Origin of the sequence: Xenophilus arseniciresistens (genome assembly GCF_028023875.1) — a bacterium.
GTDB lineage: Bacteria > Pseudomonadota > Gammaproteobacteria > Burkholderiales > Burkholderiaceae_C > Xenophilus > Xenophilus arseniciresistens.
This window is the reverse complement of sequence record NZ_JAQIPB010000012.1, coordinates 1-110,229: the sequence shown is the minus strand read 5'-3', so window position 1 is coordinate 110,229 and position 110,229 is coordinate 1. Positions and strand designations below refer to the sequence as shown.

The following is a 110,229-nucleotide window of genomic DNA, read 5'->3' as shown; positions in this document are numbered from 1 at the left end:
GCTCACCGGTTGCGAGACCATGAAGGGTGGCGACCCCAGCGCGCTGCTGGGCGCAGGCGGCTCGGCCTTCAAGGCCATGTCGCTCAGCGATGGGGACGTGGTGGCCATGTCCAACAAGTCGTGCGAAGCGATGGACGCAGAAAACCAGGTGGCACCGGCCAACAGCGCCTATGCGCGTCGCCTGGCCACCGTCGTCAAGGCCATGCCCACCAGCGTGAACGGCCAGACGGCCAACTACAAGGTCTACCAGACCAAGGACGTGAACGCCTGGGCCATGGCCAATGGCTGCATCCGCGTTTACAGCGGCCTGATGGACCTGATGAACGACGACGAGCTGCGCGGCGTGATCGGCCACGAGATCGGCCATGTGGCGCTGGGCCACTCGAAGGGCCGCATGCAGACGGCCTATGCCACCTCGGCCCTGCGCGGGCTGGCTGCCGCCGGCGGCGGTGCGGTGGCGCAGCTGTCGCAATCGCAGGCCGGTGACCTGGCCGAGAAGTTCGTGCATGCGCAGTTCTCGCAGTCGCAGGAAAGCGCGGCCGACGACTATTCCTTCGACCTGCTGACCGAGCGCAAGCTCGAGCGCAAGGGCCTGGTGACCAGCTTCGAGAAGCTGGCCAAGCTCAGCGGCGGCAGCTCCGGCCCCTCGCTGATGAGCTCGCACCCGCCTTCGAGCGAGCGCGCCGCGCGCATGCAAAAGCGCCTGGACGCGGGCAAGTAAGAGAGAAAGAAAGACCGAAGAACCAGCGCGTTCTTCATCACCCCAAAGAAAAGAAGGGCACCCGCGGGTGCCCTTCTTCATGGTTGGCAGAAAGCGCTCAAGGTCGAGCCGGCCTGGGATAGACCAGCGGCCCCAGCGCCCGGCCGTCGAAGGGCTTCCAGCCGCCTTCGGGCTGTGCCAGCCGGTCGGCCAGCGCATACAGCACGGCCGGGTGCGAGCCCATGCCCACGTGGCTGGCCAGCACCTCGATGTTCTCGGCCTGCGGGCCGGTGTCGGTCAGGCTGCAGCGCCAGGCCACCACGCCGTCGCTGCGGCTGTAGATGGAGGTGGCAGGCACTGCGGGCGTGCTTTGCACATGGGCCATGCGCCGCGGATCGTGCGCGCTGTTGCCGCTCACCAGTTCGTACACCTGCCAGGCGTTGGTGGAGCGGGCGCTGCCGCGCAGCGGGCTGCCCAGCGAGATCACGCTGCGCACCAGCTCCGGATGCTGGCTGGCCAGAAGGCGCGCGAAGACGCCGCCCAGGCTCCAGCCCACGAGGCTGACCTTGCGGCCGTGTTGCTCGTTGAGCTGGCGCAGGCGCTGCACCATGGCCGCCTCCACCCCCTTTCGCGGGCCGAAGTTGTGGCCCAGCCCCCAGCCATGCACGTCGTAGCCCAGGCCGCGCAGGTAGCGGCGCAGGATGCGCGTGGATTCGTCGCTGGCCACCAGGCCCGGCAGGACCAGCACCGGGTGGCCGTCGCCGCGCGGCGCCAGCTGCAGCCAGGGCCACAGCGCCAGCGTGGCGCCGGTTTCCCACAGCACGCGGCCTTCGGCCAGCATCAGCAGCCGCGACGGCGGCGGCACGGTGGCGGTGGCAGTAGCGGTGGCAGTCATGGCAATGCTCCTTGGACGGTGGTGTTTTGTTGTCTGGCCCGGCATCAGCGCAGGTACTTGACCCGCAAGTAATCAAGGTACGCCCTGGAATCGCGGGAAACATAGGGAGAAACCAGCGTCAGCGTGTAGTACGCGGCCAGGCCGGGGTCGGCGCGGGCCGGCATGGCGTCGCTGCGCGGCACCATCTGCTCGAAGCCCAGCCAGCAGGTGGTGGTGAAGACGATCTGCAGCGCCAGCATGCGCGCCTGCTCGGGCGTGGCCTGGATCACGCCGGCCTCGGCCAATGATTCGCACAGCGCCTGCGCCGCCACCAGGCTTTCGCCCGTGAGCGCCTGGACCCGCTGGCCCAGCGCCGGATGCTCGCTGGCGATGTAGCCCATGTCGCGGTAGACGAAGCGGAAGGCGTCGATGGCCTCGAAGCGCAGGTGCAGCGCCAGCCACAGGTCGTCCAGCGCGCGGATCTCGCCAGCCGCGGCATTGAGCGGCGCCAGCCGGTCCTCGAAGCGGCGCAGCAGCCATTCGACGATGCGCTCGCGCGTGTTGAAGTGGTAGTGCAGGTTGCCGGGGCTGATGCCCGCCTCGGCCGCAATGCGGTGCGTGGAGACGGCCGCCAGCCCCTGCGCGTTGAACAGCGCCAGGCTGGTCTGCAGGATCTTCTCGCGGGTGGCAGTGCCGGCCACGGGGTTCGGGTCTTGGCGTGCCGGGGCCGCAGCGGCCTCAGCCCTTTGCGGGCCGCGCGCGCGGCTTGCGCGGCTTGCGCGCGGGCGACGCAGCCGGTGCGGCGGCAGGCTCTGGAACGACGTCCATCTGCTCAAGGCGCGCGAGCACCTGGTCGAGCTTGTGGTGCAGCGCCTCCAGTTCCTCGCGCGTGGGCATGCCCAGGCGCTCCAGGGCGGCGGCCACGCGCTGGTCGAACACGTCCTCGAACTTGCGCAGCCCGAAGGCGTCGAGCCCCGGCAGGCCGGCCAGGCCGCGCTGCGCCTGCGTGCCGGCCGCGGCCGGAATGCCCAGCAGGGTTTCGATCACCGTGGCCTGGCGACGCTGCACATCGTGGCGCACGCTGTCCAGGGCGCGCAGGCCGGCGCGCCAGAAGCTGCCGCTGCCGGCCGCCGGGTCTGCGACCGGCGGGCAGGCGTCGGCCGCGGCGGCGCGCTGCCGTGCGGTGCCTGTGCTGCTGCGCGGGCGCTCGGGCGCGGGGGCCGCCGCGGCCTTGCCGGCCGCGGCGCGCGGTGCCGCAGGCGCCTTGCGGCGCGCGGGCTTGTCGTCGGATGAACGCGTGACCATGCAGTCGTCTCCTTCGAATCGGTTCAGCCTGTGCGGCCGCCGGCGCGGGCGGCCGCGCGGCGCGCCATCAGGCGGCCTGCGCGCGGCTGCGGCGCGTGGCCTTCACGGGCACGGTGCTGACCGCGTCGGCCGCTTCCGATTCTGCCTGCGCCAGGCGCGCTTCCAGCTTGGCGGCGCCTTCGGCGATGGAACCGGCCAGCTTGAGCGAGAGCTGGGCCAGCGGCAGATGCAGATCGTGCAGCAGGCGCAGCGCCGACACGCCGGGCTCCGAAGACACGCGGTCGGTCGCGGCGGCCACGGCCTCGATGCCGCGGGTGCTGCGCTCGGCCACGTTGTCCATCAGGCGCGCAGCCAGCGCGGTGTCCGAAGCCAGGCGCTGGCTCAGAAAGCCTGCCACCTTGTCGCGCGTGCCTGCCACCTGGGTCTGCACCTGCTCGCTGACCAGCGGCAGTTGAACGGGCGCGGCCGGGGCCTGGATCAGGCGCTCTGCGCCTGCGCGCCAGGCGTTCAGCAGATGCTTGCCGGTGGCGTTGTATTGGGTGACCAGATCGATGGCGACGTGGCGAAGGCTGGCGGACTGGCTCATGCAGGGCTCCTGAGGTGAGGGTTGAAAAGGGGTGCGAGGCTCGCACTGGCGCAATGATCCCGCGCAGGCCCTAGGCGATGAAAACCAGAAAAGCGCGAAAGCTAGTGCAATTGCCCCAGACGGGCTTCGCAGCGCGGCCGGCGCGGCGCTCTCCTACAGGCCCATGGGCGGCGTGATGCTGGCAAGCGACGGCGGCGCATCACAAAGTGACAGATCTCCCGGCTGTCGGTATTGCGCCATGTCCTCCTCCTCGTCCCCCACCCTCCCCGCCCCTTCCAGCAAGGCCGAGCAGCCCGATGCCGCTGCGCCGGCCCTGCGCATCCTGCTGGTCGAAGACGACCCGGCCTCGCGCGAGATGACGGTGGAGATGCTGCAGCTGCTGGGGCATTGGGTGGCCAGCGTGGGCAGCGCCGAAGCCGCGCGCGACCGCTACATGGAGGGCGCCTTCGATGTGCTGATGTGCGACGTGGGGCTGCCGGGCCTGTCGGGCCTGGACCTGGTGCAGTCGCTGCAGATGCAGGGCGTGGCGCTGCTGATGGTCAGCGGCGCCCTGCGGCCGGCCACGCTGCCGGCGCACTGCGGCTGGCTGGGCAAGCCCTACGGCCTGGCGCAGCTGGAAGAGGCGCTGGCGAAGCTCAGGCGCGCACCGGCTTCAGCAGCGGCAGCCGCCCGGGACGCGGCTTCGAACGTGGTGCCGCTGCCCACGGCCCGGCTCACGCCGGTGCAGCAGCAGCCACAGCAGCAAGCGCCGCGGCCCCATCAGCCGCGCGAAGGCGACAGCGGCACGGGCACGGCTTCTGGCGCGGCCGCGGGCGCTGCGGGTTCTGGTACGGCAGGAACCGGCGACACCCTCGGCAAGCCGGTGGCGCGCTGGGCCGCAGGCTCGGCGCGCGGCGTCTGCGGCGGCACGTAAAGGTATTCGTCCAGCAGCACGAAGAAGCGGGTGTAGAACTCGTCGTCGGTCACCGTCTGGCTGGCCACCTTGACCATGGCGTCGTTTCCCGCATTGAAGGGCAGCGAGACCGACCCCAGCGCACCCACGCCCACGCTGGCCGAGCTGCTGGCCTTCTTGAGCTCGTAGCGGTCCTGCACCGCCGTCGCGAACGCCAGGCTGCCGCGGCCCTGCCGCTCGTCGCGCACGCAGACCACGCGCACTTCCACATCCAGATGCACTTCGCCGGCCGGCTGGAACTGCTTGCGCCCGGCCACCTGGTCCTCGCCCGCGCGGCTCACGAAGTAGCCCTGGCTCAGCAGGGCACGGCGCGCGGCCTCGCAGGTCTGGGCCTCGCTGGCCGAGAAGCTGCGCGTGTGGGTGGTGGTGGAGTCGAAGGACTCGGTGGCGTAGCTGCGCGTGCGCCCGGCACCAAAGGTACAGGCCGACAACAGCAGGGCCGAGGCCAGCAGCAGAACGGGCGCAGGAGCGCGGCGGAAGGCAGGCAGCAAAGGCATGGCGAGGGATGGGCGCGACACGGCAGACAGGCAGACAGCAGGCGGCGTGCGGGCAGGATGCTACCTGCAGCGCGCTGCGCCCGCGGCCGTTGCGGTGCTCAGGCCTGCGGCCGGACGGGAAAACGGGCCGAGAACACCACGTAGGGCTCGGCGTAGGTGTAGTCCAGCGTTCCGCCATGGCTCTGGGCGATGGCCTGCGCGATGTGCAACCCCAGGCCCAGGCCGCTGCGGTTGCGCGAGCCAGGCTGCGTCTGCCGCTTGAAGGCGCTGAACAGATGGGGCAGCAGCTCGTCGGGGATGGGCGGTGCGCTGTTGCTGACCTCGAAGCTAACGTCCTCGCCCTGCAGGGAGAGCTGCACGATCACGGCCTCGCCCGGCGCGCCGTGGTGGCGGGCGTTGCTGATGAGATTGGAGAACAGCTGCGCCACGCGGTCGGCGTCGGCCAGCGCGGGCAGCGTGGCCGGCACTTCGGTGATGAGGTTCAGGCCCGGATAGGCCACGCGCGCCTCGTCGAGCAGGTCTTCGAGCAGCAGGGCCAGGTCCACCTCGGCCGTCTGCAGTTGCAGGCCCAGGCCGGTCTGCAGCCTGGAGGCGTCGAGCACCTGGCCGATCAGCCGCGCCATGCGGCTGCTGGAGGACTGGATGCGCTGGCCCAGGCGCGCGCCCGCCGCGCTGCGGCCGTCCTCGCCTTCGCTGCGTTCGAGCACCTTGGCGGCCATGGCGATGGACTGCAGCGGGTCGCGCAGGTCATGCCCCAGCATGGCCAGCAGCTGGGTGCGGGCACGGTTGAGTTCGGCCATCTGCGCGGCACTCGCACGCGACAGGTCGGCCAGCAGTTGCCGGCCCAGCTCGCGCTGCGCTTCGGTCCAGGGCAGGCTGGTGCCGCGCACCTCCTGCAGCCAGACGTCGAAGGAGCCGCGCGGCGTCAGGCGCGGGCCCAGCGGCCCCACGGTGTATTGCTTTTCGGGCTTGCCGCCCCAGCGGATGGTTTCGACCTGCTCGCGCCGCAGCAGCACCAGCCAACCGCCTGCATCGCCCAGGCGCAGCGCCAGCAGGCCACACCAGCCGGCCCCTGCGGCCTCCAGGGCGGGCGCGCGGTGCGGCAGGTCCTGCACGGCGAGCAGTTCGCTGCCGGCCATGGGCTGGGCCTGCACCCACTGCAGCAGCGCCTGGGCCTGGCCATGCGGCAGGCTGCCGTGCACGAACAGCCGGGCTTCCTCGGCCAGCAGCATGGCTTCGCAATTGAAGGCTTTGGTCAGCGGCTCGGCCAGCGCGGCCAGGCCGCCCACGGTGTTTTCGGCATGCAGCATGCCCTGGACCAGTCTGGAGCGCAGCTGCGCGCCCTCCTCGGCCCATTCGGCCTGTTCGCGCGCCAGCAGCGTCTGCACGTTGGCGGCCAGCACCTGGGCCAGCACGTCGCAGGCCATGCGCACCGCATAGGGCACGCGTCGCGCCGAGCGGTGGTGGCAGGCCAGCATGCCCCAGAGCCGGCCATTGATGACGATGGAGATGCTCATCGACGCGCCCACGCCCATGTTGCGCAGGTACTCGATGTGGATGGGCGAGACGCTGCGCAGCACGCCATGGCTCATGTCCAGCGCGCCGGCCTGGAGATCGGCGCCGAGCACGGGCACCGGCTGCGCATGCACGTCGGCAATCAGCCGCAGCGTGTTGAGCAGGTACAGGCGGCGCGCCTGCGCCGGGATGTCGCTGGCCGGATAGCGGCGGCCGGCGAAAGGCTCGAGCGCTTCATGCCGGTCTTCGGCCACCACCTCGCCGCTGTCGTCGTCGCGGAAGCGGTAGGCCATCACGCGGTCGAAGCCTGCAAGCTCGCGCATCACGCGCACGGCCAGCGCCAGCAGCGCGTCGACCTGGGACTGGCGTTTGAGGCGGTCCATGGCCCGGTGCGCGCGCAGCGCAAAGGCCGCCACGTCGTCGTCGCCCGCGGGCCGCTGCTCGAGTTCAGTCACCAGCAGCGGGCCGCTGCGATGCACCACCAGGTCGAAGCGCTGACCATTGAGCGCGACCTCGTCGCTTTGCAGCGCCACTTCGGTGTCGGTCGCGGGCAGCGCCGCCACGTCGCGGATCAGGGCATGAACGGCCGCAAGCCCTTCGAAGTGCGCAGCCGCCAGCGCCTGGCCCAGCACCGGCGCGCTGGCGCCCAGCAGCTGCGCCGCATTGGCGCTGGCATGGCACACGCGCATGCTGGCGTCGAAGGCCAGCAGCGCACCATGCGGCTGGATCGCACCCGGCACGTGGATGGGCTCACGGTCGCAGTTCTCGAGGTTGACCGCAGGCACGGAGGGCGGCGCGGTGGTCATGCGCGGCAAGCCTCCGCCCGGCGGGACGCGCCGCGCAGCTGCAGCAACTTCTCGAAAGCCCAGACCGCGCCCTGGCAGGCGGCCTGCACGCGCTCGGGCGTGTCCAGCGCGGCGCGCAGGGCCTCCAGGAAGTGGCGCCAGTGGGCGCCCGTCTGGGCGCCGGCGCCCTGCAGGTAGTGCAGCGGATGAGGGGCCAGCGCATCGGCAAGCCGCCGGTACAGCACCTGGCCGCCCAGGCGCGAGCCCTCGATCACATAGGCCACGCCCCAGGCGAAGCCGTCCGGGATGGCTCCGGGGCCCGGCGTGCCGAGGAACGCTTCAGGCATCTTCGAGGGCAGGCCGAGCAGGCGCTCGCATTCGGCGATGTCATCTGCCAGCGCCGCGGCCTCTCGGGCCAGCCGCGGCTCATCCAGTGGCAGCGCCTGCAGAAGGGCCACCCATTGCGCCAGCAGCTGCAGGTGGGCGTGGTAATCGGCGAGGCTGGGGGAAGGCTTGGACAGCGGAAGGGCGGCGTCCACCTCGGCATGGTGTGCGGCGGTGGCACGGCGCAGCGCGTCGCGCGGATCCGGGCAGGCGGCGGGGGCAAAGCGGGGATCGGCGGCGGACAGGGCCATCAGGGGCAGGCAGGAGGCCGCGCAGGTCGCACGGCCGGTTAACGGTAGGTCATCATACGGGTCGCGCCCGTGCACAGGCTGTCAGCCCGACCAGCAAAAGACATGGTCGGCGCGCTCTCGCGTGGCGGCGATGCGCACCGCGTTGGGTTCGTCGGTGCCGGCCACCCAGGCCTCGGCTGCCTCGGCGCTGCGGCCAAACTGCCGGTGGCGGGCCACCAGGCGAGCGCGGCGCAAGTCCTCGTCGCCCGCCACATACCAGCAGGCGTCCAGCAAGGGCCGCACCCCGGCCCAGCCCTCCGTGTCGAACAGCAGGTAATTGCCTTCGGTGACGATGAGCTGCGCCTGCGCATGGATGGGAATGGCGCCAGCCACCGGCTCCTCGATCTCGCGCCGGAAGGCGGGTGCGTACACCGGGCCATCGAGCGGCCCCTGGGCGCGCACGCGCGCCAGCAGGGCCACGTAGCCTTGCGCATCGAAGGTATCGGGGGCGCCCTTGCGGGCCGCGCGGCCCAGCCGCTGCAGCTCGGCCTGGGCCAGGTGGAAGCCGTCCATCGGCAGGCCCTGCGCGCGCGGGCCGTAGTGCGCGCACAGCGCCTCGGCCAGGGTGGACTTGCCGGAACCCGGCGCGCCAGCCAGCCCCAGCAGCACCCTGCGGCCAGGGGCCAGCAGCGCATCGATTCGGGCAAGCGCGTCGGAGGGCAGCGCGGGCAGCGGCGAAGAACTCATGCTGCCCATTGTCCTCGCTCCCCCCAAAAAAGACGCTCAGGGGTACAGGCCGCGCTCCTCGCGGGCGATCAGGATGCGTTCGCAGGCCACCGCGTAGGTGGCGGTGCGCAGCGCGATCTTGTGTTCCTCGCCCTTGGCCCAGATGTGGTCGAAGGCACCGACCATGATGCGGTCCAGGCGCTGGTTGATCTCGTCCTCGGTCCAGAAGAAGCTGGAGAAGTCCTGCACCCATTCGAAGTACGAGACCGTCACGCCGCCGGCGTTGCAGATCACGTCGGGCACCACGAGGATGCCGCGGCTGGCCAGGATGTCGTCGGCCTCCGGCACCGTCGGCCCGTTGGCGCCTTCGAGCACCAGCTTGGCCGTGGTGCGGCGCGCCCGCTCGGCCGTGAGCTGCCCTTCCAGCGCGGCCGGGATCAGGATCTCGGTCTTCACGTCCCAGAAGGCTTCGTTGTCGACCTTCTCGCCTTCCTTGAAACCGGCAATGCCGCCATTGGCCTGCGAGAAGGCCATCAGCGCGGGCATGTCGAAGCCGCCTTCATGCACCAGCGTGCCCGTGTGGTCCTGCACGGCCACCACCTTCGCGCCGGCTTCGGCGAACAGCTCTGCGGCCACCGACCCCACATTGCCAAAGCCTTGCACGGCCACGCGCGCGCCGTCCAGGCTCAGACCCATGCGGCGCGCAGCCTCGCGCCCGGTGACGAACACACCGCGGCCCGTGGCCTTCACGCGGCCCAGCGAGCCGCCCAGGTGGATCGGCTTGCCCGTGACCACGCCTGTGGCCGTGGAGCCGGTGTTCATCGAATAGGTGTCCATCATCCAGGCCATGATCTGGCCGTTGGTGTTCACGTCCGGCGCCGGGATGTCAGAATGCGGGCCGATGATCAGGCCGATCTCGCTGGTATAGCGGCGCGTGACCTTCTCAAGCTCGTTGCGCGAGAGCACTTTGGGATCGACGCGAATGCCGCCCTTGGCGCCGCCGTAAGGCAGATTCACCGCCGCGCACTTGACCGTCATCCAGGCCGAAAGCGCCATCACCTCTTCGAGCGTCACGTCGGGGTGGAAACGCACCCCGCCCTTGCCCGGCCCGCGGCTGAGGTTGTGCTGCACGCGGTAGCCCTCGTAATGGGCGATCGTCCCGTTGTCCAGCTCGATCGGCACATCCACGATCAGCGCCCGCTTGGGCCGCTTGAGCGTTTCAGACCAGCGCGCCAGCTTGCCCAGGTAGGGCTCGACGCGGTCGACCTGCGAGAGGTAGGTGCCCCAGGGGCTGGTGGGGGAGGGGTGGACGTAGGAGAGGAAGCTTGGCGACATTTAGGAACATGCTCAAGTTATGACGGCAAGCACCTTAACCCTGTTGGCCTGGCGAGACTAGGTGTATGCACGCTAGTAAGCTAAGCATGTCAATACTGCACTCAACCCTGATTCGAATCAGCGGTGGCTCAGCCTCTCTATCGCTTAACGGCCAAAGAGTGGGCCATGCGGACATCACAACCGAAGATGGGCCCTAAATCTTCTTCGCCAAGACAAACACATTTTTCCCGAAAAGCGAGCCCAGAAACTTGTCGGTGATTTGAGAGATTGGAAATATGAATTTATCGAAGATGCGCAGTGCCACTGCGGAAGGCTCACCGCTGGAACTCGGCAGCAATTTGTAGGCCATCGTTGCAAAAAATCCCATTGAGTCATAATATCTGCACTGCTCGATCTCAAACCCCTGATCGGCCAGCATCTGACACAACGGGTTTGCACGATACCGTCTAAAGTGGCCGACTCTAGAATCCATCGAGGACCACAGGAATGGAAAAGCAGGCAAAAACAGAGCTAAATAGCCGCCAGGCTTAAGCACTTCCCTCAGATCAGCGAGTGCGCGACCATCGTCTTCGATATGCTCCAATACATTGGAACTAAATATAAAATCGAATTCAGTTTTTATTTGCGCTAATTGCCCATAAATTTCGAACCCCCGCGCTTGAGCGCAGGCGCGCAGCCGATGATCGATTTCAAGACCGACGGGTTGAATAGCAGTCGCTGCTTGGTAATAAGCTGAAAGGATGCCAGTTCCACAACCAAAGTCCAGAATCTTTTTCGCATTGACACGACTCGCCGCATCTGAGAACAATTTGCTAACCCACCGTTGATAACGCGGCAAGTCGTCGCCCGCTCGATGAAGAGATTCGAGGGCTGGATAGTCGGGTTGCTCGATTGATTGAGTTCTCGAAAGCGGAGAAAAATTCGTACTCATTACGTGCTCCTTGTCTCCCAATATCAATTCTCATCGACTTGCCGCGAAAGGTTTTCCGAGGAATTACTCGGTGAGACAATTAAATTTGTCGTTCTCTTGATTTCTTTGATGTTCGGACAAATTATTTCGGCCCCCGCCTTTATTTTGCTGACCTGCGTAATTGGGATGTCAAGCAAAGTTCCGTTTGGATGCACCCAAATGTCATCTCCACTGAGCGCCAATACCATCAATGAGTTAAAGTAGACGCGATACCATTTTCCACCGCCGTTAAATGTCTGAACTCCATGCGGCGAAAGAGAATTACCACACGCGCGTTCTACGGAGTCAAAGTAGCCATCTACAACTTGATATTTTGAAAGCGCCTCCTCTTTCGCAGGGGGTGCCATGGCTATGATGTCACATACCAACGATGTATCGGCGATGCGCTTAAGATCACTTTTTCGCTCTGCCCAAGTGACTTGCCACTCTCCAAATATCGTTTTCGGCAGTGGCTCCCCCATGAGATTGATAGCATGACACTGCGAATTTTTTATTTTGTAACCATATCCAGACAACAGCGAATCTAAGCCGACTCGAGTGGGATCTTTTAACTCATTCGATCCATCGGTACCTTGCACGCTGAATACAATTCGCAACGGACCGACAGGGTTATCTAGAAACTCCTGAAATTGACGATGCATTGCGGGTCCAACAGGCTGAACATATTGGCCAATAAAATTAGAGAATTTAGAATCTCGGTGCAGATAAGGGATGATGAATGAATTGCTCTGGGTTCCATATAACAAATAGGTGGCGGGTTGATCTCGTAATGCTGCTGGGACCTGCAGATTCACCCAGTTTCCACCCCATTTGTGAGGAGACCACACTAGGCCTGGATTTAGAAATTGAATCACCAATTGAATAGTGATCACCACGATCGTGACACAACGGGTAACTGGGGCTGTGGTGTAGTGGAAAAGAATCCCTAAGAGTATTGGACCGAGTAGCAGCCACAGAACAAACGCGTACCTGCCGATGCCACTAAGAATTCCCCAAACTAGGTAGCTGGATAGAAAAAAAATGGTCAACAGCCCCAGAGTCATCCGAGCGTGATGAGGGGATTGTGTAGCACTCTTCACATAGGGCCCCGCGACGCGAAATAAATTGTGACGCACCGCATAAGCGAGGATTACAAAGATTGCAACGAATACAGTACTTAGCAGTCGAATATCCGGCGCGGGATTTTCGGCATACATCATGCCGCGACTACTCAGCATGGTAAACGGTAACGTCAGCCAGCTTAGATTACCGTCGTGCAGCATTCGACCGTCGGCGAAGTTCTTGTGTAAGAACTCGGGCGACTTAAATAATGCGTTATAGAGAGGGAAAATGGGGTTGCCGAATTTGACCCACAGCGCATAACCCCAATAGCCATAGATGGCTATAAAACCGGTCGCTGAGCCTGCGATGTAATTTAGGCACGGACGCAGGACGTCTTTACGGGCCCAAAGTGCACCTAAAGCCAACGTCACGAAACCACCAAGGACGAAGAACAGATTTGTTAATTTAAGCCCCGCTCCTAGTCCAAAGAGAGATCCCGCAAAAAATATCCAAACACTTCGCCATCTGATATTCCGATCTGATGACAAAAGAAGATATAGTCCAAGCAAGGTGAACGTTCCGGCGAGTGGATCGGCGAACGTATTACTTAGAGTCGTCAACTGAAGTGGCGCGATAAATGCTAAAAAGGTTGCGGTAAACCTAGAGAACAGCGCTAGTGGCGTGCGGCCGGGAACCACTAGCTCGGCCAGTTTCCAGACGATGAGCATGTTAGGCAAATGCATCAACATCAGTGCTGCCGCAACTAAAAAATCTGGCCATCCCGCCATGATCATCGCATATGCAGGCAATGCGGATAATGGATTCAGATACCCGCCGACCGCAGCAGGAAAATAGTCTTGATTTATGCGCCAGTCGAGCAGTTGCGCTCCAGCATAGAGGTGATAATTTCGAAAATCAAAATTAAGGTCCTTTCCGAAGACATATGTCCACGATAGGCCCATTAAAATAAAGGATGCCGTGGCCAACCATTCAACCCAACGATTTTCTCTATTCATCTTCGAACTGTGGAGAAGCAATTAAAAAGCCCGCCTAAGCGGGCTCTCATCAGCCAAAGCCAATGCTAAAAATCAAGTGTTGCGGCATTCGGCCGGCACGTACTTCAACGACGCCGTGGTACCAACCTTACACGTCCAAGTGATCGGGCCGCTGGGCAGCGTCCCAGCAGAAAGTGCTGCCCCAGCTGCGCTGGGGGTCAGCGTCAGCGTAACCGCGCCAGCCTTTGAGGTCGTAACAACAGTAATGATGCCGGTGCTGCTCGCAGCAGAGAGCGTCGACACGTTTGCCGTCGCAGTGCTGATCGCGGTGAGACCCAGCGTCAGATCAGAGGCGCCGTTGGCAGCATTTTCGCCAATGGTGGCCTTCGCAGCCGAGGCTTGAACAAGCGCTTCCGACACGCGTGCACGCACCGTGTAGTCCTGATAAGCGGGCAGCGCCACGGCCGCCAAGATACCAATGATCGCCACGACGATCATCAGTTCGATCAGCGTGAAGCCCTTTTGCACGCTACGTGCGATGGAACGACGGTTCATTTTTGAAAAACTCCGTTGAGGAAGGAAAAAAGAGGTTCGAGGTGTCAGCCGTGACGGATCACCCGCCTCGGTGCCAACCTCTTTGCAGTTGCCATGCCAACCCGTGCCACGAGCACAAAAGTGTGATTTTGTATTCACCTGTAACTCTGCTCGTCACAAGTCTGGCGGGTGGAAGGGCCGCGATGTGACGCTTTGCGTCACTTCCCGCTGGCACGGCCGACCAGGAATGACATTTGTGGGCCGGTCGCGTCGCCCGCTTAGCGCTGCCCAAAGATCGCCGTCCCCACCCGCACCATGGTGCTGCCGGCAGCAATGGCCGCTTCCAGGTCGGCACTCATGCCTAATGAGAGGGTGTCCAGCACCAGCCCTTCGGACCGCAGCCGATCCAACAAGCCGGCAACCCGCGCGAACAGCGCCCGCTGCGCTTCAAAACCTTCTGCCGGCTCGGGGATGGCCATCAGGCCGCGCAGGCGCACACGCGGCAGCGCCGCAACGGCCCGCGCCAGGGCTGGCAGTTCGGCCGGCGCCACCCCGGACTTGTTGGCGCCGCCATCCACATTGACCTGCAGGCACAGCTGCAGCGGGGGCAGCCCTTCGGGCCGCTGGGCCGACAGGCGCTCGGCGATCTTGAGCCGGTCCACGCTGTGCACCCAATCGAAGTTCTCAGCCACCGGCCGGGTCTTGTTGCTCTGCAGCGGGCCGATGCAATGCCATTCCAGTTCGGCGCGCAAATCCTGCAGCGCGGCGATCTTGTCCAGCGCCTCCTGCACGTAGTTCTCGCCAAAGGCGCGCTGCCCGGCGGCATGGGCGGCGCGCACGGCCTCGGGCCCGAAGGTCTTGGAAACGGCCAGCAGTTGCACCTGCGCCGCATCTCTGCCTGCTATGGCACATGCCTGATGAATGCGTGCGCGCACTTGTTGGAGTTGGTCGCCAATCGTCGTCATAATCTTCCAAACGTATCAAAACGTCACGCTTGCGTGTGGCGCCTGCACCCCTTCATCTCATCAAGGAACGCGCGTGGACATCACCCAACTGCTGGCCTTCAGTGTCAAGAACAAAGCCTCGGACTTGCACCTGTCGGCCGGCCTGCCGCCGATGATCCGCGTGCATGGCGACGTGCGGCGCATCAACGTGGACGCGCTGGACCACAAGTCTGTGCACGCGATGGTGTACGACATCATGAGCGACACGCAGCGCAAGCACTACGAAGAGTTCCTTGAAGTGGACTTCTCGTTCGAGATCGAAGGGCTGGCGCGCTTTCGCGTCAACGCCTTCAACCAGAACCGCGGCGCGGCCGCCGTGTTCCGGACCATTCCATCGAAGATCCTGACGCTGGAGCAGCTGAACGCGCCCAAGATTTTCGGCGAACTGGCGCTCAAGCCGCGCGGCCTGGTGCTGGTGACGGGGCCCACCGGTTCGGGCAAGTCGACCACGCTGGCGGCGATGGTCAACTACCTCAACGAAACCGAGTACGGCCACATCCTGACGGTGGAAGACCCCATCGAGTTCGTGCACGAATCCAAGAAGTGCCTGATCAACCAGCGCGAGGTCGGCCCCATGACGCTGAGCTTCGCCAACGCGCTGCGCTCTGCCCTGCGTGAAGACCCGGACGCGATCCTCGTGGGCGAAATGCGCGACCTGGAGACCATCCGCCTGGCCATGACCGCGGCGGAAACGGGCCACCTGGTGTTCGGCACGCTGCACACCTCCTCGGCAGCCAAGACCATTGACCGGATCATCGACGTGTTCCCGGGCGAGGAAAAAGAAATGATCCGCGCGATGCTGTCGGAATCGCTGCAGGCCGTGATCTCGCAGACGCTGTGCAAGACCAAGGACGGCGCGGGCCGTGTGGCGGCACATGAGATCATGCTCGGCACGCCGGCCATCCGCAACCTGATCCGCGAAGCCAAGGTGGCGCAGATGTATTCGGCCATCCAGACCGGCCAGGGCGCGGGCATGCAGACACTGGACCAATGCCTGACGGACCTGGTGCGGCGCGGCGCCATCTCTGCCGCAGAGGCACGCGGCAAGGCCAAGATTCCCGAAAACTTCCCCGGTTGAGCCAGGAGCAACGACATGGAACGCGATCAGGCCAGTCAGTTCATCACCGATCTTCTGCGGCTCATGCTCAGCCGCAACGGCTCAGACCTTTTCATCACGGCCGACTTCCCGCCCGCGATGAAGATCGACGGCAAGATCACGCGTGTGTCGCAGCAGCCGCTGTCGGGCCAGCACACGCTGGCGCTCACGCGTTCGGTGATGAACGACCGCCAGACGGCCGAATTCGAGCGCAGCAAGGAATGCAACTTCGCCATCTCGCCCACGGGCGTGGGGCGCTTTCGCGTGAACGCTTTCGTGCAGCAGGGCAAGGTGGGCATGGTGCTGCGGACCATCCCGGCCAAGCTGCCCACCATCGACGGCCTGAACATGCCGCAGGTGCTCAAGGACGTGGCCATGACCAAGCGCGGCCTGGTGATCCTGGTGGGCGCCACGGGCTCGGGCAAGACGACCACGCTGGCGGCCATGCTCGACTGGCGCAACGAGAACTCCTTCGGCCACATCGTGACGGTGGAAGACCCCATCGAGTTCGTGCACCCGCACAAGAACTGCGTGGTCACGCAGCGCGAAGTGGGCATCGACACCGACAGTTGGGAGGCGGCGCTGAAGAACTCGCTGCGCCAGGCGCCCGACGTGATCCTGATGGGCGAAATCCGAGACCGCGAAGCGATGGAGAACGCCGTGGCCTTCGCCGAGACGGGCCACCTGTGCATGGCCACCCTGCACGCCAACAGCGCCAACCAGGCGCTGGACCGGATCATCAACTTCTTCCCCGAGGAGCGGCGCCAGCAACTGCTGATGGACCTGTCGCTGAACCTCAAGGGCCTGATCTCGCAGCGCCTGCTGCCCACCGAGGACGGGCGTGGTCGCGCGGCGGCGGTCGAAATTCTGCTGAACACGCCGCTGATCGCCGATCTGATCTTCAAGGGCGAGGTCGGCGAGATCAAGGAGATCATGAAGAAGAGCCGCAACCTGGGCATGCAGACCTTCGACCAGGCCCTGTTCGACCTCTTCGAGCAGCACACGGTGAGCTTCGACGAGGCCATCCGCAACGCCGATTCGGCCAATGATTTGCGGCTGCAGATCAAGCTGCAGAGCCAGCGCGCGCGCACCACCGACCTGGCGGCGGGCACCGAGCACCTGACGATTGTGTGAGCACCCACCCAGGCGGTTTCGCTTCGCTCGCCGGCTGAGCGGGGCATGCGTGCATGCTTGAAGACGTTTAAGCTCGCACGCATGAGCAGCACACCCTCCTTCAATCCCAAGAGCTATTCCTCCACCTCTGCGCGCCGCGTGGCCTTTCTGGGCCTGGGCGTGATGGGCTATCCCATGGCGGCCCACCTGGCCGCTGCGGGCCACCAGGTGACGGTCTACAACCGCAATGGCGCCAAGGCCCAGGCCTGGGTGGCCGAGGCCGGCAGCGCGCACCGCGCCGCCCCCACCCCGCGCGAAGCCGCGGCCGGCGCCGAGATCGTGTTCTGCTGCGTGGGCAACGACGACGACCTGCGCTCGGTGGTGCTGGGCGACGACGGCGCCTTCGCGGGCATGGCGGCGGGTGCCATCTTCGTGGACCACACCACGGCTTCGGCCAACGTGGCGCGCGAGCTGTCGGCAGCGGCCGGGGCACGCGGGCTGCAGTTCATCGACGCCCCCGTCTCAGGCGGCCAGGCCGGCGCGCAGAACGGCGTGCTGACGGTGATGTGCGGCGGCGACGCCACAGCCTTCGAGCAGGTCAAGCCGGTGGCCGAAGCCTTTGCGCGGGCCTTCACGCTCCTGGGCGACAGCGGCGCCGGCCAGCTCGCCAAGATGGTCAATCAGATCTGCATCGCGGGCCTGGTGCAGGGCCTGTCGGAAGCCATCGCCTTTGGCCAGCGCGCCGGGCTCGACATGGAAGCCGTGCTGGCCGTCATCAGCAAGGGCGCGGCCCAGAGCTGGCAGATGGAGAACCGCGGCAAGACCATGGTCGAGGGCAAGTTCGACTTCGGCTTTGCGGTGGACTGGATGCGCAAGGACCTGGGCCTGGTGCTCGACGAGGCCAAGCGCAACGGCGCCCGCCTGCCCGTGACGGCGCTGGTGGACCAGTTCTATGCCGACGTGCAGCAGGCCGGCGGCAACCGCTTCGACACCTCGAGCCTGATCACGCGGCTGAAGTGATCTTCAAGGCGTTGAGCATCTTCTCGCAAGACGCTCAACGCCAAACGCTGAACCTCGTCTCAGCGAACCGGCGTGGTCACCACACCCGGCGTGGCGGGCGCGCTCGGGTTGACCATGGTGGGTGTGCCCGGCGCCGGCATCGGCTGCATGGGCGGCAGTGGCACATGGCCGGCCGGCGCAGGCGCGGTGCCAGGCGCCATCGCACCGGGCACCGACGAGGACTGCAGGCCCGTGGCCCCTTCCGAGGCGCCACCGCTGAACTGCGCGTCTGAAAGCACCTCCACCGCGCGCACGACCTTGACCACGCCCGAGATGCCGCGCGTGATGTCGGTGGCCCGCTCCACCTGCGGGCGCGTGGCCAGGCCCATGAGGTAGACCACGCCGCCTTCGGTCACGACCTTGAAGGAATTGCCGGGCACGTCGCGCGCGTCCAGCAGCGAGGCCTTGACCTTGCTGGTGATCCAGGCGTCGTTGGAGCGGCGCGTGATGTCCAGCGCCGGGCCCACCACCACCTCGTTGAGCACCGAGCGCACGTTGGGCACGCTGCGCACCGCTTCCTGGGCGCGCTGCTTGTCAGCCTCGCTGGCCACGGTGCCGATCATCAGCACCTGGCGGTTGAAGCTGATGGTGGTGATGTTCATGTAGTCGTTGGCGATCTCGCGGATGCGCGCGGCCGTGCGCAGCTCGATGCCCTGGTCGTCCAGTTGCGCGCCGGAGCTGCGCGGGTCGGTGGCCAGCACGCCGATGCCGGTGGCCGCTGCGCCGCCCACCACCAGCGGCACGCAGCCGGCCAGGGCGCCGAGCAGCGCCGCAGCACTGGTGATGGCCAGCGCGGCGCGCAGCGCCGGACGGGGAGTGGTTGCGATCTTGTGGCTCATGCGGAGACCTCCTGTTCACCAAGCAATTGGGCATCGACGCCATCGCACAGGCAGTGCAGCGCGATGAGATGGGCTTCATGCACGCGCGGCAGGCGCTCGTGCGGCACGCAGATGTGCACGTCGGTCTCGCGCAGGGCGCGACCCACGGCGCCGCCGGCGCCGCTGCCCACGCCGCCGGTGAGCGCGACCACGCTCATCTCGCGCTCGTGCGCCGCCTGCACCGCGGCCAGCACGGCGGCAGATTCGCCGCTGGGGCTGAGCGTCAGCAGCACGTCGCCGGCCTCGCCCAGCGCGCGCAGGGCGCGGGCAAAGGCCTGCGGATCGGCGCCCTGGCGCGTGTCGGCCTGCGGGTCATCGGTGATGCCGGCCAGCGCCAGGGCGGCCAGGCCTGGGCGTTCTCTTTCGAAGCGATTCACGAACTGCGACGCAAACTGGGCGGCCAGCAGGCCGGAAACCCCCGCGCCACAGGCCAGCACCTTGCCGCCGCTGGTCACGCAGGCCAGCAGGGCCTGCACGGCCTGCGAAAGGGGTTTGCTGAGCGCGGCGCCACCTTGGTAGAGCAGGTCGGCGCTGTCGATGAAATGCTGCTGAATACGTTGCTCAAGCATGTTGGGGGCGGATGATAGCGAGGTGCTCTGCAACAGACGGTGAGCGTTGGCAGTGCCTCCGCCATGGAGCCTGCGCGCCGCCCAAGGTTCCCGCCGGGTGGTGTTCAACCCGCATCGAAGGCCGCCTGCAGCCACTCGATCTGCCCGCCCTGCACCAGCACCACGTCGAAGCGGCAGGGCGGCGTGTGCCCCAGGCGCAGCAGAAAGTGCCGCGCGGCAAACACGATGCGGCGCTGCTTCAGGGCCGTGATGCTGGCGCCGGCCCCGCCGTGCGAGGCGCTGGAGCGCCGCCGGACCTCGACGAAGACCAGCGTGCCATCGCGGCGGCTGCGCATCACCAGGTCGATCTCGCCGCCGCCGCGCCCGGGCGTTCGATAATTGCGCGCCACCAACGCCAGGCCCGCGGCCTGCAGGTGCGCCAGCGCGGCGTCTTCAGCCGCGTCGCCCAATGTCTTGGTCGTCCTGGCGGCCGCGCCCTCACCCGGCCTCTTCATCTTCAGAAAGCCCATCGTGAATGCCCTCCCCTCGGCCGCCTCCTTCGGTGCGGCGCTGCAGGCCGCCCGCGAGGCAGCCGGCTCGCAGGATTATCCGGCGGGCGCCCTGTACATCGTGGCCACGCCCATCGGCAACCGGGCCGATATCACGCTGCGCGCGCTGCATGTGCTGCAGCTGGTCGATGCGATTGCCTGCGAGGACACCCGCCACACCCAGCAGTTGCTGCGCGCGCTGGGGCTGGAGCGCGGCGCGGCCCAGTTGATCGCCGTGCACCAGCACAACGAAAGCAGCGCCGCGCAAGGCGTCATCGAGCGCCTGCAGCGCGGCGAACGCATCGCCTACGTCAGCGATGCGGGCACGCCCGGCGTGAGCGACCCGGGCGCGCGCCTGGTCGACGCCGTGCGCGAAGCCGGGTTGCGGGTGCTGCCGCTGCCCGGCGCCAGCAGCGTGACCACGCTGGTCAGCGCCGCCGGCCTGCGCGCCGACGGGCCGCAAAGCTCGGCCTTCGTGTTCGCGGGCTTTGCGCCGGCCAAGAGCGGGGAGCGTGACGCCTTCGTCCAGGCGCTGGCCGCCGAGGCGCGCGCCGTCGTGCTGCTGGAGGCGCCGCACCGCATCGAGGCTTTGGCCCAGTCGCTGGCCGCCGCGGGCGCGCGGCGCCTGACCATCGGCCGCGAGCTGACCAAACAGTTCGAGGAAATCGCCACCGTGCCGGCGCAGGACTTCGCCGCCTGGCTGGCCGCCAGCGCGCAGCGCCGACGCGGCGAATTCGCCTTGGTGCTGCACCCGCTGCCAGCCGCCGCCGGCGCGGACGATGGCGGCATGGACGCCCAGGCTCAGCGCGTGCTGCGGCTGCTGCTGGCCGAGCTGCCGACCAAGTCGGCGGTGCGACTGGCGGCCGAGATCAGCGGCGCCTCGCGCAACGCCCTGTACGCGCTGGCCTTGCAATGGCGGGCGCAGGACGAAGGCGCCCAGGAGCCCGAGGACGCCTGAGCGCCCTCCGGCGCCGGCGCCTGGGGCCGGTCAGGGCGCCTGCGTGCGGGCCGCTTCGGCGCGGGCCGCCATCTCCTGGCGCAGCTGCTTGCGCACCTGGGCCGCGGCATGGCGGCGGCGCTCGTCCATCGAGAAGGGGCGCAGCGGCGGCACGGCCACGGGCTTGCGGGCCTCGTCCACCGCCACCATGGTGAAAAAGCAGCTGTTCACATGGCGCGCGGCCTGGGTGCGGATGTCTTCGGCCATCACCTTGATGCCCACTTCCATCGAGGAGGTGCCGGTGTAGTTGATGGAGGCCAGGAAGGTCACCAGAGAGCCGACCTTGATCGGCTCGCGGAACATCACCTGGTCCACCGACAGCGTGACCACATAGCAGCCCGAATAGCGCGCCGCGCATGCATAGGCCACCTGGTCCAGCAGCTTGAGGATGGTGCCGCCGTGCACATTGCCGGCAAAGTTGGCCGTGTCGGGCGTCATGAGCACCGTCATGGTGAGCTGGTGGGCGGGCAGATCCATGTGTTCCTCCTCAATCCTGAGGCGGCGATTGTGATGCGAATGGCGCCCTTTTCGATGCAGGGGTGCGGCCTGGCCGCCACGCAAAAAGGCCCGGACATCGTTTTCAGATGTCCGGGCCTTCTTTGGTAACTGGTCCCGCCGCCAGGAATCGAACCTGGATCTCAGCCTTCGGAGGGCCGAATTCTATCCGTTGAAATACAGCGAGAGGCACGCACCCTGAGAGCGCGTGAGCCTGCGATTATGGCCCATCGCGCGCAGGTGCGGCGTCGGTCGCGGGCTCGGCCAGGGTTTCGGCGCCTTCCGTGCCACGCACGGGCAGGCCCAGGCCGCGGATGTAGCTGCGAAAGAGCCGCTTGCCGGCCACCAGCAGCGCAAAGCTGTCGGGCGCCAGCAGCCAGTCCTGCATCAGGCCGGAGATCAGCGCGTGCAGGCCCAGCGCGGCCGTGCCGGCCGGGATGTTCATCTTCACGCGCGCCTGCACCGCGGCCAGCCGCAGCGCCTTTTCGAAGTCGTCGATGCAGGCCTGGCGGCTGCTGAAGTGGCGCTCATGCACGGCCGACATCTCCTGCGTGTACTCGACCTTGTACGAGGCGATCTCGAACACGCGCCGCACCTGCGGATCGGCCGTGGCCATGCGGAAGGCGTCCATGATGCCGCGCTCCAGCAGGGCGATCGGGTCCTGCTCGCCGGCCTCCAGCGCCGCCTGCATGCCCTCTTCCATCGGCAGGGTCACGCGCTCCATCATGGCGTTGAACAGGTCGGCCTTGTCCTTGAAGTGCCAGTAGATGGCCCCGCGCGTGGCCCCGGCCTTCTGCGCGATCTGCTGCAGGGTGGTCTGCGACACCCCCTGCGCCTGGAAAAGCAGCTCCGCCGCGTCCAGCAGACGCTGGCGCGTGGCAAATGCCTCTTCCTTGGTACGACGAACCACGGGGTCTCCTGTCTGTGTCATCAAGCGGAAATGACCACACAAAAGCCAAAGGTCATTCACCGGAGACGTTGAATATACATTCACGAATGTATGTAAACTTCTGCGTCGCTCATTACCATGGCACGCATGTCGGTCTTTCCCGGGCCGAGCGGCCGTGGCGCTGGGGCGGGGTAACGGCCCCGATTCGCCACAACAACACATCACACTGCCGAGGATCCGCATGCCTGGATTGCATGTTTCGCACCCCCCTGTTTCGCTGCGCCTGACGGCGACCGTGTCGGCCCTGAGCCTGGCCATTCTTCTTGCAGCCTGCGGCCAGAAGGACGCCGGCGGCGCTGCCGGCCCCGCTGCCGGTGGCGGCGCGCCGCCCGCGCCCGAGGTGGGCGTGGTGGTGGCCACGCCCGGCGACATCGGTCTGGTGACCGAGCTGCCCGGGCGCCTCGAGTCCTCCCGCGTGTCGCAGGTGCGCGCCCGCGCCGCCGGCATCCTGCAGGAGCGCCTGTTCCGCGAAGGCTCGGACGTCAAGGCCGGCCAGCCGCTGTTCCGCATCGATCCGGCCCCGCTGCAGGCCGCCGCGCAAAGCGCGCAGGCCAGCCTGGCGCGCTCCGAGGCCAATGCGGCCCAGGCCAAGGCGCTGGCCGACCGCTACAAGCCGCTGGTCGAAGCCAATGCCGTGAGCAAGCAGGAGTACGCGAACGCCGTCGCGTCGTGGAAGGCGGCCGAGGCCGACGTGGCCGCCGGCCGCGCCGCCGTGGCCACCGCCAAGATCAACCTGGGCTACGCCACGGTGACGGCGCCCATCTCGGGCCGCATCGGCCGTGCGCTGGTGACCGAAGGCGCGCTGGTGGGCCAGGGTGACGCCACGCAGCTGGCCACCATCCAGCAGATCAACCCGCTGTACGTGAACTTCACGCAGTCGGCCTCCGACGCGCTGCGCCTGCGCCGCGCCATGGAAGCCGGCACGCTCAAGAGCGCAGGCGCCGGTGCCGCCGAAGTGCGCATCGTGATGGAAGACGGCAGCGAGTACCCGCAGCCGGCCAAGCTGCTGTTCTCGGACCTGACGGTGGACGAGGCCACGGGCCAGGTCACCTTGCGCGCCGAGGTGCCCAATGCCAAGGGCGACCTGCTGCCGGGCCTGTATGTGCGCGTGCGCATGTCGCAGGTCCAGGCCAGCAACGCCATCGCCATTCCGCAGCAGGCCGTGACGCGCACCGAAACGGGCGACACGCTCACCGTGGTGGGCGAAGGCGGCAAGCTGGAAAAGCGCACGGTGAAGGTGACCGCCGGCCAGAACAACCGCTGGATCGTGACCGAGGGCCTGAAGGCCGGCGAGCAGGTGATGGTGGACGGCTTCCAGAAGCTGCAGATGCTGCCGCCCAACACGCCGGTGAAGCCCGTGCCCTGGACCGCACCCGGCACGGCCGCAGCACCTGCCGCCGCCGCCGCCAAGCCGGCCGAAGGCGCCGCCGCCGCGGCGCCGGCACCGGCCGCCGAGGCCCCTGCCGCCGCCCCCAAGCAATAAGCAAGAAGAAAAAGCACCGCAACAAGAGCAACCATGGCCAAGTTCTTCATCGAACGCCCGATCTTTGCGTGGGTGATCGCCCTGTTCATCATCGTGATGGGCAGCGTGTCGATCACGCAGCTGCCGATCGCGCAATACCCCCCCGTCGCCCCGCCGGCGATCCTGATCAGCGCCACCTACCCGGGCGCTTCCGCGCAGACGCTGGAAGACAGCGTGCTGTCGGTCATCGAGCGCGAAATGAACGGCGCGCCCGGCCTCATCTACATGGAGTCCACGGCGCAGGCCAACGGCACCGGCACCCTGACCGTCACCTTCGAGCAAGGCACCAACGAGGATCTGGCGCAGGTGGAGGTGCAGAACCGCCTCTCGCGCGCCACTTCGCGCCTGCCTGCGTCGGTGACGCAGCAGGGCGTGCTGGTCGAGAAGGCGCGCGAGAACTTCCTGCTGTTCGCGATGCTGAGTTCGGAGAACCCGGACTTCGACACCACGCAGCTGGGTGACTACGCCGCCCGCAACATCCAGCCCGAGCTGCAGCGCATCAAGGGCATCGGCAAGGTGCAGCTGTTCGGCTCTGAAACCGCGATGCGGGTCTGGATCGATCCGGCCAAGATGCAGGGCTTCAAGCTGTCGTCGGCCGAGGTGGCGGCCGCCATCCGCGCGCAGAACGCACAGGTGGCCTCGGGCACCATCGGCGACCTGCCCAACATCACGGGCCAGAGCATTGCGGCCACCGTCACGGTCAAGGGCCAGCTGGCCAACGTCGAGCAGTTCCGCAACATCGTGCTGCGCGCCAACGCCGATGGCTCCACCGTGCGCCTGAAGGACGTGGCCCGCGTGGAGCTGGGCGTGCAAAGCTATGCCACCTCGGCCCGCCTGAACGGCACGCCGGCCGTGGGCCTGGGCGTGCAGCTCGCCCCCACCGGCAACGCCATGGAATCGGCGCGGCTGACGCGCGCCAAGATGGAAGAGCTGTCCAAGCTCTTCCCGCAGGGCGTGAACTGGAGCATCCCCTACGACAGCTCCGAGTTCGTCGACATCTCGATCACGCAGGTCACGCACACGCTGCTGGAAGCCGTGGCGCTGGTGTTCCTGGTGATGTTCCTGTTCCTGCAGAACTGGCGCTACACCCTCATCCCGACACTGGTGGTACCCATCGCACTGCTGGGCACCATGGCGGCGCTGCTGGCCATGGGCTTCTCGATCAACGTGCTGACCATGTTCGGCATGGTGCTGGTGATCGGCATCGTGGTGGACGACGCCATCGTGGTGGTGGAGAACGTCGAGCGCATCATGAGCGAGGAAGGCCTGCCGCCCTACGAGGCGACCAAGAAGGCCATGCAGCAGATCTCCGGCGCCATCATCGGCGTGACGGTCGTGCTGATCTCGGTGTTCGTGCCGCTGGCCTTCTTCGCCGGCTCCACGGGCAACATCTACCGCCAGTTCTCGGCGGTGATGGTGACCTCGATCGCCTTCTCGGCCTTCATGGCGCTGTCGCTCACGCCGGCGCTGTGCGCCACGCTGCTCAAGCCCGTGGAAGCCGGCCATCACCATGAAAAGCGCGGCTTCTTCGGCTGGTTCAACCGCGGCTTCTCGCGCACGGCCAAGGGCTATGAGAGCGTGGTCTCGCGCATCCTCAAGCGCGCCGCCCGCTACCTGGTCATCTACGCGGCCATCATCGGTGCCGTGGTCGTGATGTACCAGCGCCTGCCCACCTCCTTCCTGCCGCAGGAAGACCAGGGCAACATCCTGGTGAACGTGCAGCTGCCCCCGGGCGCCACGCAGGAGCGGCTGACCAGCGTGATGGAACAGGTCGAGGGCTACATCCTCAAGCAGCCTGAAGTGCAGAGCATGGTCAGCGTGCTGGGCTTCTCCTTCTCGGGCCAGGGCCAGAACGCGGGCATCGGTTTCGTGACGCTGAAGAACTGGGACGAGCGCAAGGGCGCGGGCGAGGACGCCGCCTCGGTGGCCGGCCGCGCGTTCGGCGCGCTGTCGGGCATCCGCGATGCGTTCATCTACCCGCTGAACCCGCCGCCCATTCCTGAACTGGGTGCGGCCAGCGGCTTCAGTTTCCGCCTGCAGGACCGCTCGGGCCAGGGCCACCAGGCGCTGGTCAACGCCCGCAACCAGCTGCTGGGCATGGCCTCGCAGAGCAAGGTGCTCAGCCAGGTTCGCCCCGACGGCCTGGAAGACGCGCCGCAGCTGGAGATCGACATCGACCGCGACAAGGCGCAGGCGCTGGGCGTGGGCTTCGATGCCATCAACACGGCGCTGTCCACCGCGCTGGGCTCGAGCTACATCAACGACTTCCCGAACCGCGGCCGCCTGCAGCGCGTGGTGGTGCAGGCCGATGCGCCCGCCCGCATGCAGCCCGAAGACCTGCTGCAGCTCACGGCGGCCAACGCGCAGGGCCAGCCGGTGCCGCTGTCGGCCTTCGCCAGCACGCGCTGGGTGACCGGCGCGCAGCAGACCGTGCGCTACAACGGCTATCCGTCCATGCGCATCAGCGGCGATGCGGCCCCGGGCTACAGCACCGGTGCCGCCATGGCCGAGATGGAGGCCCTGGCCGCCAAGCTGCCGCCCGGCTTCGGTTTCGAATGGACCGGCCAGTCGCGCGAGGAAAAGCAGGCCGGCTCGCAGTCGATCATCCTGTACGGCTTCGCGATCCTGGCGGTGTTCCTGTGCCTGGCCGCGCTGTACGAGAGCTGGTCCATCCCGCTGTCGGTGATCCTGGTCGTGCCGCTGGGCATCATCGGGGTGCTCGCGGGCACCTTGCTGCGCGGCTACTCGAACGACGTGTACTTCCAGGTGGGCCTGATCACCATCATCGGCCTGTCGGCGAAGAACGCCATCCTGATCATCGAGTTCGCCAAGGACCTGCAGGCCCAGGGCAAGAGCGCGGTGGCCGCGGCGCTGGAAGCCGCCCACCTGCGCTTCCGCCCCATCATCATGACCTCGCTGGCCTTCGGCCTGGGCGTGGTGCCGCTGTTCATCGCGTCGGGCGCCGGCTCGGCCAGCCAGCGCGCCATCGGCACCGGCGTGATCGGCGGCATGATCACGGGCACCACCCTGGCCGTGTTCTTCGTGCCGGTGTTCTTCGTGGTGGTGCGCACGCTGTTCAAGGGCAGCAAGCGCCAGCAGGATTTGAACAAGCGTCACGCCGAAGCCGCCGGAATCGCCGAAGATCACAGCAATGCCTGAGAACGCAACCATGCGAACGTTTTCCCTTTCCTCCCTGGCGATCGCCGCGGCCCTGTTCCTCAGCGGCTGCTCGCTGATCCCCACCTACGAGCGCCCCGCCGCGCCGGTGCCCACCACCTTCCCGGGTGATCCGGCCCAGCCCGCCGGGCCGTCGGCCTCCAGCCTGCCCTGGCAGCAGTTCTTCACCGACCCGCGCCTGGCCGGGCTGATCCAGACCGCGCTGGCCAACAACCGCGACCTGCGCGTGGCCGCGCAGAACGTGGAAGTCGCGCGCGCCCAGTTCGGCGTGCAGCGTGCGGCCCTGTTCCCCACCGTGGCCCTCACGGCCGACGGCTCGCGCAGCAGCCCCAACCCGGCCCGGGCCTACAACCCCAACGCCGGCAGCGTGGCGCAGAGCTTCTCGGTCGACCTCGGCATCACGGCCTGGGAGATCGACTTCTTCGGCCGCCTGGCCAGCCTGCGCGACAACGCGCTGGCCCAGTACCTGGCCACCGAGGAGTCGCAGCGCGCCGCCCAGACCAGCCTGATCGCCGCCGTGGCCAACGGCTGGCTCACGCTGCTGGCCGACGAGGAACTGCTGGCCATCACGCGCCAGACCCTGGCCACGCGCGAGGACACGCTCAAGCTGACCAAGCTGCGCTTCGACAACGGCGTGGCCTCGGAAATCGACTTCCAGCTGGCCAATTCGCTGGCCGAAACCGCCCGCGCCACCTACGCCCAGCAGTTGCGACTGCGGCGCCAGGATGAGAACGCGCTGGCGCTGCTGGTGGGCGCCCCCATCCCCGCCAGTGCGCTGACGGGCCTGGACGGCGGCCTGGCCCGCGTGCAGCCCATGCCTGCGGTGCCCGCCGGCCTGCCTTCAGACCTGCTGACCGAGCGCCCGGACATCCGCGCGGCCGAGCAGCAACTGATCGCGGCCAACGCCAACATCGGCGCGGCGCGTGCGGCCTTCTTCCCGCGCGTGTCGCTCACCAGCACCATCGGCACGGCCAGCTCGGAGTTCTCCAACCTGTTCCACAGCGGCACCAAGGCCTGGGCCTTCGCACCCGCGGTCTCGCTGCCCATCTTCGATGCCGGCCGCAACCGGGCCAACCTCGACGTGGCACGTGCGCAGCGAGAGATCGCGGTGGCGCAGTACGAGAAGTCCATCCAGAGCGCCTTCAGCGAAGTGGCCGATGCACTGGCCGGCCGCGAGACGCTGGGCGAGCAGGCCCGCGCCCTGCAGGCCACGGCCGACGCCGAGCGCAAGCGCTTCGAGCTGTCGGACCTGCGCTACCGCAACGGCGTGGCCAGCTCGCTGGACCTGCTGGATGCGCAGCGATCGCTGTTCGCAGCCCAGCAGTCGGCCGTGCAGGTGCGCCTGCTGCAGCTGCAGAACCAGGTCCTGCTGTACAAGGCACTGGGCGGCGGCTGGAAGACCGGCGACGCGACGGCCGCACCGGCCGCCGCGCAGGCCACCCAGTCCCCCGCGTGACCCCGGCGGTCGGGATACAGTGAAAGCCCCTACAGGGGGCCTACCTATAATCGCCGCTGAGCCGAACAAGCCCCCCGATACCGAGGAAGCCATGATCGACAGCGCGCAGAACCACGCCACGGAAGAAGCCCATACCGGCCCGATCAAGAACCCGAAGCAACTGCTCACGGCAGTGTTCTTCAGTTTCATCGTCCCCATCCTGGTCATCGTCGGCCTGGTGTTCTTTGTGGTCTCCGGGCTCAAGCCCTCCGGCACCATCCAGGGCGATGGCATGGGCCTTTACGGCGTCAGCCCCGAAGCCCGCGAACGCGACACCGGACTGCGCCTGGCCAAGGTCGGCTCCATCGAGATCCGTGACGCCAACCGGCCCCTGGCCGCCGGCGAAGCCGTGTTCAAGGCGCAGTGCGTGGCCTGCCACGGCACGCCCGGCATTCCCGGCGCCCCGCACCTGAACGACGCCGCAGCCTGGGGCCCGCGCCTGGGCCAGGGCTACCAGACGCTGCTGGAGCACGCGCTCAAGGGCAAGGGCGCGATGCCGCCCCAGGGCGGCGGTGACTTCGAAGACCTGGAAATCGGCCGCGCCGTGGTCTACCTGGCCAACTCGGGTGGCGCCAAGTTCGCAGAGCCCCAACGCCCGGCCGCGGCCCCTGCCGAAGGCGCAGCAGGCCAGGCGGCCCCCGCGGCCGCAGGTGCAGCGCCCCAGGCTGCAGCACCCGCCCCGGAGCCCGCCAAGCCGGCGCAGTGAGTGCAAGGCGCCACGCCCCCTTCGGCCGGCGCCTGAACTGCAAGAAAAGAAAACCGCCTTCGGGCGGTTTTTTTCATCGCCGGGCCGCCCCAAGATGAAAAAGCACCCCCTCGGGGGGCAGCGGACCTCGCGAACTCAGCCTCCAGTCAGGCTGCAGCGCCTCGAACTGCTAGGCTTGCCGAATGCGAATCCTGCTGGTGGAAGACGACGCGGTGCTGCGCGAGGTGATGGCCCGCAGCCTGCTGGATGCGGGCCATCGCGTGGACCAGGCCGCCACAGCCGAAGAAGCCGCGCACCTGTGGCGCGTGCAGCCCGCCGACGCGGTGCTGCTGGACCTGAACCTGCCGCAGCACGCCCGCCCGGGCAGCGACACCGGCAGCGGCCTGGCCGTGTTGCGCGCAGCGCGCCAGCGCGGCGACCGCACGCCGGTGCTGGTGCTCACGGCGCGCAACCGCACCGAGGAGCGCATCGCCGGCCTGGACGCAGGCGCCGATGATTACCTGGGCAAGCCCTTCGACCTGGCCGAGGTGGAAGCGCGCCTGCGCGCGCTGGTGCGCCGTGCCACGGGTGCCGAAGACATCGCGCGCCTGGGCCGGCTGGTGCTGGACCGTCGCGCGCGCCGCTTCAGCCTGGGCGAAGAGCTGCTGGAGCTGCCCGCACGCGAGTTCGAGGTGCTGTGGGAGCTGATGAGCCCGCCCGGCCACGCCGTGAGCAAGCGCGCCCTGTCCGACAAGCTCTCGGGCTTCGACGAAGCGCTGGGCGACAACGCGCTGGAGGCTTTCGTCTCGCGCCTGCGCAAGAAGCTCGCCGGCAGCGGCGCGGCCATTCGCACCCTGCGCGGCATCGGCTACATGCTGGAGCCCGAGGCTTGAGGCCCACGCGCTCGCCGCACGACGCGCACGCGGAGGCGCCTTCGCCCATGCTGCGCGCGCGCGTGCTGCGGCATGTGATGCTGCCGCTGGGCCTGACCTGGCTGGTGGGCACGGCCGTGATGCTGGCCATCTCCAGCCATTTCACCGAACGCGCCTTCGACCGCGCATTGCTCGACGACGCGTATTCCATCGCCTCGCACGTGCGCGCGGACCCCGTCACGCACGAGGTGGGGCTGCAGCTCTCGCCGACCGAGCTGACGGCCGCGCTGTTCGATCAGGCAGAAGTGGTGCACTTCGCGGTGCTCGGGCCCGACGGACGGCGCCTGGCCGGGGCCGCGCTGCCCGACATCGCTCTGGCGCCCGGCGAGCCCCATCGCTACCGCGAGCTGATGCATGAAGGCCAGCCGGTGCGCGCGGTGGCGCTGCGCCACACCGTCGAAGGCCAGCCCTACCGCGTGCTGATCGCCCACACCACGCGCGTGCGCGGCGCGCTGGTGCAGCGGCTGCTGCTGTTTGCGGCCTTGCCGCAGCTTGCGCTGCTGGTGCTGCTGCTGCTGTGGCTGCGCCGCGGCATCGATGCCGACCTGGCCCCGCTGCACCAGTTGCAATCGAGCCTGGCGCGACGCGACGCGCGCGACCTGTCGTCCGTGCAGGTGCCGCCCTCCACGCAGGAGATCGAGCAGTTGGGCCAGACCGTCAACGCGCTGTTCGCGCGCGTGGACCATGGCGTGCGGGCGCAGCGCGAGTTCGCGGGCAATGTGGCGCATGAGCTGCGCACGCCGCTGGCCGGCATCCGCGCGCTGGCCGACTACGGCCTCACGCACCCCGACCCCGCCGTGTGGCACCAGCAGCTGCAGCAGGTGGCCGGCAGCGTGGGCCGCGCCAGCCATCTGGTGGACCAGCTGCTCGCCCTGGCGCTGGCCGACGAAGGCGAGCAGGCGCTGCACCGCGAGCGGCTGGCGCCCGCGTCGCTGCTGCGCCAGGCCGTGCTGCGGCATCTGGACAAGGCCGACCGCCAGGGCGTGGACATCGGCGCGCGCGGCGTGGACGCGCCCGAGGCCGACGCGCTGCGCATCGACACCGATGGCGCGCTGGTCGAGGCGATGCTGGACAACCTGATCGACAACGCGCTGCGCTACGGCGGCCGCATGATCACGCTGGAGCTGGCCGCCGGGCCCGCCGCCGATGAACTGGTGCTGGCCGTGATCGACGACGGCCCCGGCATTCCTGAAAGCGCCCGCCGCGCGCTGCTGCAGCGCTGGGCACAAGGGGCCGACGGGCAGCGCCTGGGCCAGGGCGCCGGCCTCGGGATGGCCATCGTGGCGCGCTATGCGCAGCTGCTGGGCGCGCGCCTGTTGCTGGAAGATGCGCCCGCGCCGGGCGGCCTGCGCGCGGCGCTGGTCTTCAGGCGTGCGCAGCCGGCCCCGGGTTGAGCGCCGCGGGGCTGCGCACGAAGCCGTACTGCGCGGGCAGCCCGGCCGCCAGCACCTCGCGCGGCTGCCAGCGGCCCTGCTCGATGGCATCGGCCGCCAGGCCCACGTCCTGCGTGTGCAGCAGGCCCACGCTGCGCGCGGCCACGAAGTACAGCCGGCCCTGCTCGTCGAGCAGGCAGTCGGTGGGCTCGGCCGCCGCGCCCGTGTGGTCCGACAGGCTGAAGTCCTCGGCCATGCGCCAGATCAAGGGCGTGGCCTCCAGCTCCACATACACGCGCTGCGGGCCGTTCTGGAAGAACCACTGGCCGGCTTCGTCGGCCTCGTAGTTGCGATGGATGAACTCGATCAGCTTGTCATGCCGCAGCAACGAGCCGCGCGCCTGCGGGAAGGGGCCGGCCGCCTGCGTGCGGTCGTCGCGCATGTACCACTGGCCCCGCGCGTCCAAGCCCAGCCAGCCATAGCAGTGGGGCACGTTGGGCCATTTGGCCAAAGCCTGTCTGACGATGTCGTCCATGGCGCGATTGTGCGCCGCCCGCTGCAGGGCGGCTGTCAGAGATGCGCCCGCAGCCAGCCGGTCACGGCCTGCGGCATGCTGCGCACATGGCCCGGCGGCCGCCCCAGGGCAAAGCCCACGTGGCCGCCATGCGCGGGCTGCCACAGCGTCACATGCGGGCCCACCTCGGTGGTGGTGGGCAGGCTGGCACCGGGCACGAAGGGGTCGTTGCGGGCGTTGAGCACCAGCGCCGGGACGCGGATGGCACGCAGGTGCGGCTTGGCCGACGCGCGGCGCCAGTAGTCCTGCACGCCCGCAAAGCCGTGCAGCGGCGCCGTGAACACATCGTCGAAGTCGTGCAGGTCGCGCGCCGCCAGCAGCCGCCCGCGGTCGAACAGCCCCGGGTGCTGCGCCAGCTTGGCCAGCGCCTTGGGCTTCATGGTGTTCAGGAACATGCGCGTGTAGACCTGCCGGTTGAAGCCCCGGCCGATGGCCGCGCCGCCTGCGGCCAGGTCCAGCGGCGCGCTGACGGCGGCCACGGCGCGCACCGTTTGCGCGGCGCTCCCGCCGGCTTCCTCGGCCCAGCGCAGCAAGGCGTTGCCGCCCAGCGAAACGCCGACGGCAAGGACCGGCGCATCGTGCCGCCTTGCGGCGAAGCGCTTCAGGATCCAGCCGATCTCTTCGTGGTCGCCCGAGTGGTAGGCCCGCGGCGCCAGGTTGATGCTGCCGCCGCAGCCGCGAAAGTGCGGCACGGCAAAGGCCATGCCGCAGGCCGCCGCCTGGGCCGCGAAGGCCAGCGCATAGTGGCTGCGCGACGAGCCCTCCAGGCCATGGAACAGCACCAGCAGCGGCGCATTGGCCGCGCCGGCCGGGGCCGGCTGCAGGTCCACGTCGATGAAGTCGCCATCGGGCGTGTCCCAGCGCTCGCGCGCATAGACCGGGGCCGGCCCTTCATGCCGGCGCGACCACAGCGCAGGCCAGATGGTCTGCAGGTTGCCGCCGGGCAGCCAGCGCGGGGTTCGGTAGTCGAGCATGTCTGGGTCTGGCGCAGCCGGGCCGCGCGCCCGGCGCCCGTCGGGTGTCAATGCAGGAAGGCGGGCGCCTCGTGGTGCGCCTCGGTGGGCTCGGCCGAGGTGCCGGGGCTGGCGTGGTGCGCCACCATGCGCCAGCCCTGCGGCGTCTTGTGATAGACGTTGGTGGCCAGCACGAAGGCGTGCTTGGGGCCCTCGGCCGTCAGCACCTCGATGCGCTCGAGCACGTTGTGCACGCTGCTGGCCAGCGATTCGATCCTGCGCACGCGCGCGGGCTGGGCGTCGATGCGGCCACCGTTGTCGAACATCTGCTCGAAGGCCGCGCGGATGGCGCCCGTGCCCACCAGGCGCGGGCCGCCGGGGTGGACGCAGAACACTTCGTCCTCGTCGGCCCAGCAGGCCATCAGCGCGTCGATGTCGCCGCGCTGCAGCGCTTCGTAGAAGGCATGTTCGATGTCGTCGGCGCTGCCGCCCAGAGCGGCCGCGCGCAGTTTGGTGCGGGTCGGCATGGGAACGGATTGTGCCTTTTGGCGGCTGCGGCGCCATCGGGCCCAGGGCACTTGGCCGAGGCCGCCGGGCGGGTGTGCTAAGTTCGCCGCCTGCGCGATCCACGGCTGGGCGCGCTGCCTCAAGGAGTTCCGTTCATGACCCGACGCTGGCTTCCCGTGCTGGTGCTGGCCGCTGCGCTCAGCGGCTGCGGCTACAACGACTTTCAGAAGCTGGACGAGTCCAGCAAGGCCGCCTGGAGCGAGGTGCTGAACCAGTACCAGCGCCGCGCCGACCTCGTGCCCAACATCGTGGCCTCGGTCAAGGGCGAAGCCAACTTCGAGCAGGAAACGCTCACCCGCGTGGTCGAGGCCCGGGCCAAGGCCACCTCGATCCAGGTGACGCCCGAGACGCTGAACAACCCGCAGGCCTTCAACCAGTTCCAGCAGGCGCAAGGCGAGCTGTCGAGCGCACTCTCGCGGCTGATGGTGGTGGCCGAGCGCTACCCGCAGTTGCAGGCCAACCAGGCCTTCCGCGACCTGCGCGTGACGCTGGAGGGCACCGAGAACCGGATCACCGTGGCGCGCAACCGTTACATCCAGACCGTGCAGGACTACAACGTGCTGGCGCGCAGCTTTCCGACCAACCTGACGGCCATGGTCTTCAGCTACGAGCCCAAGCCCACCTTCAGCGTGCAGAACGAAGCCGAGATCTCGCGCCCGCCCAAGGTGGACTTCGGCACCGGCAGCACGCCCGCGCCGGCACCCGCGCAGAAGTAGGCGCGCGCCCGCCCCGTCGTGCTGAACTCGCTGCCGCTGCTGCGCCGGCTGACCGCCCTGCTGCTGATCGCGGCTGCGGCCGGCGCCTTCATGGCCGCGGCCTGGGCCCAGGCGCTGCAGCCGGTGCCCGCGCTCACCGCCCGTGTGATCGACCAGACCGGCACGCTGACGCCCGACGCGCGGCAGAGGCTCGAGGACAAGCTGCAGGACTTCGAGCAGCGCGAGGGCACGCAGATCGTCGTGCTGATGGTGCCGGCCACGGCGCCCGAGGACATTGCGGCCTATGCCAACCGCGTGGCCAACGCATGGAAGATCGGGCGCCGCGACGTGGGCGACGGCCTGCTCGTGATCGTGGCCAAGAACGAGCGGCGCATGCGCATCGAAGTGGCCAAGACGCTGGAAGGCGCGGTGCCCGACCTGGCCGCCGCGCGCATCATCGACCAGCACATGAAGCCGGCCTTTCGCAACAACGACTTCGCCGGCGGCATCGACGCCGCGCTGGACCAGCTGATCGCGCGCATCGGCAACGAAGCCACGATTGAAATGGAAGCCGTGGCGCCGGGCGACGAGGCCTCGTCCGGAGGACTGCTGGACAGGCTCGACTTCGAGGACCTGCTGTTCCTGTTCTTCCTGCCCGTGGTGCTGATCGCCGGGCTGCTGCGCAAGGCAGTGGGTGGTGGCCTGGGCGTGACGTTCACGGCCGGCCTGGCCGGCGCGGTGATCTGGTGGATCACGTCCAGCCTGTTCGCCGGCGTGCTGGCGGGCGTGGCGGCCCTGATCATCGCCAGCTTCGCGCTGGCCCTGTCGTCGGGCCTGCGCTTTTCCACCACCAGCAGTGGCGGCTACCGGGGCGGCCATGGCACGGGCGGCTGGAGCAGCGGCTCGTCCTCTTCGGGCGGCTGGAGCAGCAGCAGCAGTAGCAGCAGCGACAGCTTTAGCTCGGGCGGCGGTGGCGACTTTGGAGGCGGCGGCGCCTCGGGAGACTGGTGATGCCCGCACGCGCGCGCTACGCGCCCACCTGGTTCGGCCGCCTGCAGCGCCTGCTGCGCAACCGCCGCACGAATGAAGGCCACACCCGCCGCATCTTTGCGCCCGAACTGCTGCAGCGCCTGGCCGCGCGCGTGCGCGCCAGCGAACAGCGCCACACGGGCCAGGTCCGCATCTGCGTCGAAGCCGGCCTGCCCTGGAGCTACATCCGCCAGGACGCGCCCGTGCGCCAGCGCGCGGTCACGCAGTTCGGCAAGCTGCGCGTCTGGGACACGGCCCACAACAACGGCGTGCTCATCTACCTGCTGCTGGCCGAACACGCCATCGAGATCGTGGCCGACCGCGGCATCGACGCGCATGTGGATGCCGCGCAGTGGCAGGCCCTGGCTCAGCGCATGGGCCAGGCTTTTGCCGAAGGCCGCTTCGAAGACGGCCTCACGCTGGCGCTCGAAGAAGTCTCGGCCCTGCTGGTGGCGCACTTCCCTGCCGACGCCGGCAGCCCGCGCCGCAGCAACGAGCTGCCGGACGCGCCGGTGCTGATCTGAAGCTGGCCGGCGCGGGCGCTCTCGCCGCGCGGCACTGACCCTCAATCCGCCCGGATGTCCGCGCGCGCCGCCACGGCGCGCATGGCCGGCAGTTCGCTTTCGATGCGCGCGCGCAGGGCGGCGGCGTTGCCGTGGGCGGGCGTCAGGCCCAGTTCGACCAGCCGCTTCTTCATCGCCGCGGGCTGCAGCACCTCGGCCAGCGCGCTTTCCAGCTTCTGCGCGACGGGCGCGGGCAGGCCTGCCGGGCCCACCAGGCCGAACCAGGAACCGGCCTCGAAACCCGGGTAGCCGCTTTCGGCCACGGTGGGCACGTCGGGCAGGCTGGGCAGGCGGCGGGCCGCCAGCGTGGCCAGCGGACGCACCTTGCCGGCCTGGATCTGCGGCAGGCTGGCGACGATGGTGTCCACCGACACCTGCACCTGCCCGCCGATCAGCGCCGTGAGGCTGGGCGCGCTGCCGTTGAAGGGCACATGCACCATGCGGATGCCGGCCGTGCTCTTGAGCATCTCGGCGCCGAAGTGGACCGAGGAGCCCGCGCCAAAGGAGCCATAGGAGAACTTGTCGGGCGCCGCCTTGGCCTGCTTCACCAGCTCGGCCACGCTGCGCACGCTGCTGTCGTTGTTGGCCAGCAGCAGCAGGCTCATGTCGGCCACCGTGCCCAGCGCGGTGAAGCTCTTGAGCGGGTCATACGGCAGGTGGGTGCGGATGGCCGGGTTGAGCGTGAAGGTGGAGTTGGAGCCCAGCAGCAGCGTGTAGCCGTCGGCCGGCGCCTTGGCCACCAGGGCCGCGCCCACCACGGTGCCCGCGCCGGGCTTGTTGTCCACCACCACGGGCTGGCCCAGCTTCTCGCCCAGCGCCGTGGCCAGCAGCCGCCCCAGCACGTCGGTGGCGCCGCCCGCGGCGAAGGGCACGATCAGCCGGACGGGCCGGTCGGGCCAATGGGCTTGCGCAAGGGCGCCCGGGCCGGCCAGCGCCAGCGCGCCCAGAGCCAGGCCTTGAAGAAATTGCTTGCGGGACAGTGCTGCGGTCATGGCGAACTCAGGCAAAGGGAGGGGTGGACGGGGTGAGCAGCGGGCTGCGCACGCGCGAATGGCCGCTGGCCTGGTCGTAGGCATGGCCGATCTGCAGCACGGCCGCATCGGCCTGGACCGGGCCGATGATCTGGATGCCCGCAGGCAGCCCCTGCGGCCCGAAGCCGGCCGGTGCCGCCAGCGCGGGCAGGCCGGCCATGGTGGCGGGCACCACGGCCTGCATCCAGCGGTGGTAGCTGTCCATCTCGCGCCCGTCGATGGCGCGGGGCCAGTCCAGCCCGGCATCGAAGGGAAAGACCTGCGTGGCGGGCAGGACGAGGAAGTCCACACGCTCGAACAGCTCGCGCAGGCACTGGTACCAGGCGCTGCGCACCTTCATGGCCTCGTACAGCTGCGGCCCCGTGAGCTTCAGGCCGCGTTCGATCTCCCACAGCGCCTCGGGCTTGAGCAGCGCGCGCGTGGCGGCGTCGGCCGCCAGCGCGGCATTGGCGCCGCTGACGCTGAAGCTGCGCAGGTCGATCCAGGCGCGCCACAGGCGCTCGAGGTCGAAGGCCGGCGTGACGGCCTGCACCTGGCAGCCCATGGCCTCGAAGTGCGCAAGCGCGCCGCTGCAGGTCTGCAGCAGCCCGGCTTCCATCGGCAACTGGCCGTTCAGATCGCCCAGCCAGCCGATGCGCACGCCGCGCCAGTCGCGCGGCGGCGGCAGGGCAAAGCGGCCCGGCGCCTCGCTGCGGCGCGTGAGCGGCAGCCGGGCGTCGAAGCCGGCCTGCACGCCCAGCAGCAGCGCCAGGTCGGGGATGTTGCGCGCCATCGGGCCGGCCACGCTGAACTGCTGCGCGAAGACCTCTTCCGCCGGCCCGTGCGGCACCAGGCCGAAGGAGGTGCGAAAGCCATAGACGTTGTTGAAGGCCGCCGGCGTGCGCAGCGAGCCCATCATGTCGGAGCCGTCGGCCACCGGCAGCATGCGCAGCGCCACGGCCACGGCCGCGCCGCCGCTGCTGCCGCCGGCCGTGCGCGTGGGCTCGAAGGCGTTGCGCGTGGTGCCGTAGACGGGGTTGTAGGTGTGGCCGCCCAGTCCGAATTCGGGTGAATTGCTGCGCCCGATGAAGACCGCGCCGCCCGCGCGCATGCGCTCGAACACCACCGCATCGCTGGCCGACACCTGCCCGGCAAAGATGGGCGAGCCACGCGTGGTGACCATGCCGGCCGCGGGCATGATGTCCTTGGGTGCCTGCACGAAGCCATGCAGCGGGCCGCGCCACCGGCCGCGCGCCAGTTCGGCGTCCAGCGCGCGGGCCTGCGCCAGCAGGCCTTCGGTGGGCAGCGGCGCCACGATGGCGTTGACCTGCGGGTTCAGCCGCTCGATCTGCGCCAGGAAGGCCTGCAGCAGCTCCACGCAGGACAGGGCGCGCGTGGCGATGGCCTGCGAGAGCGAGACGGCGTCGAGTTCGACAATGTCGCGCCCGGCGAAGGCGCCACCAACAGGGGTTTGAGACAGGGGCATGAGCGCAGCATAGGCAGTCATGACCCTTTCCACCATCGCCGATTTCTCGCGTTATCTTTGCGGAATATGCAAAGCAAACGCGACCCCGCCCTGACCGCCCGCGGCCTGCAGGACACCGCCCTGCGCTACTTTCTGGCCGTGGTGCGCAGCGGCTCGCTGAGCGAGGCCGCGCTGCACCTGAACGTGACGCCCTCGGCCGTGAGCCGGCAGGTGGCGGCGCTGGAAGGCCTGCTGGACGTGCCGCTGTTCGAGCGCCGCCCGCGCGGCATGGTGCCCAGCGCGGCGGGCGAACTGCTGGCCGCGCATGTGCGGCGCGCCGAGCTGGAGGCCGACCGCGTGGTCTCGGACATCCAGGGCCTGCGCGGGCTGCGCCGCGGGCGCGTGCGCATCGGCAGTTCGGCCGGCTTTGCGCTGGAGTTTTTGCCGCAGGTGATCGCCGAGTTCCACGGCCTGTACCCGGGCCTTCAGTTCCACCTGCAGACGGCCAGCCCGGCCATGGTGGGCACCTTGGTGCTGCATGGCGATGTGGACCTGGGCCTGACCTACAGCCGATCGGCCGAACAGGGCCTGCAGGTGGTGCACCGCCAGCCCTCGCCGGTGCTGGCCATCATGCGGCCCGACCACCCGCTGGCGCGCCATGCCAGCGTCACGCTGGCGCAGATGCACGGCTACCCCATCGCCCTGCCCGAGCCCGACAACACGGTGCGCCAGCTCTTCGACATCGGCTGCAACGAGCGGCGCCTGGTCTTTGCGCCGGTGCTCACCAGCAACCAGTTCGAGACGCTGACCAGCTTCGTGCTGCATGGGGGCGGGCTGTCCATCTCGGGCGAATTGACGGTACGCGGCCGGCTGGCGCGCGGCGAACTGCATGCGGCGCAGATCCGCGAATCGGGCATGCGCAACCGCAGCATCGAGCTGCAGACCCTGGCGGGCCGCACCCTGCCCGAGGGCGTGGCCACGTTTCTGGAATTCCTGCGCGAGCGCCTCGCGCCGCGGAGCGCCGTTCAGCGCCGCGGCGCGGCCTGATCCTGCTGCTCCAGCAGCCGCAGGTTCACGGCATGCGTGGCGTCCAGCTCCAGCTGCACGGCGCGCATGACGCGCGACAGCGCCTGGTAGCGGCGGTTGCCGGCGCGCACGCGCTCGGCCAGCGCCTCGGCGATGCCCAGCATCAGCCGCGCGGCCACGGCCGGCTGCACCTCCACCAGCCGGCGCAGCGCCGCGCGCGTGAGCAGGGCCAGCCGCAGGTCGGTCAGCGCGGTGCAAGTGGCCGAGCGCGGCTCGCCGTCCAGCAGGCCCATCTCGCCGATCAACTGGCCCGGGCCGATGATGGACATCACCACCTCCTGGCCCGGCACCTGGGCAGAGCTTTCGGCGCGCACCTGGCCGTCGAGCACCAGGGCCATGTAGTCCGCGTCTTCGGTCTGGCCCTCGCGCATGACCACGGTGCCGGCCGGCATGAAGACGGGGCGCATCGCGTCGATCACCAGACGCGCCTCGTCCAGGTCCATGCCGGCCACGAAGGAGCTGCGCATGAGCATCGCCGCCGCCTCGTCGCGCGCCGTCAGCGAGGCGCCAGGCGCGCTCATGACGCCGCTCCCGTCGTCGGCTGCAGGCCGCGGGCGGGCGCCGGCAGCGCCCACACGGCACCGTCGCCCACCGCATGAAAGCGCCGGCCCGGTGCCGGCGGCACGGCCCAGCCGCCCGTGAATTCGCCAAAGGCCGGCAGCACGGCGCGCCCGGCGTCCTGCACGAAGCAGGGCAGGCGCAGCCGGTCGCGGCCCCGGCCCTGCAGGTGGCAGACCGGATGCTCGTGGCCGGCCAGCACGAAGTGCGTGGGGTGCGTCTGCGGGTGGTGGCAGGCGGCAAAAGGGCCCAGCAGGTGCGGCTCGTCCACCACCTCGATCCGCAACTCGGCCGGCGGGTCGCCGGCCCGGTCGTCGTGGTTGCCGCGCACCAGGGTCATGGCCAGGGCCGCATGGCGCGCGCGCCAGTCGGCCAGCGCCTGCAGCACGGCGGGCGTGCGCGCTTCGGGCGCATGCAGGAAGTCGCCCAAGAAGACCAGGTGCGCGGGCTGCTGCGCGGCGATGAGGGCATCGAGCCGCGCCAGGTTGCGCGCCGTGCTGCCGGCCGGCACGGGCTGGCCCAGCGCGCGGTAGCTGGCGGCCTTGCCCAGGTGCAGGTCGGCGACGAAGAGGATGCGCTGCGCCGGCCACCACAGCGCGGGCGCCGGCAGCAGCTGCAGGGGTTGACCGGCCCACTGCACGGTGGCGGGATCGGCGAAGGAAGGCAGGGAAGACACGTCGCCAGTTCGGGAAGGACGGTGGGTGGGCTCATCGAGTTTAGGCCGGGCTCCGTTGCACGCGCGCAGTCGCGCAGCGGATCACCCACGCGGGCGCCGTGCATTGCGCCGCGGCGACGCACGGCGCGATGGCGATGACTCGGGCCCGTCGAAGGCCAGGGTCTGGCGCACCTGCGCGCTGGCCGCTTCGGCGGGCGGTGGCGCTTCGTCGGCGCCGCCGGCAGCCTGCTCCAACTGGGCCACCATGCGCGCGATGCGGTCGGCCACGCGCTCGTTGCTCAGCTGCTCGCGAAAGCGCGCCACCATCAGCGGGAAGGCCAGCGGCGTGGGCCGGGCCAGCGCATGCATCGCCAACTGCTGGCCTTCCATGCGCGCGAGTGTTTCGGCCAGGCGGCCGATCTCCAGCTCCTGCGCCAGCAGCTCCGACTGGGCCTGGGCCAGCAGCTGGTTGCCCGGGTCGTACTGCCTGAACACCTCCCAGAACAGCGAGGAAGACGCCTGCAGCTGCCGGCTGCTGCGCCGCTCGCCGGGGTAGCCCTGGTAGATCAACCCGGCCACGCGCGCGATCTCCCTGAAGCGCCGCTGCGCCAGTTCGGTGGCGTTGAGGCTGGCCAGCACCTCGTGCAGCAGTTGCTCCTGCGTGCGCGGCGCCAGCACTTGGGGCAGCAGCGCGGGCCAGTCCACCTCGGTGGCGCAAAGCAGCTCCAGCCCGTAGTCGTTCACGGCCATCGAGAACGTGCGCGGCGCCACCTGCGCCACGCGCCAGGCCAGCAGGCTGGCCAGCCCCAGATGCACATGCCGGCCCGCGAAGGGATAGAGGAACAGGTGCCAGCCTTCGCGCGATTTCAGCGTTTCGGCCAGCAGGCGCTGCGGCGCGGGCAGGCCCGACCAGCGCTGCTGCAGCACCAGCAGCGGGCGCAGCGCCTGCAGCTCGGGGCTGGCGTCGGTGTGGCCGGCCTCGGCCAGCGCAAACTGATCGAGCAGCGCATCGGCCAGAGTGGTGGACATGGGCATGCGCCCGCCGTTCCAGCGCGGCACCGCGGGCCGCGCGCCGCTGGCGCGGCGCACCCAGGCGGTCATCTCGCGCACGCGCACCAGCTCCAGCAGCCGGCCCGCGAAGAGGAAGCAGTCGCCGGGCTTGAGGCGCGCGGCAAAGCTCTCTTCCACCGTGCCGATGCGCGCGCCGCCCACGAACTGCACCTGCATGCTGGCATCGCTGACGATGGTGCCGATGTTCATGCGGTGCCGGCGCGCCAGCCGTGCATCGGGCACGCGCCAGATGCCCTGCGCGTCGGGCGCCACGCGGCGGTAGTCCGGGTAGGCCGCCAGCGACGGGCCGCCCTGGCGCACGAAGTCCAGGCACCACTGCCATTGCGCGTCGCCCAGCTGCGCATAGGCGGCCGTGCGCTGCACTTCGGCGCGCATGGCCTCGGGTTCGAAGCCCCCGCCCAGCGCCACCGTCACCAGGTGCTGCACCAGCACGTCCAGCGGCTGCGCGGGCACCTCGCGCGCCTCGATCTGGCCGGCCGCCACCGCGGCGCGCGCGGCCGCGCCTTCCATCACCTCGATGCTGTGCGTGGGCACCAGCGTGATGCGCGAAGGCCGCCCCGGCGCATGGCCCGAGCGGCCCGCGCGCTGCAGCAGCCGCGCCACGCCCTTGGGCGAGCCGATCTGCAGCACGCGTTCCACGGGCAGGAAGTCCACGCCCAGGTCCAGGCTGGAGGTGCAGACCACCGCGCGCAGCGTGCCACCCTTGAGCCCCAGCTCCACCCACTCGCGCACCGCCTTGTCCAGCGAGCCGTGGTGCAGCGCGATCAGCCCCGCCCACTCGGGCCGCGCCTCCAGCAGCGACTGATACCAGATCTCGGACTGCGAGCGCGTGTTCGTGAACACCAGCGTGCTGCGGCTGGCTTCAATCTCCTCGATCACCTGCGGCAGCATGGCCGTGCCCAGGTGCCCGCCCCAGGGAAAGCGCTCCACGCGCGGCGGCAGCAGCGTGTCGATCTGCAGCGACTTGGGCACCTGCCCGCGCACCAGCGTGCCCCCGGCCTGCGGCCCCAGCAGCACCTGCAGCGCCTGGTCCAGATTGCCCAGCGTGGCCGACATGCCCCAGGTCATCAGGGCCGGGCTCCAGCCGCGCAGGCGCGCCAGCGCCAGTTGCACCTGCACCCCGCGCTTGTTGCCCATCAGCTCATGCCATTCATCGACCACCACCAGCTTCAGGTGCCTGAACAGCTCCTGCGCGTCGGCGCGCGAAAGCAGCAGCGAAAGGCTTTCAGGCGTGGTGACCAGCACCGTGGGCAGGCGCCGGTCCTGCCGCGCGCGCTCGCCCGAGGCCGTGTCGCCGCTGCGCGCGCCGGCCGTCCAGTGCGGGGCCAGCGCCTGCATCGGCGCCTGCAGTGCGCGCAGCGTGTCGGCCGCCAGCGCGCGCATGGGCGTGAGCCACAGCACCGTCAGTGGTGGCGGCGGCGCTGACGCGGCTGCAGCTTTCCTGGGCGGCGCCACCAGCGCCTGCAAGGCGCCCAGCCACACCGCATAGGTCTTGCCCGCGCCCGTGGTCGCATGCAGCAGGCCGGACTGGCCCTGCGCGATGGCGCGCCAGACTTCTTCCTGGAAGGGGAAAGGGCTCCAGCCCTGCGCCTGGAACCACTGGGCAAGACGCGACCGGGTTGCGCTCATGGGGGCAACAAGGCCTCCAGCGTCTGCAGCGTGTCGGCCTCCTGCACGGGCTTGTCTTCGCGCCAGCGCAGCATGCGCGGGAAGCGCACGGCGATGCCGCTCTTGTGCCGCGTGCTCCTGGCGATGCCTTCGAAGCCCAGCTCGAAGACCAGGGTGGGCCGGACGCTGCGCACCGGGCCGAAGCTCTCGACCGTGGTCTTGCGGATCACGGCGTCCACGCGCGCCATCTCGGCATCGGTCAGGCCCGAATAGGCCTTGGCAAAGGGCACCAGCTTGCGGTCTGCCTGTTCGGGCGGGCCGTCCCACACGGCGAAGGTGTAGTCGCTGTAAAGGCTGGCCCGGCGGCCGTGGCCGCGCTGCGCGTAGATCAGCACGGCGTCGATGGACAGCGGGGCGATCTTCCACTTCCACCACACGCCCACGTCCTTGGTGCGGCCCACGCCGTACTGCGCATCGAGCCGCTTGAGCATCATGCCTTCCACGCCGAGGCTGCGCGCGGCCTCGCGCCGACGTGCCAGCTCGGGCCAGTCGGCGCCGGTGAGCACGGGGCTGGCGATGAGCAGCGGATGCGCGAGTTGCGCAACGAGCGCGTCGAGCTGCGCGCGGCGCTCGCGTTGCGACAGCGGCCGCAGGTCGCGGCCCTGCCCTTCGAGCATGTCGTACACCAGCAGCACCACGGGCAGTTCGCGCAGCAGCTTGGGGCCCAGGGTCTTGCGGCCAATGCGCTTTTGCAACGCGGCGAAGGGCTGCACGCGCCCGTCCTGCCAGACCACGATCTCGCCGTCGAGCACCGTGCCGTCGGGCAGGGCCTCGCCCATCGCCGCAAGCTCGGGGAAGCGCTCGGTCACCAGTTCCTCGCCGCGCGACCACAGCCAGACCTGGCCCGCGCGCTTGACCAGCTGCGCGCGGATGCCGTCCCATTTCCACTCCACCAGCCAGTCGGAGGGCGGGCCGAGCAGTGCATCGAACTGCGCCACCTCCACATTGAAGGGATGCGCGAGGAAGAAGGGGTAGGGCTGGCCGCTGGTCTGGGTGTTCTGCTCGCTCTCGCTTTCAGGCGCGATGAGCGCGCCATAGGCCGCCGCGTCGGGCCGCGCGCCGATGTGGGTGTAGCCCATGAGCCGCTGGGCCACCCGCTTGGCGTCGACGCCCCCCACGGCCGCCAGCGCCTGCGTGACCTGCAGCCTGGACACGCCCACGCGGAAGGCGCCGGTGATGAGCTTGAAGTACACCAGCCGCTCATCGGGCGCGAGCTGGCGCCATTGCGCGCGCAGGCGTTCGGGCAGCTCGTCTGCCGGCGCGCCGCGCAGGGGCAGCAGGTGCTGCTCGACCCACTGGGCCAGGCCCAGGTCATGCGCGTCGGTGGGCGGGGGCAGCAGCAGCGCGATGGTTTCGGCCAGGTCGCCCACGGCCTCGTAGCTTTCGTCGAAGAGCCATTCGGGCAGCCCCGCGGCCTCCTGGCCCAGCAGGCGAAGCAGCTTCACGGGCACCAGCTGGCGCGGCTTGCCACCGGCCAGGAAGTACACGGCCCAGGCCGCGTCCTGCGGCGGCGCGGCGCGCAGGTAGCGCTGCAGCGCGGCCTGCTTGGCCAGGCTGGAGGTGCTGGCGTCCAGCTCGCGGTACAGCGCGGCAAAGGCTTTCACGGGGCGGTTCCCTGCGCCGCCGGGGGAAGTTCGGGTTGGGGGCTGCCCGCGTCGTCCTCGTCGCCGTATTCGGTCTTGAAACCCTGCGCGTCCAGCCCCAGCTCGCGCAGCCAGCGCACCAGCACGGCCACGCTGCCGTGCGTGACGAAGACGCGCTGCGCGCCCGTACCCGCGATGGCCTGCTGCAGGCCGGGCCAGTCGGCGTGGTCGCTCATCACGAAGCCGCGGTCCACGCCGCGGCGCCGGCGCGTGCCGCGCAGCTGCATCCAGCCACTGGCAAAGGCATCGGCATAAGCGCCGAAGCGCTTCATCCATGGCGTGCCCTGGGCCGAGGGCGGCGCGAGCACCAGCGCGCGCCTGAGCAGCGCGGCGTCCACGCCCGGGTCGGTGACCCTGAGCGTGGACGGCAGCGCGACGCCAGCCGCGCGATACACCGCATTGAGCGGCTCCACGGCGCCATGCACGACGATGGGGCCGATGCCTGCATCCACCCCATGCAGGATGCGCTGCGCCTTGCCGAAGGCGTAGCAGAAGAGCACCGAGGCGCGGCCCTCCTGCGCATTGCGGCGCCACCACGCGTTGATCTCGCTCATCAGCTGCGGCTGCGTGGGCCAGCGGTAGATGGGCAGGCCGAAGGTCGATTCGGTGATGAAGCAATGGCAGGGCACGGGCTCGAAGGGCGTGCAGGTGCCGTCGGGCTCGGTCTTGTAGTCGCCGGAAGCCACCCACACCTGGCCGCCGTGCTCCAGCCGCACCTGGGCCGAGCCCAGCACGTGGCCGGCCGGGTGCAGCGACACGCGCACGCCATGGTGTTCGATGGCCTGGCCGTAGGGCAGCGTCTGCAGCGTGATGTCGGCGCCCAGGCGCTGGCGCAGCACGCCTTCGCTGTCGGTGTGGGCCAGGTAGTGCGCGTGGCCCACGCGCGCGTGGTCCGAATGGCCGTGCGTGATGACGGCGCGCGCCACGGGCTTCCAGGGGTCGATGTAGAAGTCGCCGGCCGGGCAGTACAGGCCTTCAGGGCGCGCGATGACCAGATCGGTGGAGGCGGCGTGAGAAGGCATGGCGCCATGCTAGAGCGCGCTGCGCCAGCCTGCACGGCCTGGCCATTCGATTGCGCGGGCAGCCTACAAAGCCGTGCGCAGATGCCCCGCCCGCATGCGCGCCCTTGCTGCCTACGCTTGAGCCCAGGCCAACCCGCAGGCAACCGCCAAGAAAAGCCACGATGCAACAAGCACAAGAAACCATCTACGACGCCCTTCGGGCCAGCCATGAAACACAGCGCAGCCTGTGCCGCCGTTTGCTGCGCAGCCAGCCCGGCCCCGCGCGCAAGGCGCTGTTCGATGCACTGTGCGTGGAACTGGCCGCGCATGAGGCCGCTGAAGAGCGCTACCTCTATGTGCCCATGCTGATGCATGACCTGGGACTGGATGCCTCGCGCCACGCGCTGCACGAGCACCACCAGCTCGACGAGCTGGTGGAAGAGCTGCAGAAGAACGATTGCGATGCACGCGGCTGGATGAACACGGCGCGCGCGCTTTCGCGCAAGGTGCACCACCATCTGCGCGAAGAGGAAAGGCGCTTCTTCCAGGTCTCGGGCAAGCTGCTGTCGGACAGCCAGAAGACCCGGCTGGCGCGCCAGTACCAGCGCGATTTCTCGCGCATGCAGCAGCAGCTGGCCGCGCCCGCCTGAACGGGCTCAGCGGGCCGGCGCCCGCGCGCCGGCTGCGGCGGCAGCGGCTGGCGCCATCTTCATCAGCTCGATCACGTTCATCTTCATGCCGCCGGGCATGACCATGTCGCCAGGCTTCTGGCCGGCCGTGCACGGCCCCTTCCAGGTGGCTTCCATGCGCATGTCCTGCGTGGCGCGGCCCGGGCGCGGGGGCTCGTAGGTGGTGGTGGACTGCACGCTGTAGTGGCTGTCGAAGTTGCCGCTGATGACCACGTGGGTGTTGACCTTGGTGGCGCCCTCCTGGCAGGTCTCGCGGTGCACCATCATCTTGCCGGCCTCGTTGCGCGTTTCTTCCTTGCAGGCCTTGCGGTTCATCTTGGGCTGCTGGTTGCCGAAGTCCTGCATCAGCTTGTCGGTGGCAGCGTCCACGCAGTGCATCACCACCATCGGGCCCTTGGCGCCTTCCACCTGGCCCATCTGCATCTCCCACAGCCCGGGCTTGCGCGGCGGAAAGCTGGGGCCGGCCTGCGCCGCGGGCACCAGCAGCGCAGCGGCCAGCAGGCCCGGGGCCAGTGAGGAGAGTGCAAGGCGCAAAGGGCGGGCAGAGGCGCTCATGGCGGGCTCCTGGCAGGTGGCAGCGAAGGAGCAGGCATTCTTGCGCCGCCGGCCAGGGCGACCAATAGAGCCTTCGGCAGTGGCGCGCGGGACTCTAGCGCCTTCGGCTTAGAACCTGTGCGCGACCATCAACGCGAAGCGGGCCGGGGCTGGTCAGCCCTCAAACGGCGTCCACTTCTGCGCGCTGGCGGCGGAGGCCACGGTGCGTTCGATGAAGCGCACGCCGCGCGCGCCGTCTTCCACGCGCGGGTAGTCGGCCGCCAGCGGATCGGCCGCGTGGCCCGCCTGGTGCGCGCGGATGTCGGCGATCACGCCCGCATACACGTTGGCAAAGGCTTCGATGAAGCCCTCCGGGTGGCCGGCCGGGATGCGGCTGGCACGCTGCGCCGAAGGGCTGAGCCAGGGCGCACCGCGCGTGAGCACGCGCAGCGGGCCGTCCAGCGGCCAGTGCCGCAGCTCGCTGGGCTGCTCCTGGCGCCACTCCAGCGTGCCGCGCGTGCCGCTCACGCGCAGGCGCAGGTCGTTTTCCTTGCCGGTGCTGATCTGCGATGCCAGCAGCACGCCGCGCGCACCGCCTTTGAAGCGCAGCAGCAGGCTGGCGTCGTCGTCCAGCGCGCGGCCCGGCACCAGCGCGCCCAGGTCGGCGCACAGCGATTCGATCTGCAGCCCGGTGACGGTGGCGACCAGGTTCTCGGCATGCGAGCCGATGTCGCCGATGGCGCCGGCCAGGCCGCTGCGGGCCGGGTCGGTGCGCCAGCCGGCCTGCTTGTTGCCCTCGCCTTCCAGCGCCGTGGCCAGCCAGCCCTGGGTGTACTCGACCACCACCTTGCGCACGGTGCCCAGCTCGCCCGCGCGCACCATGTCGCGCGCCTGCCGCACCATGGGGTAGCCGCTGTAGTTGTAGGTCACGCCGAAGACGGTGCCCTGCCGCGCCACGGCCTCCACCAGCGCCTGGGCCTGCTCGCTGCTGTGCACGAGCGGCTTGTCGCACACCACATGAAAGCCCGCCTGCACGAAGGCCTGCGCCACCGGGAAGTGCACATGGTTGGGCGTGACGATGACCACGAAGTCCACGCGCTCATGGGCCGGCCGCTGCAGCTCGTCGGCCAGCAGGGCCTGCCAGTCGGCGTGGTTGCGGCCTTCGGCCAGGCCCAGCGCACGACCCGAAGCCCGCGCCTTCTCGGGCGTGGACGAGAGCGCGCCGGCCACCAGCTGCGCCTGGCCATCCAGCGCCAGCGCATGGCGATGCACGGCACCGATGAAGGCGCCCTGCCCGCCGCCCACCATGGCATAGCGAAGCGGGCGGTGCGAGGGGTCGGCAGGTGCAGTCATCGGAACGTGGCGTGGGAAAGGGAAGGAATGGGCGCGCGCGGCGCCCGCCATCAGAACGGCGAGTTCGGGTGGTAGAAGTCCTTGGCGTTGTCCTTGGTGATCAGCACCGAGGGGATGATGGTGGTGGCGGGCAGCTTCTCGCCCTTGAGCCGCGCCTCGGCCGTGAGCTTGATCGCGTCGTAGATGAACTTGGGCGAGTAGCTCACGTCGGCGGTCAGGCGCGGGTCCTTGCCGTCCATGATGGACTTGACCATGCCCTTGGCGCCGGCGCCGCCGAAGACGATCTTGATGTCGGTGCGCTTGGCCTGTTCGATGGCGCGCAGCACGCCCACGGCCATGTCGTCGTCGGCCGCCCAGATGGCGTCGATCTCCTTGAAGCGCGTCAGGTAGTCCTGCGTGACCTTGAAGGCGTCGTCGCGGTTCCAGTTGGCGTACTTGGCATCCAGCAGCTTGATGTCGGGGTAGTTCTTGAGCACGCTGTTGAAGGCGTCCATGCGCTCGTTGTCCAGCGTCGTCGCGATGCCGCGCAGCGCCACCACGTTGCCCTTGCCATTGAGCTTCTTGGCGATGTATTCGGCCGGCACCTTGCCGAAGGCGGTGTTGTCGCCGGCCACGTAGGCGTCCTGCGCGCTGGTGTCGGTCAGGCCGCGGTCCACCACCGTCACGTAGGCGCCCTTGGCCTTCACCTGCGCCACCGGCTTGGTCAGCGCGGCCGATTCGAAGGGGAACACCACCAGCGCGTTGATCTTGGTGACGCTGGACAGGTCCTGCAGCTGGTTGGCCTGCTCGGGCGCGTTGGCGGCCGTCTTGATGGTGATCTTCAGGTCCTTGTGCTGCTTCTCCAGGTCCTTCTTGGCCTGGTTGGCCCAGTAGTTGATGCCGCCCATGAAGCTGTGGGTGGCGGCCGGGATGGACACGCCGAGGTTCACTTTTTCGGCGGCCAGCGCGGGCAGGCTGGCGAAGGTGGCGGCGGCAACGGCGCTCAGCGCCAGGCGACGGGTGATGGTGCTCATGCGGGATGTCTCCTTGGGGTTGGAACTGGAACGGGAACGGACGAAACAGTTGGAAGGCGCGACGCGGCCGAGCGCCGGGCCGCCCCAAGCCGGCCGCGCCTCCCCCTCGGGGGGTGGCGTTACACGACCGAAGGGAGTGAAAAGCTGGGGGGCCATGTTTCTAGCGCTTCCCGCGCTGCAGGAAGGCGACGATGATGATCACGAAGCCCTGCACCGCGGCGTTGAGGTACACGCTGATGATGCTGGTGAGGTTCAGGATGTTGCTGATGACCGAGAGCAGGATGGCTCCCACCACGGTGCCGGTGATGCTGCCCGCGCCGCCCTTGAGTGCGGTGCCGCCCACGATCACCGCGGCGATGGCCTCCAGCTCCCACAGCAGGCCGGTGGTGGGCGAGGCCGAACCCAGGCGCGGCACGTACAGCAGCGTGGCAATGCCCACGCACACGCCCAGCAGCGCATAGGTGAGGATCTTCACGCGGTCCACGTCCACGGCCGCGTAGCGCGCCACCTGCTCGTTGGAGCCGATGGCCTGCACGTAGCGCCCGTAGGCGGTGCGGTTGAGGATCACGCCGCCGATGACCGCCACCAGCGCGAAGATCCACACCGGCACCGGGATGCCCAGCAGGCTGCCGTAGTACACGGGTGCGTAGAGATCGGCGAACTCGTTGTCGAGCGTGAGCGCGCCGCCGTCGGCGAAGTAGGTCAGGTAGGCGCGGAAGATGCCCAGCGTGCCCAGCGTGACGATGAAAGGCTCGATGCGGCCCTTGGTGATGAGCAGCCCGTGCGCCAGGCCGAAGACCGCGCCCAGCACCACGGCCAGCGCCGCGCCCATCACCACCGCCATCAGCGGCGAGCCGCTGGCCGGGCCGGCCCAGTTGATGAACATGATCACGCTGCCGGCGATCAGCGCCGCCATCGAGCCCACCGACAGGTCGATGCCGCCGGAGATGATGACGAAGCACATGCCCACCGCGATGATGCCGATGAAGGCCGTGCGCGTGAGCACGTTCATCGCGTTCTCGGGCGTGGCGAAGTCGCTGTTGAGCAGCGCGCCCGCGATGCACAGCAGCACCAGGCCGATGATCGGGCCCAGGCCGTGCAGGCGCTCGGTCCAGCGCGGTGCGGTGTCGGCGCGGTGCGCGGCGCCTTCGGCGGCCGCGGAGGTGGGGGTCGGGTCAGGCTGGGACATGGTCTGGGGCGGCAGTGCCGGTGGCGTGCGCAATGAGTTGCTCCTCGCTCAGGTGCTCGGCGGGCAGCGTGGCGACCAGCCGGCCCGCGCGCATCACGGCCACGCGGTGCGCCAGGCCGATCAGTTCCATGAGTTCGGAGGAGATGACGATCACGGCCAGGCCTTCGCGCGCCAGCCGCTGGATGAGGAAGTAGATGTCGCGCTTGGCGCCCACGTCCACGCCGCGCGTGGGCTCGTCGAGCACCACCACCTTGGGCTGCGGGTGCAACACCTTGGCCAGCGCCAGCTTCTGCTGGTTGCCGCCCGACAGCGAGGCCGCGCGCACCTCCAGCGAGCCGGTGCGGATGCCGAAGTCCTTCACCGCCGCGTCCAGCGCCGCGCGTTCGCTGGCCGGCTGCAGCCAGGGTTGTGCGTGGCGCTGCAGCGCCATCAGCGTGAGGTTCTGGCGCAGGCCGAAGGCCACGTGCAGGCCCTTGCCCTTGCGGTCTTCGCTGAGGTAGGTCAGGCCGCGGTCGGCGGCCTGGCGCGGCGAGCGCAGCTGCACCTCCTGCCCCTGCAGCTGCACGTCGCCGCTCGCGGGGCGCAGGCCCAGCAGGCCTTCGAAAAGCTCGGTGCGGCCCGCGCCCACCAGGCCCGCGAAGCCCAGGATCTCGCCCGGCCGCACCTCGAAGTCCACCTGCTGCGCCCAGCCCGGCACGCTGAAGCCGCGCACGCGCAGCGCGGGGGCGCGGTCGGTGGCCACGGGGTCGCGCGGCGGGTACAGGTCGGCGATCTCGCGCCCCACCATCAGGTTGGCCATCTGGTGGCGCGTGAGCTTCTCAGTGGCCTCGCGCGTGACGAAGCGGCCATCGCGCATCACCACCACCTCGTCGGTCACGCGCTCCACCTCGTCGAGCTTGTGGGAGATGTAGACGATGGTCACGCCGTCGGCCCGAAGCTGGGCGATGAGCCGGAACAGCCGCTCGGTCTCGCCCGGCGTGAGCGTGGCCGTGGGCTCGTCCATGATCAGCAGGCGCGCGCGCCGGGCCAGTGCCTTGGCGATTTCCACCAACTGCTTTTCAGCCACGATGAGGCGGCGCACCTTGGTGGCCGGATCGACCTGCAGGCCCACCTGGGCCAGGGCCGCGGCAGCTTCGGCATGCATCGCGCGGTCGTCCAGGAAAAGACCTTTGCGCTTTTCGTGGCCCAGGAAGATGTTGTCGGCGATGCTCAGGTCTTCGGCGAGGTTGAATTCCTGGTGGATCAGCACGATGCCCAGCGCCTCGGCCTCGCGCGAGCCCTGGAACTGGCGGGCCTGGCCGTTGATGCGCAGCTCGCCGCCCGTAGGTGCCTCGTAGCCGGCCAGGATCTTCATCAGGGTGGACTTGCCCGCGCCGTTCTCGCCCAGCAGGCCGACCACGCGGCCCGGCGGCAGCGCAAAGCTCACGCCATGCAGCACCTGCACCGGGCCGAAGGACTTGCGGATGCCGTCGAACTCGACGCTCACCGTGGGCTTGGAGTCTGTGTGCATGGGCGAACTCATGTGGGTGCGACGCCGCGCGCCTTGAGCGTTTCGTGCATGGCCAGCACGCCGGCGCCGACCACGCCGGCCTCGGTGCCCAGCGGCGTGTACTGGATCTCCAGATGCCGCGTGGACAGGGCCAGCGAGCGCTGGTAGACGCTATGGCGCACGGCCGCCAGGAACAGCGGCCCGATCTGCGTGATGCCCCCGCCGATGAACACATGCGAGGGGTTGAAGAAGTTCACCACCGAAGCCAGCATCTGCCCGATCAGGTTGCCGGCGCGCTGGATGATGGCGTTGGCCGAAGCATCGCCCGCGCGGCTGGCATGGCCCACGTCGATGGCCTCGATGCGGCCCTGGTTGCGCAGCACGGCGGCCAGCGCGGGGGATTCGCCGCGCTCGGCCGCGGCCTGGGCCATGCGCACGATGGCCGGGCCGGCGGCCATGGCCTCCACGCAGCCCACGTTGCCGCAGTGGCAGCGCGGCCCCTGCTGGTCCACGCAGATGTGGCCCACGTCGCCGGCCGAGCCGGCGGCGCCGCGGTACACCTCGCCATGGCACACGATGCCGCAGCCGATGCCCGTGCCCACCTTGATCACGAGGAAGTTGGGAAGCTGGCGCTGCAGGCGCCACAGCTCACCCAGCGCCATGAGGTTGACGTCGTTGTCCACGAAGACCGGGGCCGCGTAGTCCTCGCGCAGGTAGTCGCGGATCGAGAAGCTGTCCCAGCCCGGCATCAGCGGCGGGTTCACGAGCTGGCCGGCGCCGAAGTTCACGGGCCCCGGCACGCCCATGCCAATGCCCAGTACGCGCCGCGGCGCGACGCCCTGCTTTTGCAGCAGCTCGCGCAGTCGCTGGCGCACGCGGGCCAGCACCACGCCAGGGCCGTCGCGCACGTCGATGGCTTCGCCATGGCGCGCGAGCACCGTGAGGTCGGGCTGCAGCACGGCCAGATCGAGGCTGGTGGCGCCGATGTCTGCCGCCAGCAGCACGCCCAGGTCGGCATGCAGGCGCAGATGCTCGGGGCGGCGACCGCCCGTGGAGGCGCGCGGGCCGGCTTCGGTCAGGAGCCCCTGCTCGAGCAGGCCCGCGATCAGCGCATTGGCCTTGCTACGCGAATAGCCCAGCCGTTCGGCCATGCCATGGCGCGAACCTCCGGCCGACCAGAAGGTGGTCGACAGCAGTTCCAGCTCGCCCGCGGAAAGGCCGTTCCAGGGTGCCACGCCGTCTTGTCTCCGTGCGTTCTTTGGGATGCCGCAGGCCCGAAGGCTGCGGCGGTGCACGGATGCTAGGCAGTCGACTTCAAGCAATCAAGGTTCAACTTTGAACATTTTTAGGTCGAAGTTGAATCGAAAGCCACAGAGCACTTTGCAGCCGCATTTGCCGGCTGGCCGGAAAAAAGAAAAGCCAGTCAGCGAACTGACTGGCTTCTGGCCCGAAGGCGGTGGAACGGTGAAGGCAGCGCGAGGGCCGCCCGCACGCTCACTTCTTCTGGCGGAACTTGCGCAGCGCGGCGATCTGGGCGGCCATCACGGCCAGCTCGGACTGGGCCATGGCGATGTCGATGTCGCTCTTGGCGTTCTTGAGCGCTTCCTCGGCGGCGGCCTTGGCCTTGTTCGCCTTCTCGTCGTCCAAGTCCTTGCCGCGGATCGCGGTGTCGGACAGCACGGTCACGGCGTCGGGTTGCACTTCCAGAATGCCGCCGGCCACGAACACGAACTCTTCGTTGCCTTCGGCCGTCTCGATGCGCACGGCACCCGGGCGGATGCGCGTGATCAGCGGCGTGTGGCGCGGATAGATGCCGAGCTCGCCGGCTTCACCGGGCAGCGCCACGAAGCGCGCCTGTCCCGAGAAGATCGACTCTTCTGCGCTGACGACATCGACTTGAATGGTGTTGGCCATATGCGTTTCCTTGGAATCAAAAAGTTCGGATGAGCAAGCAGACGGGAGGGCCCGCTAGGCGCCGCGCACAGCCGTACGTCAGTACGGCGAGCACGGCAACGACGCGGGCTGCCCGTATGCGCCGCTCAGGCGAGCTTTTTGCCCTTTTCGATGGCTTCGTCGATGGTCCCGACCATGTAGAAGGCCTGCTCCGGCAGGTGGTCGCACTCGCCGTTCACGATCATCTTGAAGCCGCGGATGGTTTCCGACAGCGGCACGTACTTGCCGGGCGAGCCCGTGAACACTTCGGCCACGTGGAAGGGCTGCGACAGGAAACGCTGGATCTTGCGGGCGCGGGCCACGGCCAGCTTGTCTTCCGGCGCCAGTTCGTCCATGCCCAGAATGGCGATGATGTCGCGCAGTTCCTTGTAGCGCTGCAGCGTGCCCTGCACGGCGCGGGCCACGTTGTAGTGCTCTTCACCAACCACGTTCGGGTCCAGCTGGCGCGAGGTCGAGTCCAGCGGGTCCACGGCGGGGTAGATGCCCAGCGAAGCGATGTCACGCGACAGCACCACGGTGGAGTCCAGGTGGGCGAAGGTGGTGGCAGGCGAGGGGTCGGTCAAGTCATCGGCAGGCACGTACACGGCCTGGATGGAGGTGATCGAGCCGACCTTGGTCGAGGTGATGCGCTCTTGCAGGCGGCCCATTTCCTCGGCCAGCGTGGGCTGGTAGCCCACCGCGGAAGGCATGCGGCCCAGCAGTGCGGACACTTCGGTACCGGCCAGCGTGTAGCGGTAGATGTTGTCCACGAAGAACAGCACGTCCTTGCCTTCGTCGCGGAAGGACTCGGCGATGGTCAGGCCGGTCAGGGCCACGCGCAGACGGTTGCCCGGGGGCTCGTTCATCTGGCCGTAGACCATGGCCACCTTGGACTCGGGCAGGTTCTCCAGGTTCACGACGCCGGAGTCGGCCATCTCGTGATAGAAGTCGTTGCCTTCGCGGGTGCGCTCGCCCACACCAGCGAACACCGACAGACCGCTGTGGGCCTTGGCGATGTTGTTGATGAGTTCCATCATGTTCACGGTCTTGCCCACGCCGGCACCACCGAACAGGCCCACCTTGCCGCCCTTGGCGAACGGGCACACCAGGTCGATCACCTTGATGCCGGTTTCCAGCAGCTCCTGCGAAGGCGACAGCTCGTCATAAGCCGGTGCCTTGCGGTGGATGGAGGCCGTCAGGGCCTGGTCCACGTCACCGCGTTCGTCGATGGGGCTGCCCAGCACGTCCATGATGCGGCCCAGCGTGGCCTTGCCCACGGGCACGGTGATAGGCGCGTCGGTGTTCGTGACCTTCAGGCCGCGACGCAGACCGTCGGACGAACCCAGGGCGATGGTGCGGACCACGCCGTCACCGAGCTGCTGCTGCACTTCCAGCGTCAGTGCGCCGCCTTCGAACTTGAGGGCGTCGTAGACCTTGGGCATCTGGTCACGCGGGAATTCCACGTCGACCACGGCGCCGATACATTGAACGATTGTTCCTTGAGCCTGAGCCATGTTCTGCTCCAGTAATTTGTCTTGAATGTTTGCCGGAAGCCCGGAATCAGTTGCCGGTGGCCGCAGCCGCGCCCGACACGATTTCCGACAGCTCCTTCGTGATGCCGGCCTGGCGGGTCTTGTTGTAGACCAGCTTGAGCTCGTTGATCACGTTGCCCGCGTTGTCCGTGGCAGCCTTCATGGCCACCATGCGCGCCGACTGCTCCGAAGCCATGTTCTCGGCCACGGCCTGGTAGACCAGCGACTCCACGTAGCGCACCAGCAGTTCGTCGATGACGGTCTGCGCGTCGGGCTCGTAGATGTAGTCCCAGCTGTGGCCGCTGGTCTTCTCGACCTGCAGCGCGTCAGCGCTCAGCGGCAGAAGCTGTTCGACCACCGACTCCTGGCGCATCGTGTTGATGAACTTGGTGTAGCTCAGGTAGACCGCATTGATCTTGCCTTCCGCATAGGCGTCCAGCAGCACCTTGACCGGCCCGATGAGCTTGTCCAGGTGCGGCGTGTCGCCCAGCTGCGTGGCGTGAGAGACCACCTTCGCGCCGATGCGCGTGAGGAAGCCCAGACCCTTGTTGCCGATGGCCACCGCTTCAGCCGACACGCCGGCCGACTGCAGCTCGCGCAGCTTGGCCGTGACGGCCCGCAGCACGTTGGTGTTCATGCCACCGCACAGGCCCTTGTCCGTCGTCACCACGATGAAGCCAGCGACCTTGGCGTCGTTGGTCTTCATGAAGGCGTGGGTGTACTCGGGATTGGCCTGGCTCAGGTGCGCGGCGATGGTGCGCACCTTGTCAGCGTAGGGACGGGCCGACCGCATGCGGTCCTGCGCCTTGCGCATCTTCGACGCGGCCACCATTTCCATGGCCTTGGTGATCTTCTTGGTGTTCTCCACCGATTTGATCTTGCCGCGGATTTCCTTGCCGGCTGCCATCGATGCTCCTTAAGCCTTGTACCGTTGGGCCGCCATCAGGCGAAGGACTTCTTGAACGCGGTGATCGCGGCCGTCAGTTCGGCCTCGGCATCCTTGTCCAGCGCCTTGGCCTGTTCGATCTTGTCCAGCAGCGCAGCGTGGCTGGTCTTGAGGAACTGATGCAGGCCGTGCTCGAAGGGCAGAACCTTCTTGACGTCCAGATCGTCCATGAAGCCCTTGTTCACGGCGAACAGCGAGGCACCCATCAGCGAGATGGGCAGCGGGCTGTACTGGGCCTGCTTGAGCAGTTCGGTCACGCGGGCGCCGCGGTCCAGCTGCTTCTTGGTCGATGCGTCCAGATCGGAAGCGAACTGCGCGAAGGCAGCCAGTTCACGGTACTGCGCGAGGTCGGTACGGATACCGCCCGACAGGCCCTTGATCACCTTGGTCTGCGCCGACGAACCCACGCGCGACACCGAGATACCGGCGTTGATGGCGGGGCGGATGCCAGCGTTGAACAGCGAGGTTTCCAGGAAGATCTGACCGTCGGTGATCGAGATCACGTTGGTCGGCACGAAGGCGGACACGTCACCGGCTTGCGTTTCGATGATCGGCAGTGCCGTCAGCGAACCGGTCTTGCCCTTGACTTCACCCTTGGTGAAGGCTTCGACGTAGTCGGCGTTCACGCGGGCTGCGCGCTCCAGCAGACGGCTGTGCAGATAGAACACGTCGCCGGGGTAGGCTTCGCGGCCCGGCGGGCGGCGCAGCAGCAGCGAGACCTGACGGTAGGCCACGGCCTGCTTGGACAGGTCGTCGTAAATGATCAGGGCGTCCTGGCCGCGGTCGCGGAAGTACTCGCCCATCGTGCAGCCCGAGTAGGCCGACACGTACTGCATGGCAGCGGATTCGGAAGCCGAGGCAGCCACGACGATGGTGTAGTCCATCGCGCCGGCCTGTTCCAGAGCACGCACCACGTTCTTGATCGACGAAGCCTTCTGGCCGATCGCGACGTAGACGCAGGTCATGTTCTGACCCTTCTGGTTGATGATCGTGTCGACGGCCACGGCAGTCTTGCCGGTCTGGCGGTCGCCGATGATCAGCTCGCGCTGGCCACGGCCCACGGGCACCATCGAGTCGATGGACTTCAGGCCCGTCTGCATGGGCTGGTCCACGGACTTGCGGGCGATCACGCCCGGCGCGACCTTCTCGATCACGTCCGTCAGCTTGGCGTTGACGGGACCCTTGCCGTCGATGGGCTGGCCCAGTGCGTTCACCACGCGGCCGATCAGCTCGGGGCCGACGGGCACTTCCAGAATGCGGCCCGTGCACTTGACGGTGTCGCCTTCGGAGATGTGCTCGTACTCGCCCAGAATCACGGCGCCGACGGAGTCGCGCTCGAGGTTCAGTGCCAGGCCGTAGGTGGGCTGGCCGCTGGCGGTGGCGGGGAACTCGAGCATTTCGCCCTGCATCACGTCGGACACGCCGTGGATGCGCACGATGCCGTCGGTCACCGAGATCACGGTGCCTTCATTGCGGATGTCGGCGCTGACGCCCAGGCCTTCGATGCGGCTCTTGATCAGCTCGGAAATTTCTGCGGGATTGAGTTGCATGACTCTTTCCTTCTTTCAATCAGTGTGACGGCCAGCGCGCGCATCGCCTCAGGCGATGAGTGCAGCCTTCATTTGTTCGAGTCGGGCCTTGACGGAGGTGTCGAGCACTTCGTCGCCGACCACGGCACGGATGCCGCCGATCAGCGCGGGGTCGATCTCCACACGCGCAGTGAGCTTGCGGCCGAAGCGGCGTTCCAGGGCCCCGGTGACTTCGCTCAGCGCGGCGTCATCGATCGGGAAGGCGCTCTGGATCACGGCATCAGCGGCACCGCTGCTGGCGTTGTGCAATGCGCGGTACTGGAGCGCGACTTCGGGCAGTGCCGCCAGGCGACCGTTCTCAACCACGGCCACCAGGAAGTTGCGACCCGCGTCGGGCAAGCCATTGGGCACCAGGCCGGCGATCAGGTCGAACACCTGCTGCGAACCAACCTTGGGATTGGACGCGAACTCCTGCAGGCGGGCATCGGCCGTGGCGGCAGCCAGCGGGTCGAGCCAGCCAAGCGTGGCATCGGCCGAGCTGGCCGTCGCCTGGTACAGGGCTTCTGCGTAGGGACGTGCGATGGTCGCGAGTTCGGCCATGGCAGTCCTCAGAGCTCGGTCTTCAGGCGCGAAAGCAGGTCGGCGTGCACGCCGGCGTTGACTTCCTTGCGCAGGATCTGCTCGGCGCCCTTGACGGCCAGCACGGCGACCTGCTCGCGCAGTGCCTCGCGGGCACGCACGGCCTGTTGCTCGGCCTCGTCACGCGCGGCAGCCACGATCTTGTTGGCTTCCTCGGTGGCGCGGGCCTTGGCCTCCTCGACGATCTGCTGGGCACGGCGCTCTGCATCGGCCAGGCGGTTGCTGGTCTCGTTGCGCGAGGCCTGCAGCTCCTGCTCGACACGCTGGTTGGCAGACGCGAGTTCGGCCTTCGCCTTCTCGGCGGCCGCCAGACCCGCAGCGACTTTTTGCGTGCGCTCATCCAGCGCCTTTGCGATGGGCGGCCACACGAACTTCATCGTGAACAGCACCAGCAGCAGGAAGACGATGGCCTGAACGAACAGCGTTGCGTTGATACTCACGTCAACACCTCTCTCTTAGGCGGGGCGTCAGACGCGAATTAGGCGGCGGGCAGCGCGGCGATGAAGGGGTTGGCGAAAGCGAACAGCAGAGCGATGGCCACGCCGATCAGGAAGGCCGCGTCGATCAGACCTGCCAAGATGAACATCTTGGTTTGCAGGTCGTTCATCAGCTCAGGCTGACGTGCCGACGATTCGAGGAACTTGCCACCCATCAGGGCAATACCGATGGAAGCACCGATCGCGCCGAGACCGACGATCAAACCACAAGCCAGAGCGACGAGACCGAGAACGTTTGCCATGATGACTCCTTAGGAAAAAATGATTGGCAAGAGGAAAAGGAAAACAAGAGAACCAGGGTGATCAGTGCGCTTCGTGCGCCTGACCCAGGTAGATCAGCGCCAGCATCATGAAGATGAAGGCCTGCAGCGTGATCACCAGGATGTGGAACACAGCCCAGATGAAGCCCGCAATGATGTGACCCAGCGGCAGCAGCACGCCGGACAGCGACAGGGCGGCCGCGCCACCCATCAGCGCGATCAGCATGAACACCAGTTCGCCCGCGTACATGTTGCCGAACAACCGCATGCCATGCGAGACGGTCTTGGCCACGTATTCGATGGTCTGCATCAGCAGGTTCACCACGCCCAGGATCAGCGCGAAGACGGGGTTCTTGCTGGTGCCAAAAGGAGCGGTGACCAGTTCGTGGGCCCAACCGCCGGCGCCCTTGATCTTGACGCTGTAGAACCAGCACAGCAGCAGCACCGAGGTGGACAGGCCCAGGGTGGTCGAAAGGTCGGCCGAAGGCACGACGCGCATGTAGGCGTGGTGCGGGTCATGGCCCATCGCGCCGTACACCTGCGCCCACAGTGCGGGCAGCAGGTCCACCGGCAGCATGTCCATGGCGTTGAGCAGGAAGATCCAGACGAACACGGTCAGCGCCAGCGGGGCGATGAACTTGCGGCTCTGGGCGTTGTGGATGTTGGCCTTGGCCTGGTTGTCGACCATCTCGACCAGCAGCTCCACCGCAGCCTGGAAGCGCCCCGGCACGCCCGAGGTGGCCTTGCGCGCGGCCAGCCACAGCACGAAGCAGCCCAGCACGCCCAGGATCACGGAATAGAGCACCGAGTCCAGGTTGATGACATTGAAGTCGATGATCGCCGTCTGCTTGACGGGGTTGAGTCCCCAGTCCACCTGCCAGTGCTGCAAGTGGTGGACGATGTACTCACTGGCGGTCGGTGCGTGTCCTTCGGCGGCCATTTATCAGCGTCTCTCTTCAACAGTCATTCGGTTCAACAAGCGAGGCCGCACCAAGAGCGCAACCCAGTACATCTTCAGCGCGACCACCACGCCAGCCACCAGGGCCAGCCAATGGAGATCGCCGATCAGCCACGGCGCCGCAGCCAGCAGGGCCACGGTCAGTGCGATCTTGATCAGCTCCCAGACAAAGAACCTCAGCATGACAGCAGACTGTGACAGCTGCTGCGAGTCTCGCCGCGTGGCTCTCAGGAAGAGCGCTGCAGGCAAGGTGACGGCCAAGGCGCCGTAGAAGGCCGAGCCCGCAGCCGCCGGCTGCCGGACCCAGAGCCAGGCCACCGACGCCACGACCAGCCCGGCGGCCACCTGGGCCGCGATCACCCACCAGGGCGACGGTTCGGGAAACTGTTCGCGCAGCCGTTGCGCCTCCTCGGCAGTCAACGGCTTGAAATCGGAAACCTCGGCCTCATCGTCGGTTGCAGGGGCGTTGTTGTTCATTGGAATGGCCGCCTCTGCATCCGCAGAAATTCTACAAAGCCGCTCATTATAAGTACAAACCCCGTGCGTTCCTGCACGGTGTGCAGCGGCGCATTGTCGCGTGCGCGTAATCGAGGGCGCAAGGCAGGCACGGACGCACCGCCGCACAATGCGCCAGATCGGATGCGGACCCGACGCGTGCGGCACGCCCCTGGCGCGGCACCCACGCTGGAAATGCCTGGCGTCATCCCCATCTGTGAAGTTGCCGCAGCGCGGCGCTGCGCAGCCGATCCGGCGGCGCAGGACTCCGAAGGAAAACGCACCATGTCCGCCTCTGCCCTGCCCCCGAACCCGTCTGCCGTCGATGGTCGCAAGGATTCGCTCATCGAGTACCCGAGCGCCTTCCCCATCAAGGTCATGGGCGCGAACGTGGACGGCTTCGTGCACGCGGTCACGCAGGTGGCCAAGGCGCACGACCCCTTCTTCGACGCCAGCACCATCGAGCTGCGCGACAGCAAGGCCGGCAACTACCTGGGCGTGACCATCACCGTCACGGCCACCAGCCGCGAGCAACTCGATGCGCTGTACCAGGCCCTGTCCACGCACCCGATGGTGAAGGTCGTTCTGTGAAGGTGGGCCTGTGAGCGCGGGCGGCCCCCTGCAGCCGCAATGGCTGGGGCGCGTGCCCTATGCGCCCACGTTCGAGGCAATGCGGGCCTTCTCGCAATCGCGCGATGCCGACAGCGCCGACGCGCTCTGGCTGTGCGAACACGAGCCCGTGTTCACGCAAGGCCTGGCCGGCCGGGCCGACCATGTGCTGATGCCCGGCGGCATCCCGGTGGTGCAGACCGACCGCGGCGGCCAGGTCACGTATCACGGCCCGGGCCAGGTGGTGGCCTATCCGCTGCTCGACCTGCGGCGCGCTGGCTACTACGTGAAGGAGTACGTCTATCGCATCGAGGAAGCCGTGCTGCGCACGCTGTCGCACTTCGGCGTGACGGGCCATCGCGTGAGCGGCGCGCCCGGCATCTACGTGCGGCTGGACGACCCCTTCTCGCATGCCGCGCTGGCCACGCCCGCGCCCGGCAGCGATCCGTTTCGCGGGCTGGGCAAGATCGCCGCGCTGGGCATCAAGGTCAGCCGCCACTGCACGTACCACGGCGTCTCGCTGAATGTGGCGATGGATCTGGAACCCTTCTCGCGCATCAACCCTTGTGGCTACGCGGGACTGCAGACCGTGGACCTTTCTACAATCGGCGCCCCTGTCACATGGGACGAAGCCGCGCAGGTGCTGGGCAGCAAGCTCGGCGCCTACCTCGCGCCCTGAGTCCTCACAAGGCCCTGTCATGAGCACCCCCGAAGTCGTCCGCGAAGCGCAGTCCGCCGCCAACTACAACCCGCTGGCCAAGCAGAAGGCCGCGGCCAAGCTCTCGCGCATCCCCGTCAAGGTGGAGCAGGCCGAGGTGCTCAAGAAGCCCGAATGGATCCGCGTCAAGGCCGGCAGCCCCACCACGCGCTTCTACGAGATCAAGCAGATCCTGCGGGAGAGCAACCTGCACACGGTGTGCGAGGAAGCCTCCTGCCCCAACATCGGCGAATGCTTCGGCAAGGGCACGGCCACCTTCATGATCATGGGTGACAAGTGCACCCGCCGCTGCCCCTTCTGCGACGTGGGGCACGGCCGGCCCGATCCGCTGGACAAGGACGAGCCGCTGAACCTCGCGCGCACCATCGCCAAGCTGCGCCTGAAGTACGTGGTGATCACCAGCGTGGACCGCGACGACCTGCGCGATGGCGGCAGCGGCCACTTCGTGGAGTGCATCCGCCAGACGCGCGAGCTTTCGCCCAGCACGCAGATCGAGATCCTGGTGCCCGACTTCCGCGGCCGCGACGACCGCGCGCTGGAAATCCTCAAGGCCGCGCCGCCCGACGTGATGAACCACAACCTCGAGACCATCCCGCGCCTGTACAAGGAAGCGCGGCCGGGCTCGGACTATCAGTTCAGCCTGAACCTGCTCAAGAAGTTCAAGGCGCTGCACCCGAGCGTGCCCACCAAGAGCGGCATCATGGTCGGCCTGGGCGAGACGGACGAAGAGATCCTGCAGGTGATGCGCGACATGCGCGCGCACGACATCGACATGCTGACCATCGGCCAGTACCTCGCGCCCAGCAACAGCCACCTGCCGGTGCGCCGCTACGTGCATCCCGACACCTTCAAGATGTTCGAGGAAGAGGCCTACAAGATGGGCTTCAGCCATGCCGCCGTGGGCGCGATGGTGCGCTCGAGCTACCACGCCGACCGGCAGGCGCACGCCGCGGGCGTCTGAGCCCTGGCGGCGCTTGCACGCGCCGCAAAGCCCGCCCCGGCGCCCGTCTTTGTGCGCGCCGCACAGGCCGTCTGCGCAAACCAAATGAGAATCGAGTGCATCTGAAAGCTGCATTCGATCCATGAGCGTCGCGGCCCTCGCCTCCCCAACTCCTCTTCCCGACCAGCCTCCCGTGCCGGCGCCGGCGCGCCTGCGCGTGCTGGTGGTCGATGACCATGCGGACATCCGCGAGCCGCTGGCCCACTGGCTGCAGCGCCAGGACTTCGACGTGGCCACCGCCGCAGACGCGCGCCAGATGCGCCACCTGCTGCGCCACCAGCCCTTCGACGTGATCGTGCTGGACATCATGCTGCCCGACGAGGACGGCCTGAGCCTGTGCCGCGAGGTCGCGGCCACACTGGGCACGCCGGTGATCCTGCTCACCGCGCGCGCCACCCCGCCCGAGCGCGTGACGGGCCTGGAGGCCGGCGCCGACGACTACGTGGTCAAGCCCTTCGACCCGGCCGAGCTGGCCGCGCGCATCCGCACGGTGCGCCGGCGCGAGGCACGCGCGCCGCGCAACGCCGGTGCGCCGGCCCCGGGCTCGCGCGTGAGCTTCGACGGCTGGCTTTTCGACATGCAGCGGCGCGAGCTGCGCGACCCGCAGGGCAAGCTGGTGCTGCTCAGCGACATGGAGCACCAGTTGCTCTGCGCACTGGTGGCGCACCCGCACCAGGTGCTCACGCGCGACCGCCTGCTCGATCTGATGCACGGCGACGACGCGGGCGTTTTCGACCGCGCCGTGGACACCCAGATCAGCCGCCTGCGCCGCAAGCTCGAGCTCGACCCGCGCCGGCCGCGCCTGATCAAGACCGCGCGCAGCAACGGCTACCTCTTCGTGGCGCAGGTGCAGGCCCTGGCCTCATGACGCGCCGCCTCTGGCCCCGCACCATGGCGGGCCAGTTCACCGCCCTGCTGCTGGCCGGCCTGCTGGTCACGCAACTGGCGGCCATCCTGCTGCTGCGACTGAACGCGCAGATGCTCAACCCGGTCTCGCGCGACCAGGTGCTGGACCGGCTGGTGATCGCCTGGCGCCTGCTGCAGCAGGCACCCACCGGCGACACGGCCGAGCTGCTCGAAGCCGTGAGTTCGCCGGGCGCGCGCTTCTGGATCGGCGAGGCGCCGGGCGGCGACCGGCGCTTCACCCTCGAAGAAAAGCGCGTGCTCGAAGGCCTGCGCCAGCGCATGGGCCGGCCCGATGCAACGGGCCTGTGGACCGACCTGGGCCAGGAAGAGGACGGCCCGTGGCTGTGCGAGCGCGACCCCGAGGAAGGCTGGTGCATGGTCAGCCTGAACACCGCCATCGAACTCAAGGACGGCCGCTGGCTGCACAGCGAACAGCATCCGCTGGGCGCCTACCAGTGGTGGCGCCTGCTGCGCTTTGCGCTGCCTGCCAGCGTGTTTCCGGTGCTGCTGATCGCGCTGTTCCTGACCTGGAAGGCGCTGCGCCCGATCAAGGCCCTGGCCCGCGCGGCCGAGCGCGTGAGCCGCGGCGAGCGCGTGCCGCCGCTGCCGCCGGCCGGCCCGCTGGAGCTGCGCGAAGTCTCGGCCGCCTTCAACCTCATGCAGGACAAGCTGCGCCGCTTCGTCGATGACCGCACGCAGATGCTGGCGGCCATCAGCCATGACTTCCGCACGCCCATCACCTCGCTGCGCCTGCGCGCCGAGATGGTGGACGACGCGGTGCAGCGCACGGCCATGATCCGCACGCTGGACGACATGCGCGTGATGGTGGAGCAGACGCTGAGCTTCGCGCAGGACGAAGGCGCGCAGGAAGCCACGCAGGACCTGGACCTGCAGACGCTGCTGCTGGAACTGCAGGCCACGCGCCAGACGCTGGGCCAGACCGTGACCCTGGCCGAACCGCCGGCCGCGCCGCACTACCGCGGCCAGCCGGTGAGCCTCAAGCGCGCGCTGCGCAACCTGGTGGACAACGCCGTGCGCCACGGCGGCAGCGCGCACATCACGCTCACGCGCGCCACGCCCACGGGCTGGCGCATCGACATCGACGACCAGGGCCCTGGCCTGCCCGAGGCCATGCTGGAGCGCGTGTTCGTGCCCTTCGTTCAGCTGGGGCCGGCGCGCAACCGCGAAAAGGGCGGCGGCGTGGGGCTGGGGCTGGCCATCGCGCGCTCCTGCGCACGCGCGCACGGCGGCGATGTGACGCTGAGCAACCGGCCCGAAGGCGGCCTGCGCGCGACCATCAGCCTGCCTTGAAAGCTAAGGCGGCGTCAGCACCGCCGTGCCCAGCGAAGCCACCGCCTGCACCGGCCCACCCGCGGGCACGGGCCAGCGCGGCAGCACGGCATTCAGGCGCGCCACCGCTTCTTCGGCCTGCGCACTTGCGGCCTGCGTGAAGTGCAGCCAGCCGGCCCAGGCCAGCATCTGCAGCAGTTGGCTGATGAAGCCCGGCTGGCCCGCATAGGCCGGCAGGCGCGCCAGCTCGGCATAGCTGCGCGGGCCCGGCTGCAACGCCGTCAGCAGCGGCGCGACGAGCGCCAGGGGCAGGCGCACCGGGCCGATCTGGGTGTCGAAGCTCAACTCGCCTTGCGCCGCGGTGGCGCCCGGCAACTGGGCTGCGGGCAGCAAGGCCACACGCTGCGCGAGCAATGCGTCGCGGTGCGCATCGGACGACAGCACGTTGCCCAGCTGCGGGCGCGCCCGCTGGTAGATGTCGCGCCGCTGCCGCTGGTTGCGCGCCACGTCCTTGAAGGTCTCGATGGCCGCAGCCGAGGCGCCGCTGCGCGCCAGCTCGGCCAGCAGCGGCTGCGTGCTGGCGGGCAGGGACACGGCGTCGATGTTCTCCAGCGGCGTCGCGCTGCCGGCCCATTCACAGCCTGCAGCTTCGAGGCCGGTCATCACATCGCCCACATGCAGCGCCTCCCAGTGGGCATTGAGCAGCTCGTGCGCCACGTAGCCGATCTCATCCTCGCCCAGGCGCTGGAGCTCGCGCACGGCCGAGGGGTGTTCGCTGAAGTAGCCGGCGCCGGCCGCCGCCAGCCGCTGCATCAGCGACAGCGCCTGCTGCGCACGCTCGGTGCTGCTGCCCGCCTGGTGCTGCGTGGCCAGGTGCATCAGCCGCTGCGCGGCCGAAAAGCCGGTCGCGCCCGGCTGGCTCATGTACGCGAGGTACAGCAGCCCGCCGGGCGCCAGGCGCTGCGCCACCAGTTGCCGGATGGCCTGGCGGTTGGCCTCGCTGACCCACGAATAGACGCCATGCGTGACGATGAAATCGCACGCCGGCAGCACGCTGCTTTGGGCGGCCATCGCCTGCGCAAAGCTCAGCGCATGGAAGCGCAGGTTGCGCACGCGTGCCGCATCGGCCAGGGCCTGCGCCTGCGCGATGGCCTCGGCGTTGAAATCGATGCCGATGAACTGCGCGTGCGGGTGGGCCGCGGCCGCCACCACGGCCGTGAGGCCGCTGCCGCAGCCCAGCTCCAGCCAGGTGAAGGGCTGGCGAAGATCCGGCGTGCCGCGCCCCAGCGCCGAGAGCGTGCTGACCAGCCAGACCGGCAGCATCTCGCGATGGAAATGGCTGGGGTAGACCCGGTCCACCACATAGCCCTCGCGCAGGTGGGCGTTCATCGGTTCTTAGAAGCGGCCGGTCAGCTGCACGAAGAAGGCGCGGCCCGGCTCGTTGTACGTGGAGGCGCCGAAGTTGTTGGTGGTGCTCAGGCGGTACAGGCGCTTGTCGAACAGGTTGTTGATGCCCGCGCGCAGATGGAAGTGCTTGTTGACGTCATAGCCCGTGCTGATGCCCCACACACTGTAGGTGGGCAGCGGCCGCAGGTCGTCGCCGGTGCGCTCGGTGTTGTTGGCCGTGTTGTAGCTCATGGGCTTCTGGCGGCCATAGAAGGTGGCCGTCAGCTGCGAAGACCACTTCGGGTTGATCTGCCAGTCCAGCGTGCTGTTGATGGTGAAGCGCGGAATGACCGACAGCGGCTGGCCGGTTTCCTTGTTCTTGTTCTCCACCATGTAGGTGAAGTTGTTGATCAGCTTCAGCGTGTCGCCGTTCTGTCCCAGGATCGGCATGTTGAAGTGGCCTTCCAGGCCCTGCACCACAGCCTTGGCGGCGTTGAACCACTGGAAGGGCCGGCCGCCCGTGCGCGGGTCGACCGCAGGCACGTTCTGGCCGCCGAAGTCGGCGTAGATCTTGTTCTTGTAGTCGTTGTGGAAGTAGGTCAGGCCGGCGGCCCATCCGCGGTCGTCCCAGCCGATGCCGATTTCCTTGTTCACGCTGGTTTCGGGTTCGAGGTCCGGGTTGCCGTAGATGTAACAGGGGCCGGACACGCGCGAACCGGTCACGTAGGGGCAGCCGTTGCCCATGGTGGTGTAGCGGTAGTTGGGGTTGAGCTGGTAGACGTTGGGCGCCTTGAAGGCCCGCGCCACGCCGCCCTTGAGGGTGACGGTGGGCGACAGGCTGTAGGCCGCGTTCAGGCTCGGGCTCCAGTTGTTGCCGAAGTCGCTGTTGTGGTCCAGCCGCAGGCCGGGCGTCAGCACCAGGCCCGGCAGCGCCTCGAAGTTGTCTTCGATGAACACGGCCGTGGTCTTGGACTCCATCAGGCTGCTGGCGCTGGACACATCGGAGCCGGTAACGGCCGCCGTGGAGTAGGGGTCGTCCAGCTTCTGGCGGCGGTGCTCGAAGCCCACCGTGAACATGTGGCGCTGGCTGCCCAGTTGCAGCGGCGTGTTGTATTCGCCGGCCAGGCGCCAGTTCTCCAGCTTGTTCTGCGAGTAGTCGGGCTGGCCCGTGCGCGGGTTGATCGTGAGCGCGCCTTCGCTGCTGCCGGCCAGGCCTTCTTCGGCGCGGCGGTTGTCGGTGCGGTCGTAAGAGATCGACACGTTCGAGCTGCGGCCTTCGCCGTAGTTGCCGCGGTGCGTCAGCGCCACGTTGCGGCGCCACAGGGTGTTGGTTTCGGCGCCCTGTGCAGCCAGCGTGTTCATGGCGCCGGTGGCCGTGTCGGACAGCAGGCGCTCGCCCGCGTAGATGTTGCCCTGGCGGCTGAAGCCCGATTCGAACTCCACCACATGGCCGGGCATCAGGTCCCAGCGCAGCAGGCCGTTGATGTCGCGGTTCTTCACGCCTTCGCGGCCGGCCGGCGGCAGCGTGTTGCTGCTCAACGCGTTGCCCGCCGCGCGGAAGGCATCGCCGTTGAGCTGCGGATCGTCGGCCGTGGTCTTGTTGATGTTGCCGTACAGGCGGAAGGAGAACTTCTCGGACAGCGGGCCGGCCAGGTTGAAGCCCAGGCGGCGGGTGTCCGATTCCAGGCTGTCTTCGGGCTGCAGCGCATACAGCGTGACCGAGCCCGAGAGCTTGTCGGTGGGCTTCTTGGTGATGATGTTCACCACCCCGCCCGAGGCGCCCGAGCCATAGCGCGCCGCGGCCGGGCCGCGCAGCACTTCGATGCGCTCCACTGCTTCGGGCGGCACCCAGTTGCTGTCGCCGCGCGTGTTGCGCTCGCCGTTGCGACCCATGCGCACCGAATCGCGCGAGCTCACGGGCTTGCCGTCGATCAGGATCAGCGTGTTCTCGGGGCCCATGCCGCGCAGGTCGATCTGGCGCTGGTTGCCGAAGGCGCCCGAGGCGCTGTTGCCCGTCAGGTTCACGCCGGGCATGGTGCGGATGATTTCCGACAGGTCGTTGGCCGGCGGTCGCTTTTCCAGGTCCTGGCTGGTGATGGTGGACACGCCGGGCGCCTGCTTGAGCTCTTCCTCGGCCGTGCCCAGCACGCGGATCTCGGGCAGCGCGGCGCTGCCCTGCACGGTGCTGGCGGCCTGCTGGGCGTACAGCGGCAGCGCGAGCAGCGCCACGCCCACGGCTGCGGCGGATCGCTTCACGGGGAAGGGGGAATGGAACGACGACATCAAGGCTTCTCCTCGGAACAAAGGCATTCGATTTCTGCAGGCAAGGCTCGCCCCTGCCGGACCTGCGTCCAGCAAAAAAAGCGGCGAGAAAAAAGGAAACCGCGCGCACCGGCCCCTCTCGCAAACCGGTGGGCGCGCAGGGCAGCCGGCCCCCAGGCAGGGCGGCTCGGGCCGCGACGGGCATCGGCTTGCAGCACGCCGGCGCCTCGGATCGCAGCCAGGGGATGCCCTCCACGAATGCTCGCGAAGGCCCTCCTTGATGAGAATGATATGCAGTTGCTAAATCTTGCTTTTTGTCGCTCTGTGTCGCCGCATGTATGAATCGTGAAGATGCACGAAGAAATGTTGTGCGCTGGGCACAGCGCGCTTGCCAGCCGGCGTGGGTGCGGTGTTGGGCCCGGCTTCGTGGCGGCAGCGTGGTCGCGCACGGGACGGCGCGGCCCCCCCCGGCCGCGCACTTCGCGCTAGGGTGCGGGCCTCGCCACTTCCTCGCCCGCCCCGCGCCGCACCGCCATGAGCACCCAACCCGCCGACACGCCCGCGCCCGACTTTGGCCTGATCACCGACTGCATCCGGCAGCACGCCCAGGCTGCGCCGCAGCGCCTGGCCCTGCGCGATCCGCAGGCCCAGCTGGACTACGCGGCGCTGGACGCGCGCATGGACCGCGTCGCCGCCGCACTGCAGCAGGCCGGCGTGGCGCCGGGTTCAGCCATCGCCCTCTGCGCGCTGGCGTCGGTGGACTATGCGGCCGTGTTCCTGGGCGCGCTGCGCGCCGGCGTGGCCGTGGCGCCGCTGGCGCCGGGCAGCACCGCCCAGAGCCTGCAGCGCATGGTGGCCAACGCGCAGGCCACGCTGCTGTTCGTCGACCCCACGGGCCTGGAGGCGCTGGGCGGGCAGGCGCCCGAGGGCGTGACGCTGGTCGGCATCGGCCCCGCGCCGCTGCCTGAAAGCCCGGGCCTGCAGGCCCTGCAGCCCTGGCTGGACGCCGCCCCCGCGCCCATGCAGCCGGTGCAGGTCGGGCCCGAAGCGCCCTTCAACATCATCTATTCCTCGGGCACCACGGGCGAGCCCAAGGGCATCGTGCAGAGCCACCGCATGCGCTGGGCCCATGTGCAGCGCGGCCAGAGCTACGGCTACGGGCCCGAGACGGTCACGCTGCTGTCCACGCCGCTGTACTCCAACACCACGCTGGTGGTGTTCTTCCCCACCCTGGCCTTTGGCGGCTGCGTGCTGCTGCAACCCAAGTTCGACGCCGGCACCTGGCTGCGCACGGCCGAGGCCCACCGCGTGACGCACACCATGCTCGTGCCCGTGCAGTACCAGCGGCTGCTGGCGCACCCGGACTTCGACCGCACCGACCTGCGCAGCTTCCAGATGAAGTTCTGCACCAGCGCGCCCTTTTCGGCCGCGCTCAAGGCCGATGCGCTGGCGCGCTGGCCCGGCGGGCTGGTGGAGTTCTACGGCATGACCGAAGGCGGCGGCACCTGCCTGCTGGAAGCGCACCTGCACCCCGACAAGCTGCACACCGTGGGCCGGCCCGCGCCGGGCAGCGACATCCGCCTGATCGACGAGGCCGGCCAGCAGCTGCCGCCCGGCAGCGTGGGCCAGGCCGGCGAGGTGGTGGGCCGCTCCGAAGGCATGATGACCGGCTACCACCGCCAGCCCGAGAAGACGCGCGAGGCCGAATGGTTCTCGCCCGAAGGGCTGCGCTTCATCCGCACGGGCGACGTGGGCCGCTTCGATGCCGAGGGCTTCCTGACGCTGGCCGACCGCAAGAAGGACCTGGTCATCAGCGGCGGTTTCAACATCTATCCCAGCGACCTGGAAGCCGTGCTGCGCGAGCACCCGGGGGTGGCCGACGCAGCCGTGGTGGGCGTGCCCTCTGCCCAATGGGGCGAAACGCCCGTGGCCTTCGTGGTGCGGCGCGACGGTGCGGAGAACATCGACAGCGCTGCACTGCTGAGCTGGGCCAACGCGCGCCTGGGCAAGACGCAGCGCCTGAGCGCACTGCAGTGGATCGACGAGCTGCCACGCAGCGCCATCGGCAAGGTGCTCAAGCGCGAGCTGCGCGACGCCTGGGTCGGCACCACCGCTTGACCAGGCGCGGCGCACAATGCCGGCAGCACCTTCGCCTGCCCATGCGCTCACCGCCTTCGCAGCCCGCCCTGCACCTTCGCAGCTACCGCGGCCATTCGGCGCCGCACGACCACGACTTCGCCCAGCTCGTGCTGCCGGTCTCGGGCGCGCTGGATCTGGACTTCGGTGACCGCGCCGCCGCGTTGGATGCCGCGCGCGGCGCCTTCGTGCCCACGCGCCAGCCGCATGCCACGCGCACCCAGGGCCCCAACCGCTCACTGATCCTGGACCTGCCCGAAGACGACAGCGCGCTGGCGCCGCTGCTGGCGCAACTGGCGCAGCGCCCCTTCCTGGCCCTTTCGGCGCCCGCCACGCGGCTGCTGGACTTCATGGCGCTGCGGGTCGAACAGGGCCAGGCCTCTGCGCCTGTGGTGCAGCTGTGGGTGCCGCTGCTGCTGGACACGCTGCTGCTGCAGCCGCCGCGTCCGGCCTCGCGCCTGGCCGCGCTGCGCGCGCGCGTGCAGGCCGACCCCGGCGCGCCCTGGACGGTGGAGCGCATGGCCCGGCTTGCGGCGCTGAGCCCGAGCCGGCTGCACGCGCTGTTCCAGGCCGAGCTGCACAGCACGCCGCGCGCGTGGCTGCAGGCCCAGCGCCTGGCGCGGGCGCGCGAGCTGCTGGCCCACACCCGTCTGCCCATCGCCGAGATCGCCAGCCGCTGCGGCTTTGCCGACCAGAGCGCGCTGACCCACGCCATGCGCCGCGCCCACGACACCACGCCGGCCGCCTGGCGCCGGCACAATGCGGGCCCGGCCCCCGCCTGAGCGCCTTTTTTTGCGCGCCGCCGTGCGCAGGCGAGCCTGCGTCAAGCAAATTGCAGCAGCGCACAAGACGGCCGCCCGCGCATCGGCGCATCCTCCGTCGCGGTCCGCCTGTTCTTGCCGCCCCCGCATGTCTTCTTCGCCTCCTCCTGCTTCCTCGATCCGCCGCGGCATCGCCTGCGGCGCCGCCGCCGGCGCCTTCTGGGGGCTGGTCTTCCTCACGCCCGAGCTGGTGCGCGACTTCACGCCCGGGCAACTGGCCGCGGGCCGCTACCTGGCCTACGGCCTGTTCGCGGCGCTGCTGATCGCGCCGCGCCTGCGCAGCCTGCTGCCGCGCCTGGGCTGGCGCGAATGGTGGGCGCTGAGCTGGCTCAGCCTGCTGGGCAACACGCTGTACTACGTGCTGCTGGCCCAGGCCGTGCAGCTGGGGGGCATGGCCATGACTGCGCTGGTGATCGGCTTCCTGCCGGTGGCCGTCACGCTGGTCAGCCGCGGCGGCGCGGGCGCCGTGCCGCTGCGCAGGCTGGCGCTGTCGCTGGCGCTGGGCGTGGCAGGCATCGGCTGCGTGGGCTATGAGTCACTGGCCGCGGTATCGCTGGGTGGCGACGCGGCAGGGCTGGCGCGCCCGGGCGCGCTGCTGGGCTTCGGCTGCGCGGTGGGCGCGCTGATTTCCTGGTCCATCTACGCGGTGGCCAACAGCCGCTGGCTCGCGCGCCGGGCCGACCTGTCGGCCCACGACTGGAGCCTGCTCACGGGCCTGGCCACCGGCGCGCAGGCGCTGCTGCTGGCCATCCCGGCCTTCGTGCTGACAGCGGCCGATGCGGGCGGCGCGCCCGCGCACAGCAGCGAAGCCTGGTGGCGCTTCATCGCCGTGGTGACCAGCGTGGCCATCCTGGCCTCGATCGTGGGCAATGCCTTCTGGAACCGCGCCAGCCGCCTGCTGCCCTCGACCATGATCGGGCAGATGATCCTGTTCGAGACCCTGTTCGCCCTGCTCTACGGCTTTGCCTGGGAGCAGCGCGGCCCCAGCTGGCTGGAGGCCGCGGCCATGGTGCTGGTCACGGCCAGCGTGCTGGGCAGCGTGCGCGCACACCGGGTCCACGCACCCGCGCCGGCCGCACACGCGGCCTGAAGGCGCGGCGCCTCAGCCGCGCGGCACGCGGTAGCGCAGCTCGACAAAACCGGTGCCCACCTGCCGCACTGATTGCAGCTGCAGCGCGGGCTGCGTGAGCCGGCGCGGAAACAGCGGCTTGCCGCGGCCCAGCGTGACCGAACCCACCTGCACGATCAGCTCGTCGAGCAGGCCCGCGTCGTGGAACTGCCCGGCCAGGTCGCCGCCGCCCACGATCCAGAGGTTCCTGTTCTCGCCCGCGGCCTCGCGCATGGCCGCATGCACGGGGCGCACATCGCCCTGCACGAAGTGCAGCCGCGCGCCCGGCACGGCCGGCAGCTGGCGGGTGGAGAACACCCAGGTGGGCTGCGTGTAGGGCCAGGCGGCGCCCGTCTCGGCCGTCACCGTCTGCGCATGGCGCAGCATCCATTCATAGGTCGAGGCCCCCATGGCCAGCGCACCCACCTCGGCGATGAAGGCCGGGTAGCTGGTGCTGTTGACGTCGCCCAGCGGGAACAGCCAGTCGAGGGAGTCGTCCTCGGTCGCGATGAAGCCATCCAGGCTGGTGGCCGTGAAGTACTGTGTGCTCATCCGGGCTCCAGAAAACACGCGGCGCCGCGCCGCGCTGCCGGCACTCGGTCCGGCGTGGCCACACGCTTGCGCAAGCCAGAAACTTCTCGGGACTTGCGATTATTTGCATTGTCCTAGCGTTTCCTCTTACTTGTTTCCCAATCGTTGCTCCTAGAGTCCGCCCTCTCATTGCGGCCTGCACGCCCCTGAAATGCGTGCCGCAGGTCCGCCGTTTTTTTGAGGGAGAGCATTCATGTTCATGCGCGAAATGGCCCGCAAGGCGCTTGTCGGGGCGGCGCTGGCGGCTTCGTCGATGGGCGCCTTCCCGCAGCCGGCGCCCCAGTCGCTGCCCACGATCCGGATCGGCGTCATCGGCCCCTTCAGCGGCCCTTCCGCCGACTTCGGCACGCCGATGCTCAACGGCGTCAAGCTGGCGATCAACGAGATCAACTCCTTCGGTGGCTATCTCGGGCGTCCGCTGGAGCTGGTCATCAAGGACGACAAGGCCGACCCCGAGGTGGGCCTGAAGATGTCGCAGGAACTGATCGACGCCAAGGTGCATGCGGCCATCGGCTTTTGCAACACGGGCGTGGCGATGAAGTCCATCGACGTGTTCCAGCGCCACACGACGCCGCTGATCGTCCCCTGCTCCACGGGCACCCCGGTCACCGCCAAGTACCCGCCCGCTGAAAGCTACATCTTCCGCAACTCCCCCCGGGACGCCATCCAGGCGCCCTTCATGGTCGACGAAATCATCTCCAGGGGCTGGACCAAGGTGGCCATCCTGGCCGACCGCACGGGCTACGGCGAGGCCGGCCTGCAGGACGTGCAGAAGGCGCTCGCGAAGAAGAACATCCAGCCCGTGCACGTGGGCCGCTTCGACCTGGGCGTGAAGGACCTGACGGCCGAGCTGCAGGAGAGCCGCCGCAAGGGGGCGCAGGTGATCTTCAGCTACACCGTCGGGCCGGAGAACGCGGTGATCGCCAATGGCCGCCAGGCCATGAACTGGAAGGTGCCGCAGGTCGGCGCCTGGCCGCTGTCCTTCCCCTTCTTCATCAACGGCGCCAAGGATGCGGCCGAAGGCGCCCTGATGGCGCAGAGCTTCATCGCGGAGCCCAGCAACGAAAGGCGCGCGGCCTTCCTCACCAGCTACGCCCGGACTTTCAACGTGCCGCGCATTCCCGTGCCGATGGCCGCGGCCCAGGCCTATGACGCCACCTACCTGCTGGCCCATGCCATCCTGAGCCTGCCGGTCGAGAAAGTCAGCGGCCCGCAGATCAAGCTGGCCCTGGAGCAGTCCAAGCGCCCCTACTACGGCGTGGTCACCACCTACGACAACGCGTTCAGCGCCAGCGACAAGGACGCCCTGACCGCGAACATGCTGGTGGTGGGCGTGATCTGGAACGGCGCAGTGACCTTCGCCTACCCAGAGGACGCCAAGCGCAACATCATCGTCCAGCGCAAGAAGGCGGCGCCCGCCAATTGAAGTGAAACGCCCCCAGGCTGCTTCGCGGCGCCCCCCTCTCACCTCCGGGAGGGGGGCGCACCCGGTGGCCGGGCAAAGCCCGTTCCACGGGTGCCCTGAGGGCTTCGCTGCGCTCGCCGGCTGGCCTCCGCCTGCTTGAGGAACCCGATGATCGGTTCCTCGCTGAACTTGCTCTTCCTCATGTCCGCCATTCTTTTGGTTGACGGACTCCTGCTACTTCACGGCGGTTGAGCGTTGGCCAACAAGCTGGCGCGCATCTGCTACGCGACGTTTCGGGACAAGACGCCGTTCGGTGAATCCGAGCGACTGCACAAGAAGATCAGCCGGGAGAGCCTTGTGATGCCGGCCTGAGTGGCAGGCACCCATCGAACACCTGGCACAAGAAATATTTTCTTCCACCCACGCCGCTTGCGACGAGATTGATTGACCCACATGGCCAACCGGGCACTCCCCAGACCGTCTGACGCCGATAACTCTTCCGGCAGCTTGCCTGCCGCTTGTAACGATTGGCGCGACGCTCCCGCAGATTCCATGCTGGCACGGATCACCACAGAGTCCACAACAGATGCCGGATATACGACTGCAGGCGTTTCCCCAACCGCCAAAACATCAATCAGTTTCTTGCCGTTGTGGGGGAGTCCATATAGGAAGGGTTAGGCGTCATTCGTATAGAAGCTCAGCGCTGAATCAGCTTTCGGCTATGTGCTGCTTGCCCTTCTTGGTGAGGCGCCAAGCAGACTTGTTTCCCTTAAGTCCAGGCACCTGTTCAAGCAGATTTCGATCACGGAGTCGGTAGAAGACATTCTTCATCGCGTTCTCCGAGCCTAGTCCCGTGAGAGAGCGTGCGATTGGGTTTGTTATCGACTCATTCGATCGAAGGTAGTCGAGAACAAGCTCTTCGGCCGACGCCAACTTCTCATGTTTGATGTGTACGACAACGGAGTTTGGTCGCTCTTCGATGGTCGGATCTTTAAGTTTGAGCTGTCGCATCGCAGCAAAGGCCGTATTGAGGCCTTCGCCGACATCCTTGTTGGGCGGATTCGGAAACTTGTTGATCACGCGTACCAGGTTGCCATTCCGAGCAAACCGCTCGCTGAGAATGTTTTGAACGGTCACATGGCCGGGAAGTTTTCCTGGGCTTTCTACCTCGACTCGGTTGTCAAATATCCGAATATGTACGTCATCGGCCAGAGAGTAGTCCCTGTGCAAGACGGCGTTTGTAATGACCTCGTGCAACGTCTCGGGCGGATAGCGGACCGCCGTCAGCCCCTCATGCCCTAGAACTTGAAGCTCACTGATGATGCTTTGGGTCAACGCGACTGATTCGTGAATAGCGGAATACGCATGGCCTTCGACGCTCTGCGGGTTGCCAACAAGAGCCTCGCGAGTGCCTTCGGATTGACTTGTCTTGTAGCGATAGACCTTGATCCCGCAGCGTTTTGGAAGGACAGCCTGCGGGAGATCGGCGAAAAGTATCACTCCACCGACGGTCGGCCTATCACCAATCAGCAATTGCTGCTTGCGAAGCCACATGTCCGGAGCGCTATGCGGCACCACTGTCTTGATGAAGTTTTTTGTGACTTCGCTGTCAGTGAGCGTGTCTTTGGGCGTTGCGACGGTTTCGTTCTCGTAAGACGTCAGCCCCTTGTCACGCTCGAGCTGCTTGAGTGCTGACTCTGTACTGATCGGCAGGTTCTGCGCACCGCGGCGTAGATAGGGAACGTCGTCAGACGAACGCACCACAGCAGCAGCTTTCGCGACTGTGATGTGGAGTACAAGTCCAGAGTGACGGGGTGCCTTCAGAAACTCGTATTCAAATCCAACGCCAAGGGGGAAGAGCTTCTCGAACAACTGAATGTGTCCATTGGCATCTTCGGGATCACTAAAGCCTCTCCACTCGAGGCCCCCGTTCTCTCTGTCCTCTCGAAGCCCCACAAATAGTTCGCCGCCGTCGGCATTTGCCAGCGCCGAGATGGATCTACTCAGCTTTGCGGGTGCGACTTCCAGCGCCTTCGCATCGGCGAAGTGTCCTTCAGTGAGCGACCGTAGAAGTTTTGCGTCGGCAGCAGCGATCTCGCGAATTTCGATAGGCATGAGAGTGCGATCCTCCAAAGACACCGCCCCATTCTCCTATAGCGTGTGGAGCGATAGCCGCAGCGTTCGGCCTATGACGCCCAACGAATGAAAGGGACTTCCCCGTCCCGAGCCAGCCGCATTGCGGCGAACGGCAACTCAGTGCCACGATGGGAAGTGCGATCTCTCATCAACTCACTCGGAAGGGGAAGTCCATGGCTATTCTGACCGTGGGCATTGATCTGGCCAAGAATTTATTCGCCGTGCACGGCATCAACGAGGCAGGCAAACCCGAGCTTGTTCGTCCGGCCGTGGCCCGCGAGAAGTTGCATGAGCTGATCGCCGCATTGCCGCCGTGTGTGATTGGCATGGAGGCTTGCTCGGGCGCGCACCATTGGGCACGCCTGTTCACCGCCAGTGGCCACACGGTGCGCCTGATCGCCCCCAAGTTCGTCACGCCCTACCGCATGAGCGGACGACGCGGCAAGAACGACGCGGCCGATGCCGCCGCAATTTGCGAGGCCAAGAACGCGCGCATGGCCTGGGCTGTGCTCAGACACGGAGAGGCATTTGCACTGCCGGCCTGAGCATGCCCACGAACCACTGCGAAAAGCGAAAAATTTGAACTCGACCGCCGCGTGACGGCAAGCGTTGATGACAACAGGTTTGGACCTGCGTGGGAAGTGACCGATTAACTCAAGGGCGGTGCCAGCATCGCCGACTAACGAATGGGTCTCCCGCGTGCGTCTTTCATCAGGGTCCGCAGCCACAGCATGGCTGCATCGATGACCGGTTGTAGTCTGGCCAGTCCGCACCTTGTTGATCTCAGTGTCTTTGCAGCGCTCGGCAGTCAGCCATTAGAGAAACGCCAATACCCGCTGCGCGGGATGGGAGAGATTTGGCTTGACCAATGGGGAAGCCCTTGTAGTTTGAGATGAGAGGCATGACCCGGCTTGCCGGGGCATGTCCTCTCGATTGAAGGGTTAGCCATCAGTCTTCCGGTCGAGGTGTCGCCCGATTGACTTTGACAACAGTTCAAGTGCCTCTGTGTAGCCTTGCCGAAAGTCAACGTACTTCTTGGCCCGCAGTAATGTGGGGACCGTGCAGTCATCGACAACTACTGGGATGACAACAACTCGCTTTTCAGTGACCTCTGTCCAGTACTTCGCTTGCCATTCGTTTTCAACCCATTGCGACGACACGGCACTCTTTGACAGTACGACGACCATAAAGTCGGCATCCTCGATTCCCGCGCCAACTCGTTCCACGATTGATTCGCCAGCAAGAATTTGCCATTCATCAACCCATGGCTGATGCCCAATGGAAGCGAGGTCAACAGCCAGACTTCGCACGAATGTCTTGTCAGCGGAGGAGTGTGAGATAAAGATCTTTGCCCCCCTGGGGCTCTTCACAAACTGGGCTGAGAACATGCGATCGTTGAGCAAGCTAGAAACGTAAGTGAACTCTTCCAGCGCGGCTATGCGTTCTGCCCCTTCTGCTTCTTTTCCGCGAAAGGGTGACAGCAGCCAGGACAGTTGTTCATAGCGGGTCATTAGTTGCTGCGTATTTGGCAACTCAAGGTATTCGACTGGAATGTACGTGTAGTACGGCGTGATAAGGGGATGAGCAAACTTGACGATTGCATGCAGGCGCTTGCGGTGAAAGGTGTCGTCGTCGAACTCGCCAACTCGCCCCTTGTGCTTTCCGCGCAGAACTATGACAGGGCCGTACGCGAACTCGGATTCGGTGTATGGCATTTCTGATGGCTAACTTGGTTATAGGGAGACAGCACTGCTGCATAACACCGCCGTCTGTCTCCCTAACATCAACGCATCCATCGGGCTGCAGCCCGCATGAACGTTGACTTGAACTGCGGTTGACTGTGATTTCATCCGGTATTGTTGTGCCGACAGAAGCGGCACCTCCCTGACGGCGTGAACTGTGCCTCGCATGCGGCGAGGTAGCAAGCCATCGGACAGAGCCGCCTCGGGGAGGCATGATGAGCGTGACGTTTTCCACCGGGCGTGCAGCCCAGCGACCCCAGCCTGCTCTGCCGCGCCTGCCCGCGCTGCAGCCGACGCGGCTGCTCGATCAGGTGCGTGAGCGCATCCGCCTGCTGCACTACAGCCTGCGCACGGAAGATGCGTATGTGTACTGGGTACGCACTTTCATGCGATTTCACGGCGTGCGTCACCCGGCGCAAATGGGCCAGCCCGAGGTGGAGGGATTTCTGAGCTGGCTGGCAAGCGAACGCGGCGCGGTGCGCAGCCCGCTGGACGCGATGCCAGCCTGACCGCGGCCTGGCGCCGCCGGTCGCGCCGTGTCGGCAGGCCGGCGCAGGGCAGGAAGACGCTCAGCGCCTCTTCAGTTCCCGTTCAATCCTTGGCCACTTCCAGCACCAGCTTGCCGAAGTTCTGACCCGAGAACAGCCGGCCCAGTGCCTCGGGGAAGTTCTCCAGGCCCGGCACGATGTCCTCGCGGCTCTTCATGCGGCCGTCCTTGAGGTAGCCGCCCATTTCCGCAATGGCCAGGTGGTAGCGGTCGGCATAGTCGAAGACGACCATGCCTTCCATGCGCGCGCGGTTCACTAGCAGGCTCAGGTAGTTCTTGGGGCCGGCGGCGGGCGCGCTGTTGGGGTTGTTGTACTGGCTGATGGCGCCGCAGATGACGATGCGGGCCTTGCGCGCGAGCTTGGCCATCACGGTGTCGAGGATCTCGCCGCCCACGTTGTCGAAGTACACGTCCACGCCCTTGGGCGCGTGTTCCTTGAGCCCTTCGCGCACCGCCTGCGGGCCGGCCTTGTAGTCGATGCAGGCATCGAAGCCGAGTTCGTTGACCACCCATTGGCACTTGGCCTCACCGCCCGCGATGCCGACGGCGCGGCAGCCCTTGATCTTCGCGAGCTGGCCCACGGTCTGGCCCACCGCGCCGGCCGCGCCCGAGACGACCACGGTGTCGCCTGCCCTGGCCTGGCCCACATCGAGCAGGCCGAAGTAGCCGGTCATGCCGGGCATGCCCAGCACGTTGAGCCACTGGCTGGCGCTGCCCACGTTCAGGTCGATCTTGACCAGGCCGCTGCGCTGGATGTCGCCGCCCGCCACCAGCGCGTATTCCTGCACGCCCAAGGTGCCGTAGACCATGTCGCCTTCGGCGAAGGCCGGGTTCTTCGAGGCGACCACGCGGCCCACGCCGCCCGCGCGCATCACTTCGCCGATGGCCACGGGCGGGATGTAGCTGCGGCCTTCGTTAAGCCAGCCGCGCATGGCCGGGTCCAGCGAGAGCATCAGCACCTTGACCAGCACGCCGCCTTCGGCGGGCTGCTCCACCGGCACGCCGGCCCAGAGGAAGTTCTCGCGCGTGGCGGCACCCTGCGGGCGGCTGGCCAGCGTGAACTGGTGGTTGGTGGCGGCGGTGATGGCTGGATCGGTCATGACGGGTTTCCTCTGGGGATTGAAGCTCGGGCCCGCCTGGGAGGCGCTTCACGCGGGCGGCCGGCCATGCTAGCCAGCCGCCCGGGCGCGCTGCGTTGCGCAGGCGACAGGTTTTTTTTGCTCAATCAAGTCACGCGCGCGATGGCCTGGCCCAGCAGCGCCAGCCCGAGGTCGATCTCTTCATCGCTCACCGTCAGCGGCGGGGCGATGCGGAACACGCCGCCCATGCCGGGCAGCTGCACGATGTTCATCGACAGGCCCAGCTTCATGCACTCGCGCGTGATGGCCACGCCCAGCTCGGGCGCCGCTTCGCGGCTGGCGCGGTCTTTCACGATCTCGATGCCCAGCAGCAGGCCGCGCCCGCGCACATCGCCGATGCAGCCCACCTGGCCTTGCAGCGCGCGCAGGCCATCGGCCAGCCGCGCGCCGGCCACACGCGCACGCTCGACCAGGCCGTCGCGCTGCACCACCTCCAGCACCTTCACGCCCACGGCCGCGGGCAGCGGGTCGGAGACATGGGTGGTGTAGAACAGAAAGCCGCGCCGGTGGCATTCCTCTTCGATGGCTTCGGACGTGAGCACCGCGGCCAGCGGCAGGCCCGCGCCCAGCGTCTTGGACAGCGTGAGGATGTCGGGCACCACCCCATCGCGCTCGCAGGCCAGCATGGTGCCGGTGCGGCCGATGCCGGTCTGCGCCTCGTCCAGGATCAGCAGCATGCCGCGCTCCACGCACTTGGCCTTCAAGGCTGCCAGGTAGCCCGGGGGCAGGTCGATCAGGCCGCCCGAACTCAGGATGGGCTCGGCGATGAAGGCCGCCAGATTGCCGCTGGACTGGCGGTCGATCAGGTCGAAGGCGTAGTCCAGCTCGGCCTGCCAGTCGAAGCGGCCGTCCTTCTCGAAGCGCGGCCGGTACGGGTAGGGCGCGGGAATGGCGAAGGAGCCCACGGCCGCCGGGCCATAGCCCTTGCGCCCCGCGCTGTAGGTGGCCGACGCGGCGCCGCCGGTCATGCCGTGCCAGCTCTGCGCAAAGCTCACCACCTCGTACTTGCCGGTGTAGAGCTTGGCCATCTTGATGGCCGCCTCATTGGCTTCTGCGCCGGTGGTCAGCAGCAGCGCGCGGTCCAGGCCCGCGGGCGTGATGTCGGCCAGGCGCGTGGCCAGCTCGACCACGGGCCGGCTGAGCATGCCGCTGAACAGGTGGTCCAGCCGCTGCGCATGCTCGGCCACCACGGCCGCGATCTCGGGATGGCCATGGCCCAGCAGCGCGCTCATCTGGCCCGAGGTGAAGTCCAGGATGGCGCGGCCATCGGCGTCGTAGACGAAGCTGCCCTGCGCGCGCTCGATGATCATGGGCTCGAAGCTGCCGCCGTAGCGGATCAGGTGGCGGCGGGCGTGTTGCCAGAAGGCGGGATCGTCGTTGCGGGAAGGGGCGGACATGGCGGGCTCCGGAGAAGGGGAATGCCATGGAGGCTACGGACCCGCCAGCCCCAAGAAAAGCTAATATTTCTGAAGCCTGCCATCAATGCCGCTGAAGCCTTGAAGCCCCACCTGGACATCGACCTGCTGCGCACCTTCGTCGCCATTGCGGACCTGCGCACGCTGGGCCGCGCCGCCGAGCGCATCGGCCGCACCCAGGCCGCCGTGAGCATGCAGGTCAAGAAGCTGGAAGAGATGCTGAACCAGCCGCTGCTGCACCGAAGCGGGCGCGGCGTCACGCTCACCCTGCACGGCGAGCGGCTGCTGGGCCACGCGCGCGCGCTGCTGCAGCAGCACGATGCCGCGGTGGCCGACCTGAGCGGCAGCGGCCTGCGCGGCACGCTGCGCTTCGGCTGCCCCGACGACTACGCGGCCGCCTTCCTGCCCGAGATCCTGCGCAGCTTCGCCGGCCAGCACCCGCAGGTGCTGGTGGAAGTGCATTGCGCGCCCACGCCGCGGCTGCAGGCCCAGCTGCAGCGCCACCGGCTGGACCTGGCCCTCGTTTCCACCGCCGACGCGGACGGCGCCGCGCCCGTGCTGCGCCGCGAAGCCCTGGTTTGGGTGGGCAACCGGCACGACCCGGCCGCCGCCCGTGAGCCTCTGCAACTGGCCCTGTCGGACCCGGACACGCTGGACCACCGCGCCGCCTGCGCGGGCCTGGACGCTGCCGGTCGCCCCTACCGCGTGGCCTACGCCAGCGGCAGCATGTCGGGCCTGCTGGCCGTGGTGCGCTCGGGCCAGGCGATCGCGGTGCTCACGCAATCGGCGGTGCCGGCCGATCTGCAGATCCTGCCGGCCGCCGACTGGCAACTGCCCGCACTGCCCACCGTGGGGCTGCAGGTCGGCTTCGACCTGCCGCGCCCGCCCGAGCTGGTGAGCGCCTTCGCGGAACACCTGCGGCGCGTGCTGCCCGGGCTTTGAGGGCGGCGGCCCGGTCGCTGGCGTGCATCGCGCGTCGCCAGGGCGCCATCGCCGGGATTTCAAGCAACTTACACTTTGCGGGCCAGCCTCCCGCCGTGCGTGCGCCGGCCTCCGCCAGCCCCACGCGCCCGCGTGCGCCGTCCAGCCAGCCTGAAGCCCGACCGGGCACAGCCTGAGCCGACGACAGCCGCCTCGCGACGACTCGCCCCTTCCTTGCCGCCCCGCCTCCACCGTGCACGCCACCCGCCGCGCCGCGCCGCGGCCCGGCCCCGGATGGTCGTGGCGCTGACGCGGGCGATGGGCGGCGCGCCCCTGGCCCTGGCGCAGGCACTGCCGGCCCTGGCCGCAACCCGAATCCCAACCTAGAGAGCAAGTGAGAGCAAGTGCAATGAAAGGCAGCATCCATGCGCAGTGAAGACATGACGGCATCCACGCAAAGACGAAAGGGGCGATGGCCCCTGGTGACCCTGGGCATCCTTCTGGGGCTGATCGGCCTGGCCCTGGCGGCCGGCGGCGTGCGCCTGGCCACGCTGGGCGGCTCGTGGTACTACCTCATCACCGGCGTGCTGCTGGTGCTCAGCGGCGTGCAGTTCGCGCGGCAACGCCTGAGCGGCTTCTGGCTCTATGCCGCCGTGTTCGTCGGCACCGTGCTGTGGTCGCTGTGGGAAGTCGGCACCGCCTTCTGGCCCCTGGTGCCACGCCTGGCACCCGTGCTCACGCTGGGCCTGTTCGCCTTGCTGCTGCTGCCGCGCCTGAGTGCAGGCCGCGTGCGCGCGCCCGCCTATGCGGGCGCGGCCGTCCTTGCCTTGGTGATGGCGGCCGGCGGCGCGTCGATGTTCGTGCCGCATGGCGTGGTCGAAGGCCCGGCCGCCAGCCGCCCCGCGGCCGCCGCACCCGCAGCCGCCGAAGCCGCGCCCTGGCAGCACTACGGCCGCACGCTGGCCGGCACGCGCTTCGCGCCCTTCACGCAGATCACGCCGCAGAACGTCGATCAGCTGGAAGTGGCGTGGACCTTCCGCACCGGTGAAGTCAACGGCCCCGGCACCAAGAACCCCGGCTCCGAAGACCAGAACACGCCCATGCAGATCGGCGACACGCTCTACCTCTGCACCCCGCGCAACACGGTGATCGCCCTCAACGCCGACACCGGCGCCGAGAAGTGGCGCGTGGAAACCGGCGCCAACTCGCTGTACTGGAACCGCTGCCGCGGCCTGGGCTACTACGAAGTGCCCGCAGCGGCGGCCACGCCCGCCGCCGCCACCGACGGCACACCCGCCAGCAGCACCCCGGTGGCTGCCGCCGCCGACGCCGCACTGTGCGCACGCCGCATCGTCATGAGCACGGTGGATGCCCGCCTGATGCAGTTCGACGCCGCCACCGGCCAGGCCTGCACCGGCTTCGGCGAGAACGGCTCGGTCGACCTGAAGAAGGGCATGGGCGAGGTGAAGCAGTCGTACTACTTCCCGACCTCGGCCCCCACTGTGGTGGACGGCAAGATCATCATCGGCGGCTGGGTGTTCGACGGCCGCGAGGCCGACGAACCCTCCGGCGCCGTGCGCGCCTTCGACGCCCGCACCGGTGAGCTGGCGTGGGTGTGGGACCTGGGCAACCCGGACCACACCGGCCTGCCTGTCGATGGCCAGACCTACACGCGCTCGACCCCCAACGTGTGGAGCACGCCTGCCGTGGACGAGAAGGCGGGCCTGATCTACCTGCCCACCGGCAACTGCCCGTCGGACTTCTTCGGCGGCCACAAGCCCCCGGTGTGCGACGAGTACAACTCCTCCGTGGTGGCTGTGGACCTGAAGACGGGCAAGGAGCGCTGGAAGTTCCGCACCGTCAACCACGACATCTGGGACTACGACGTGCCTGCACAGCCTGCGCTGTACGACATCCCCGACGGCAAGGGCGGCGTGACGCCGGCGCTGATCCAGGTGACCAAGCGCGGCCAGACCTTCGTGCTCAACCGCCTGGACGGCACGCCGATCGCCGATGTCGAGCAGCGCCCCGTGCCGCAGGGCCACACCGAAGGCGAGCGCTATGCGCCCACACAGCCCTACTCGGTGGGCATGCCCAACCTGGGCTTCGAGCCGCTGAGCGAGGCACGCATGTGGGGCGCCACCTGGTTCGACCAGCTGGCCTGCCGCATCAAGTTCCGCCAGATGAACTACGAGGGCGACTTCACGCCGGCGATGGTCGGCAAGCCGACCATCTTCTACCCCGGCTTCCTGGGCGGCATGAACTGGGGCTCGGTCTCCATCGACGAGCAGACGGGCACCCTGATCGTCAACGACGTGCGCGTGCCGAACGTCGTGCGCCTGGTGCCGCGCGCAGAAGCCGACAAGGTCAAGGCCACCATGGGCCACGGCGAAGGCATGCACCCGCAGGCCAACACGCCCTACGCCTCGCACAACACGCAGTTGCTGTCGCCGCTGGGCGTGCCCTGCCAGGCGCCGCCGTGGGGTGCCCTGAGCGCCATCGACCTCAAGACCCGCCAGGTGGTGTGGCAACGCCCGCTGGGCACGCTGGTGGACAGCAAGACCAAGAGCGGCTTTGCGATGCCCCTGCCGATCCCCATCGGCATGCCCACGCTCAGCGGCCCGACCAGCACGGCCTCCGGCCTGGTGTTCTACGCCGGCACGCAGGACTACTTCCTGCGCGCCATGGATTCGGCCACCGGCCATGAGATCTGGAAGGCCCGCCTGCCCGTGGGCGGCCAGGCGACGCCGATGACCTACGTCTCGCCCGCCACGGGCACGCAGTACGTGGCGCTGTCGGCCGGCGGTGCACGCACCTCGCCCGACCGCGGCGACTACGTCATCGCGTACAAGCTCAAGGGCAGGTAAGCGCCCCTTGCGGTGGCCCTCGCGCTCACCGCGAGGGCGCCCCCTCAGGCGGCAGGCCGGGTTCTCCCCCGGCCTGCCGCTTTTTCATGCGCCCTGCTCAATCCGCGCCGTGCAGGAAGTCGATGCCCAGCTTCTGCACCAGCGCTTCTTCGCTGATGGGCTTCATGGCCTGCGGGCCGGCCTGGTTCTGGTGCCAATGGGCCCATGCGCGGCCCGTGGCCGGATCGTGCACCAGCTTGAACAGATGGCTGGGCACGGCCACGCCGGAGTCGCCGATGCGCGATGTGCGCGCCGCCAGATAGGCCGGGCCGGTGAACACATACACGTCGCCGCGTGCGCGCATCACGTACTGGCGCGTGTCCTGCTCGATGCGGTTCCACGGGCCGCTGTTGTGGCCCATGTCCTGCGGCACCATGTTGGCCAGGCTGAAGCTCTGGGCCATCGCGGCTTCGGTGGGCATGTCGGCAGCCGGGGCCATGTGGCCGCGCGCATAGCCCGAGCCGCGGTAGTCCTCCAGCTGCGCCCGCGCGCTGGCCGGCAACCGGGCTTCGGCATAGAAATGGTCGCTGCGCCCCACGGCGCGGGCCGCCTGCAGGCTGGCGCGGTTCAGGCGCTGCGCCACATAGACGGGCGTTCTGGTCTCACTGCTGTAGAGCACCGCAAAGGCGTCGAAGCACAGCGCATGCAACCCCGTCAGGCCCGCCGGCAGCGCGGGCGGCTGGCCGTTGGGAAAGTGCTCGCGGCAGCCGGCGAAATCTGCATCGCCCACAGCCGTGCCGGTGCTGCGTGCCGATGGCCTGGCGCCAGAAGGCCGAGGCCATTGCGCTTGCAACCACGGCCCCAGCTGCGCCGTGAGCTCGCGCCACCATGGCGCATCCACCGCAGCCGGCAGCGAAGCCCACGCGCGCGCAGACGGCCATGAAGGATCACCAAGCGCGCATGTGGCGGCACTGAAGCTGGTGCCTGCAGACAAGAGCAAGGCCCACCAGAAGCCACGTCTGGAAGGCCGGCCTGCTGCGCGATGTTGGAGAGAGGGGGATGGGGCTTTCTTGCGAGCGGAGCGCGACTTCTTCTTGGCAGCAGGCATTCAGGCGGGAACACGGGCGAGCCACAGGGTGGCCGCAGGGCAGGCAGTGACGCAAGCGCGGCAGTATGCCTGCGCGGTGTTTGGCCTGCGCCGAGCCGGGGATCAGGTGCTCGCCCGCTGCAGCAACAGGCCCGCCCAACAGGCCTTTCTGCTTCAATAGAGAAGCATGAATTCATGCATCCAGGGAGGCAACCATGAACGACGAGACCGCAGAGGCCATCTGCCCGAGCATCACCAACCAGGAGTTCGCGAGGCGCGTGCTGCGTCTGCGAGATGTCTGCATCGACAAGATCGGCCGTCGGCTTTTGGGACTGCGGCGCTGGGACGCTGCCGAGCAGGCGCGCGTAACCCTGTGGTTCGGAAAAAGCGATGCCGGGACGCGGGCACATCTGGAGCGCGGCTACATGGCCACCATCCGGGTTCTTGAAGGACTAGGCCCTGAAAACTTCGTCAGGTTCTCGGCCGACAACATGCGCAAGATCGGATGCGTGACCGACAACAGCCAGCGCAGCAGCGACGTTGCGGCGGCCGTGTGCCGGCCCGACACGGCAACGCACACGATCGCCATCAACCTGGGCTTTTGCAGCTTGCGCGAGTCATCGGGCATGACCGACTCGCAGCTTTCCACGCTGCTTCATGAGGTGACGCACTTTGAAGACACCTTCGCGTCGACGGACCTTGCCTACACCATGTGGAGCGCGCTGAGGCTGGCCAAATCCAATTCCGCCGTGGCCTTCAACAATGCCGACAACCTGGTGGGGTACGTGATCCATGAAGGCTAAGCTGTCTGCCGTGGCCACGGCCCTTGTGCTGACGGCGGCGTCCCACACGGCATCGGCCTGCTCCGTCATCGTTCAGTGGCAGGTGCCATTCCAGCCGCAGGGCACGGAGATCAGCACCCAGCACATTGCAGGCCTTGCGCAATGGCTGGGCTCGTTCAATCGCGGCCCGCGGGCGATGGAAGGCGTTCTGGTGGAAGGCTTTGCGCCCGCCGCGGCGCCAGGGGCTAAGCGTCTGGCAGCTCAACGGGCCGCCAGGGTCGGCCGGATGGTGCAGACCTTCACGGGCAACACGCTGCCTGTTGCCATCCATGCCAGCGTTGCGGCCGCCACGGAGCAGGACAGCAACAACGACATGGCGGTCGTTCAACTGGTGCCCGCAGGCTCGCCGCAGCCCTTCGATTGCCCGGCACCGGGCTGAACCCACGGCACCTGCCCCCAGCTACTGCGGCATCAGGCAAGCCGTCACCGCCAGCCCCGGCTGCGCATTGCGCAATGCCAGCCGGCCGCCGTGGGCCTGCGCCACCAGTTGGCACAGGTACAGGCCCAGGCCCACGCCGCCGGCGCTGCGCGCGCGGGCGCTGTCGGGGCGGTAGAAGGGTTCGGCCAGGCGTGCGAGCTGGTCCTCGGGCACGCCGGCGCCGAAGTCGCGCACTTCAATGGCCACGCCGCCTTCGGCCGTGGCCGCGAGCCGCACGGCGGGCGCGCGCGTGCCGCCGCCATGGCGCAGCGCGTTGTCGATCAGGTTGCGCAGCAGCAGGCGCACGCGCGCGCGGTCCAGCGCCAGCGCGGGGGGGGCATTCGATCCGGTGGCGGCCTCCACGGTCAGCAGCTGCGCCAGCGTGGCGTGTGCGCCGCCGCGCGCGGCCAGCTCGTCGGCCACTTCGCGCACCAGCGCGGGCAGGTCGACGGGCTCGCGCTGCAGCGCCACGTGCGGGCTGGCCAGGCGCTCGCTTTCAAGCAGGTCGTTGATCAGCTCGCGCATCTCATTGAGGTCGCGCAGCAGCGCCGTGCGTTCGGCCGCGCCTTCGCCCTGCTCGGGCAGCAGCTCGGCGTTCAGGCGCGCGCGCGTCAGGGGCGAGCGCAGTTCGTGGCTCATGGCCAGCAGCAGCGCGCGCTTGGCGTCGAGCATGGCCTGGATCTCCAGCGCCATGGTGTTGATGCGCTGGGCCAGCTCGCCCAGGTCGTCAGCGCGGCGCACCGGAATGGGCGCCGCGAACTCGCCGCGGCCGAATCGCTCGGCCCCTTCGCGGATGTCGATCAGCGGGCGCAGCAGGCGGTGCACCAGTGCATAGGCCAGCGCCACCATCGCCAGCAGGCCCGCCAGCGTGTACCAGCCGGTGGCATGCGGCACCACGCGCCACAGCCGCGGCGACCAGCCGAAGACCACGCGATGGCCGTCGGCGGCGCGGCGCACGAACCAGGCGTCTTCGCCGTTCTCGTCGACCAGCGCGTGTTCGGGGATGCGGCCGCTGTGCCAGCGGCGATGCCCTTCGTCGATGGAAGACCAGTTGACCTGCGGGCCGCTGATCTGCAGCGTGATGGGCAGGCGCTCGACCATCTGCCGCGCCCGCTCCACGTCGGGCGGCGTGCCCAGCTCGGCCACGAGGCGGTCGGCGTAGTCGACGATCATGGGCCGCGTGGCGTCGGACATGCCGCTGGTGAAGGCGCGCTTGACGCCGCCCATGAAGATGGCCGCGGTGGCCATGGCCAGCAGCATGAACAGCAGCACCAGCCGCACGCGCAGCGACTGGCGCCAGCGCACGCCGCGAAAGGGCGCTCTCATGGCTCTTGCGCCTGCGCAGGCGCCGCGGCCAGCGTGTAGCCGGCGTTGCGCAGCGTCTTGATGCAGTCCAGCGGCTCCAGCTTGCGCCGCAGCCGGCTCACCACGATGTCCACCGCGCGCGTGTACAGATCGGCCTCCTGGCCGCGCAGGCGGTTGAGGATGTCGTCGCGGCTGAACACGGTGCCCGGTTCGCGCGCCAGCATGGCGATCAGCTCGAACTCGGTGCTGGTCAGGCTGATCACTTCGTCATGGCGATGGACCACGCGGCGCGCCAGATCGATGCGCAGGCCGTCGAAGCACAGCAGCGTCTCGGGCGCGGCGGGCGCGCTGCGCACGCGCTGGCGGCGCAGGATGGTCTGCACGCGCGCCACCAGCTCGCGCGGCTCGAAGGGCTTGGGCAGGTAGTCGTCGGCGCCCATCTCCAGGCCCACCACGCGGTCCATCACCTCGCCGCGCGCCGTGAGCATGACGATGGGAATGTCGCCGAAGCCGGGCTGGGCGCGGATCTCGCGGCACAGCGCGAAGCCGTCCATCTCGGGCAGCATGACGTCGAGGATGACCGCGTCGTAGCCGCCGTGGGCAGAGACGGCGGGCGCCGTCGCCTCGCGCAGCCGTGCCAGGCCTTCGCTGGGCCGCTGCGCGCTGTCCAGCGTGCAGTCGAAGCGCGCGAAGTAGCTGGCCAGCGGCGCGGCCAGGTGCTCGTCGTCGTCGATCAGGAGGATGCGGGGCATGGCGACATTCTGCGTCGCGGCGAAGCAGGCCGCGATCACGAGGCCGCAGGGCATGCCGTCATCGCCGCTGCGCAGCCTCGCCGCTCACGCATGCCGGCCCCAGCGCCTGCCGCGCTCCATGAAGGCGCGCACCTTCTGCTGCTGGGCCGCATCGAGGTGGTCGAAGAAGTCGGCCGTGGCGGCGATCACCGCGGGCCCGCCGCTGCGCATGGCCTCCAGCTTCTGTGCGAGCAGGCGCTCGGCGGCCGCCTGGTCCAGCTTGTAGTCTGCAAAGAGTGCGCGGAACTCGGCCCGCGGATCCTGGCCTGCGCGCAGGGCCTGGCGCTGCGCCTGCAGGGCCTGGGCCAGGGCCTGGAGCTTCTGCTTCTGCATGGCGTTCAGGTCCAGCTTGTGGCCCACGCGCTCGACCATGCGCGCCTGCCAGGCGCCGGCGTCTGCACCCTCGGGCATGCGGTCGCGCGAGCCGGCGCAGCCGACCAGGCTGCCCGCCACGGCGATGGCGCCCAGCGCGCCCGCAAGGCTGCGCCGAATCCATGGCTTGTTCATCGAATGACTCCTGAAGTGAGGAATGAGGACCTGGCGCACGCCGGCAGCGGCTGCGGGCGGCGCAAGCCGGGCGTTCAGCGCAGGTTGTTGCTGTTGGCGCGCATGTCGCCCGCGGCCTGCTGCACCTGCGCGTCGACAGGGTTGGGCAGGGTGGAGACGATCTGGCTGTCCACGCGCGAGCTGGCGTGCAGGTTCTGGTCGGGCGCATGCGCGGTGCGCACGGCTTCGGCGCGCACGCTGGCGCGCTCGCGCGGCGCGGCCGGCGGGGCCAGCACCACCGAGCTGGACGAGATGTTCTGGTCGGGCGCATGGGCGGCCGCCACGGCTTCGGCCTGCACGGCTGCGCGGCTCAGGGCCGAGACGGCGGGCGCGCTGTGCGCGTGGTAGTCCTCCGCCTGGGCGGCGGTGCCCAGCAGGGCCAGGGCAGACACAGCGAGAAGGGAAGCGAAACGGGTTTGCATGACAGAGGCCTTTCTTGAACGGGGTGTTGAGGAGCCTCGATGGTGCGCAAGGCCGCCGCCCGTCGGTTTTCAGGCCGGTCTCGTTGTGTTTCGTTTTTTTTCGCCAGCGCCTGCCTGCGATTCGGCCTGCAAGATTTCTCCCGATTCGCGCGCGAGCATGCGCGGCAGCCGAGGCCGGCACCGGCGCGCAGCGTCAGGCACATGCCCTTCACCAACCGTTTCAGCCGCTGCCAATTCCCTGCTACATCGCGCACCACCATCACCGGGTCGGCGCGTGATGCATCCGCAACAACAAGGCCGACGCATGTCCTTGTGGAGAAACCTGAATGAGAAAAGCACTGACGGCCACCATGGCCGCAGCCGCCACGGGCCTGGCATCGGCCCAGTCCTCGGTCCAGCTGTTCGGCGAACTGGATGTGGGCGTGAGCCACCAGCGCAGCACGGCCACCGATCCGCTCACGGGCAACCGGGTGACGTCGAGCCAGACGGCGCTGAACAACTCGGGCAGCCGCGCCAGCCGCATCGGCCTGCGCGGCTCCGAAGACCTGGGCGGCGGGCTCAAGGCCAGCTTCTGGCTGGAGGCGCCGCTGGCCAATGACGACGGCAGCAGCGGCATCGCCAGCTTCAGCCGGCGCTCCACCGTGAGCCTGTCGGGCCGCTACGGCGAGCTGCGCCTGGGCCGGGACGAAACGCCCACCTACCGCAACGACGTGGCCTTCGACCCCTTCGGCCTCAACGGCTCGGGCGCCAGCGTGATCGGCACCGTCAGCGGCGCCAGCGCGCTGGGCAACAGCCAGTACCAGCGCGCGGGCAATTCGGTGGGCTACTTCCTGCCCGGCACGCTGGGCGGCTTCTACGGCCAGGTGCAGTACGCCTTCCCCGAGAACACCCGCACCAGCAGCAGCAGTGATGCGCTCGGCACCGGCACGGCCAGCGACAACAGCGGCCGCTACCTCGGGGCGCGCATGGGCTATGCACGCGGGCCGCTCGACGTGGCGCTTTCGCACGGACGCAGCGTGGCGCAGGAAGACGGCGACACGCGCAGCCGCCGCATCCAGACCACCAACCTCGGCGCGAGCTACGACTTCGGCGCCGTGAAGCTCTTCGGCGCGCTTTCGCAGGTGCGCAACGAACGCGTGTACGCAGCCCTGCGCTCGCGCGACAACTACAACGGCTTCCTGTTCGGCGCCACCGCGCCGGTGGGTGCGGGCCTGCTGCGCGCGGCCTACTCGGCCGTGCGCTACGACGAGGCCGGCGAGTTCGCGGGCCAGGTGCCCAAGGTGCAGAAGCTCTCGCTGGGCTATGAGCACTACCTGTCCAAGCGCACGTCGCTGTACGCCACGGTGGCGCGCGTGGTCAATCGCAACGACAGCGGCTATGGCGGCTCGCTGGTGTCGGACAGCGGCACGGGCTACGGCAGCCTGGCCTATGCCAGCGGCGCGCTGCCGCGCAGCGCCACGGGTTATGACTTCGGCATCCGCCATGCCTTCTAGGAACCTGTTCACGAGCCCCCGCGCTTGAGCCCATCCTGCCGCCGCGGCGGCGGCCCTCCTGCCCTCCTGCCCTCCTCCCTCCCTTCCTCCATGCCACAGACCACTGCCTTCCTGAGCACAGACCCCGACGCTGCGGCCACGCCGTCGGACCTTCAAGCACGCAGCCTGCGCGGCTGGGCCCGCAGGCTGCGGGCCTGGCTGCCCGGCCACACGCCCTACGAGCCCTTCACCGCACCCACGCCGCACAGGCCCGTTGCGGCGGCCCAGCGGCTGCGCTGCGACTTCTGGCCCCTGGTCGCGCAGGCGGCCCAGGCGCTGCAGCCGCAGCAGCGGCTGTGCGAGCTGCACGGCACGCCGCCCGCCACCCCGCTGGTGGTGCGCGGCGCGGCCTCGGACCTGCAAGCCCTGCTGGCCCACCTCTCGGTGCTGTCTCGGCATGTGCTGGGCGCCACGCTGCCGCGCGCCACGGTGCGCATGGAAGCCGGCCACGCCGTGCTGCACTGGGGCGAGCACGCACCCGCCGAACAGGGCCTGCAGCTGGCACGCCTGTTCTCGCGGCTTTCGGCAACGGCAGTGGCGCCCACGCCGGCTGAAGCCGCGCTGCACCACAGCGTGCACGGCGCGCAGCGCATCGCCCAGGCCTGCGGCGGAAGGCTGTACCCCTCGGCTTCGCCGCTGGCGCTGATGCGCCTGACCGCGCGCCTGCCGCTGGCGACGCAGGAGGCTGGCGCATGAAGCTGCCCCGGCGCTTGACGCAACTGGCCAGCGCCGCAGGCGTCGCGGCGGCGCTGGGCCTGAGCGGCTGGATGGCCTGCGGCAGCAGGCCGGCACCGCAGTCCACCGCGTTCACGCTGGCGCCGATCATGGCCACCATCAGCCACGGCGACGGCCGCCCGCCGCGCTCGCTGCCCTACGGCCAGGCGCACGCGCATTCCTACGCGCCTGCGCACGCGCTCCGGCGCCCGCCCACGGTGGTCGCCACCGCGGCGCCGCTGCGGTGAGCGCCCTTCGCTGGCCACGCCGGGCGCGCCATCCAGGGCGGGGCCATGGCCGAGAATCGCAGGCCATGGCCGCCTTTCCGATGCTGCGACTGACGCTCACGCGCAAGCTGTTCCTGGCATTGGCCACGCTGCTGGCCGTGCTGCTGCTGACCTTCGCGGCCTTTTCCATCCTCGGCCTGCAGCGCGGGCTGGGCGCCTACGTGGCCGAGATCGAACTCAGCCGCATGGACTGGCTGGTGCAGCGCCTGGTGCGCCACCATGCCGCGCAGGGCGGCTGGGACCGGCTTCGCACCGAGCCCTCGCTGTGGCCGCGCCTGCTGCGCGGCAATGACAGCGTGGACGGCGATGGGGCCGTGCCGGCCGACCCGCGCCTGCCGCCCTGGTATTCGCCCGGCGGCGATGCGCCACCCGGCGGCCGGCCCGACCCGCGCCCCCTGCTCTACGGCCCGCCGCCTTTTGGCGGCGGCCCTGACGTCTTCGGCGGCGCGCCGCCGCCGCGCATGCCCGAAGGCATGCTGCTGCACCGGCTGGCGGTGTTCGACGCCCACGACACGCAGGTGGCCGGCGCGCGCATCGACCTGGAAAAGGCCGCGCGCGTGCCGCTGAAGCTGCAGGGCCGGCGCATCGGCTCGCTGGCGCTGGCGCCCATCGAGTCGCTGGAAAGCGAAGCCGACCGCGCCTTCCTCGCGCGCCAGCGCGGCCTGGTGGCGGTGGCCGCGCTGGGGGGCCTGCTGCTGGCGCTGGGCCTGTCCTGGTGGATGGCACGGCGCTGGCTCACGCCCATCGACGAGCTGGCCCATGCCGCGCAGCGCATCGCGCGCGGCCAGCTGCAGACACGCGTGGCGGCGCAGGGCTCGGACGAGCTGGCCGCGCTGGGCCGCACCTTCAACCACATGGCCGAGCGGCTGGACCGCATCGAGGCCTCGCGCCGCGCCTGGCTGGCCGATGTGTCGCACGAGCTGCGCACGCCGCTGGCGGCCATGCGTGCCGAGATCGAGGCGCTGCAGGACGGCGTGCGCAGCTTCGACGACCGCACGGCGCTGCGCCTGCACCGCCAGATCATGCGGCTGGGCCAACTGGTGGACGACCTGCGCAGCAGCATGCAGGAAGGCGATGCCGCGGCGCATGAGCGCGCGAGCGTGTACCCGCTGTCGGTGCTGCGCGAGGCCGTGGCCGCCATGCAGGACCGCTTCGCGCAGGCCGGGCTGACGCTGGAGCTGCTCGGCATGGACGCAGCGCCGGGCACGCGTCCCCCGCCGGTGCTGGAGGGCGACAGCCGGCGCCTGCACCAGGCCTTCATGAACCTGCTGGAAAACACGCTGCGCTACACCCACGCCGGCGGGCGGCTGCGCATCGAGGCCCATGTGGAAGGCAGCATCGGCAGCGCGCAGCGCCTGGTGCTGGACTTCGACGACAGCGCGCCCGGCGTGGCACCCGACGAGCTGCCGCGGCTGTTCGAGCGCCTGTTCCGCGGCGAGTCCTCGCGCAACCGCGACTCGGGCGGCTCGGGCCTGGGCCTGTCCATCTGCCGCGCCATCGTAGAAGCCCACGGCGGCGTCATCGACGCGGCCGACTCGCCGCTCGGCGGGCTGCGCATCCGCCTGACCCTTCCCCTGAAATGAACCCACCCCCCACGCTCCCCCGCTTCGCGAGGTCCGCTGCCCCCCGAGGGGGTGCCTCAGTGCCTTCGGGCGGCCGGGCGGCCGGGCGCCACTGAAATGAACAACACCACCCCCTCCTGCGCGACGCCCGCGCCGGCCCATGTGCTGATCGTCGAGGACGAGCACGACATCGCCTCGGTCCTGAGCGACTACCTGCGCCATGCGGGCTACAGCACCGAGCATGTGGCCGACGGCGCCAGCGCGCTGGCGCGCATCCAGGCCGCGCCGCCCGACCTCACGCTGCTGGACATCATGCTGCCGCAGATGGACGGCCTTGCCGTGCTGCGCGAAGCGCGCCTGCACACGCGCAAGCCCATCCTGATGCTCACGGCGCGCATCGAGGAAGTGGACCGCCTGCTGGGCCTGGACCTGGGCGCGGACGACTACATCTGCAAGCCTTTCTCGCCGCGCGAGGTGGTGGCCCGCGTGCGCGCGGTGCTGCGGCGCAGCCAGGGTGGCGCAGACGCGCAAGCCGGCGCATCGGCCCTGCAGTTGGACGAAACCCGCTGGCAGGCCACGCTGCGCGGCACCGGGCTGGCTCTGACGCGGCGCGAGTTCCGGCTGCTGCAGGTGCTGGCGCGCGCGCCGGGGCGCATCTTCTCGCGCGCGCAGCTGCTGGACATGGCCTACGAGGACACGCTGGACGTGACCGAGCGCGCCGTGGACAGCCATGTGAAGAACCTGCGCCGCAAGCTGGCGGCGGTGGACCCGGCGCACGAATGGATCCGCTCGGTCTACGGCGTGGGCTTCAGCTTCGAGGAAGCGCCGGCCGGCTGAGCCCGCGAGACGCGGGGCGCCTCCCGCACCCCTCCCATATGCCTCCAAGATGCAGGCGCACAGTGGCCCCTTTCCACTGCCGTGCCTTGCATTGCCATGACCCCTCGTACCCTGGCCGCCCTGGGCCTGATGCTCAGCAGCGCCCTGGGCGGCTGCATCATGCTGCCTCCCCCGCCGCACGCGCCGCACCCCGCGCGCGCACCGCATGCCGCTGCGATGCCTTCCTGCGCAGACCCCGAGCTGCCGCCTGGCGCGCACCCCGCCGGCCCGCCTCATCGCCCCGGCGAGGGCGATGAGGCTGCGCGCCGCGAGGGCGAGTGCGACGGGCCCGCCGCAGCGGACTTCCGCTTTCAGAAGGAGCGGGTGTTCTTCAGGGGCCCGTCCGACGGGCCGCGCTGAGGCGCTGGACGCGCGGGCTCAGTGGCCCAGCAGCTCCGAGGGCTCGTCGCTGTCGAGCACCTGCTGCGCCCAGGGCGCGAGCTTGCCGGTGTCGGCCCTCAGCACTTCCTGCTTCACGGCCAGGATCTGCGAGGGGTGCATGGAGAAGCTGCGCAGGCCCAGCCCCAGCAGCAGGCGCGTGAACTGCACGTCGCCCGCCATCTCGCCGCACACGCTCACGCCCTTGCCCTGGCGCCGGCATTCGGCAATGGTGTCGGCCACCAGCCGCAGCACGGCCGGGTGGCAGGGGTCGTACAGGTGCGAGACGGCCTCGTCGGCGCGGTCGATGGCCAGCGTGTACTGGATCAGGTCGTTGGTGCCGATGGACAGGAAGTCGAAGTGCTTCAGGAACACGCGCAGCATCATGGCCGCGGCCGGGATCTCGATCATCGCGCCGAGCTTGACCTCGCCCTGCGGCACGCCCTGGGCGCGCAGTTCCTCGCGCGCATGCTCGATGAGCGCCAGCGTCTGGCGGATCTCGCGCGCATGCGCGAGCATCGGGATCAGCAGATGCACGGGGCCATGCGCCGCCGCGCGCAGGATGGCCCGCAGCTGCACCAGGAACATGGCCGGCTCCGACAGGCTCCAGCGGATGGCGCGCAGGCCCAGGGCCGGGTTCAGGTATTCCTGCTTGCTGGCCTTGCCGTCCAGCGGCTTGTCGGCGCCGATGTCGATGGTGCGGATGGTCACGGGCATGCCGCGCATGCCTTCCACGGCGCGGCGGTAGGCCTCGTACTGTTCGTCCTCGTCGGGCAGGCGCGTCAGGCTGCGGGCCTCGCGGCCCATGAACAGGAACTCGCTGCGGAACAGCCCCACGCCCACGGCACCGGCCTTGACGGCCGCGGTGCTGTCCTCGGGCATCTCGATGTTGGCCAGCAGCTCCACGGCCTCGCCGTCGAGCGTGACGGCGGGCTTGTGGCGCAGGCGCCAGAGGCGCTCGCGCTCCAGCTCGCCCTGGCGCTGCTTGAAGCCGTACTCGGCCAGGATGATGGGCGAGGGATCGACGATCACCACGCCGGCCTCGCCGTCGATGATGATCCAGTCGTCCTGGCGCACCAGCTGGCTGGCGCTGCGCGCGCCCACCACGGCCGGGATGTCCATGCTGCGCGCCACGATGGCCGTGTGCGAGGTCTTGCCGCCCACGTCGGTGACGAAGCCGGCGAACACGCTCTTCTTGAACTGGAGCATGTCGGCCGGAGAAAGGTCGTGCGCCACCAGCACCAGCGGCACGTCGAAGTCGCCCTCGCCGGCCTCACCCTCGTCGCTGTCGGTGCGCGCGCGGCGCGGCGGCGGCGGCGGCGCCAGCACGGCGGCGGTGCCCTTCATCTGCCGCAGCAGGCGCTCGACCACCTGTTCGAGGTCGGCCTTGCGCTCGCGCAGGTAGTCGTCCTCCATCTCGTCGAACTGGCGGGCCACGATCTCGAGCTGGGTCGTGAGCGCCCATTCGGCGTTGTACAGGCGCTCGCTGATCCAGTGCTTGACGCCTTCGGTCAGCGCGTCGTCCTGCAGCAGCATCTGATGCACTTCGAGCAGCGCCGCCAGTTCGTGTGGCGCGTCCTCGCGCTTCATCTGCGCCACGCTGGCCTGCAGGCGCTGCAGTTCCTGGGCCACCGCATCGCGCGCCGTGCGCAGCCGCCCGATCTCGGCTTCGACCTCGCTGGCCTGGATGAAGTAGTGCGCCACGTCCACGCGGCTGGACACCACCAGCACCGCACGCCCGATGGCCACGCCACGGGCGACTGCGAGGCCGTGCAGCGAAACGGTCATTCGACGCCGCCGGGCCGCCCCAAGGCGGCGAACGCCCCCTCGGGGGGCAGCGAATCTCGCGAAGCGGAGAGCGTGGGGGTCATATCACTCGCCTTCTCCGAACTTGTCGTTCATGAGCGCGACCAAGGCATCCATCGCCTGCTGCTCCTGCGCACCTTCGGTTTCCAGCTCCACCGTGACGCCCAGGCCGGCGGCCAGCATCATCACACCCATGATGCTCTTGGCGTTGACGCGACGCTCGCCGCGCGAGATCCAGACCTCGCACGGAAAGCTGCCGGCCAGCTTGGTCAGCTTGGCCGAGGCACGCGCATGAAGACCCAGCTTATTGCTGATGGTCACGGATGTCTTGATCACTGAAGGCTCTCCTCACCTGGTTCTGGGGCGCTGCCACCGCCACCTGCATCACGCCGGCCGTGCCGCCCGCGATGGCCCGCTGCACCTGCGCGTCCAGCGGCTCGTGGCGGTAGGTCACGGCGCGCAGCAGCATGGGCAGGTTCACGCCCGCCACCAGCCGCGTGCGCGCGCCGTCCACCAGCTGCTGGGCCACGTTGCAGGGCGTGGCGCCGAAGAGATCGGTGAGCATCAGCACCTGCGAGCGCGGCGCGCGGCCCAGGTGCTGGGCCAGGATGATGCGTGCCGAGCCCATGGTCTCTTCGGGCGAGACATTGGGCTGCACATCCAGCGCGCCGATCCAGGGCTCGACGTCTGGAAAGACATGCAGCGCGCACTGCCGCAAGGCATGGGCCAGGGGCGCGTGGGCGACGATGAAGATGCTGTTCATGCGGCAGGGGCGAAGGCGCCGTCATCATACGTGGCGCCCCGGGCGATCAGGGCTTCGCACGTCAAGGCGCAAGGGCCTCGATGCGCACCGTGTCGTGCTCAAGGCGGGCAAAGGGATGCGCGATGCTCAGGCGCGCCTGGCCGGTGGCGGCACTCAGTTGGGCAATGCCGCGTTCGGTGACGAAGACCAGGTCGCCATTGGCCGCCCTGACCACGTTGGACAGGGGCTGGAATTCGCTCGCCAGCGCGTGCCTGGCCTGCAGCTGCCCCTTGGCGTCGAGCACGAAGAGCTGCGTGGTGGGCTGCGTGGCGGCGCCCGGGCTGCCCGGCGCGGCCTCGGTGTAGCCCACGATGCCCGAAGCGTCGGCCGACCATTGCGCGATGCGGCCCTCGGGCGCGTAGGTCCAGCGCTCCTGGCCGTTGTCGGTGTCCAGCGCGATGAGGGCGTCGCGGCGCTCGTCGTCCTGGCGCACGGCCACCACCCATTGGGCCTTGCCCAGCAAGGCCGTGCTGTTGACGGCGCTGTTCACCAGGCGCGGGAAGCGTTCGGACTGGTAGGTCCAGCGCAGCACTTCGGGCCGGCCCGTGAAAGAGTTGTTCGGGTCGCCGATGTCGCCTTCGCCCGGCACGTTGGCGTCTGCATCCAGCGGCAGCGCGTAGAAGCGCCCGCGCTCGTCGCCCAGGTACAGGGCCTTGCCATCGCACTGCATCTGCGCGTACAGCGGCGCCTCGAAGGCGGCCTGCTCGTGCAGGCCGTAGCTGGTGGCCGAGCCTTGCGCGCTGTATTTGCTCAGGTAGATGGCGGAATTGACGAAGACATGCCCGCGGCAGGCCACGGGCGCGAACAGGTTGTAGGGCGTCTGGACGCCATCGCTGCCCGCCAGCGCGCCATCGCTGCGCTGCAAGACCTGCAGGCGTGGCTGCGCATGCTGCGGCGGGCCCGCGGTGGCGATGTAGACGAAGTCGCCCGCCAGCAGCGGCTGCGACATGTAGTACGGGCGGCCCTGCGGATCGATGAGGGTTTCGCCGTCACCGTCCATCACCGCGTCGGCGGCCCCGTCGCCCATGTTGGCGTACTGGGTCCAGCGGATGTCGCCGGTGGCGGCGTCGAAGGCCACGAGCTTGCCGCTTTCAAAGGGCAGGTACAGGGTGCCAGCCGCCTGCGCGAAGGCGTTGCGGTTGCCTTCGGCGTCCTGCCTGGAGCGATGGGCCCAGCGCAGGGTCGCCGGCTCCAGGTCGAAGCGCAGCAGCTGGCCGGCGGTGCTCACGGCCACGCTGCGCACCTGGGCCGGTGCGGCGGCCACGGCGGCGGGCTGCTCCTGGCAGCCCGTCAGGGCCGCGGCCCATGCGGCCAGGGTGAGGCAGGAAATCAATGCTCTGAACATGCGTGCGAAGGCTCCTCGGATGTTGTTGGGGTGTGGTGCCACGGCACCGGCCAGGCTCAGCGCTGCATCAGGCCGCCAAAGAAGGTGTCGGCCGCGCCGGCCTCTGAAGGCTGGCCCAGCACCGTGGCCTGGTAGAGCGTGACGCGGCCCTGCGCATCGGCATGGGCGAACCAGCGCATGCGCGCCTGCGGCCTGGCCGGCTCGCCGGGCGGCAGGAGCAGCCAGTGCTGCGGCGCGGGCGTGCTGCTCATGTGGGGCATGGCCACGGCCGAAGCCTGGACGATGGCCTTGTCCCATTGCGCGCGGGTGGCCGCCTGCCACAGCTGCAGGCGGGCAGGCGCCTCGTCGGCCGCGAGGCCCGGCCAGGCCGCCACGGCGAAGGTGGCGTCGCCGGCCATGCAGCCGGCCATGCTCAGGGTGGCTTGCAGGCCCTCGGGCGCGATGGGCAGTTCGCGTTGCGCGCGATCGGGCTTGCACGGCAGCAGGGCCTTGAGCTGTGCATCCACCGGCACCTCGCGCCAGTTGAAGACCGGGCTGCAGGCCGCGCACAGCGCCAGAACGGGCGCCGCCAGCAGCCAGCGCCCGTGGCCGATGCGCGCTGCGGCGAGCGCCCGCAGTGAAGATATCCAAGAAGAAGCCATGGGTTGGACTCAGGCGTTGCGACTGGCGCGAAGCGCGGCCATGGGTCGGAACTAAACTGCGCCCCACCCTCTCTAGCCAGTCACCATGAAGAAAGTCCTCTATGTTGCCGCATTCGTGGCCGCGCTGGCCGTGGGTGCGGGCGTGGTGCTGAGCACCGGCGCTTCTGCCGCGCCTGCGTCGACCTTCGTGCTGCTGGACGGCAGCCGAAAGAGCACCGAGGACCTCAAGGGCCGGGTGACGCTGGTGAACTTCTGGGCCACCAGCTGCGTGACCTGCGTGGCCGAGATGCCGCAGATCGCCGCCACGCACGAGAAGTACAAGGCGCAGGGCTACAACACGCTGGCGGTGGCCATGAGCTACGACCCGCCCAGTTACGTGGTGAACTTCGCCGAAAGCCGCAAGCTGCCCTTCGAAGTGGCCATCGACAACACCGGCGCCGTGGCCCAGGCCTGGGGCGATGTGAAGCTCACGCCCACCACCTACCTGGTCAACAAGCGCGGCGAAATCGTCAAGCGCTACGTGGGCGAGCCCGACTTCGCCGAGCTGCACAAACTGATCGAGAAGCTGCTGGCCGAGGCTTGAGCAGCGCCCGTCGCAACGCGCGCCTGCGCTCCCCGTGCCAGCCTGATCCTGGCCTGGGGGGTGCTAATTCCGATACATGTCGTGGCAGGCCTTGCAGGAAGCGCCTGCCCCGCCAACAGCGGCCTTGATCGCATCCAGGTTGCCGGTCTTGGCGGCGGCGGCCACCTTGGCCACCTCGCCTTCGGCGCGGCTGGCAGCGGCCATGAACTTGTCCTGTTCCTTCCAGATCGCCGGCGAGGCCTTGCCGCCCTCGGTGCCGGGGCCGAAGCCTGCCCAGGGCAGCTTGATCAGCTCGGCGGCGCGGGCCGACGCGGTTTCGGCCACCTTGGCGTCGAAGTCCTCGCGTCCGCTGGCCATGTCGGCCACCTTCTTGAAGTTCTGCTGCATCTCCTTGAGCGTCGCCTGGCGGAACTTGATCGCCTCCTGCGGCGTGGCAAAGCTCTGCTGCGCCTGGGCACCAGCGGCCAGCATGGCCAGCGCGCCGATGGCCAGCGCACGGAAGAACATCGAATGAGACATGGGGCTTTCCTGTTGTTCGTGGGTGGGCCCGGGGCGGGGTCCCCGACGGCGCCCGCAGTTTAGAAGCGGCGCAGGACGCCCATGCAAAGGCCCTGCGGGCGCACGGATTCCCGGCCCCGGCGCGAGCTTTGATAATCTGCGGCCCTGCTCCGCTTTGCCCGGCGCCCGCCGGGCCGCCTTCATGTCCACCCACGCGATGTCCTCTTCCCCGGCCGGGCAACAACAGCGCCTGCGCGTCTGGGATCTGCCCACCCGCCTGTTCCACTGGAGCCTGGCGGGCAGCGTCATCGCGCTGATCGTCACGGCCAAGACCGGCGCCATGGACTGGCATTTCCGGCTCGGCTACTTTGTGCTGGCGCTGCTGATGTTCCGCGTGCTGTGGGGCTTCGTGGGCGGGCGCTGGTCGCGCTTTTCGGCTTTCATCTATTCACCGGCCTCGCTGCTGGCGCACCTGCGCGGGCGCGCCGCGCCGCTGCATGGCATCGGCCATTCGCCGCTGGGGGCGCTGTCGGTGTTCGCACTGCTGGCGGCGCTGGTGGTGCAGGTGCTGTCGGGCCTGATGTCCGATGACGCCATCAGCTTCACGGGGCCGCTGGCCACCGTGGTGCCCGGCGCATGGTCCAGCCTGGCCACCGACTGGCACAAGGACGCCGGCCAGTGGGTGGTGATCGCACTTCTGGTGCTGCATGTGGCGGCCTTGCTGGTCTATGTGCTGTTCAAGCGCCAGACGCTGGTGTGGCCCATGCTCCATGGCGACAAGACCGTGCCGTCGCAACTGCAGGCGCCGATGAGCCGCGACGACGCGCGCACGCGCCTGCTGGCACTGGTGCTGTTCGGCCTGTGCGCGGCCGCGGCGCGCTGGCTTGCGTCCTTGCAGGGTTGAAGAAGCCATGAACGCGCCCTCTTCTTCTGCTTCCGCGCCCATGTCCTCTTGTTCTTCTTCAGCGGCTGCGGTCGATCCGCCGACCTGCCTGCACGTGGCCGATCCGCAGCAGGACCTTGCGGCGGTGCGCCGCATCTTTGTGGAGTACGCCGGCACCCTGGGCGTGGACCTGGCCTTCCAGGACTTCGAGGGTGAACTGGCAGCGCTGCCAGGCGACTATGCCTCGCCGCGCGGCACGCTGCTGCTGGCGCTGGTGGGCGCAGAACCCAGCCCGGGCAGCGACGACGCCGTGCAGCTACCCGATGGCCGCTGGGCCGAAGTGGCGGGCTGCTGCGCGCTGCGCCCCCTGGACGCGGTGGACCACGTGAATGCGGCAGAGATGAAGCGCCTGTACGTGCGGCCCGCCTTCCGCGGCTTGCGGCTGGGCCGCCAGCTTGCCGAAGCGGTGCTCGATTCGGCGCGGCAGGCGGGCTATTCGTGCGTGCTGCTGGACACGCTCAACGAGATGGAAGCGGCGCGCGCCCTGTACGAAGACCTGGGCTTCAGGGAAGTGCCACCCTACTATCACAACCCGGTGGCGGGCTCGCACTACCTCAAGGCCGATCTGGACTGAGACCGTGCTCACGTCTCAGGCGTGCAGCGCGCGGGATGCACCCTGCGGATGCATCCGGCGCTTCAGGGCATCAGCCCTTGGCCTGGGCCAGCAGCGTGGCCGCGTCGCTGACTTCGAACTTGCCGGGGCCTTCGACGTTGAGCGTGGCCACCTTGCCGTCCTTGACCAGCATCGAATAGCGGTTGCTGCGCACGCCCATGCCCTTGGCCGTCAGGTCCAGCGTCAGGCCGGCGGCCTTGGCGAAATCGGCACTGCCATCGGCCAGCAGGCGCACCTTGCCGACCGACTTCTGCGCGCGCGCCCAGGCGCCCATGACGAAGGCGTCGTTCACGCTCAGGCACCAGATCTCATCGACACCTGCGGCACGCAGCGCGTCGTACTGTTCCACATAGCCGGGCACATGCTTGGCCGAGCAGGTGGGCGTGAAGGCGCCGGGCAGCGCGAACAGCGCAATGGTCTTGCCCGCACTGGCCTTGGCCACATCGACGGCATTGGGACCGATGCTGCAGCCTTCGCCTTCCACATCCGAGTACTCGTACAGCGTCGTTGCGGGCAGGGTGTCGCCGACCTTGATCATGTTGGGTTCCTTGAGGGTGGGAGCTGAAAAAAGAAAACGGCCCACATTGTGGGCCGTCTTTGCATTGCCTATTACCAGAAGGGAAAGGCAGAGGGGAAAGCGCAGTGATTAGACCGCTGCTGCCTTCTCGACCAGACGCGTGGCGATCCAGTTCTTGGACTTGGAGATCGGGCGCGACTCGGTGATCTCGATCAGATCGCCCAGGTGGTATTCACCTTGCTCGTCGTGCGCGTGGTACTTGCTCGACTTGATCATGATCTTGTCGTAGATCGGGTGCTTCACCCGACGCTCGACCAGCACCGTCACGGTCTTTTCGCGCTTGTCGCTGACGACCTTGCCGATCAGGGTGCGCTTGAGGGATTTTTGAACGTCCGTCATGTTCACTCCTTACTGGGCCGCGTTCTTTTGCGCCAGGATGGTCTTGGCGCGCGCGATGTCGCGACGCACCACACCGATGCTGGCGTTGTTGGTCAGCTGTTGCGTAGCCTTTTGCATGCGCAGGTTGAAATGGGCCTTCTGCAGGTCCTTGATTTCAGCTTGCAGGCCAGCCACATCCTTTTCGCGCAGCGCGGCGGCCTTGGAGACCTTCGCGGTTTGCTTGCTTTTCGTTGCCATGAGAGTTCTCTCCTCGATCAGGCGCCGAGCTGGCGTGCGACGAAGGTCGTACGCAGGGGCAGCTTGGCGGCAGCCAGGCGGAACGCTTCACGAGCGAGTTCTTCGGGCACGCCGACGATCTCGTAAATGACCTTGCCCGGCTGGATCTCGGCCACGTAGTACTCGGGGTTGCCCTTGCCGTTACCCATCCGGACTTCGGCGGGCTTGGTCGAGATCGGCTTGTCCGGGAACACGCGGATCCAGATACGGCCACCGCGCTTGACGTGGCGCGAGATGGCACGGCGGGCGGCTTCGATCTGGCGCGCCGTCAGGCGACCACGATCCACCGACTTCAGACCGAAATCACCGAAGGCAACCGAGTTGCCCCGGGTTGCGACGCCGGTGTTGCGGCCTTTCTGTTCCTTGCGGAACTTTCTGCGTGCAGGTTGCAGCATTTGTTTTCTCCGTTACTCGAAGGCCGGTATTACTCGGCCTTGGCGCCGTCCGCTGCTGCAGCGGGCGCGGCTTTGCGGACGCGCTTAACGGCGGGCTTGCTGGGGTCCACTGCGTCGGCAGGCTTGTCGCTGCCATCGGCCGGGGCGGCATTGCTGCCGAAACCACGGCCGCCGCCGCGCGGGCCACCACGGCGGTCATTGCCACCGGGACGGCCATCGCGACGCGGGCCACGCGGACCGCGGCGCTCTTCACCTTCCGGACGCGGGGTGCTGTCCAGCGAAGGCGCATCGCTGCGGCCCAGGGTGTCGCCCTTGTAGACCCACACCTTCACGCCGATCACACCGTAGGTGGTCTTGGCTTCGGAGGTGCCGTAGTCGATGTCGGCGCGCAGGGTGTGCAAGGGCACACGGCCTTCGCGGTACCACTCGGTACGGGCGATTTCGATGCCGTTCAGACGGCCGGCGGACATGATCTTGATGCCCTGGGCGCCCAGACGCATCGCGTTCTGCATCGCGCGCTTCATGGCGCGGCGGAACATGATGCGCTTCTCGAGCTGCTGGGTGATCGAGTCGGCGATCAGCTGAGCATCGACTTCGGGCTTGCGCACTTCTTCGATGTTCACGGCAACGGGCACGCCCAGTTGCTTGCCGAGTTCCTTCTTCAGGTTCTCGATGTCCTCGCCCTTCTTGCCGATCACCACGCCCGGACGTGCCGAGTAGATGGTGATGCGGGCGTTCTTGGCGGGGCGCTCGATCAGGACGCGCGACACCGAAGCGTTCTTCAGCTTCTTCTTCAGGTACTCGCGCACCTTGATGTCTTCGGCCAGCATGCCCGCGAAGTCACGGTCACTGGCGTACCAACGGCTGGACCAGTTACGGCTGACCGCAAGGCGGAAGCCGGTTGGGTGGATTTTCTGTCCCATGTTTCTTCCAGACCTTAGTTGCCGACCGTCACGTACACATGGCACGTGGGCTTGCTGATGCGGTTGCCGCGGCCCTTGGCGCGCGCGGTGAAACGCTTGAGCGTGGCACCTTGCTCGACATAGATGGTCTTGACGCGGAGTTCGTCGATGTCCGCGCCGTCGTTGTGCTCGGCATTGGCGATGGCCGACTCGAGCACCTTCTTGACGATCACGGCTGCCTTCTTCTGGGTGAATTCCAGAATGTTGAGCGCCTGGTCCACCTTCTTGCCGCGGATCAGGTCCGCGACGAGGCGGCCCTTGTCCACCGACAGGCGAACGCCGCGGAGCACTGCACGTGTTTCAGACATGTTTTGGGCTCCTTACTTCTTGGCTTTCTTGTCCGCCGGGTGACCCTTGAAGGTACGGGTCAGTGCGAACTCGCCCAGCTTGTGGCCGACCATCTGGTCGGTCACATACACGGGCACGTGTTGCTTGCCGTTGTGGACGGCGATGGTCAGGCCGATGAACTCGGGCAGCACCATCGAGCGGCGCGACCAGGTCTTGATCGGCTTCTTGTCCTTGGTCGCGACGGCCTTTTCGACCTTGGCAACCAGATGATGGTCGACGAAAGGACCCTTTTTGAGAGAGCGAGTCATGGCTGTCCCTTACTTCTTGCGACGCGACACGATGAAGACCTGCGTGCGCTTGTTGTTGCGGGTGCGATAACCCTTCGTCAGGTTGCCCCATGGGTCAACCGGATGACGGCCTTCGCCAGTCTTGCCCTCACCACCACCATGCGGGTGGTCCACCGGGTTCATGACCACGCCGCGAACGGTCGGGCGAATGCCGCGATGGCGCGTGGCACCGGCCTTGCCGTACTGGCGCAGGCTGTGCTCTTCGTTGGCCACTTCACCGATGGTGGCGCGGCACTCGATGTGGATGCGGCGCACTTCGCCCGAGCGCATGCGCACCTGGGCGTACACGCCTTCACGGGCCAGCAGCGTCGCCGAGGCACCGGCCGAACGCGCGACCTGCGCACCCTTGCCGGGCTGCAGTTCGATCGCGTGGATGGTCGAACCCACGGGGATGTTGCGGATCGGCAGCGTGTTGCCAGCGCGGATCGGGGCTTCCGAGCCGCTCAGCAGCGTTGCGCCGGCTTCCACGCCACGCGGGGCGATGATGTAGCGGCGCTCGCCGTCGGCGTAGCACACCAGCGCGATGTGAGCGGAACGGTTGGGGTCGTACTCGATGCGTTCGACCTTGGCCGGGATGCCGTCCTTGTTGCGCTTGAAGTCCACCACGCGGTAGTGGTGCTTGTGACCGCCGCCCTTGTGACGGGTGGTGATGTGGCCGTTGTTGTTGCGGCCGGCCTTCTGGAACTGGGGTTCCAGCAGCGGCGCGTAACCTTCACCCTTGTGCAGGTGATCGCGCGAGATCTTGACGGTACCGCGCTGACCCGGGGTGGTCGGCTTGAGCTTGATGACGGCCATGATTACGCGGCCTCCGAAACGAGGTTGAGCTCCTGACCGGGCTTGAGCGTCACGTAGGCCTTGCGCACGTTGTCACGGCGGCCCACCGAGCGGCCGAAGCGCTTGGTCTTGCCCTTGATGTTGGCGACGGACACGCCCTTGACCTCGACCTTGAACAGCAGCTCGACGGCGGCCTTGATCTCGGGCTTGGTGGCGTCCTGCAGCACCTTGAAAGTCACGGCATTCGACTTCTCGCCGACCATGGTGGCCTTTTCGGACACGATGGGAGCGACCAGCACGTTCAACAGACGGCCTTCATCGAATTGACGCTGAGCGGGGGTGGGGTTCACGCGGCTCATGCGAACATCTCCTTGAGCTTGTCGACGGCACCCTTGGTCACCAGCACCTTCTTGTAGTGCACCAGCGACAGCGGATCTGCATAACGCGGCTCCACAACCAGCACGTTGACCAGGTTGCGCGAGGCGAGGTACAGGTTCTCGTCGACTTCTTCGGCGATCACGAGCACGGACTCGAGATTCATCGCCTTGAACTTGGCAGCCAGGGCCTTGGTCTTGGGCGAATCGACCTTCAGCGAATCAACCACGGCCAGGCGGCCTTCGCGCACCAGCTGCGAGAAGATGGACGCCATGCCGGCGCGGTACATCTTCTTGTTGATCTTCTGGGTGAAGTTTTCGTCCGGCATGTTCGGGAAGATCCGACCGCCCCCACGCCACAGCGGCGAGGACGTCATACCGGCACGGGCGCGGCCCGTTCCCTTTTGCTTGAACGGCTTCTTGGTCGAGTGCTTGACCTGCTCGCGGTCCTTCTGGGCACGGGTGCCCTGGCGCGCGTTGGCCTGGTAGGCAACGACGATCTGATGGATCAGGTCTTCGTTGTAGGCACGACCGAACACGGTCTCGGGCGCGTCGTACTTCGACGCAGCCTGGCCCTGTTCATTCAGGAGTTCGAGTTCCATTACTTCGCTCCTTCGGCCGCTTGCGGCTTGGCCTTGACGGCGGGACGCACGGTGACAAAGCCACCCTTCGAACCCGGAATCGCGCCCTTGATCAGCAGCAGCTGGCGAGCTTCGTCCACGCGAACCACGTCGAGGTTCTGGGTGGTGACGGTTTCGTCGCCCATGTGGCCGGTCATCTTCTTGCCCGGGAACACGCGGCCCGGATCCTGCGCCATCGAGATGGAGCCAGGAACATTGTGCGAACGGCTGTTACCGTGCGACGCACGTTGCGAGCTGAAGTTGTGGCGCTTGATCGTGCCGGCGAAGCCCTTGCCGATCGAGGTGCCCTGCACGTCGACCTTCTGGCCGGCGGCGAACACGCCCTGAGCGGCGATCACGGCACCCGCTTGATGCTGGGCGGCCGTTTCGGCGGTCACGCGGAATTCACGGATGATTTCGCCGGCTTCGACGCCAGCCTTGGCCAGATGGCCGGCTTGCGGCTTGGTCACGCGAGAGGCCTTGCGTGCACCAAACGTCACCTGCAGGGCGACGTAGCCGTCGACCTCTTGGGTCTTGACCTGGGTCACGCGGTTGTTGGACACGTCCACCACCGTGACGGGCACTGCGTCCCCGTCGTCGGTGAAGAGGCGCATCATGCCCACCTTGCGGCCCAGCAACCCGAGGGAGTTGCTTTGACTCATGTTGTTTCTCCAAAACTCTCGCCGCTGCCACTTCAATTGGCGACAGCGTTCGGATTCGCGGCCTGCGCCGTGATGAATCCAGCGAGAGAAGGTTGATAAGGACCCTGCCAACTGCGCCCACCCGCCCTGGGCAAACCATAGGCAAACGTCCGCAAAAAGAGCAGAGCCCGCGATTCTACTGCGGTGCCAACTTTTTGTGCAAGCCCCATCGGCATCGCAGGCGGTCATGGTGCCCACCCCACACACAAAAAAAGCCCGGCCGCGCAAGCAACCGGGCTTTCTATGGGCCGTGAAGGCCGCGCCGCAATTACTGCAGCTTGATCTCGACGTCCACGCCGGCCGGCAGGTCCAGCTTCATCAGCGCGTCCACGGTCTTGTCGGTGGGATCGACGATGTCCATCAGACGCTGGTGCGTGCGGATCTCGAACTGGTCGCGCGAAGTCTTGTTGACGTGCGGCGAACGCAGGATGTCGAAACGCTTCATGCGCGTGGGCAGGGGCACGGGGCCCTTGACGATGGCGCCGGTGCGCTTGGCGGTGTCCACGATCTCGGCGGCCGACTGGTCGATGAGCTTGTAGTCAAACGCCTTCAGGCGGATGCGGATCTTTTGCTTGTTGGCCATGTTGCTGCCCACCCTTATTCGAGGACCTTGGCCACCACGCCGGCGCCCACGGTGCGACCGCCTTCGCGGATGGCGAAGCGCAGGCCTTCTTCCATGGCAATCGGGGCGATCAGCTTGACGGTGATCGACAC

113 protein-coding genes, 1 tRNA gene and 2 pseudogenes (1 of these 116 only partly in view) are annotated in these 110,229 nt (G+C 68.4%); 41 read left to right on the top strand and 75 right to left on the bottom strand.

Annotation, left to right across the window (positions count from 1 at the left end; translation table 11 throughout):
• Positions 1-721 carry the 3' portion of a metalloprotease LoiP gene (gene loiP / locus PGB34_RS21270; protein WP_271430109.1) on the top strand. It extends 50 nt beyond the left edge of the window, so the window shows 721 of its 771 coding nt (coding positions 51-771); its start codon lies off the left edge, out of view; its stop codon occupies positions 719-721.
• 97 nt (positions 722-818) lie between these two features.
• Here the strand turns inward: loiP and PGB34_RS21265 are convergent, their stop codons facing one another.
• The 4 genes from PGB34_RS21265 to PGB34_RS21250 all read right to left on the bottom strand — a co-directional run bounded on the left by PGB34_RS21265 (position 819) and on the right by PGB34_RS21250 (position 3,465).
• On the bottom strand, positions 819-1,595 hold the full coding sequence (locus tag PGB34_RS21265) for an esterase/lipase family protein (protein ID WP_271430108.1): 777 nt from the start codon (positions 1,593-1,595) through the stop codon (positions 819-821).
• A gap of 44 nt (positions 1,596-1,639) precedes the next feature.
• On the bottom strand, positions 1,640-2,275 hold the full coding sequence (locus tag PGB34_RS21260; RefSeq protein WP_271430107.1) for a TetR/AcrR family transcriptional regulator: 636 nt from the start codon (positions 2,273-2,275) through the stop codon (positions 1,640-1,642).
• 37 nt (positions 2,276-2,312) lie between these two features.
• The gene (locus tag PGB34_RS21255; protein WP_271430106.1) at positions 2,313-2,879 is read right to left on the bottom strand and encodes a phasin family protein; all 567 of its coding nucleotides are present in this window, start codon (positions 2,877-2,879) and stop codon (positions 2,313-2,315) included.
• 67 nt (positions 2,880-2,946) lie between these two features.
• On the bottom strand, positions 2,947-3,465 hold the full coding sequence (locus PGB34_RS21250) for a hypothetical protein (protein ID WP_271430105.1): 519 nt from the start codon (positions 3,463-3,465) through the stop codon (positions 2,947-2,949).
• Positions 3,466-3,628: 163 nt separating this feature from the next.
• Between PGB34_RS21250 and PGB34_RS21245 the strand changes: the two are divergent.
• Positions 3,629-4,000 (top strand): annotated as a pseudogene (locus PGB34_RS21245) (response regulator transcription factor); the annotation flags it as partial.
• A gap of 224 nt (positions 4,001-4,224) precedes the next feature.
• Here PGB34_RS21245 and PGB34_RS21240 read toward each other — a convergent pair.
• From PGB34_RS21240 to PGB34_RS21200, 9 genes are all read right to left on the bottom strand, one after another.
• Positions 4,225-4,914, bottom strand: coding sequence for a DUF2242 domain-containing protein (locus tag PGB34_RS21240; protein ID WP_271430104.1), 690 nt, complete (start codon positions 4,912-4,914; stop codon positions 4,225-4,227).
• A gap of 98 nt (positions 4,915-5,012) precedes the next feature.
• A complete protein-coding gene (locus tag PGB34_RS21235; RefSeq protein WP_271430103.1) occupies positions 5,013-7,235 on the bottom strand; it encodes an ATP-binding protein in 2,223 nt (740 codons plus the stop codon).
• A complete protein-coding gene (locus PGB34_RS21230; RefSeq protein ID WP_271430102.1) occupies positions 7,232-7,849 on the bottom strand; it encodes a biliverdin-producing heme oxygenase in 618 nt (205 codons plus the stop codon). Before PGB34_RS21230 ends, PGB34_RS21235 begins: the two co-directional genes overlap by 4 nt.
• Positions 7,850-7,930: 81 nt before the next feature.
• Complete coding sequence (locus PGB34_RS21225) at positions 7,931-8,575, bottom strand: nucleoside/nucleotide kinase family protein (RefSeq protein WP_271430101.1); 645 nt, start codon at positions 8,573-8,575, stop codon at positions 7,931-7,933.
• Between the two features lie 36 nt (positions 8,576-8,611).
• The gene (locus tag PGB34_RS21220; RefSeq protein ID WP_271430100.1) at positions 8,612-9,889 is read right to left on the bottom strand and encodes a Glu/Leu/Phe/Val family dehydrogenase; all 1,278 of its coding nucleotides are present in this window, start codon (positions 9,887-9,889) and stop codon (positions 8,612-8,614) included.
• A 193-nt stretch (positions 9,890-10,082) separates the two neighbouring features.
• Positions 10,083-10,820: a class I SAM-dependent methyltransferase gene (locus PGB34_RS21215; protein WP_271430099.1), complete on the bottom strand. Its 738-nt coding sequence runs from the start codon at positions 10,818-10,820 to the stop codon at positions 10,083-10,085.
• Positions 10,821-10,843: 23 nt separating this feature from the next.
• Positions 10,844-12,916: a hypothetical protein gene (locus PGB34_RS21210; protein WP_271430098.1), complete on the bottom strand. Its 2,073-nt coding sequence runs from the start codon at positions 12,914-12,916 to the stop codon at positions 10,844-10,846.
• Between the two features lie 72 nt (positions 12,917-12,988).
• On the bottom strand, positions 12,989-13,450 hold the full coding sequence (locus PGB34_RS21205; RefSeq protein WP_271430097.1) for a pilin: 462 nt from the start codon (positions 13,448-13,450) through the stop codon (positions 12,989-12,991).
• A 257-nt stretch (positions 13,451-13,707) separates the two neighbouring features.
• Positions 13,708-14,394: a YggS family pyridoxal phosphate-dependent enzyme gene (locus tag PGB34_RS21200; RefSeq protein ID WP_271430096.1), complete on the bottom strand. Its 687-nt coding sequence runs from the start codon at positions 14,392-14,394 to the stop codon at positions 13,708-13,710.
• Between the two features lie 73 nt (positions 14,395-14,467).
• Here PGB34_RS21200 and PGB34_RS21195 point away from each other — a divergent pair, with 73 nt between their 5' ends.
• From PGB34_RS21195 to PGB34_RS21185, 3 genes are all read left to right on the top strand, one after another.
• Complete coding sequence (locus PGB34_RS21195; protein ID WP_271430095.1) at positions 14,468-15,511, top strand: type IV pilus twitching motility protein PilT; 1,044 nt, start codon at positions 14,468-14,470, stop codon at positions 15,509-15,511.
• A gap of 15 nt (positions 15,512-15,526) precedes the next feature.
• Complete coding sequence (locus tag PGB34_RS21190; RefSeq protein WP_271430094.1) at positions 15,527-16,663, top strand: PilT/PilU family type 4a pilus ATPase; 1,137 nt, start codon at positions 15,527-15,529, stop codon at positions 16,661-16,663.
• An 81-nt stretch (positions 16,664-16,744) separates the two neighbouring features.
• Positions 16,745-17,662, top strand: coding sequence for an NAD(P)-dependent oxidoreductase (locus PGB34_RS21185; protein WP_271430093.1), 918 nt, complete (start codon positions 16,745-16,747; stop codon positions 17,660-17,662).
• Positions 17,663-17,721: 59 nt separating this feature from the next.
• On the opposite strand, the gene PGB34_RS21180 is transcribed toward PGB34_RS21185, so the two are convergent.
• The 3 genes from PGB34_RS21180 to PGB34_RS21170 all read right to left on the bottom strand — a co-directional run bounded on the left by PGB34_RS21180 (position 17,722) and on the right by PGB34_RS21170 (position 19,657).
• Entirely contained in the window at positions 17,722-18,540 is an 819-nt protein-coding gene (locus tag PGB34_RS21180; RefSeq protein WP_271430092.1) for a BON domain-containing protein, read from the bottom strand.
• Positions 18,537-19,148, bottom strand: coding sequence for an SIS domain-containing protein (locus PGB34_RS21175; protein WP_271430091.1), 612 nt, complete (start codon positions 19,146-19,148; stop codon positions 18,537-18,539). Before PGB34_RS21175 ends, PGB34_RS21180 begins: the two co-directional genes overlap by 4 nt.
• 104 nt (positions 19,149-19,252) lie before the next feature.
• Positions 19,253-19,657, bottom strand: coding sequence for a YraN family protein (locus PGB34_RS21170; protein WP_271430090.1), 405 nt, complete (start codon positions 19,655-19,657; stop codon positions 19,253-19,255).
• Position 19,658: 1 nt separating this feature from the next.
• On the opposite strand from PGB34_RS21170, the gene rsmI reads away from it, so the two are divergent.
• On the top strand, positions 19,659-20,633 hold the full coding sequence (gene rsmI / locus PGB34_RS21165; RefSeq protein ID WP_271430089.1) for a 16S rRNA (cytidine(1402)-2'-O)-methyltransferase: 975 nt from the start codon (positions 19,659-19,661) through the stop codon (positions 20,631-20,633).
• Between the two features lie 30 nt (positions 20,634-20,663).
• On the opposite strand, the gene PGB34_RS21160 is transcribed toward rsmI, so the two are convergent.
• The 3 genes from PGB34_RS21160 to PGB34_RS21150 form a co-directional block, all read right to left on the bottom strand.
• The gene (locus tag PGB34_RS21160; protein WP_271430088.1) at positions 20,664-21,149 is read right to left on the bottom strand and encodes an acyl-CoA thioesterase; all 486 of its coding nucleotides are present in this window, start codon (positions 21,147-21,149) and stop codon (positions 20,664-20,666) included.
• 130 nt (positions 21,150-21,279) lie between these two features.
• A tRNA-Arg gene (locus tag PGB34_RS21155) sits at positions 21,280-21,354 on the bottom strand.
• Between the two features lie 33 nt (positions 21,355-21,387).
• Positions 21,388-22,077: a TetR family transcriptional regulator gene (locus tag PGB34_RS21150; protein WP_271430087.1), complete on the bottom strand. Its 690-nt coding sequence runs from the start codon at positions 22,075-22,077 to the stop codon at positions 21,388-21,390.
• 220 nt (positions 22,078-22,297) lie between these two features.
• On the opposite strand from PGB34_RS21150, the gene PGB34_RS21145 reads away from it, so the two are divergent.
• The 6 genes from PGB34_RS21145 to PGB34_RS21120 all read left to right on the top strand — a co-directional run bounded on the left by PGB34_RS21145 (position 22,298) and on the right by PGB34_RS21120 (position 31,321).
• Complete coding sequence (locus tag PGB34_RS21145) at positions 22,298-23,599, top strand: efflux RND transporter periplasmic adaptor subunit (RefSeq protein WP_271430086.1); 1,302 nt, start codon at positions 22,298-22,300, stop codon at positions 23,597-23,599.
• A 33-nt stretch (positions 23,600-23,632) separates the two neighbouring features.
• Positions 23,633-26,797, top strand: coding sequence for an efflux RND transporter permease subunit (locus tag PGB34_RS21140; protein WP_271430085.1), 3,165 nt, complete (start codon positions 23,633-23,635; stop codon positions 26,795-26,797).
• A gap of 10 nt (positions 26,798-26,807) precedes the next feature.
• Complete coding sequence (locus PGB34_RS21135; RefSeq protein WP_271430084.1) at positions 26,808-28,271, top strand: efflux transporter outer membrane subunit; 1,464 nt, start codon at positions 26,808-26,810, stop codon at positions 28,269-28,271.
• A 91-nt stretch (positions 28,272-28,362) separates the two neighbouring features.
• Positions 28,363-29,016 (top strand): c-type cytochrome, encoded by a 654-nt coding sequence (locus tag PGB34_RS21130; protein ID WP_271430083.1) that lies wholly within the window; start codon positions 28,363-28,365, stop codon positions 29,014-29,016.
• Between the two features lie 182 nt (positions 29,017-29,198).
• Positions 29,199-29,888, top strand: coding sequence for a response regulator transcription factor (locus tag PGB34_RS21125; RefSeq protein ID WP_271430082.1), 690 nt, complete (start codon positions 29,199-29,201; stop codon positions 29,886-29,888).
• Entirely contained in the window at positions 29,885-31,321 is a 1,437-nt protein-coding gene (locus PGB34_RS21120; protein WP_271430081.1) for a sensor histidine kinase, read from the top strand. The genes PGB34_RS21125 and PGB34_RS21120 overlap by 4 nt, the downstream gene beginning before the upstream one ends.
• Here the strand turns inward: PGB34_RS21120 and PGB34_RS21115 are convergent.
• From PGB34_RS21115 to PGB34_RS21105, 3 genes are read right to left on the bottom strand one after another with little or no spacing between them, the layout of a single operon-like run.
• Positions 31,293-31,835, bottom strand: coding sequence for a DUF2946 family protein (locus PGB34_RS21115; RefSeq protein ID WP_271430080.1), 543 nt, complete (start codon positions 31,833-31,835; stop codon positions 31,293-31,295). The two genes, PGB34_RS21120 and PGB34_RS21115, sit on opposite strands and share 29 nt — an antisense overlap.
• A gap of 35 nt (positions 31,836-31,870) precedes the next feature.
• Entirely contained in the window at positions 31,871-32,848 is a 978-nt protein-coding gene (locus PGB34_RS21110; protein WP_271430079.1) for a YheT family hydrolase, read from the bottom strand.
• 47 nt (positions 32,849-32,895) lie between these two features.
• Positions 32,896-33,354, bottom strand: a complete 459-nt coding sequence (locus tag PGB34_RS21105; protein ID WP_271430078.1) for a YybH family protein — start codon at positions 33,352-33,354, stop codon at positions 32,896-32,898.
• Between the two features lie 135 nt (positions 33,355-33,489).
• Here PGB34_RS21105 and PGB34_RS21100 point away from each other — a divergent pair, with 135 nt between their 5' ends.
• Genes PGB34_RS21100 through PGB34_RS21090 form a run of 3 tightly spaced genes read left to right on the top strand, consistent with a single transcriptional unit; the run spans position 33,490 to position 35,642 of the window.
• Complete coding sequence (locus PGB34_RS21100) at positions 33,490-34,110, top strand: LemA family protein (RefSeq protein ID WP_271430077.1); 621 nt, start codon at positions 33,490-33,492, stop codon at positions 34,108-34,110.
• 18 nt (positions 34,111-34,128) lie between these two features.
• On the top strand, positions 34,129-35,100 hold the full coding sequence (locus PGB34_RS21095; protein WP_333909041.1) for a TPM domain-containing protein: 972 nt from the start codon (positions 34,129-34,131) through the stop codon (positions 35,098-35,100).
• Positions 35,100-35,642: a TPM domain-containing protein gene (locus tag PGB34_RS21090; protein ID WP_271430076.1), complete on the top strand. Its 543-nt coding sequence runs from the start codon at positions 35,100-35,102 to the stop codon at positions 35,640-35,642. The genes PGB34_RS21095 and PGB34_RS21090 overlap by 1 nt, the downstream gene beginning before the upstream one ends.
• A 41-nt stretch (positions 35,643-35,683) precedes the next feature.
• Here the strand turns inward: PGB34_RS21090 and PGB34_RS21085 are convergent, their stop codons facing one another.
• Together PGB34_RS21085 and PGB34_RS21080 are read right to left on the bottom strand one after the other, a co-directional pair.
• Entirely contained in the window at positions 35,684-36,673 is a 990-nt protein-coding gene (locus PGB34_RS21085) for a Bug family tripartite tricarboxylate transporter substrate binding protein (protein ID WP_271430075.1), read from the bottom strand.
• A 7-nt stretch (positions 36,674-36,680) separates the two neighbouring features.
• The gene (locus tag PGB34_RS21080) at positions 36,681-38,177 is read right to left on the bottom strand and encodes an amidase (protein WP_271430074.1); all 1,497 of its coding nucleotides are present in this window, start codon (positions 38,175-38,177) and stop codon (positions 36,681-36,683) included.
• A 66-nt stretch (positions 38,178-38,243) separates the two neighbouring features.
• Here PGB34_RS21080 and PGB34_RS21075 point away from each other — a divergent pair, with 66 nt between their 5' ends.
• Positions 38,244-39,203 (top strand): LysR family transcriptional regulator, encoded by a 960-nt coding sequence (locus PGB34_RS21075; protein WP_408647935.1) that lies wholly within the window; start codon positions 38,244-38,246, stop codon positions 39,201-39,203.
• On the opposite strand, the gene PGB34_RS21070 is transcribed toward PGB34_RS21075, so the two are convergent.
• The 5 genes from PGB34_RS21070 to PGB34_RS21050 form a co-directional block, all read right to left on the bottom strand.
• On the bottom strand, positions 39,182-39,763 hold the full coding sequence (locus PGB34_RS21070) for a cyclic nucleotide-binding domain-containing protein (RefSeq protein WP_271430073.1): 582 nt from the start codon (positions 39,761-39,763) through the stop codon (positions 39,182-39,184). The two genes, PGB34_RS21075 and PGB34_RS21070, sit on opposite strands and share 22 nt — an antisense overlap.
• Positions 39,760-40,476 (bottom strand): ligase-associated DNA damage response endonuclease PdeM, encoded by a 717-nt coding sequence (gene pdeM, locus PGB34_RS21065; RefSeq protein WP_271430072.1) that lies wholly within the window; start codon positions 40,474-40,476, stop codon positions 39,760-39,762. The genes PGB34_RS21070 and pdeM overlap by 4 nt, the downstream gene beginning before the upstream one ends.
• 81 nt (positions 40,477-40,557) lie before the next feature.
• Positions 40,558-43,155, bottom strand: a complete 2,598-nt coding sequence (locus PGB34_RS21060) for a ligase-associated DNA damage response DEXH box helicase (protein WP_271430071.1) — start codon at positions 43,153-43,155, stop codon at positions 40,558-40,560.
• Entirely contained in the window at positions 43,152-44,798 is a 1,647-nt protein-coding gene (locus PGB34_RS21055) for an ATP-dependent DNA ligase (RefSeq protein ID WP_271430070.1), read from the bottom strand. The genes PGB34_RS21060 and PGB34_RS21055 overlap by 4 nt, the downstream gene beginning before the upstream one ends.
• Complete coding sequence (locus tag PGB34_RS21050) at positions 44,795-45,859, bottom strand: ligase-associated DNA damage response exonuclease (RefSeq protein WP_271430069.1); 1,065 nt, start codon at positions 45,857-45,859, stop codon at positions 44,795-44,797. Before PGB34_RS21050 ends, PGB34_RS21055 begins: the two co-directional genes overlap by 4 nt.
• A 161-nt stretch (positions 45,860-46,020) precedes the next feature.
• Here PGB34_RS21050 and PGB34_RS21045 point away from each other — a divergent pair, with 161 nt between their 5' ends.
• Positions 46,021-46,488: a hemerythrin domain-containing protein gene (locus PGB34_RS21045; RefSeq protein WP_271430068.1), complete on the top strand. Its 468-nt coding sequence runs from the start codon at positions 46,021-46,023 to the stop codon at positions 46,486-46,488.
• Positions 46,489-46,494: 6 nt separating this feature from the next.
• Here PGB34_RS21045 and PGB34_RS21040 read toward each other — a convergent pair whose 3' ends face one another.
• From PGB34_RS21040 to PGB34_RS20970, 15 genes are all read right to left on the bottom strand, one after another.
• Positions 46,495-47,082: a DUF3617 domain-containing protein gene (locus tag PGB34_RS21040; RefSeq protein WP_271430067.1), complete on the bottom strand. Its 588-nt coding sequence runs from the start codon at positions 47,080-47,082 to the stop codon at positions 46,495-46,497.
• Positions 47,083-47,235: 153 nt separating this feature from the next.
• A complete protein-coding gene (locus tag PGB34_RS21035) occupies positions 47,236-48,414 on the bottom strand; it encodes a Gfo/Idh/MocA family protein (RefSeq protein ID WP_271430066.1) in 1,179 nt (392 codons plus the stop codon).
• Between the two features lie 50 nt (positions 48,415-48,464).
• Entirely contained in the window at positions 48,465-49,427 is a 963-nt protein-coding gene (locus PGB34_RS21030) for a substrate-binding domain-containing protein (protein ID WP_271430065.1), read from the bottom strand.
• Between the two features lie 160 nt (positions 49,428-49,587).
• Complete coding sequence (locus PGB34_RS21025; RefSeq protein WP_271430064.1) at positions 49,588-50,616, bottom strand: ABC transporter permease; 1,029 nt, start codon at positions 50,614-50,616, stop codon at positions 49,588-49,590.
• Complete coding sequence (locus tag PGB34_RS21020) at positions 50,603-52,126, bottom strand: sugar ABC transporter ATP-binding protein (RefSeq protein WP_271430063.1); 1,524 nt, start codon at positions 52,124-52,126, stop codon at positions 50,603-50,605. The genes PGB34_RS21025 and PGB34_RS21020 overlap by 14 nt, the downstream gene beginning before the upstream one ends.
• 8 nt (positions 52,127-52,134) lie before the next feature.
• Complete coding sequence (locus PGB34_RS21015) at positions 52,135-53,307, bottom strand: ROK family protein (protein WP_271430166.1); 1,173 nt, start codon at positions 53,305-53,307, stop codon at positions 52,135-52,137.
• Between the two features lie 292 nt (positions 53,308-53,599).
• Positions 53,600-54,019 (bottom strand): F0F1 ATP synthase subunit epsilon, encoded by a 420-nt coding sequence (locus tag PGB34_RS21010; RefSeq protein WP_271430062.1) that lies wholly within the window; start codon positions 54,017-54,019, stop codon positions 53,600-53,602.
• 125 nt (positions 54,020-54,144) lie between these two features.
• The gene (atpD, locus tag PGB34_RS21005; protein WP_271430061.1) at positions 54,145-55,551 is read right to left on the bottom strand and encodes a F0F1 ATP synthase subunit beta; all 1,407 of its coding nucleotides are present in this window, start codon (positions 55,549-55,551) and stop codon (positions 54,145-54,147) included.
• A gap of 46 nt (positions 55,552-55,597) precedes the next feature.
• On the bottom strand, positions 55,598-56,476 hold the full coding sequence (atpG, locus tag PGB34_RS21000) for a F0F1 ATP synthase subunit gamma (RefSeq protein ID WP_271430060.1): 879 nt from the start codon (positions 56,474-56,476) through the stop codon (positions 55,598-55,600).
• 35 nt (positions 56,477-56,511) lie between these two features.
• A complete protein-coding gene (gene atpA, locus PGB34_RS20995; protein WP_271430059.1) occupies positions 56,512-58,065 on the bottom strand; it encodes a F0F1 ATP synthase subunit alpha in 1,554 nt (517 codons plus the stop codon).
• Between the two features lie 48 nt (positions 58,066-58,113).
• On the bottom strand, positions 58,114-58,644 hold the full coding sequence (locus PGB34_RS20990) for a F0F1 ATP synthase subunit delta (RefSeq protein WP_271430058.1): 531 nt from the start codon (positions 58,642-58,644) through the stop codon (positions 58,114-58,116).
• A gap of 8 nt (positions 58,645-58,652) precedes the next feature.
• Positions 58,653-59,123, bottom strand: coding sequence for a F0F1 ATP synthase subunit B (locus tag PGB34_RS20985; protein WP_271430057.1), 471 nt, complete (start codon positions 59,121-59,123; stop codon positions 58,653-58,655).
• A 38-nt stretch (positions 59,124-59,161) separates the two neighbouring features.
• Complete coding sequence (atpE, locus tag PGB34_RS20980) at positions 59,162-59,422, bottom strand: F0F1 ATP synthase subunit C (protein ID WP_056667590.1); 261 nt, start codon at positions 59,420-59,422, stop codon at positions 59,162-59,164.
• Positions 59,423-59,483: 61 nt separating this feature from the next.
• On the bottom strand, positions 59,484-60,380 hold the full coding sequence (gene atpB / locus PGB34_RS20975; protein WP_271430056.1) for a F0F1 ATP synthase subunit A: 897 nt from the start codon (positions 60,378-60,380) through the stop codon (positions 59,484-59,486).
• 3 nt (positions 60,381-60,383) lie between these two features.
• Positions 60,384-60,875: an ATP synthase subunit I gene (locus tag PGB34_RS20970; RefSeq protein WP_271430055.1), complete on the bottom strand. Its 492-nt coding sequence runs from the start codon at positions 60,873-60,875 to the stop codon at positions 60,384-60,386.
• A 303-nt stretch (positions 60,876-61,178) separates the two neighbouring features.
• Here PGB34_RS20970 and PGB34_RS20965 point away from each other — a divergent pair, with 303 nt between their 5' ends.
• From PGB34_RS20965 to PGB34_RS20945, 5 genes are all read left to right on the top strand, one after another.
• Positions 61,179-61,484, top strand: coding sequence for a YbeD family protein (locus tag PGB34_RS20965; protein WP_271430054.1), 306 nt, complete (start codon positions 61,179-61,181; stop codon positions 61,482-61,484).
• 79 nt (positions 61,485-61,563) lie between these two features.
• The gene (gene lipB, locus PGB34_RS20960) at positions 61,564-62,181 is read left to right on the top strand and encodes a lipoyl(octanoyl) transferase LipB (RefSeq protein WP_408647937.1); all 618 of its coding nucleotides are present in this window, start codon (positions 61,564-61,566) and stop codon (positions 62,179-62,181) included.
• A 19-nt stretch (positions 62,182-62,200) separates the two neighbouring features.
• The gene (lipA, locus tag PGB34_RS20955; RefSeq protein ID WP_271430052.1) at positions 62,201-63,181 is read left to right on the top strand and encodes a lipoyl synthase; all 981 of its coding nucleotides are present in this window, start codon (positions 62,201-62,203) and stop codon (positions 63,179-63,181) included.
• Positions 63,182-63,302: 121 nt separating this feature from the next.
• Complete coding sequence (locus tag PGB34_RS20950) at positions 63,303-64,088, top strand: response regulator (protein WP_271430051.1); 786 nt, start codon at positions 63,303-63,305, stop codon at positions 64,086-64,088.
• The gene (locus PGB34_RS20945; protein ID WP_271430050.1) at positions 64,085-65,437 is read left to right on the top strand and encodes an ATP-binding protein; all 1,353 of its coding nucleotides are present in this window, start codon (positions 64,085-64,087) and stop codon (positions 65,435-65,437) included. The genes PGB34_RS20950 and PGB34_RS20945 overlap by 4 nt, the downstream gene beginning before the upstream one ends.
• A 3-nt stretch (positions 65,438-65,440) precedes the next feature.
• On the opposite strand, the gene PGB34_RS20940 is transcribed toward PGB34_RS20945, so the two are convergent.
• Positions 65,441-66,805, bottom strand: a complete 1,365-nt coding sequence (locus PGB34_RS20940) for a class I SAM-dependent methyltransferase (protein WP_271430049.1) — start codon at positions 66,803-66,805, stop codon at positions 65,441-65,443.
• A gap of 6 nt (positions 66,806-66,811) precedes the next feature.
• The gene (locus tag PGB34_RS20935; RefSeq protein WP_271430048.1) at positions 66,812-69,058 is read right to left on the bottom strand and encodes a FepA family TonB-dependent siderophore receptor; all 2,247 of its coding nucleotides are present in this window, start codon (positions 69,056-69,058) and stop codon (positions 66,812-66,814) included.
• Positions 69,059-69,598: 540 nt separating this feature from the next.
• Between PGB34_RS20935 and PGB34_RS20930 the strand changes: the two genes are divergently transcribed.
• The 3 genes from PGB34_RS20930 to PGB34_RS20920 all read left to right on the top strand — a co-directional run bounded on the left by PGB34_RS20930 (position 69,599) and on the right by PGB34_RS20920 (position 73,111).
• A complete protein-coding gene (locus PGB34_RS20930; protein WP_271430047.1) occupies positions 69,599-71,182 on the top strand; it encodes a class I adenylate-forming enzyme family protein in 1,584 nt (527 codons plus the stop codon).
• A 41-nt stretch (positions 71,183-71,223) separates the two neighbouring features.
• Positions 71,224-71,982, top strand: coding sequence for an AraC family transcriptional regulator (locus PGB34_RS20925; protein WP_271430046.1), 759 nt, complete (start codon positions 71,224-71,226; stop codon positions 71,980-71,982).
• Between the two features lie 127 nt (positions 71,983-72,109).
• Positions 72,110-73,111, top strand: coding sequence for a DMT family transporter (locus PGB34_RS20920; RefSeq protein ID WP_271430045.1), 1,002 nt, complete (start codon positions 72,110-72,112; stop codon positions 73,109-73,111).
• Positions 73,112-73,123: 12 nt separating this feature from the next.
• On the opposite strand, the gene PGB34_RS20915 is transcribed toward PGB34_RS20920, so the two are convergent.
• A complete protein-coding gene (locus PGB34_RS20915; protein ID WP_271430044.1) occupies positions 73,124-73,681 on the bottom strand; it encodes a dihydrofolate reductase family protein in 558 nt (185 codons plus the stop codon).
• A 238-nt stretch (positions 73,682-73,919) separates the two neighbouring features.
• On the opposite strand from PGB34_RS20915, the gene PGB34_RS20910 reads away from it, so the two are divergent.
• Entirely contained in the window at positions 73,920-75,146 is a 1,227-nt protein-coding gene (locus tag PGB34_RS20910) for an ABC transporter substrate-binding protein (RefSeq protein ID WP_408647936.1), read from the top strand.
• Positions 75,147-75,833: 687 nt separating this feature from the next.
• Here PGB34_RS20910 and PGB34_RS20905 read toward each other — a convergent pair.
• Positions 75,834-77,240 carry an ATP-binding protein gene (locus tag PGB34_RS20905; protein WP_271430043.1) on the bottom strand — a complete coding sequence of 469 codons (1,407 nt, stop codon included), beginning with the start codon at positions 77,238-77,240 and terminating at the stop codon, positions 75,834-75,836.
• A 194-nt stretch (positions 77,241-77,434) separates the two neighbouring features.
• On the opposite strand from PGB34_RS20905, the pseudogene PGB34_RS20900 reads away from it, so the two are divergent.
• Positions 77,435-77,743 (top strand): annotated as a pseudogene (locus PGB34_RS20900) (IS110 family transposase); the annotation flags it as partial.
• Positions 77,744-78,202: 459 nt separating this feature from the next.
• On the opposite strand, the gene PGB34_RS20895 reads toward PGB34_RS20900, so the two are convergent.
• On the bottom strand, positions 78,203-78,976 hold the full coding sequence (locus PGB34_RS20895) for a toll/interleukin-1 receptor domain-containing protein (RefSeq protein ID WP_271430042.1): 774 nt from the start codon (positions 78,974-78,976) through the stop codon (positions 78,203-78,205).
• A gap of 248 nt (positions 78,977-79,224) precedes the next feature.
• Between PGB34_RS20895 and PGB34_RS20890 the strand changes: the two genes are divergently transcribed.
• Positions 79,225-79,512 (top strand): phage integrase N-terminal SAM-like domain-containing protein, encoded by a 288-nt coding sequence (locus PGB34_RS20890; protein ID WP_456300867.1) that lies wholly within the window; start codon positions 79,225-79,227, stop codon positions 79,510-79,512.
• A gap of 82 nt (positions 79,513-79,594) precedes the next feature.
• On the opposite strand, the gene PGB34_RS20885 is transcribed toward PGB34_RS20890, so the two are convergent.
• Together PGB34_RS20885 and PGB34_RS20880 are read right to left on the bottom strand one after the other, a co-directional pair.
• Positions 79,595-80,650, bottom strand: coding sequence for an NADP-dependent oxidoreductase (locus PGB34_RS20885; protein WP_271430041.1), 1,056 nt, complete (start codon positions 80,648-80,650; stop codon positions 79,595-79,597).
• Between the two features lie 125 nt (positions 80,651-80,775).
• Complete coding sequence (locus PGB34_RS20880; RefSeq protein ID WP_271430040.1) at positions 80,776-82,086, bottom strand: aspartate aminotransferase family protein; 1,311 nt, start codon at positions 82,084-82,086, stop codon at positions 80,776-80,778.
• Between the two features lie 99 nt (positions 82,087-82,185).
• On the opposite strand from PGB34_RS20880, the gene PGB34_RS20875 reads away from it, so the two are divergent.
• Positions 82,186-83,046 carry a LysR family transcriptional regulator gene (locus PGB34_RS20875; RefSeq protein WP_271430039.1) on the top strand — a complete coding sequence of 287 codons (861 nt, stop codon included), beginning with the start codon at positions 82,186-82,188 and terminating at the stop codon, positions 83,044-83,046.
• Between the two features lie 461 nt (positions 83,047-83,507).
• Entirely contained in the window at positions 83,508-85,892 is a 2,385-nt protein-coding gene (locus PGB34_RS20870; RefSeq protein ID WP_271430038.1) for a membrane-bound PQQ-dependent dehydrogenase, glucose/quinate/shikimate family, read from the top strand.
• A gap of 97 nt (positions 85,893-85,989) precedes the next feature.
• Here the strand turns inward: PGB34_RS20870 and PGB34_RS20865 are convergent, their stop codons facing one another.
• Positions 85,990-86,661, bottom strand: coding sequence for a DNA/RNA non-specific endonuclease (locus PGB34_RS20865; RefSeq protein WP_333909040.1), 672 nt, complete (start codon positions 86,659-86,661; stop codon positions 85,990-85,992).
• Between the two features lie 512 nt (positions 86,662-87,173).
• On the opposite strand from PGB34_RS20865, the gene PGB34_RS20860 reads away from it, so the two are divergent.
• Positions 87,174-87,761 (top strand): M35 family metallo-endopeptidase, encoded by a 588-nt coding sequence (locus tag PGB34_RS20860; RefSeq protein WP_271430036.1) that lies wholly within the window; start codon positions 87,174-87,176, stop codon positions 87,759-87,761.
• Positions 87,762-87,771: 10 nt separating this feature from the next.
• A complete protein-coding gene (locus PGB34_RS20855; RefSeq protein ID WP_271430035.1) occupies positions 87,772-88,179 on the top strand; it encodes a hypothetical protein in 408 nt (135 codons plus the stop codon).
• A gap of 21 nt (positions 88,180-88,200) precedes the next feature.
• Here PGB34_RS20855 and PGB34_RS20850 read toward each other — a convergent pair whose 3' ends face one another.
• The 4 genes from PGB34_RS20850 to PGB34_RS20835 form a co-directional block, all read right to left on the bottom strand.
• Complete coding sequence (locus tag PGB34_RS20850) at positions 88,201-89,544, bottom strand: HAMP domain-containing sensor histidine kinase (RefSeq protein ID WP_271430034.1); 1,344 nt, start codon at positions 89,542-89,544, stop codon at positions 88,201-88,203.
• A complete protein-coding gene (locus PGB34_RS20845; RefSeq protein WP_271430033.1) occupies positions 89,541-90,275 on the bottom strand; it encodes a response regulator transcription factor in 735 nt (244 codons plus the stop codon). Before PGB34_RS20845 ends, PGB34_RS20850 begins: the two co-directional genes overlap by 4 nt.
• An 84-nt stretch (positions 90,276-90,359) precedes the next feature.
• Positions 90,360-90,821, bottom strand: a complete 462-nt coding sequence (locus PGB34_RS20840; RefSeq protein WP_271430032.1) for a Spy/CpxP family protein refolding chaperone — start codon at positions 90,819-90,821, stop codon at positions 90,360-90,362.
• A 74-nt stretch (positions 90,822-90,895) separates the two neighbouring features.
• Positions 90,896-91,252, bottom strand: coding sequence for a DUF4148 domain-containing protein (locus PGB34_RS20835; protein ID WP_271430031.1), 357 nt, complete (start codon positions 91,250-91,252; stop codon positions 90,896-90,898).
• 356 nt (positions 91,253-91,608) lie between these two features.
• On the opposite strand from PGB34_RS20835, the gene PGB34_RS20830 reads away from it, so the two are divergent.
• The 6 genes from PGB34_RS20830 (at position 91,609) to PGB34_RS20805 (ending at position 96,613) form a co-directional block, all read left to right on the top strand.
• Positions 91,609-92,775, top strand: coding sequence for a porin (locus PGB34_RS20830; protein WP_271430030.1), 1,167 nt, complete (start codon positions 91,609-91,611; stop codon positions 92,773-92,775).
• Between the two features lie 90 nt (positions 92,776-92,865).
• On the top strand, positions 92,866-93,510 hold the full coding sequence (locus tag PGB34_RS20825; protein WP_271430029.1) for a hypothetical protein: 645 nt from the start codon (positions 92,866-92,868) through the stop codon (positions 93,508-93,510).
• On the top strand, positions 93,507-93,776 hold the full coding sequence (locus tag PGB34_RS20820) for a hypothetical protein (protein ID WP_271430028.1): 270 nt from the start codon (positions 93,507-93,509) through the stop codon (positions 93,774-93,776). Before PGB34_RS20825 ends, PGB34_RS20820 begins: the two co-directional genes overlap by 4 nt.
• 65 nt (positions 93,777-93,841) lie before the next feature.
• On the top strand, positions 93,842-95,398 hold the full coding sequence (locus PGB34_RS20815; protein WP_408647934.1) for an ATP-binding protein: 1,557 nt from the start codon (positions 93,842-93,844) through the stop codon (positions 95,396-95,398).
• A 96-nt stretch (positions 95,399-95,494) separates the two neighbouring features.
• Positions 95,495-96,214 (top strand): response regulator, encoded by a 720-nt coding sequence (locus PGB34_RS20810; RefSeq protein ID WP_271430027.1) that lies wholly within the window; start codon positions 95,495-95,497, stop codon positions 96,212-96,214.
• A gap of 96 nt (positions 96,215-96,310) precedes the next feature.
• Entirely contained in the window at positions 96,311-96,613 is a 303-nt protein-coding gene (locus PGB34_RS20805) for a hypothetical protein (protein ID WP_271430026.1), read from the top strand.
• Between the two features lie 18 nt (positions 96,614-96,631).
• Here PGB34_RS20805 and ptsP read toward each other — a convergent pair whose 3' ends face one another.
• The 5 genes from ptsP to PGB34_RS20780 form a co-directional block, all read right to left on the bottom strand.
• Complete coding sequence (gene ptsP / locus PGB34_RS20800; protein ID WP_271430025.1) at positions 96,632-98,419, bottom strand: phosphoenolpyruvate--protein phosphotransferase; 1,788 nt, start codon at positions 98,417-98,419, stop codon at positions 96,632-96,634.
• A gap of 84 nt (positions 98,420-98,503) precedes the next feature.
• Complete coding sequence (locus tag PGB34_RS20795) at positions 98,504-98,773, bottom strand: HPr family phosphocarrier protein (RefSeq protein ID WP_271430024.1); 270 nt, start codon at positions 98,771-98,773, stop codon at positions 98,504-98,506.
• Positions 98,742-99,200: a PTS sugar transporter subunit IIA gene (locus PGB34_RS20790; RefSeq protein ID WP_271430023.1), complete on the bottom strand. Its 459-nt coding sequence runs from the start codon at positions 99,198-99,200 to the stop codon at positions 98,742-98,744. Before PGB34_RS20790 ends, PGB34_RS20795 begins: the two co-directional genes overlap by 32 nt.
• Before the next feature lie 61 nt (positions 99,201-99,261).
• A complete protein-coding gene (locus PGB34_RS20785) occupies positions 99,262-100,584 on the bottom strand; it encodes an outer membrane protein assembly factor BamB family protein (protein WP_271430022.1) in 1,323 nt (440 codons plus the stop codon).
• 56 nt (positions 100,585-100,640) lie between these two features.
• Positions 100,641-101,225 carry a hypothetical protein gene (locus PGB34_RS20780; RefSeq protein ID WP_271430021.1) on the bottom strand — a complete coding sequence of 195 codons (585 nt, stop codon included), beginning with the start codon at positions 101,223-101,225 and terminating at the stop codon, positions 100,641-100,643.
• Between the two features lie 85 nt (positions 101,226-101,310).
• Here PGB34_RS20780 and PGB34_RS20775 point away from each other — a divergent pair, with 85 nt between their 5' ends.
• Positions 101,311-101,808, top strand: a complete 498-nt coding sequence (locus PGB34_RS20775) for a TlpA family protein disulfide reductase (RefSeq protein ID WP_271430020.1) — start codon at positions 101,311-101,313, stop codon at positions 101,806-101,808.
• Between the two features lie 63 nt (positions 101,809-101,871).
• Here the strand turns inward: PGB34_RS20775 and PGB34_RS20770 are convergent, their stop codons facing one another.
• Positions 101,872-102,327, bottom strand: a complete 456-nt coding sequence (locus PGB34_RS20770; protein ID WP_271430019.1) for a c-type cytochrome — start codon at positions 102,325-102,327, stop codon at positions 101,872-101,874.
• 181 nt (positions 102,328-102,508) lie between these two features.
• Here PGB34_RS20770 and PGB34_RS20765 point away from each other — a divergent pair, with 181 nt between their 5' ends.
• Together PGB34_RS20765 and PGB34_RS20760 are read left to right on the top strand one after the other, a co-directional pair.
• Positions 102,509-103,210: a cytochrome b/b6 domain-containing protein gene (locus tag PGB34_RS20765; RefSeq protein ID WP_271430018.1), complete on the top strand. Its 702-nt coding sequence runs from the start codon at positions 102,509-102,511 to the stop codon at positions 103,208-103,210.
• 40 nt (positions 103,211-103,250) lie between these two features.
• Positions 103,251-103,823: a GNAT family N-acetyltransferase gene (locus PGB34_RS20760; RefSeq protein WP_271430017.1), complete on the top strand. Its 573-nt coding sequence runs from the start codon at positions 103,251-103,253 to the stop codon at positions 103,821-103,823.
• A 70-nt stretch (positions 103,824-103,893) separates the two neighbouring features.
• On the opposite strand, the gene PGB34_RS20755 is transcribed toward PGB34_RS20760, so the two are convergent.
• The 13 genes from PGB34_RS20755 to PGB34_RS20695 all read right to left on the bottom strand — a co-directional run.
• A complete protein-coding gene (locus PGB34_RS20755) occupies positions 103,894-104,400 on the bottom strand; it encodes a peroxiredoxin (protein ID WP_271430016.1) in 507 nt (168 codons plus the stop codon).
• Between the two features lie 108 nt (positions 104,401-104,508).
• The gene (rpsQ, locus tag PGB34_RS20750; protein WP_271430015.1) at positions 104,509-104,778 is read right to left on the bottom strand and encodes a 30S ribosomal protein S17; all 270 of its coding nucleotides are present in this window, start codon (positions 104,776-104,778) and stop codon (positions 104,509-104,511) included.
• Between the two features lie 9 nt (positions 104,779-104,787).
• Positions 104,788-105,015 carry a 50S ribosomal protein L29 gene (rpmC, locus tag PGB34_RS20745; RefSeq protein ID WP_271430014.1) on the bottom strand — a complete coding sequence of 76 codons (228 nt, stop codon included), beginning with the start codon at positions 105,013-105,015 and terminating at the stop codon, positions 104,788-104,790.
• A gap of 17 nt (positions 105,016-105,032) precedes the next feature.
• Positions 105,033-105,449 (bottom strand): 50S ribosomal protein L16, encoded by a 417-nt coding sequence (gene rplP, locus PGB34_RS20740; RefSeq protein ID WP_017758384.1) that lies wholly within the window; start codon positions 105,447-105,449, stop codon positions 105,033-105,035.
• 29 nt (positions 105,450-105,478) lie between these two features.
• Positions 105,479-106,372 carry a 30S ribosomal protein S3 gene (gene rpsC, locus PGB34_RS20735; RefSeq protein WP_271430013.1) on the bottom strand — a complete coding sequence of 298 codons (894 nt, stop codon included), beginning with the start codon at positions 106,370-106,372 and terminating at the stop codon, positions 105,479-105,481.
• Positions 106,373-106,386: 14 nt separating this feature from the next.
• Complete coding sequence (gene rplV / locus PGB34_RS20730) at positions 106,387-106,719, bottom strand: 50S ribosomal protein L22 (protein WP_017758382.1); 333 nt, start codon at positions 106,717-106,719, stop codon at positions 106,387-106,389.
• A 12-nt stretch (positions 106,720-106,731) separates the two neighbouring features.
• Positions 106,732-107,007 carry a 30S ribosomal protein S19 gene (rpsS, locus tag PGB34_RS20725; protein WP_271430012.1) on the bottom strand — a complete coding sequence of 92 codons (276 nt, stop codon included), beginning with the start codon at positions 107,005-107,007 and terminating at the stop codon, positions 106,732-106,734.
• 9 nt (positions 107,008-107,016) lie between these two features.
• Entirely contained in the window at positions 107,017-107,841 is an 825-nt protein-coding gene (rplB, locus tag PGB34_RS20720; RefSeq protein WP_271430011.1) for a 50S ribosomal protein L2, read from the bottom strand.
• Positions 107,842-107,843: 2 nt separating this feature from the next.
• Entirely contained in the window at positions 107,844-108,179 is a 336-nt protein-coding gene (rplW, locus tag PGB34_RS20715) for a 50S ribosomal protein L23 (protein ID WP_271430010.1), read from the bottom strand.
• Positions 108,176-108,796 carry a 50S ribosomal protein L4 gene (rplD, locus tag PGB34_RS20710; RefSeq protein ID WP_271430009.1) on the bottom strand — a complete coding sequence of 207 codons (621 nt, stop codon included), beginning with the start codon at positions 108,794-108,796 and terminating at the stop codon, positions 108,176-108,178. The genes rplW and rplD overlap by 4 nt, the downstream gene beginning before the upstream one ends.
• Positions 108,796-109,476, bottom strand: a complete 681-nt coding sequence (gene rplC, locus PGB34_RS20705; protein ID WP_271430008.1) for a 50S ribosomal protein L3 — start codon at positions 109,474-109,476, stop codon at positions 108,796-108,798. The genes rplD and rplC overlap by 1 nt, the downstream gene beginning before the upstream one ends.
• A 307-nt stretch (positions 109,477-109,783) precedes the next feature.
• Positions 109,784-110,098, bottom strand: a complete 315-nt coding sequence (gene rpsJ, locus PGB34_RS20700; protein ID WP_210542423.1) for a 30S ribosomal protein S10 — start codon at positions 110,096-110,098, stop codon at positions 109,784-109,786.
• Positions 110,099-110,112: 14 nt separating this feature from the next.
• Positions 110,113-110,229: EF-Tu C-terminal domain-related protein (locus PGB34_RS20695; RefSeq protein WP_456300866.1), on the bottom strand; the 117-nt coding region annotated here is incomplete at its 5' end.

Bases quoted from the DNA above. Each gene is read 5' to 3' on its own strand.
- PGB34_RS21265 (WP_271430108.1), bottom strand. From the start codon at position 1,595: ATGACTGCCACCGCTACTGCCACCGCCACCGTGCCGCCGCCGTCGCGG.
- PGB34_RS21255 (WP_271430106.1), bottom strand. From the start codon at position 2,879: ATGGTCACGCGTTCATCCGACGACAAGCCCGCGCGCCGCAAGGCGCCT.
- PGB34_RS21250 (WP_271430105.1), bottom strand. From the start codon at position 3,465: ATGAGCCAGTCCGCCAGCCTTCGCCACGTCGCCATCGATCTGGTCACC.
- PGB34_RS21240 (WP_271430104.1), bottom strand. From the start codon at position 4,914: ATGCCTTTGCTGCCTGCCTTCCGCCGCGCTCCTGCGCCCGTTCTGCTG.
- PGB34_RS21235 (WP_271430103.1), bottom strand. From the start codon at position 7,235: ATGACCACCGCGCCGCCCTCCGTGCCTGCGGTCAACCTCGAGAACTGC.
- PGB34_RS21230 (WP_271430102.1), bottom strand. From the start codon at position 7,849: ATGGCCCTGTCCGCCGCCGATCCCCGCTTTGCCCCCGCCGCCTGCCCG.
- PGB34_RS21225 (WP_271430101.1), bottom strand. From the start codon at position 8,575: ATGAGTTCTTCGCCGCTGCCCGCGCTGCCCTCCGACGCGCTTGCCCGA.
- PGB34_RS21220 (WP_271430100.1), bottom strand. From the start codon at position 9,889: ATGTCGCCAAGCTTCCTCTCCTACGTCCACCCCTCCCCCACCAGCCCC.
- PGB34_RS21215 (WP_271430099.1), bottom strand. From the start codon at position 10,820: ATGAGTACGAATTTTTCTCCGCTTTCGAGAACTCAATCAATCGAGCAA.
- PGB34_RS21210 (WP_271430098.1), bottom strand. From the start codon at position 12,916: ATGAATAGAGAAAATCGTTGGGTTGAATGGTTGGCCACGGCATCCTTT.
- PGB34_RS21205 (WP_271430097.1), bottom strand. From the start codon at position 13,450: ATGAACCGTCGTTCCATCGCACGTAGCGTGCAAAAGGGCTTCACGCTG.
- PGB34_RS21200 (WP_271430096.1), bottom strand. From the start codon at position 14,394: ATGACGACGATTGGCGACCAACTCCAACAAGTGCGCGCACGCATTCAT.
- PGB34_RS21190 (WP_271430094.1), top strand. From the start codon at position 15,527: ATGGAACGCGATCAGGCCAGTCAGTTCATCACCGATCTTCTGCGGCTC.
- PGB34_RS21185 (WP_271430093.1), top strand. From the start codon at position 16,745: ATGAGCAGCACACCCTCCTTCAATCCCAAGAGCTATTCCTCCACCTCT.
- PGB34_RS21180 (WP_271430092.1), bottom strand. From the start codon at position 18,540: ATGAGCCACAAGATCGCAACCACTCCCCGTCCGGCGCTGCGCGCCGCG.
- PGB34_RS21175 (WP_271430091.1), bottom strand. From the start codon at position 19,148: ATGCTTGAGCAACGTATTCAGCAGCATTTCATCGACAGCGCCGACCTG.
- PGB34_RS21170 (WP_271430090.1), bottom strand. From the start codon at position 19,657: ATGGGCTTTCTGAAGATGAAGAGGCCGGGTGAGGGCGCGGCCGCCAGG.
- PGB34_RS21160 (WP_271430088.1), bottom strand. From the start codon at position 21,149: ATGGATCTGCCCGCCCACCAGCTCACCATGACGGTGCTCATGACGCCC.
- PGB34_RS21145 (WP_271430086.1), top strand. From the start codon at position 22,298: ATGCCTGGATTGCATGTTTCGCACCCCCCTGTTTCGCTGCGCCTGACG.
- PGB34_RS21140 (WP_271430085.1), top strand. From the start codon at position 23,633: ATGGCCAAGTTCTTCATCGAACGCCCGATCTTTGCGTGGGTGATCGCC.
- PGB34_RS21135 (WP_271430084.1), top strand. From the start codon at position 26,808: ATGCGAACGTTTTCCCTTTCCTCCCTGGCGATCGCCGCGGCCCTGTTC.
- PGB34_RS21130 (WP_271430083.1), top strand. From the start codon at position 28,363: ATGATCGACAGCGCGCAGAACCACGCCACGGAAGAAGCCCATACCGGC.
- PGB34_RS21125 (WP_271430082.1), top strand. From the start codon at position 29,199: ATGCGAATCCTGCTGGTGGAAGACGACGCGGTGCTGCGCGAGGTGATG.
- PGB34_RS21115 (WP_271430080.1), bottom strand. From the start codon at position 31,835: ATGGACGACATCGTCAGACAGGCTTTGGCCAAATGGCCCAACGTGCCC.
- PGB34_RS21110 (WP_271430079.1), bottom strand. From the start codon at position 32,848: ATGCTCGACTACCGAACCCCGCGCTGGCTGCCCGGCGGCAACCTGCAG.
- PGB34_RS21105 (WP_271430078.1), bottom strand. From the start codon at position 33,354: ATGCCGACCCGCACCAAACTGCGCGCGGCCGCTCTGGGCGGCAGCGCC.
- PGB34_RS21100 (WP_271430077.1), top strand. From the start codon at position 33,490: ATGACCCGACGCTGGCTTCCCGTGCTGGTGCTGGCCGCTGCGCTCAGC.
- PGB34_RS21090 (WP_271430076.1), top strand. From the start codon at position 35,100: ATGCCCGCACGCGCGCGCTACGCGCCCACCTGGTTCGGCCGCCTGCAG.
- PGB34_RS21085 (WP_271430075.1), bottom strand. From the start codon at position 36,673: ATGACCGCAGCACTGTCCCGCAAGCAATTTCTTCAAGGCCTGGCTCTG.
- PGB34_RS21080 (WP_271430074.1), bottom strand. From the start codon at position 38,177: ATGCCCCTGTCTCAAACCCCTGTTGGTGGCGCCTTCGCCGGGCGCGAC.
- PGB34_RS21075 (WP_408647935.1), top strand. From the start codon at position 38,244: ATGCAAAGCAAACGCGACCCCGCCCTGACCGCCCGCGGCCTGCAGGAC.
- PGB34_RS21070 (WP_271430073.1), bottom strand. From the start codon at position 39,763: ATGAGCGCGCCTGGCGCCTCGCTGACGGCGCGCGACGAGGCGGCGGCG.
- PGB34_RS21060 (WP_271430071.1), bottom strand. From the start codon at position 43,155: ATGAGCGCAACCCGGTCGCGTCTTGCCCAGTGGTTCCAGGCGCAGGGC.
- PGB34_RS21050 (WP_271430069.1), bottom strand. From the start codon at position 45,859: ATGCCTTCTCACGCCGCCTCCACCGATCTGGTCATCGCGCGCCCTGAA.
- PGB34_RS21045 (WP_271430068.1), top strand. From the start codon at position 46,021: ATGCAACAAGCACAAGAAACCATCTACGACGCCCTTCGGGCCAGCCAT.
- PGB34_RS21040 (WP_271430067.1), bottom strand. From the start codon at position 47,082: ATGAGCGCCTCTGCCCGCCCTTTGCGCCTTGCACTCTCCTCACTGGCC.
- PGB34_RS21035 (WP_271430066.1), bottom strand. From the start codon at position 48,414: ATGACTGCACCTGCCGACCCCTCGCACCGCCCGCTTCGCTATGCCATG.
- PGB34_RS21030 (WP_271430065.1), bottom strand. From the start codon at position 49,427: ATGAGCACCATCACCCGTCGCCTGGCGCTGAGCGCCGTTGCCGCCGCC.
- PGB34_RS21025 (WP_271430064.1), bottom strand. From the start codon at position 50,616: ATGTCCCAGCCTGACCCGACCCCCACCTCCGCGGCCGCCGAAGGCGCC.
- PGB34_RS21020 (WP_271430063.1), bottom strand. From the start codon at position 52,126: ATGCACACAGACTCCAAGCCCACGGTGAGCGTCGAGTTCGACGGCATC.
- PGB34_RS21010 (WP_271430062.1), bottom strand. From the start codon at position 54,019: ATGGCCAACACCATTCAAGTCGATGTCGTCAGCGCAGAAGAGTCGATC.
- atpD (WP_271430061.1), bottom strand. From the start codon at position 55,551: ATGGCTCAGGCTCAAGGAACAATCGTTCAATGTATCGGCGCCGTGGTC.
- atpG (WP_271430060.1), bottom strand. From the start codon at position 56,476: ATGGCAGCCGGCAAGGAAATCCGCGGCAAGATCAAATCGGTGGAGAAC.
- atpA (WP_271430059.1), bottom strand. From the start codon at position 58,065: ATGCAACTCAATCCCGCAGAAATTTCCGAGCTGATCAAGAGCCGCATC.
- PGB34_RS20990 (WP_271430058.1), bottom strand. From the start codon at position 58,644: ATGGCCGAACTCGCGACCATCGCACGTCCCTACGCAGAAGCCCTGTAC.
- atpE (WP_056667590.1), bottom strand. From the start codon at position 59,422: ATGGCAAACGTTCTCGGTCTCGTCGCTCTGGCTTGTGGTTTGATCGTC.
- atpB (WP_271430056.1), bottom strand. From the start codon at position 60,380: ATGGCCGCCGAAGGACACGCACCGACCGCCAGTGAGTACATCGTCCAC.
- PGB34_RS20970 (WP_271430055.1), bottom strand. From the start codon at position 60,875: ATGAACAACAACGCCCCTGCAACCGACGATGAGGCCGAGGTTTCCGAT.
- PGB34_RS20965 (WP_271430054.1), top strand. From the start codon at position 61,179: ATGTCCGCCTCTGCCCTGCCCCCGAACCCGTCTGCCGTCGATGGTCGC.
- lipB (WP_408647937.1), top strand. From the start codon at position 61,564: ATGCGGGCCTTCTCGCAATCGCGCGATGCCGACAGCGCCGACGCGCTC.
- lipA (WP_271430052.1), top strand. From the start codon at position 62,201: ATGAGCACCCCCGAAGTCGTCCGCGAAGCGCAGTCCGCCGCCAACTAC.
- PGB34_RS20950 (WP_271430051.1), top strand. From the start codon at position 63,303: ATGAGCGTCGCGGCCCTCGCCTCCCCAACTCCTCTTCCCGACCAGCCT.
- PGB34_RS20945 (WP_271430050.1), top strand. From the start codon at position 64,085: ATGACGCGCCGCCTCTGGCCCCGCACCATGGCGGGCCAGTTCACCGCC.
- PGB34_RS20940 (WP_271430049.1), bottom strand. From the start codon at position 66,805: ATGAACGCCCACCTGCGCGAGGGCTATGTGGTGGACCGGGTCTACCCC.
- PGB34_RS20930 (WP_271430047.1), top strand. From the start codon at position 69,599: ATGAGCACCCAACCCGCCGACACGCCCGCGCCCGACTTTGGCCTGATC.
- PGB34_RS20925 (WP_271430046.1), top strand. From the start codon at position 71,224: ATGCGCTCACCGCCTTCGCAGCCCGCCCTGCACCTTCGCAGCTACCGC.
- PGB34_RS20920 (WP_271430045.1), top strand. From the start codon at position 72,110: ATGTCTTCTTCGCCTCCTCCTGCTTCCTCGATCCGCCGCGGCATCGCC.
- PGB34_RS20915 (WP_271430044.1), bottom strand. From the start codon at position 73,681: ATGAGCACACAGTACTTCACGGCCACCAGCCTGGATGGCTTCATCGCG.
- PGB34_RS20910 (WP_408647936.1), top strand. From the start codon at position 73,920: ATGCGCGAAATGGCCCGCAAGGCGCTTGTCGGGGCGGCGCTGGCGGCT.
- PGB34_RS20905 (WP_271430043.1), bottom strand. From the start codon at position 77,240: ATGCCTATCGAAATTCGCGAGATCGCTGCTGCCGACGCAAAACTTCTA.
- PGB34_RS20895 (WP_271430042.1), bottom strand. From the start codon at position 78,976: ATGCCATACACCGAATCCGAGTTCGCGTACGGCCCTGTCATAGTTCTG.
- PGB34_RS20885 (WP_271430041.1), bottom strand. From the start codon at position 80,650: ATGACCGATCCAGCCATCACCGCCGCCACCAACCACCAGTTCACGCTG.
- PGB34_RS20880 (WP_271430040.1), bottom strand. From the start codon at position 82,086: ATGTCCGCCCCTTCCCGCAACGACGATCCCGCCTTCTGGCAACACGCC.
- PGB34_RS20860 (WP_271430036.1), top strand. From the start codon at position 87,174: ATGAACGACGAGACCGCAGAGGCCATCTGCCCGAGCATCACCAACCAG.
- PGB34_RS20850 (WP_271430034.1), bottom strand. From the start codon at position 89,544: ATGAGAGCGCCCTTTCGCGGCGTGCGCTGGCGCCAGTCGCTGCGCGTG.
- PGB34_RS20845 (WP_271430033.1), bottom strand. From the start codon at position 90,275: ATGCCCCGCATCCTCCTGATCGACGACGACGAGCACCTGGCCGCGCCG.
- PGB34_RS20840 (WP_271430032.1), bottom strand. From the start codon at position 90,821: ATGAACAAGCCATGGATTCGGCGCAGCCTTGCGGGCGCGCTGGGCGCC.
- PGB34_RS20830 (WP_271430030.1), top strand. From the start codon at position 91,609: ATGAGAAAAGCACTGACGGCCACCATGGCCGCAGCCGCCACGGGCCTG.
- PGB34_RS20825 (WP_271430029.1), top strand. From the start codon at position 92,866: ATGCCACAGACCACTGCCTTCCTGAGCACAGACCCCGACGCTGCGGCC.
- PGB34_RS20820 (WP_271430028.1), top strand. From the start codon at position 93,507: ATGAAGCTGCCCCGGCGCTTGACGCAACTGGCCAGCGCCGCAGGCGTC.
- PGB34_RS20815 (WP_408647934.1), top strand. From the start codon at position 93,842: ATGGCCGCCTTTCCGATGCTGCGACTGACGCTCACGCGCAAGCTGTTC.
- PGB34_RS20810 (WP_271430027.1), top strand. From the start codon at position 95,495: ATGAACAACACCACCCCCTCCTGCGCGACGCCCGCGCCGGCCCATGTG.
- PGB34_RS20805 (WP_271430026.1), top strand. From the start codon at position 96,311: ATGACCCCTCGTACCCTGGCCGCCCTGGGCCTGATGCTCAGCAGCGCC.
- ptsP (WP_271430025.1), bottom strand. From the start codon at position 98,419: ATGACCGTTTCGCTGCACGGCCTCGCAGTCGCCCGTGGCGTGGCCATC.
- PGB34_RS20790 (WP_271430023.1), bottom strand. From the start codon at position 99,200: ATGAACAGCATCTTCATCGTCGCCCACGCGCCCCTGGCCCATGCCTTG.
- PGB34_RS20785 (WP_271430022.1), bottom strand. From the start codon at position 100,584: ATGTTCAGAGCATTGATTTCCTGCCTCACCCTGGCCGCATGGGCCGCG.
- PGB34_RS20780 (WP_271430021.1), bottom strand. From the start codon at position 101,225: ATGGCTTCTTCTTGGATATCTTCACTGCGGGCGCTCGCCGCAGCGCGC.
- PGB34_RS20775 (WP_271430020.1), top strand. From the start codon at position 101,311: ATGAAGAAAGTCCTCTATGTTGCCGCATTCGTGGCCGCGCTGGCCGTG.
- PGB34_RS20770 (WP_271430019.1), bottom strand. From the start codon at position 102,327: ATGTCTCATTCGATGTTCTTCCGTGCGCTGGCCATCGGCGCGCTGGCC.
- PGB34_RS20765 (WP_271430018.1), top strand. From the start codon at position 102,509: ATGTCCACCCACGCGATGTCCTCTTCCCCGGCCGGGCAACAACAGCGC.
- PGB34_RS20760 (WP_271430017.1), top strand. From the start codon at position 103,251: ATGTCCTCTTGTTCTTCTTCAGCGGCTGCGGTCGATCCGCCGACCTGC.
- PGB34_RS20755 (WP_271430016.1), bottom strand. From the start codon at position 104,400: ATGATCAAGGTCGGCGACACCCTGCCCGCAACGACGCTGTACGAGTAC.
- rpsQ (WP_271430015.1), bottom strand. From the start codon at position 104,778: ATGACGGACGTTCAAAAATCCCTCAAGCGCACCCTGATCGGCAAGGTC.
- rpmC (WP_271430014.1), bottom strand. From the start codon at position 105,015: ATGGCAACGAAAAGCAAGCAAACCGCGAAGGTCTCCAAGGCCGCCGCG.
- rplP (WP_017758384.1), bottom strand. From the start codon at position 105,449: ATGCTGCAACCTGCACGCAGAAAGTTCCGCAAGGAACAGAAAGGCCGC.
- rpsC (WP_271430013.1), bottom strand. From the start codon at position 106,372: ATGGGACAGAAAATCCACCCAACCGGCTTCCGCCTTGCGGTCAGCCGT.
- rplV (WP_017758382.1), bottom strand. From the start codon at position 106,719: ATGTCTGAAACACGTGCAGTGCTCCGCGGCGTTCGCCTGTCGGTGGAC.
- rpsS (WP_271430012.1), bottom strand. From the start codon at position 107,007: ATGACTCGCTCTCTCAAAAAGGGTCCTTTCGTCGACCATCATCTGGTT.
- rplB (WP_271430011.1), bottom strand. From the start codon at position 107,841: ATGGCCGTCATCAAGCTCAAGCCGACCACCCCGGGTCAGCGCGGTACC.
- rplW (WP_271430010.1), bottom strand. From the start codon at position 108,179: ATGAGCCGCGTGAACCCCACCCCCGCTCAGCGTCAATTCGATGAAGGC.
- rplD (WP_271430009.1), bottom strand. From the start codon at position 108,796: ATGGAACTCGAACTCCTGAATGAACAGGGCCAGGCTGCGTCGAAGTAC.
- rplC (WP_271430008.1), bottom strand. From the start codon at position 109,476: ATGAGTCAAAGCAACTCCCTCGGGTTGCTGGGCCGCAAGGTGGGCATG.
- rpsJ (WP_210542423.1), bottom strand. From the start codon at position 110,098: ATGGCCAACAAGCAAAAGATCCGCATCCGCCTGAAGGCGTTTGACTAC.